This is a genomic window from Pseudomonas piscis (genome assembly GCF_009380155.1).
Classification (GTDB): domain Bacteria; phylum Pseudomonadota; class Gammaproteobacteria; order Pseudomonadales; family Pseudomonadaceae; genus Aquipseudomonas; species Aquipseudomonas piscis.
On the sequence record NZ_WHUV01000002.1, the window covers coordinates 1,186,907 to 1,299,928 of the forward strand.

Sequence of the window (113,022 nt, forward strand, 5' to 3'; positions counted from 1 at the left end):
ACCCGCTGCACCGCCCTTCTGCTTGCCCTCGCCTGCTGGACCGCGCAGTCCCAGGCTGCCGGGCTGCTCGCCAGCCTGGACCGTAGCCAGGTGAACGCCGGGGAGACCGTCGAGCTGACCCTGGAGTCCACCGACGTCACCCAGTTCGGCAAGCCGGACCTCGCGCCCCTGCAAGCGCAGTTCGAAGTCCGCGGCACGCGCCAGGTCAACCAGCTCAACAGCCTGGGCGACAGTCACGCCAGCACCCGCTGGATCGTGACCCTGCTGCCGCGCCACACAGGCACCCTGGCCATCGAGCCTGTGCAACTGGGCGAGCTGCGCAGCCAGGCCCTGAGCCTGCAGGTCAACGCCAGCCCCGAGCAGGACCAGCAGGCGCACCTGGAGCCGGTGTTCATCGATGCCGAGCTGGACCAGCCCAAGGTCTATGTCCAGGCCCAGGCCCTGCTGACCCTGCACGTCTATCACTCGGTGCCGCTGTTCGACGACAGCAGCCTCAGCCCATTGCAACTGAGCGATGCCCGGGTCGAGCAACTGGGAGAAGCGCGCACCTACGAGAAGCTGATCAACGGCGTACGCCACGGCGTGATCGAGATGCGCTATGCGATCTATCCCCAGCACAGCGGCGTCTTGCAGATCCCGGCGCTGACCTTCAGCGCCACCCTGGCCAACCCCGGCACCAGCCAGGACGCCACGCCCCAGGCTGCCCGGCCCGGCAAGCTGATCCACGTCAGCTCGGCCGAGATGGAACTGCCGGTGATGGCCAAGCCTGCGGCCTATCCCGCCGACGTCCCCTGGCTGCCGGCGCGCAGCCTGAGCCTGGGTGAAAGCTGGAGCCCCGAGCCCGAACATCCCCAGGTCGGCGACTCCCTGACCCGCAGCCTGACCCTGCGCGCCGAAGGCCTGTCCAGCGCCCAACTGCCGCCCCTGCCCATGGCCGAGATCAACGGCCTGCGCAGCTACCCGGACCAGCCGCAGCTGAGCAACCAGCAGGTCGAGCAAGGCGTGCTGGGTATCCGCGAAGAGCGCCAGGCCCTGGTGCCGACCCGCACCGGCAACGTCGAGCTGCCAGCCCTGGAAGTCACCTGGTGGAACACCCAGGCCGATCGCCTGGAAACCAGCAGCCTGCCGGCTCGTACCCTGCAGGTGGCGGACAACCCGAGCCTGGTGGTGGACGCCCCGGCCAGTACCGCCCAGGTCGGCCCGGCCAGCGACAGCCTGTGGTTGTGGCAACTGAGCACCCTGCTGCTGGCCTGCACCACACTCTTGGGCTTCGGCTTGTGGTGGCGTGCCCGTTCACAGCCGGCGGTGGCCCGGGTGGTCCAGAGCGGCCCCAGCCCGCGCTCGCTGCTGGACGACCTCAAGCGCGCCTGCCAGGCCAACGATCCCCAGGCCACCCGCCAGGCCCTGGACGCCTGGGCCCGCCAGCAGCCCGAGACCCTGGCCGAGATGGCGGCACGCTTCGTCCCGCTGTCCGATGCCCTGGACGGCCTCAACGGCGCCCTCTACAGCGAGAGCGGCCAGTACTGGCAAGGCGAGGAACTGTGGCGGGCGATCCGTGCCATTCCCACCGCCGAGCGGGTCCAGGCGCCCCAGGCCGATACCATCAGCCTGCCGCCGCTCTATCCCAAATAAATGCAGCTGCATGGCCCAAGCGACAAGAACCGCTTGAGCCTGCAGCTTGCCACTTGCAGCTGGTAGCTGCTTTTCCTGGAGTTTGCCTTGCGTCTGTTTCACACCTCCGACTGGCACCTGGGCCAGAACCTCCATGGCCAGGAGCGCGACTTCGAACACGCCTGCTTCCTCGAGTGGCTGTTGCGCCAGCTCAAGCACGAGCAGCCGGACGCGCTGCTGATCGCCGGCGATATCTTCGACACCGTCAACCCACCGGTCAAAGCCCAGGAACGGCTGTACGACTTCATCGTCAGCGCCCACGAGCAGCAACCGGGCCTGAGCATCGTGATGATCGCCGGCAACCACGACTCCGGCTCGCGCATCGAACTGCCAGCGCCATTGATGCGGCGCCTGCGCGCCCATGCCCTGGGCCGGGTGCTGTGGCTCGATGACGGCCAGCTGGATGCCGGGCGCCTGCTGCTGCCGCTGACCGATGCCAGCGGCAAGGTCGCGGCCTGGTGCTTGGCCCTGCCCTTCCTGCGGCCAGCGGAAGTCACCGGCCGCCATTTGGGCGAGGACTACCTCAAGGGCATCGCCCAGGTCCATGAATGGCTGATCGCCGCGGCCGAGGAACGCCGCCAGCCAGGCCAGGCGCTGATTGCCGTGAGCCACGCACACATAGCCGGCGGCGCGGTTTCCGAGGACTCCGAACGCAGCCTGGTGATCGGCAACGCCGAGGCCCTGCCGGCCAGCCTGTTCGGCCCGCAGATCAGCTACGTGGCCCTGGGGCACCTGCACAAGCCGCAGAAGGTCAACGGCGAGGAACGCATCCGCTACAGCGGCTCGCCGATCCCGCTGTCGTTCTCCGAGATCGACTACAAGCACCAGATCCTCGACATTCGCCTGGACGGTGAGCAGTTGCTCAGCGTCGAACCGCGGCTGATCCCGCGGGCCGTCAACCTGCAACGCCTGGGCCCGGCACCGCTGGGCGAGATCCTGGCCCAGCTCGGCGCCCTGCCGGACATCGACCTGCTGGCCGAGGAGCAGCGCCAGCCCTGGCTGGAAGTGCGCATACGCCTGGACGAACCGCAGCCGGACCTGCGCCAACAGGTGGAGAACGCCTTGCAAGGCAAGGCCGTGCGCCTGGTGCGGATCGCTGCCGAATACGCCGGTAGCGCCAGTGGCGACGGCGAGGACGGCATGGCCGGGCTGATCGAACTGGATCAACTGAACCCCGAAGAACTGTTCCGCCGGGCCTGGCGCGATGCCTACGCCAATGAAGCGGATGAACAGACCCTCAAGGATTTCGCCCTGCTGTTGCAGGACGTCCAGCACGAAGGTGAGCAGCCATGAAGATCCTGGCCATCCGCCTGAAGAACCTGACCTCCCTGGCCGGCCCGTTCGAGATCGATTTCAGCGCCGAACCCCTGGCCAGCGCCGGCCTGTTCGCCATCACCGGCCCCACCGGCGCCGGCAAGAGCACCCTGCTCGACGCCTTGTGCCTGGCGCTGTTCGGCGCCGTGCCTCGGCTGAACAATATCGCCAAGGAAAACAAGGTTCCTGAAATCGACAGCGATATCTCCACCGGCGACCCACGCACCCTGCTGCGCCGTGGCACCGGCAGCGGGTTCGCCGAAGTGGATTTTTTCGGCATTGACGGGCACCGCTACCGCGCCCGCTGGGAAACCAACCGCGCCCGCGACAAGGCCACGGGCAAGCTGCAAGCCAGCCGCCAGAGCCTCACCGATCTGGACAACAATCAATTGCTGGCCAGTAGCAAGCGCGATTACGAACAACTGATCGAATCCAAGCTGGGGCTCAACTTCGCCCAATTCACCCGGGCTGTGATGCTGGCCCAGAGCGAGTTCAGCGCCTTCCTCAAGGCCGACGACAAAGAGCGCAGCGAACTGCTGGAAAAGCTCACCAACACGGCAATCTACAGCCAGCTGGGCAAGCGCGCCTTCAGTAAGGCCAAGGAAGCCGACGAAGCGCACAAGGCCCTCACCGCCCAGGCCAGCGGCGTTGCCCCGCTGCCAGCCGAGGAACGTGCCGAGCTGGACCAGCAGTTGGGTGCCGCCCGTGACCAGCTCAAGGCCCGGCAACTGCAACTCAAGCAGCTGGAGGCCCAGCACGGCTGGCTCAAGGAATTGCGCCAGTGGCAAGAGGCCCGGCACAGTGCCGCCGAGCAGTTGCAGGAAGCCGAGGCAGAGGCGCAGGTCCTGGCCCCCGAACGCCTGCGCCTGGAGCGCCTGGAGCAGTTGGCGCCGCAGCGCCATCAGTTCCTGCGCCAGGTCGAACTGAGCGCGACCCTCGAACCCCTGCGGCAACAGATCGAACAACAGCAGGCACGACACACGCAGCTGCAACAGCAGCAGGCAACGTACCAGCAACAGGTCCAGGACAGTAGCGCCAGCCTGGCCCAGGCCCAGGAGCAATCCAGCGCAAAGGCGCCGCTGCTGCGTGAAGCCTTTGCCGAACAAGGCAACCTGCAACGCCTGGAGCAGGAGCTGGCCCAGGCCACCCAGGCCCGGGAGCGCGCCGAGCAGGCCAACACCCAGGGCCAGCAGGACATCCAGCACTTGCAGGAACAGCAACGTCTGGTGGCCGAGCGCCTGGAACGGATCGCCGGGCAACTGCAGCACAGCGCCACCCTCGCGCCTCTGAGCGAAGCCTGGGATGCCTATCGCGGGCGCTTGCAACAGCTGGTGCAGATCGGTAATCGCCTGAACCAGGGCCAGGCGGAACTGCCGGGCCTTGAGCAGCGCGCCGAAACATCCGCCCGCCAATTGGGCGAGCAGCGCTCGCAGTTGGAGCTGCTGTACCGCGAAGCCGGCGCCGAACCCCAGGCCGTGGCGGAGCAGATCCAATTGCTGGGCACCCTGCTCCAGGACAACCGCAGGCAGCAGCGCTCGTTCGAGGACCTGGCCCGGCTCTGGGCCCAGCAGCAAGAGCTGGAGCAACGCATCCAGGCCCTGCAGGACAAGCAACAAACGGCGGCCATCGAGCGCGATGCGTTGACCAAGGCCGGTATCCAGGCCAAGGCCGACCTGACGGTAGCCGAGCAGGCCCTGAGCGTGACCCAGGCCCTGCTGGAGCGCCAGCGCCTGGCCCGCAGCGCCAGCGTGGAAGAGTTGCGCGCGCAATTGCAGGACGACCAACCATGTCCGGTATGCGGCAGTGTCGAGCACCCGTATCACCAACCCGAGGCTCTGTTGCAGAGCCTTGGGCGCCATGACGAAAACGAAGAAGCCGCCGCCCGGAAAGTCGTGGATGGGCTCAAGGAGCAACTGGCGGAACTGCGTGCCCAGGTCCAGGGCCTGATCGCCCAGCAGAAAGACCTGCTACAGCAACAGGAACAACTGGCCACCCAACAAGAGACCCTGGCTCCGAGCCTGCAAGCCCATCCCCTGGGCGCCCAGCTGCTGGACCAGGACCCGCCCCAGCGCGATGCCTGGTTGCAACGGCAGTTGGAGCAGTTGCAACAGAGCATCGGCCAGGACGAGCAGCGCCAGGACGCCCTGTTGACCCTGCAAAAGGATGCCGCACGCCTGCAAGGCCAGTTGCAGGCCGCCGTCGATGCCAGCCAGCAGGCCGCCCAGCAGTTGGAGAAGCAGCGCGAGCAGCTGGACGCCGATCGCCAGCGCCTGGACGAAGAGCTCGGCGGCTTCAGCCAGTGGCTGCCCGGCGAGCTGCTCGACGGCTTGCGCCGTGACCCGGCGGCGAGCTTCATGCAGTTGGACCAGCAAGTGCTGCAACGCATCGAGCAACTGCGCGAACAGCAGGATGAAACCCAAGAACAGCAGCAGCGCCAGCTGGCCCTGGACAAGGAACAAGACCGCCAGCAGACCCGCCAGCAGCAATTGCACGACGCCCGGCAGCAGGCCGAGGCCCTGCACCAGCAGCAACAGGCGTGTCAGCAGCGGTTGGCCGAGTTGCTGGGAACCCACGACAGCGCCGAGCACTGGCAGCAGCAGCTGGAACAGGGCGTCGAGCAGGCCCGCATGGCCCAGGCCACGGCCCAGCAGCAAGCGCAGGAACTGCAACAGCAGCTGATCCAGCTGGCCGCCGAGCTCAAGGCCGGCCAGGAGCGCTGCCAGGCCCTGGAAGCCGAGCAGCAGCAACTGGCCGCCAGCATCGAGCAGTGGCGCGCCCAGCACCCGCAACTCGACGACGCCGGGCTGCAAGGGCTGCTGGAACTGGACGACAGCCAGGTCCGCCAACTGCGCGAGCGCCTGCAGGCCAACGACAAGGCCATCGAGCAGGCCCGGGTACTGCTCGAGGAGCGCCAGCAGCGCCTGGAGCAGCACCAGGCCCAGCACAACGGCAACCTGGAAGCCGAGGAGCTGGCCCAAGCCCTGGAAACCACTTCGCAACAAGCGCTGGCCGACGAACAGCAAGTGGCCGAGCTACGCGCCCGGCAGAGCGAAGACCAACGCCGCCAGGAGGCCAACCAGGCCCTGGCCCAGGGCATCGCCCAGGCGTACGAGCAATGGCAGCGCTGGGCCCGGCTCAGCGCCTTGATCGGCTCGGCCGAGGGCGACAAGTTCCGCAAGATCGCCCAGGCCTACAACCTCGACCTGCTGGTGCACCACGCCAACGCACAACTGCGCCAGCTGGTGCGGCGTTATCGCCTCAAGCGCGGCGGCAGCATGCTCGGCCTGCTGGTGCTGGACACCGAGATGGGCGACGAACTGCGCTCGGTGCATTCGCTGTCCGGCGGCGAGACCTTCCTGGTGTCCCTGGCGCTGGCCCTGGGGTTGGCGTCCATGGCCTCCAGCACCTTGAAGATCGAATCGCTGTTCATCGACGAAGGCTTCGGCAGCCTCGACCCCGAATCGCTGCAACTGGCCATGGACGCCCTCGACGGCCTCCAGGCCCAGGGCCGCAAGGTCGGGGTGATCTCCCACGTGCAGGAGATGCACGAGCGCATCGCGGTGCAGATCCAGGTCAGCCGCCAGGGCAATGGACTAGGGTCTGTTGCCGTTTCGCCGCAAGCCGCGTTGCCGCGACAAATGGCGCCAGGCTAGGCGTGGGACGCAGGCAATGGTTGTTCCCTTGCCAAGTCCCGCAACGACGCATGGCGCCATTTGCCGCGCAACCCGAAGGGACGGGCCAGTTTTAGCGCGGTACGTCGTTACTCGAACGCTCATTTGGACGGCCAAACCTCGCGTCTCGTGCCTAGCCCCGCGCTAAAACTGGCTCCGGCGCGGTCGCGGCGAAACGGCAACAAACCCTAAGCCACCCGGAGGTGAAATAAGCATGGCCGAACCGATCCTCTACTCGTTCCGCCGCTGTCCCTATGCCATGCGTGCCCGGCTGGCCCTGCGCTATGCCGGGGTGAGACCACGGATAGTCGAAGTCAGCCTCAAGGCCAAGCCACCCGAAATGCTGGCGCTGTCGCCCAAGGGCACGGTGCCGGTGCTCAACGTCGGTGGGCAGGTGATCGATGAAAGCCTGCAGATCATGCTCTGGGCCCTGGAACACAATGACCCCGGGGACTGGCGCCTGCTGGGCGAGCCCCAGGCCCGGGCGCAGATGGCGGGGCTGATCGAGGAGAACGACCAGGTGTTCAAGGTCCACCTCAATCGCTACAAGTACGCCGAGCGTTACCCCGAAGCACCGATGGAGCATTACCGGGCCCAGGGCGAGCTGTTCCTGGCCCGCCTGGAGCGGCTACTGAGCCAGCAGCGCTATCTGCTGGGCGGCCATCCAAGCCTGGCGGACGCGGCCCTGCTGCCCTTCGTCCGCCAGTTCGCCCATGTCGACCGCGACTGGTTCGCCCAGGCGCCCTACCCGGCGCTGCAAGCCTGGTTGCAGGCCTGGCTGGAGTCCGAGCTGTTCAGCGCGATCATGGCCAAGCCCGCCTGACACCAAGTTGCGCTTGCCTGGCCGAACGCCGAGGGTCCTGCGGCCCCTGTCGCAGCCTCGCAGGCTCGGCAGCGGCTACAGGCCCTGCGCAGCTACCACCAGGCGAAACCGGCAAAACTGCCGTGCTAAGGTTCAGCACCTGTCCTGCAACGGCGAGCCGCCATGTCCATCGTGATCCGTACCCATCCCCGCCTGACCTTCGGTGTCCTGGCCGGCTGCATCGCCGGCTTGCTGGTGCCGGCCCAGACCCTCACCGGCAAGATCCTCATCGGCTGGAACGTGGCGGTCTGGACCTACCTGGCGTTGATGTTCTGGCTCACGGTCCGGGCCCGGGCCGACCAGGTCAAGCGCATCGCCGAGGCCGAGGACGAAAACGCCGGGCTGGTGCTGCTGATCGTCTGCGTCGCCGCCATCGCCAGCCTGGTGGCCATCACCCTGGAACTGGTGGGCAGCAAGGACCTGGACACCACCCGACGCCTGCTGCACTACGGCTTCACCGGCCTGACGGTGATCGGCTCCTGGCTGCTGGTGGGGGTGATCTTCAGCGTCCACTACGCCCGCCTCTACTACACCTGGGACGGCCCGGAGCCGGCCCTGCGCTTCGCCGAGAACCTCAAGGATCCCGACTATTGGGACTTCCTGTACTTCTCCTTCACCATCGGCGTGGCCGTGCAGACCTCGGACGTCGGCGTGGCCACCCGCGAGCTGCGCAGGATCGTCCTCGCCCAGTCGCTGATCGGTTTTTTGTTCAACACCGCGATCCTGGGCTTTTCCATCAATATCGCCGCCGGGCTGTTCAGCTGAACTGCACGAAACTTCTAGACGCCCGTCCAGCCCGGTCGTTGAATGCCCAGGTGAAATCCACCGGCAGCCCAGCATGAGTACGCACAACTGGATCGACCTGGCCCAGGACGCCGACACCGGCATCGAGACCCTGCGCGCTCATTTCACTGGCCACGCCTACGACCCGCACTGGCACGACAGCTACCTGGTGGGGGTCACCGAGCAAGGTGTACAGCAGTTCAACTGCCGTCGCACCCGGCACCAGAGCACACCCGGCAAGGTGTTTCTGCTCGAGCCCGGGGAAATCCACGACGGCGAGGCGCCCACCGCCGGTGGCTTCACCTACCGCATGCTGTACCTGGACCCGCAGTGGCTGACGCGCGAGCTGGGGGCGCTGTTCGCCGAAGCGCCGATCGATAGCCAACTGGGATTCGGCAGCACCCTGGCCTGCGATCCACGGCTGGCCCAGGCCACCAGCGCGGCATTTCACAGCCTGCACCACGGCGAATTGCGCATCGTGCGCCAGAGCGCCATGGATCGCCTGCTCGAGCAATTGACCGGGCACCTGCAGTGGCGCCAGCGCTATGGCCACGACCCGCGCCTGCCCCGGGTGGCGCAACGGGCTCGCGACTACCTGCACGCCCACCTCTACCAGGACCTGAGCCTGCAAGCCCTGAGCAGTGCCTGCGGCGTCGACCGTTTCCGCCTGAGCCGGGCCTTCAAGGCCGCCTTCGGCCTGCCGCCCCACGCCTATCTGGTGCAGTTGCGCCTGAGCCGCGCCCGGCGCTTGCTGGCCGGCGGCGCTGCGCCGGCCGAGGTGGCCAGCGCCCTGGGCTTTGCCGATCAGAGCCATCTCGGGCGCTGGTTCATGCGGGCTTACGGCCTGAGCCCGGCGCTGTACCGCAAGCGCTGCACAAAGCTTCCAGACGCCTGAGGCGCGGACCGCGAAGATCAGCCCTCCGATCTTCACTGGAGCTACCCATCATGTTGCCTGCCCTGACCAGCCTGCTGCCCTTCGTCATGTTCGCCATCGTCGCCTCCATCACCCCGGGGCCGACCAATCTCCTGGTACTGAGCAACAGTGCCCGCTATGGCCTGCGGGCCGCGCTGCCGATCATCTTCGGCGCTGGCGGTGCCGCTGCCGGCATGGTGTGGCTGGTGGGCGGCGGGCTGGGGGACAAACTGGCCCACCTGCCCGGGGTGCAACTGGCCATGCAAGTGGTCGGCCTGCTGTGGCTCTGCGGCCTGGCCTGGCAGATCTGGCACGCCCCGACCCACACCGCACACACCGCCGCGCAACGGCGCTTGGGGTTTCTCGGCGCGGCGGCCCTGCAAGTGGTGAACCCCAAGACCTGGCTGATGGCGTTGGCGGTGGTCAGCGTGTTCGCCGGGCCTGCGGACGATCGCCAGGGCCGGGTGCTGTGCCTGTCGCTGGTGTTCCTGCTCGTCGCCCTGCCCTGCCTGGGCGCCTGGGCCCTGCTGGGGGCCGGCTCGGCGCGCTGGCTGGGTTCGCCCCGGGCGATGCAGCGGTTCAACCGGGGCATGGCGCTGCTGTTACTGGCCGCCACCTGGCTGAGCCTGTGGGCCTGAACAGCCTGCGGTCACTACAGGTCACAGGCCCCCAGGCCAGTCGCCCGGGGCCCGGGCCGGAATGCACCATTGGTCAGCCGGTAGCCGTATAAACGTTGATTTGCCCTCACGCCGCGCTTGACGGCGGAACCGATTCTGCGGTTTCCTGAAACCGGTTTCAGGCCAACCTCACAGATCCTGCGAACCGATAATTCCAAGAACAAGGTCATCGCCCGTGAATCAGTTTTCCGCCGCCCAGCGCAGCCGCGTCACCATGCTCGATGTCGCCCACCGTGCCGGGGTCTCCAAGGCCAGTGTGTCGCGCTTCATCGGCGAAGACCGCGCCCTGCTTTCCGACGCCATCGCCCTGCGCATCGAGCAAGCCATCAGCGAACTGGGCTATCGCCCGAACCAGATGGCCCGCGGCCTGAAGCGCGGGCGCACGCGCCTGATCGGCATGCTGGTGGCCGATATCCGCAACCCCTATTCGATTGCCGTGATGCACGGCGTGGAAACCGCCTGCCGCCTGCACGGCTACAGCCTGGTGGTGTGCAACACCGACCGCGACGACCAGCAGGAAGCCCGGCACCTGGCCAACCTGCGGGCCTACAACATCGAAGGCCTGATCGTGAACACCCTGGGCCACCACCTGGACCAATTGCAGCAATTGCAGGAGGAAATGCCCATGGTGCTGGTGGATCGCAAGCTGGCGCAGTTGCAGGCTGACCTAGTGGGCCTGGACAACCCGGCGGCGGTGCACCTGGCCATCGAGCACCTGGAACAACAGGGCTACCGCGACCTGCTGCTGGTCAGCGAACCCCATGACGGCACCAGCTCGCGCCTGGAGCGCAGCACCAGCTTCCACGCCGAGATCGTCCGGCACCCGGCCCTGCGTGGCCAGGTGCTGGAAACCGGCGCCGGGCTCAATGCCGGCCTGCAGACCTTCCTCGACAGTCCGGGCGCCGGGCCCAAGGCGCTGTTCTGCGCCAATGGCGTGGCTGCCCTGGCAGCCACCAATGCCCTGCGCCAGCTTGATCGCCCCTTGTTCGGCGACCTGGGCCTGATCGCCCTCGATGATCTGGACTGGTACCCGCTGGTGGGCAACGGCATCACCGCCCTGGCCCAACCCACGGCGGCCATCGGCGCCAGCGCCTTCGAATGCCTGCTCAAGCGCCTGCGCGGCGATAGCGGCCCGGCCCGGGTGGTGGACTTTCCCGCGCAACTGATCGTCCGAGGCTCGACCTGCCAGGCCCGAGAGTAAGGCTATGGAAGGCCGTGCGAGCCTGGGCGCATCGCGGGTAGCCGCTGCCGCAGGCTGCGCATGGACGTGCAGCGGCCACAAGGTGCAGCGAGCACAGGGACAGACAGCAACACGGCATTGACTCGAACAAAAATGAAACCGGTTTCAGAGGTAGGCAACATGAACAGATCACCCGTTTCCATCAGCCTGTCCAGCTACGGCGCGGACCTGGTGCGCCAGCACGGCCAGGGGTACTTCATCCCCCTGGTAGCCGCCGCCGGGGCGTCCTGCATCGAATGGCGCGAAGAACTGCTGAGCGGCGAGAACCCCGCCGAACTGGCCCAGGACGCCCGTGAACACGGGCTGGACAGCGTGTACTCCTCGCCCCTGGAGCTGTGGCAGCCGGGGCGCAGCGAACCGGCGCCGGAGCTGTCCGCCACCTTGCAGCGGGCCCGGGAGTTCGGCGCCCGCCAGCTCAAGGTATCCCTCGGCCACTTCAATGAGCATCACGACCTGCGCTGCCTGGCCAGCCTGCTGTTCCGCCAGCCGCTGCAACTGCTGGTGGAGAACGACCAGACCGCCCACGGCGGGCGCATCGAACCGTTCCAGCGGTTCTTCAGCGCCGTGGAAACCCTCAACCTGCCACTGCGCATGACTTTCGATATCGGCAACTGGCAATGGCAGGAGCAATCGGCGGTCAACGCCGCGCGCGTGCTGGGTCGGCATGTCGGCTACGTGCACTGCAAGGCGGTGCGCCAGCGGGTCGACGGCAAGCTGGTGGCGATACCGCCCGGCAGCCCGGAACTGCATCAGTGGGAACAACTGCTGCGGCACATGACCCAAGGTATTACCCGGGCCGTGGAATACCCGTTGCAGGGCGACGACCTGGTGCGGGTGACCGCGACCCAGGTCGAGCAGTTGGCCCGCCTGGGCCAGTCGCGACTGGAGAACACCAATGCCTGAGATCGATATCCTGTCCTTCGGCGAGACCATGGCCATGTTCGTCGCCGAACACAGCGGCGACCTGGCCCAGGTCGAGCACTTCCACAAGCGCATCGCCGGTGCCGACAGCAACGTGGCCATCGGCCTGTCGCGCCTGGGCTTCAAGGTGGCCTGGCTGAGCCGGGTCGGCAACGACTCCCTGGGCCGCTTCGTGCTCGACACCCTCAAGGCCGAGGGCCTGGACTGCCGCTTCGTGCGTTGCGATCCGCTGCACCCGACCGGCTTCCAGCTCAAGTCCCGGGAAGAGACCGGCGATGATCCCCGGGTCGAGTACTTCCGTCGCGGCTCGGCGGCCAGCCACCTGAACATCAGCGACGTCGCCCCTGCGCTGCTGCGCGCCCGGCACCTGCACGCCACCGGGATTCCCCCGGCGCTGTCGGATGCGACCCGGGAACTGACCCACTACCTGATGCGCACCCAGCGCGCCGCCGGGCACAGCGTGTCGTTCGATCCCAACCTGCGCCCAAGCCTGTGGGCCAGCGAAGCGTTGATGATCCGCGAGATCAACCGTCTGGCGGCCCTGGCCCACTGGGTGCTGCCGGGCCTGGGCGAAGGCCGGCTGCTGACCGGCTACGAGGATCCGGCGGACATCGCCGCCTTCTACCTGGACCAGGGCGCCGAGGCAGTGGTGATCAAGCTCGGCGCCCATGGCGCCTACTACCGCACCCAACTGGATGCCGGCTTCGTCGACGCCGTGCCGGTGCCCCAGGTGGTGGACACCGTGGGCGCTGGCGATGCCTTCGCCGTGGGCCTGGTCAGCGCCCTGCTGGAAAGCTGCGGCATGGTCGAGGCGGTGCAGCGGGCCAACTGGACCGGCAGCCGCGCGGTGCAGAGCCGCGGCGACATGGAGGGCCTGCCCTACCGCCATGAGTTGCCCGCCGACCGGCCATGCCTGGCGGCCGCGCTCTAGAGCCGGCCGGCCTCGAGGCCAAGAACCCAACAACCACCTGTTGCGACAAGAACAACAAGCTCAGGAGAACTGCCATGGATACGCTCAAACTCGCCGCCCGCCGTTGGTGGTACATCATGCCCATCGTCTTCATCACCTACAGCCTGGCCTACCTGGACCGTGCCAACTACGGCTTCGCCGCCGCCTCGGGAATGGCCGCCGACCTGAACATCACCCCCGGGCTGTCGTCGCTGCTGGGCGCACTGTTCTTCCTCGGCTATTTCTTCTTCCAGGTGCCGGGGGCGATCTACGCACAGCGGCGCAGCGTGAAGAAGCTGATCTTCGTCAGCCTGATTCTCTGGGGCGGCCTGGCCACCCTCACCGGCATCGTCGCCAATGCCTATATGCTGATCGCCATCCGTTTCATGCTCGGCGTGGTGGAGGCCGCGGTGATGCCGGCGATGCTGGTCTACCTGTGCCACTGGTTCACCCGGGCCGAACGCTCGCGGGCCAATACCTTCCTGATCCTTGGCAACCCGGTGACCATGCTGTGGATGTCGGTGGTCTCGGGTTACCTGGTGGAGCATTTCAGCTGGCGCTGGATGTTCATCATCGAAGGCCTGCCGGCGGTGCTCTGGGCCTTCATCTGGTGGCGCCTGGCCGATGATCGGCCGAGCCAGGCCAAGTGGCTGGGCGAGCAGGAAAAACAAGATCTGGAGAACGCCCTGGCCGCCGAGCAGCAAGGCATCAAGGCGGTGAAGAACTACGCCGAAGCCTTCCGCTCACCTAAGGTAATCATCCTGGCCTTGCAGTTCTTCTGCTGGAGCATCGGCGTCTATGGCTTCGTTCTCTGGCTGCCATCGATCCTCAAGCATGGCGCGCAGATGGACATGGTCGAAGCCGGCTGGCTCTCGGCCCTGCCCTACCTGGCGGCAGTGATCGCCATGCTCGGGGTGTCCTGGGGGTCGGACCGGACCCAGAAGCGCAAGCGCTTCGTCTGGCCACCGCTGCTGGTGGCCGCCTTCGCCTTCTATGGCTCGTACCTGCTGGGGGCCGAGCATTTCTGGTGGTCCTACGGCCTGCTGGTGATCGCCGGGGCCTGCATGTACGCGCCCTACGGGCCGTTCTTCGCCATCGTCCCGGAGATCCTGCCGGCCAACGTCGCCGGCGGCGCCATGGCGCTGATCAACAGCATGGGTGCCCTGGGCTCGTTCGGCGGCTCCTACCTGGTGGGCTACCTGAACAGCGCCACCGGTTCGCCGGCGGCCTCCTACCTGCTGATGAGCGGCGCGCTGCTGCTGTCGGTGCTGCTCACCCTGCTGCTCAAGCCCGGCGCCAGCACGCCGCAGGCCAAACCCCTGGCGCTGCGCCGGCGCCTGGCCCACTCCTGAATCGCCACAGAGACTTCCATGAAAAAACATCTGCTGCTGTACAAGAAACTCTCGCCGTCGCTGATGGCTCGCCTGCAGGAACAACTCACCGTGACCCTGGTCGAGGACTTGGCCGGCGCCGGCCTGGAGCAACTGCGTGAAGCCCTGCCCGAGGCCCATGGCCTGCTGGGCGCCAGCCTGCGCCTGGATGCGGCATTGCTGGACCTGGCGCCCCGGCTGGAAGCCGTGGCCAGCGTCTCGGTGGGGGTCGACAACTACGACATCGACTACCTGACCCGGCGCGGCATCCTCCTGAGCAACACCCCGGACGTGCTCACCGAGACCACCGCCGACACCGGCTTCGCGTTGATCCTGGCCAGTGCCCGGCGCGTGGTGGAGCTGGCCGGCATGGTTCGCGCCGGCCAGTGGAACCACAGCATCGGCCCGGTGCACTTTGGCAGCGACGTACACGGCAAGACCCTGGGCATCATCGGCATGGGCCGCATCGGCGAGGCCCTGGCCCAGCGTGGGCACTTCGGCTTCGGCATGCCGGTGATCTACCACAGCAACCAGCCCAAGCCGACCGTGGAGCAACGTTTCGGCGCCCGCTATCGCAGCCTCGACGAACTGCTGCAAGAGGCCGACTTCATCTGCCTGACCCTGCCGCTGACCCCGCAAACCCAGGGCCTGATCGGCGCCCGGGAATTCGCCCTGATGCGCCCCGAAAGCATCTTCATCAATATTTCCCGGGGCAAGGTAGTGGACGAGGCGGCGTTGATCCAAGCGCTACAGGAGCGGCGCATTCGCGGCGCCGGGCTGGATGTGTTCGAACGTGAGCCGTTGGATCATCACTCGCCGCTGCTGCAACTCTCCAATGTGGTGGCCACCCCGCATATCGGCTCGGCCACCTTCGAAACCCGTGAGGCCATGGCGCGCTGCGCGGTGGACAATATCCTCGCTGCCCTGGCCGGCGATCGCCCGGCGAACCTGGTCAACCCGGCGGCCTGGAACCGCCAATAACTCGGTGCCCCCTGCGCCAGCGGCTACACCAATGCGTCGTTGCGCAGCCTCTGTAGCCGCTGCCGAGCCTGCGAAGCTGCACCAAGGCCCGCAGGCCCTTCCAGCAATCGCCCCCCTGCAACAACGACTGCGCTAGAAACAAAAAGGCCCGCCGGCGCAAGGTTCGCGAGCGTGTTGCTCAACGAAACCTTGCGCCGGCGGGCCGGCTTGGCTGGCGTTCAGGCCAGGCGCGCTACGCCAGTTTCTTCTGCGGCTCCAGGGCGAAGCGACGGGCCAGGAATGGCGTGATATCCAGCGGCAGTGCCTCCTCGTGCACCAGCTTGTCCAGCAACACCCCGGTGATCGCCGAGGTCAGGATGCCGGTGCGGAAGTGCCCGCAGGCGTTGAGGTAACCCTGGATCCCGTCCATCGGCCCGAGGATCGGCAGCTCATCCGGCGAACCGGGACGCAGCCCCGCCCAGCAACGCTTGAGGTTGACCTGGGCCAGCTCGGGAATGCAGCGCACCGCTCCCTGCACCAGGCCGTTGATCTCCGGATAGGTGGTGGTCACGTCGAAACCCTTGTCCTCGGTGGTGCTGCCGATGAGGATCTCGCCGTTGTCCTTCTGCGCCATGTAGCAGTCGCTGGTGGTCAGGCAACCGTTGAGCAGCTTGGGCATGCGCTCGGTCAGGAGGATCTGGCCCTTGACCGGCTTGACCGGGATCTCCATCCCCGTGGCCTGCAGGCTCAGTTCCGCAGCCCAGGCGCCGGCGGCGTTGATCAGGGTCGAGCAATGGAACACCCCGGCCTCGGCGGTCTGCACGCCAGTGACCCGGTTACCCTGGTGCAAGACACCGGTGACGTTGGTGTTGAAGAACACGTCGACGCCATTCTGCCGGGCGCCCTCGGTGTAGGCGTCGGTGAGGCGGAACGGGTTGACCTGATGGTCGCAGAGGAACTCCAGGGCGCCCTGGGCCTCATGGCTGATACTCGGCTCGGAGGCGCGCAGGGCTGCCTGGTCGAGCCAGCGCACCTGCTCCGAAAGATGCGGGATGCAGCCGACGATATGCTCGGCGTACAGCCGGTCTTCATCGTCGTAGATGACGAACTTGAGCCCGGTGTGCTCGAACTTGAAGTCCATGCCATGCAGGCCGATCAGCTCGCGGTGCAGGCGCGGGTACAGCTCGTTGGACTGCAGGGCGAAGTCGAAGAACGACTGCGGCAGGATGTGCGGCGTGCTGGAGTCCACCACCACCGCCGAGCCCTGGGCCTCGCGCTTGCGGTTGGCCGACATCATGCGAAAGAAGATTACCCCGCAACCCAGGCCCACCGATTCGCCGATGGCCCACAGGCCGCCGGCCGAGGCACGGCTGGCATTGCCCGGGCGCTTGGAGTCGATCAAGGCCACCTTCAGGCCCTTGCGCTTGGACAGCTGATAGGCGCAGGACGCCCCGATCACGCCGCCACCGGCGATTACCACGTCATAGTGCTTAGTCATGCTTGGAGACCTCCTGGTCGGCCGGCGCAAAGGCGGAGAATGGAATCGGATCCAGCGGGAAGCGCGGGCGAATCCAGCCCACATCCTTGCGCCCGGTGGCCTGGCGCAGGCGGTCGCTGCAATAGCCCACGCACATCCGCCCCTGGCAGTCGCCCATGCTCACCCGGGTGCGCATCTTCAGGCTGGCCATGTCCTCGACGCCCTGGGCCAGGGCCCGTTCGATATCGTTGCGAGTGGTGTGCTCGCAACGGCAGATCACGGTGTCGCCCTTGGGCAGTTCTATCTGTCCGACACCACGTGCGGTGTAGCGGTCCACCGCACCGCGAAAACGCAGGATCGAGGCCAGCTTGCGCTCGTAGCCCTGGCGCCGGCGCAGGGCCGCTTCGTTGCTCAACACATCGCGCTGCATCAGGATCGACAACGCTGCGATACGGCCACTGAGCATCGCCGCTTCACCACCACGGATGCCGCCCATGTCGCCGGCCAGGTGGATGTGCGGCTCGCTGCTCTGCTGCCAGACGTTGGCGTTGGCCCGCAGGTAGCCGTCGTCGCTGAAGCTGTGCTCCAGGCCCATCTGCTGGCTGAGCTGGGTGCGCGGAATGAAGCCGTAGCCGATGGCCAGGGTCTGGGCGGCGATGCGCTGGGCCTGGGACATGTCCGGCTGCCAGTCGCTGGAATACGGGGCCACGGTCACTACGCTGAGGGCATCCTGGCCCTGGGCCTCGACCACGCCCCAGCCATAGCGCAGGGCGATGCCGTGCATCTTCAGGTAGGCCAGCATGCTCAAGCCATCGAGGAACAACTGTGGCTTGTTGAGCAGGGCCAGGCTCTGCTTGGCGATCTTGCTCAGGGCACTGGCCTCGTAGACTCCGGCCACTCGCACGCCTGCGGCATGCAGCTGGCAGGCCACCAGGGGCAGCAGCGGACCGGTGCCGGCGATCACCACCGGGCTCTGGGGCTTGACCACCCCGCTCTTGATCTGCAATTGCAGGCCACCGAGCAGCTTGACCCCGGGCAGGGTCCAGCCGGGGAACGGCACGCTGCGTTCGTGGCAGCCAGCGGCCAGCACCAGTTGCCCGTAGGGCACTTCCTGCACTTGTTCCTCGCCATCGAGCAGCATCAGGCTATGGCTGCCTTCGGCGCCGATCACCCGGCTGTTGAGGCGCACGTCGATCATCTGTTCATGGTCGCCGAAGTCACCGTGCAGCTTGGCCAGCATCTCGCTGTAGCGCGGCCCCAGGTAATCCAGCTGTACGCCATCGCGCAATGGCCCGCGATAGACCACCCCGCCCAGGCGCGAAGCCTCTTCGATCAGGGTGCTGTGCACGCCGTGCTCGGCCAACTCGATGGCCGCTGCCATGCCCGCCGGGCCACCGCCGACGATTAGCGGATTCTGGCTCATAGGCTGGGCTCCGTTTCATTGATGCGGTTGGTCAGGGTCTGCACCTGCATGCCTGGCTTGACCAGGGTCTGGCAGGCCCGGCGCTTGTGCCGGCCATCGATCTGCACCAGGCAGCAATGGCACACGCCCATGCCGCAGTAGGCACCCACCAATTGCCCATGGTCGTTGCGGGCCACCTGGCGCAGGCCGGTGGCCTGGATGACGCTGAGGACGGTCTCGCCCAGCGCGGCGGTGACCGGCTGGCCATTGAGGCTGATGGTCATGTCCGCATGCTGCAGCGGCTGAATATCGAAGTTGCGGTCTATCTGACGCATTGCGGTTCATCCGTGAAGAAGTGAAAGGCGGTTGCCGGCATCCTGCCGTCCGGGTCCCGGCGCGGGGACGTGGCAACGTCACGGTTCCGGAGACTCTGCCAGAACCAGGCGCGGGCCAATCTAGTCGGTTTGTCGGACACGAGTATTGACTTGGGCCAAGCAAATGCCCGTGCAACGTCATGAAAATGCCGCCAGTGTCCCGACGTCTCGGGCCAGGGGCAAAAAAAACCGCTGCGGGCACAGGCCGGCAGCGGTTCACAGTGGCATCAACGCGCGGGCATCAATGCATGAACAGGGCAATCAGGATGATTACCGGGATAGGTACGCCGAGGAACCACAAGAGTAATGAGCGCATGGGGGATATCTCCTGATCAATGGGTGGCAACGGGCGCTGTGGTACGTGGCTGGAGGTCGGTCTCGACCCAGACCACCGCGTCCCGACGACGGCCGCCGTATAGCGCGGCCAGGCTGGCGAAGAAAGCGCCGCACAGTAGTGCGATGAACATCCACAGCGAGGACCATGCAGCGACCTTGGCAGCGGTATCGGCTGCCTCCTTGGCCGCTTGCTTGGCCTGTTCCACGGCCTGGCGGGCCTTGGCGAACACTTCATCGACCCGCCGCTCGGCCTCGGCCTGGCCGAGGTTGGTACGCTGGGCCACCAGTTGCGCAAGGTAGGCCCGGTCCTCGGTAGCCAACTGACCATCGTTGCCCAGGGTCCGCACGAAGATGCGCGACACGGTGCCCCGGGCCGCATCGTCACTCACTGCCACCGGGCGATCATCGCGAAACAGACTGTCGACGAAGTAGCCATAATCCTCCCGGGAACCCTGGCTGGCCGCCTGACCGGCCATTTGGGTCGCCGCTCCTGCAACGCCGCCGGCCAACTGCGCACCAGCCTGCAGGCCGCCGCCAACCAGGCTGCCAACGGTGCCTACCAGCAACGTCGCGGTGACCAGGGTCGCCACGGCCCAGGCCAGGAAGCCATGGGCGGTATCGCGAAAATACACTTCGTCACCGTGCAGGTTGGCCCATTTCACCCGCAAGCGCCCGGCCAGGTAGCCGCCCAGGGCCGCAGCGACGATCTGCGTCAGAGCCAACCAGACGATGCTGGAGATACCCAGGCCCTTGGCGCCCAGGCCACTGCCGGTCCAGGGCGACACCGAGGAGAACCCCAGGCCCAGCAGCAAGAGGATCAACGACAGGGCCGCAGCCGCCGCGGCGCCGGCGAAGATCGCCGACCATGACACCCCCGAGCCATGGCTGGAGACATCGGTGGTAGCAAGCAGGTGTTCAGAAGGTCTGTTCATTGTTGTTCTGCTCCTGGCAGATGAAGGTGACGAAGCAAGTCTCGATCAGAGGATTGCAGTCGTCATGCCAGTTGCACGAAACCAATGAATGCTTTGTTTTTCAGTAGGTTGCAGCGCGATCAAAACGCCAGGGGCCGGGCAGATTGCCCACTGGATCGGTTGTCCGGCGGGCGTTCTGCACGGTCAGGCTCAAGCCTTGGCGCGGACGTAGTAGTACAGGTCGCGCCCCTTGAGCCAGGCAAAGCGGCCCAGCAAGGCGATGATCCAGTAACCCAGCAGGAACTGGCCGATGCTGGTTCCAGGCCAGGGCCCCAGGATCATCAGCAGAATGCACATCGGCAGGCAGGCCCAGGCGCCAAAGCGCAGGCCGAAGAGCATCAAGAGGCCCGGGATCACGGCGGTCAGCGGCGTCAGCAGGAGGATCTTGACGCCCGTGGTCACCAACAGGCTCCAGGCATAATGCGGCACGGCGCCCACCAGGGCGATGGCCGCGGGCAATGCCAGCAGGATCTGGCTCAGGCTGTTGAGCACCAGGCTCACCAGCAGCAGCCAGCCCAGGCGTTTGAAACGGGAGGTCTTGTTCATCGTCGATAGTCTGGAATGGAAGGATCCGGCGCCGGCTTGGCTAGCGCCGCTTGTAGCTTTTATTGCCAGTAGGCGTCAGGCAATAGACTCCGCCCCTGGGCCCGGTGCAGAAGCTGCCGGAGCCGCAACTGCAACCCTCGGCGTCGCGCAGCAACGGTTGCGCCCGAGGGCTGGGTGCAGGTTCGCCGAACATCAGCGCGCAGTTTTTCTTCGAGGCGCTGATGGAGCCGTCGCGGCACAGGAACAACTCGCCATCGCAGCCGGCGATGCCGCCCTTGCGCCCGGAACAGGGCTGGTTGCCCGCCAGTGCAACGCTGCTGCCCAGCAAAAGGAGCAGGCCCAGGCACAGCAATGAAGCGGGTTTGCTGCGCATTTGGATCACCCTGCCCATGCTCGTGTCTCCTGGCAAAAAGTGGCCAGATGATATCAGCGTTCTGGCCCAGCGACGCTGGATTTCACTGGCCATGATGGGGTGAGTGCGATAGATGAAAGTTTTTTTAGAATCCAGGCCGCGGTTTCTTGGCAGAATGCCCTCCTGTGCCATGAACCCTTGCAACAGGTGCTCCGCCCATGACCCGCATTCTGACCATTGAAGACGACGCCGTGACGGCCCGGGAAATCGTCGCTGAACTGAGCAGCCACGGCCTGGACGTGGACTGGGTGGACAACGGCCGCGAAGGCCTGGTGCGCGCCGTCAGCGGCGACTACGACCTGATCACCCTGGACCGCATGCTGCCTGAGTTGGACGGCCTGGCCATCGTCACCACCCTGCGCACCATCGGCGTGTCGACGCCGATCCTGATGATCAGCGCCCTGTCCGATGTCGACGAGCGCGTGCGCGGCCTGCGCGCCGGCGGCGACGACTACCTGACCAAGCCCTTCGCCTCCGACGAGATGGCGGCCCGGGTCGAGGTGCTGCTGCGGCGCAAGAACACGGTCAAGGATTTCGACACCAGCCTGCGGGTGGCGGACCTGGAGCTGAACCTGATCAGCCGCGAGGCGACCCGCGCCGAGCAACTGCTGAGCCTGCTGCCCACCGAATACAAGCTGCTGGAGTTCCTGATGCGCAACACCGGGCAGATCCTCTCGCGGATGATGATCTTCGAGGAGGTCTGGGGTTATCACTTCGACCCCGGGACCAACCTGATCGACGTGCACATCGGCCGCCTGCGCAAGAAGATCGACCCACCCGGCATGGCCCCGCTGATCCGCACCGTGCGAGGCTCGGGTTATGTCATCGCTGAACCCCTCTAAGGGCTGGCGCTCTTCCAGCAGCCGCCTGCTGGCGCTCTACAGTTCGCTGTTCGTGGCCTGGAGCTGCATCCTCATGGGGGTGCTGTATTACGAGGTCTCCAACTACCTGGACAGCCTGGCCAAGCACTCGCTGATGCAGCGCCAACACCTGTTCGCCCGCTTCGAGGGCGAGCAATTGGTGGAGGCCCTGGCCACCAGCATGACCTTCGACATGCGCGCCATCGACGCCTACGGCCTGTTCGACGCCCAGCGCCGGCCGCTCAGCGGGCCAATCCGCGAGATCCCCGAGGACCTGCCCCTGGATGGCCAGATCCACGAGTTGAAGAACTGCATCGACTCCGACGACCCGAGCCTGCCCCGAGACAGTTGCGATGCGGTGGCCACCCTGACCCGCGACGGCCGCTGGCTGGTGCTGGTGCGCGACAACGGCTCGCTGTTCGCGGTGACCCGCATCATCCTCCACGCCCTGCTCTGGGGGATTTCCCTGACCATCATTCCCGGCGCGGCCGGCTGGCACCTGCTGCGGCGCCGGCCGTTGCGGCGCATCCGGCAGATCCAGGCCAGTGCCGACGCCATCGTCGCCGGCGACCTGACCCGGCGCCTGCCGCTGTCCAATCGGCGCGATGAGCTGGACATGCTGGCGGCCATCGTCAACGCCATGCTCGAACGCATCGAGCGGCTGATGCATGAGGTCAAGGGTGTGTGCGACAACATCGCCCACGATCTGCGCACCCCATTGACCCGCCTGCGGGCCCAGCTCTATCGCCTGCAACAGCAGGCCGAGGAAGGCTCGCCCCAGGCGTTGCAGATGGACCAGTTGCTGGCGGAAGCCGACACCCTGATGGCGCGCTTTCGCGGGTTGCTGCGGATCTCGGAACTGGAAGACCGTCGGCGCCGTTCGGGTTTTCTCGAACTCGACCCCTTGCCGCTGCTGCAAGAGCTGCATGACTTCTACCTGCCCCTGGCCGAGGAAGGCCGCCTGAGCCTGGTGCTGGAGGTGCCACCGAGCCTGCCGCGCATGGTCGGCGACCGGGCGCTGCTATTCGAGGCCCTGGCCAACCTGTTGAGCAACTCGATCAAGTTCACCCCGCCGGGTGGCGAGGTGATCCTGCGTGGCCTGGACGACGGCGGCAGCCCGCGCCTGGAAGTACTCGACTCCGGCCCCGGGATTCCCCCGGCGGAGCGCGCCGCGGTGTTCCGGCGCTTCTACCGGGTCGACGAAAACAACGCCCAGGGCGGCTTTGGCCTGGGCCTGTCGATCGTCGCGGCGATCGTCGACCTGCACGGCTTCAAGCTCGACGTCGGCACCAGCGAACGCGGCGGCGCCCGCCTGAGCCTGGACTGCCACCCCAACCTGATCACCGAATAGCCGCTGCGCGCCCATGCGCAGCCTGCGGCAGCGGCTACACACAGCGATCTACGCCAATCAGGCCCGGGGCAATTGCCAGCCGTAGTGCACCGAGAGCATGCGCAGGGCGAAACACGCACTGCCGGCCAACCAGGCGCAGGCCATGGGCGCCAGCCCCAGGCGTCGGGCGAGGATCAGGGTGGCAGCGCCGATGAAGGCCGAGCTGGCGTACAAATCCACCTGCAAGACCAGGGGAATGCGCGCCAGCACGATGTCGCGGATCACCCCGCCACCGACCCCGGTCACGGTGCCCATCAGGGTCGCCACGAACGACGAGATGCCGACGTTCAAGGCCTTCTGCGTGCCGGCCACGGCAAACAGCCCCAGCCCCGCCGCATCCAGCAGAATCAGCAACGGCTCGGAAATCCCCAGCACCCCTTCATGGAACACGAAGGCCAGCCCGCCCATCACCAGAGCCAGGGCCGGATAGCGCCAGTCGGCCACCGCCTTGGGCGGGCTGGCGCCGATCAACAGGTCACGGGTGACGCCACCGCCGAGGGCGACGATAAAGGCGATCACCATCACCCCCAACAGATCGAGCTGGGCGCGCATGGCGCTGATCGCGCCTTCCACGGCGAACACCGCGGTACCGGCCAGATCCGCCACCAGGACGATATTGTCCAAACGACCGGGCACACCCTGGACCCGGGCGTTCACGGTTCACCACGATCGGAGTAGGGAAAGACTGCGGACATGGAGCCGACTCGCAAGGCCGGCCGCGAGCGCGGCCAGCGACCCTTTGCTTATAGTCCAGCGCCGGCGGCGCCGCCATCGAGAAGGCTCAGGGCGTCAGGTCGATGCGCCCCAGGGAGTTGCTGTCCAGCTCATAGAGCAGCTCGTCGATCATCTTCGCCACATCGGCCTCGCTGCGCAGGGCCTTGAGGCTGAGCCCGCTGGCCACCAGGTCGACCCGGCCGCTGTGGGGCTCGAACACCCGCAGGGTCAGGGTGCCGTCGCCCGCCGTGGTGAAGCTGCAAGCCAGTGGCGCCAGGCGCTGTTCGATACAAGCCCGTAGCTGCGCCTGGGTAATCACCCCCGGCACCTCAGCGACGCCGCAGCAACAGGCCGGCCAGCAGGCCGACACCCGCCAACAACGCCACGCTAGCCAACGGACGCTCCCGGGCCCAACGCAAGCCCCGGTCCAGCACCTCGCCGTAGTGCTCCTGCAACTGGCCCGCCGCTTCCCGGGCCATGCCCCGCGCTTGCATCGGCTCATCGTCCAGCAGTTCGCCCACCATCGCCTGGGCCTTGCCTGCCGCCTTGTCCACCTTGCCCTTGAGCTGTTCGCTAGCCATGTCGATTGTCCTTTCGCTGTGGTTGATCGGCGCCAGGCTCCAGCAACGGACCTGCGCACACTCACAGCCTAAGAACCCGTAACGCCTGGCAAAAGGCGCATATGCACTAGCCGCACTAGTGCATGCGCACCAGCTCAGCGCAGCCCGCCCACCAGGGCACCAGCGAACAACCCGCGCTCGCGGGCCCAGACGATGGCCTCGCCACGGCTGTGCACGCCAAGCTTGGAATACAGGGTCGCCACGTGGTTGCGCACGGTATTGAGGGCCAGTTGCAACTGGGCGGCGATCTCCTTGTCCGCCAGGCCCTGGTAGATCAACCCCAGTACTTCACGCTCGCGGGCGGTCAGGTCGGCCGAGGACGTGCCCGGGGCGCCGGGGCCACGGCTGTTGCGGACATTGGCGAGTTTTTCGATCAGGGTCTGGCTGAACCAGGAAGCGTCGCGCATCACCTCCTCGATAGCCCCCACCAACTCCAGTTCGGAACGCTTGCGATCGCTGATGTCCATCAGCACCAGCAGGTAGCTGGGCTGGTCCTGGATCACCACGGTGTCGGCGTAGGCCACGCAGTCGATCAGCTCGGCGCCCTTCTTGCGCACCTTGAGGTCCTGGCCCATGACGTGGCCGCTCTTCTCCAGCTGGCTGAACAACTGCCGGGCCGCCGCCTGCTCGGCGATGAAACCGATGCTGTCCAGGGTCTTGCCCAGCAGTTCCTCGCTGCTGTAGCCGCAGGTGTTGAGGAAGGCTTCGTTGACGTCGACGATCTGCTGCTCGGCGCTGCACACCAGGGTCGGCACCGGGGTCAGGCGGAACGAGCGGGCGAAGCGCTCCTCGCTCTGGCGCAGGGCGACCTCGGCCTTGCGCCGCGGCTCCAGGTCCATGAAGGAAAACAGCATGCAGTCTTCATCGTTGATATCCAGGGGCTGGCCAGCGACGATCACCAGCTTGCTGCCGCCCTCGGGCAAGCGCAGCTCGGCCTGCATCTGCGGAATGGTCGCGCCCTGCCCCAGGCGCTCGATGGCCAGGTCCTTGTGCTCGGCGTCCTCCAGCACATCCAGCTCGTACACCGAACGGCCGATCACCTGGTCCCGGGCGTAGCCGGTCATTTCCAGGAAACCCTGGTTGACCTTGATGTAGCGCAGGTCGCTGAGACGGCAGATCACCGCCGGCGCCGGGTTGGCGCTGAAGGTCTTCTCGAAGCGCTGCTCGGCGCTGGCCCAGTCGGTGGCATCGCTGAGAATCAGCACCAGCGATTCCGGGGCGCCGCCGCGGTCGCTGAGGATCATGCTGCGCACCCGGTGCACCCAGTGCCTGGCTTCACCCTCGATCTCGGCCTGGACCTCCACCACCACATCGCTGAAGGTCTCGCCGGCGGCCACCCGGCTGATGGGGTAGCTGTCCAGCGCCAGGGGATGGTTGTTGCGATAGCGCAAGGCATAACGCTTGGCGTATTCCCGGGCGTTGGCGCCCAGCTGGCTGACTTCGCTGACCCCGTGCATGGCCAGGGCCGCCTCATTGGCCCAGAGCAGGCTCCTGGCCTTGTCGGTCTCGATCAGGATCACCCCGTCGGACAGTCCCGAGATGATCTGCTGCAATTGGCGGCGATTGGTTTCGGTGGCAAGTACGGCCTGGCTCATGGCATCTCCTGAAGGCCACGGCAATGGCCGGGCAAGGGACAAGGGCAACTGCCATTACGACCACGGGCCGGCGCCATCGTGCCCCGGCATTGCGCCCTGGCACTCTGGCCCTATCACTCTGGCCCAGGCACACAGGCTCGGAGTAAGCTGCGCGACCCCGGACCTGGCAAGGAGTGCAGCATGATCACCATCCGTGAAGCCGAACGCCGCGATCTGGAAGCATTGCAGACCATAGGCCGCGCCACCTACCGCGAGCATTTCGCCTCGATCTGGAGCGCCGAGGGTATGCAGAGTTTTCTCGACCAGGACTTCGCGCCCCAGGCGCTGGAGCAATCCCTGGCCGCCCGGCACCAGCATCTGTGGCTGCTGGCCCTCAACGCGCAACAGGTGCCCATCGGGTTCGCCAAACTCAACTGGAACCGGCCCATACCCGGCAGCGGCAAGGTCGGGGCCGAGTTGCAGAAGATCTACCTGCTCAAGTCCCAGGCCGGCCAGGGCCATGGCCGGGTGCTGCTGGACCACGTGCTGCAACGGGCCAGCCAGGGCGGCGCGCGCTGCCTGTGGCTGGACGTGCTCAAGAGCAACGCCGGCGCCCGGCGCTTCTATGAAAGCGCCGGCCTGCGCCAGGTCGGCGAAGTACCCTTCAGCACCGACCTGGAACAGATCGGCATGTGGGTCATGGCCTGCGACCTGCCCACCCCCACCTTGTAACCGCTGCTGAGCCCGCGAAGCTGCGCCAAGGTCCGCAGGGCCTTCCAGCCAACGCCCGGCCAACCGCCCTCTGGCGGCCGCTACGCGCCCGTGCGCAGCCTGCGGCAGCGGCTACACGAGGCGATATCTAGCGGCTACAGGCCCAGGGCCTTGAGCCGGCGGTACAGGGTGCGTTCGCTCAGGCCCAAGGCCTTGGCCAGTTCGGCGCGCGAGCCATCGAACACTTCCAGGGCGTGGGCCAGTTGCTCCAGGTCCTTGCCGCCGCGACGCCGGGCCACCGGGGCCGCAGGCTGGGAACTGCGCAGCTCCGGCGGCAGGTCCTGCAGGCGGATCACCCCGTCGTCGCTGAACAGCCGCGCCCGCTCCAGGATATTGCGCAACTCGCGGATATTGCCCGGGAAGGCGTACAGCCGCAGTTGCTCCAGGGCCGGCGGATCGAGCCGCAGCATCGCCCCCGGGTCGAGCCGGCGCAGCAGGCTGTCGATCAGCAGCGGCAGGTCGTCGCTGCGCTCGCGCAGGGCCGGCAGGCGGATCGGGAAGGCGCTGATGCGGTAGTACAGGTCCTGGCGGAAGGTGCCGGCCGCAACCATTTCCTTGAGCGGCTTGTGGGTCGCAGCCACCAGGCGAAAGTCCGAATGCACGGTGCGCAGGCTGCCCACCGGACGAAAGCTGCCGGACTCGATCAACCGCAACAGCTTGACCTGCATCGCCAGCGGCACCTCGCCGATTTCATCGAGGAACAGCGTGCCGCCATGGGCCGCTTCGGCCAGGCCGATCTTGCGTTGCAGGGCCCCGGTGAAGGCGCCCTTTTCGTAACCGAACAGCTCGCTTTCCAGCAGGCTCTCGGTCAGGCCGGTGCAGTCCACCACCACCAGCGGCCCAGCGGCCCGCGGGCTGCCGTCATGCAGGGCGCGGGCGAACAGCTCCTTGCCGGTGCCCGACTCGCCTTGCAGCAGCACCGGAATCGGCGCCGGCGCCGCCCGCTGCAGGGCACCAAGGGCTTCATTGAATGCCGGCGAGCGCCCCACCAGGCCATGTTGCTGCGGCTGCACCGAGGCCACCGCCACCGAACTCAGGCGCTCGACATAGGCCACCACCGCCCCGCTGGCATCGATGATCGGCCGCAACTCCACATCCACGTGCTCCGGCCCGCGCGGGGTGTGGTGGATGTGCAGCATGCGTTCCGGCACCCGGCTGTCGTGGGCCTTGCGCATCGGGCAGTGCTCGCCGGCCTGCTCGCACGGCACCGCGAACTGGTGGGACACCCGGTAGCACTTGGCGCCCACATGGGGCTTGCCGGCCACGCCGAACTGGCGCTGGTAGGCCGCGTTGGCGGCAATGATGTTGTAGTCGGTGTCCAGCACTATGCTCGGTTGAGGATCGTGCTCCAGGTAGGACACCAGGGCAGACATCCGCAAATTGGCAAGGTCGGTGGCGATCAGGGACATGACAGGCTCCAGGGCAATGGCGAAAGCTTAAAGCAAGGCGCCCGCCACTGCCATTTTCTGCCACCTACTGCCAAATAACTGCCACTTCCGGGTGACAGTCACCCCGCCCAAAGCCCCGGAGCAGAGCCTTGGCAAGCTTGCACACCCAGTAACGGGTGCCGGCCGGCGCTATGCCGGGTTGGCACGTTTATTGACAGTCCAAGGCAGGAGCGGCAGCGCAGACTGCCCTCGCCCTTCATTGCCGGAGTGCCCCATGATCATCAGCGACACGCTGCGTGTAGAAGCCTTTTTCGACAGCCACACCTGGACCATCAGCTACCTGGTGATGGACCTCGCCACGCGCCGCTGCGCCCTGATCGACAGCGTGCTGGACTACGACCCCAAGTCCGGCCGCACCCGCACCGAGTCCGCCGACCGCCTGGTGGCCCGGGTCCGGGAGCTGGAGGCGCAGGTCGACTGGATCCTGGAAACCCACGTCCACGCCGACCACCTCTCGGCCGCCGCCTACCTCAAGGAGCAGCTCGGGGCCCAGGTGGCCATCGGCGACCAGATCACCCGGGTGCAGAAAGTCTTCGGCGCGTTGTTCAACGAAGCCCCGATCTTCGCCCGCGACGGCAGCCAGTTCGACGTGCTGCTGGCCGACGGCAGCGAGTTCGCCATTGGCCAGCTCACCGCCCGGGCCATGCACACCCCGGGGCACACCCCGGCGTGCATGACCTACCTGGTGCAGGTGGGCGAAGAGCAGGTGGCCTTCGTCGGCGACACCCTGTTCATGCCCGACTACGGCACCGCCCGCTGCGACTTCCCCGGCGCCGACGCGCGAACCCTGTACCGCTCCATCGGCAAGATCCTGGCCCTGGCGCCGCAAACGCGGTTGTTCATGTGCCACGACTACCTGCCCAACGGCCGCGAGCTGCAATACATGACCACCGTGGCCGAACAGCGGGCCAACAACATCCACATCCACCAGGGCGTTGACGAGGACAGCTTCGTGAAGATGCGCGAAGCCCGTGACGCGACCCTGGACATGCCGGTGCTGATCCTGCCCTCGGTGCAGGTCAACATGCGCAGCGGGCACTTCCCCGAGCCCGAGGACAACGGCGTGAGCTACCTGAAGATCCCCCTGAACACCCTATAACGATTACTCCATACGGAGACCTTGCCATGCGTCCCATCCACCCTGCCCCGCGTGCCGTCGACGGCAGCCACCAGGTGCTGATCGTCGGCGGCGGTGCCGCCGGTATCGCCGTCGCCGCCAGCCTGCTGTCCCGCGATTCCCACCTGGACGTGGCGATCATCGACCCCGCCGACACCCACTACTACCAACCCGGCTGGACCCTGGTGGGCGCCGGGGTGTTCAGCGCCGAATCCACCCGCCGCGACATGGCCTCGCTGATGCCCAAGGGGGTCAAGTGGCTGCGCCAGGCGGTCAGCCGCTTCGAGCCCGAGCACAATGCCCTGGTGCTGGCCGACGAGCGCGTGCTGGCCTATGACCAGCTGATCGTCTGCCCCGGCCTCAAGCTCGACTGGGCGGCCATCGACGGCCTGCCCCAGGCCCTGGGCAAGCACGGCGTGACCTCCAACTACCGCTACGACCTGGCGCCCTACACCTGGGAGCTGGTGCAGCAACTGCAACAGGGCCAGGCGCTGTTCAGCCAGCCGCCGATGCCGATCAAGTGCGCCGGCGCGCCGCAAAAGGCCATGTACCTGTCCTGCGATCACTGGTTGCGTCAAGGCCGCCTGGGCGCGATCAAGCCGCGCTTCATGAACGCCGGCGGCGTACTGTTCGGCGTCGCCGACTACGTGCCGGCGCTGATGGAATACGTGAAGAAGTACGCCATCGACCTGGACTTCGGCCACAACCTGGTAGCGGTGGACGGCCCGGCCAAACGCGCGACCTTCGTCCGCACCCTGGCCGATGGCACCCAGGAAACCCTGGAACGGCCGTTCGACATGCTGCACGTGGTGCCGCCGCAGTGCGCCCCGGACTTCATTCGCCAGAGCCCCTTGGCCGACGCCGCCGGCTGGGTCGACGTCGACCCCCACAGCCTGCGCCACAAGCGCTTCGCCAATATCCACGGCCTGGGCGACGCCACCAACACCAGCAATGCCAAGACCGCCGCGGCCGCGCGCAAGCAAGCGCCGGTGGTGGCCAACAACGTGCTGGTGGCCCTCAAGCGCCTGACCCGGCTGGCCCATTACGACGGCTACGGCTCCTGCCCGCTGACCGTGGAACGGGGCAAGATCGTCCTCGCCGAATTCACCTACGGCGGCAAGCTGGCCCCCAGCTTTCCCGCCTGGCTGCTGGACGGGCGCCAGCCGACCCGGCGCGCCTGGTGGCTGAAGGAGATGATCCTGCCGCCGCTGTACTGGCGCGGCATGCTCAAGGGCCACGAATGGCTGGCGCACCCGACCCTGGCCACGGACACCTCCCAAGCATGAATGAACACAGTCTGCTGGGTGCGGGCCTGGGGGCGATCATCGGCGCGATCCTGGCCCTGACCGGGGCCGGCGGCGGCATCCTCGCGGTGCCACTGCTGGTGTTCGGTCTCGGCCTGAGCATGGTCGAGGCCGCCCCCATCGGCCTGCTGGCGGTGGGCCTGGCCGCCAGCGTCGGGGCCATCCTCGGCTTGCGCCAGGGCATCGTGCGTTATCGCGCCGCGGGGTTCGTCGCCGGCATCGGCATCCTCATGGCGCCGCTGGGGCTGTGGCTGGCCCACCGCCTGCCGAACCTGCCATTGGCCCTGCTGTTCGCCCTGGTGCTGCTGTATGCCTGCGGGCGCATCCTGCGCAAGGCCAGCCTGGAGCTGAAACAGGGCCGGCCGGCGCCGCGCCCGGCGTTCCAGCCCTGCGTGCTCAACCCGGCCCAGGGCCGGCTGCGCTGGACCCTGCCCTGCGCCCGGGCGCTGACCTTCACCGGCCTGCTCTCCGGGCTGCTGTCGGGGCTGCTGGGGGTCGGTGGCGGTTTCGTGATCATCCCGGCGTTGAGCCGCTACACCAACCTGGACAGCAAGAGCATCGTCGCCACCTCCCTGGCGGTGATCGCCCTGGTGTCCCTGGGCAGCGTGGTTACCGCGAGCCTCAGCGGCGTGATGCACTGGGCGGTGGGCGCGCCCTTCGCCCTCGGCGCGGTGCTGGGCCTGGTGCTCGGCCGCCAGATCGCCTGCCACCTGGCCGGGCCACGGCTGCAGCAACTGTTCGCCGTCACCGGCATCTGCGCTGCCCTGCTCCTGGCCGGCGGCGCCCTGGGCCTGTTGCCCCACTGAAGCATCCGGGCCCGCCACGGGTGATGGCCTGTGGCGGGCTTGCCTTCTTCCTGACGTGAGGAACCCTTGCATGTCCATCGACCTGCTGCAATTCAGCCCCTGGTCGGCCCTGGCCGGCGGCGTGTTGATCGGCCTTTCGGCCGGCTGGCTGATCGCCGCCAACGGCCGTATCGCCGGGATCAGCGGCCTGCTGGCCAGCGTGCTGCAACCGGCCGGCGAAGGCTGGGCGGAAAAGGCCCTGTTCATCCTCGGCCTGCTGTTGGCGCCGCTGCTGTGGGGGCTGTTCGCGGCCCTGCCGCCCGTGGAGTTCCACAGCGACACCCTCGGCCTGATCGGCGCCGGCCTGCTGGTGGGCCTCGGCACCCGCTATGGCAGCGGCTGCACCAGCGGCCATGGGGTCTGCGGGATCTCCCGGCTGGCACCACGCTCGATCATCGCGACCCTGTGCTTCATGGCCACCGGCTTCGCCACGGTGTGGGTCACCCGTCACCTGCTGGGTCTACTGCCATGAGGCGCCTTAGCGCCTTCGCCGCGGGCCTGGTGTTCGGCCTCGGCCTGCTGCTGGCCGGCATGGCCAACCCGGCCAAGGTCCTGGGTTTTCTCGACCTCGCCGGCCAGTGGGACCCGTCCCTGGCCCTGGTGATGCTCGGCGCCATCGCCAGCGCCTGGTGGCCCATGCGCTGGGCCCGGCAACGCTCGCATTCCCTGCTGGGCGCACCGATGCAACTGCCAGGCAAACGCCCCCTCGACCGCCGCCTGATCGGCGGCAGCCTGGTGTTCGGCATCGGCTGGGGCATCGCCGGCATCTGCCCCGGCCCGGCGCTGGTACTGCTGCCCAGCGGGCATTGGCAGGCCTGGGTGTTCGTGCTGGCGATGCTGTTGGGGATGCGACTGTTCAGTTGCCTGGAAGGCTGGCGCCGGGCCTGAGGGCACCCCAAGCGGCGCCCATGGCCGCCAGCAGTTCCCAGGGAAGTTCTCTCCGCTGCCAGCGCACACACGCAACGCCCACCATGACCTGGCGCCCGTTACCCGCAAGGAGCCCGCCATGTCCACCGACCATACCCTGGAACAAAGCTTCCACCGCTGCCTCTGGCGCAAGATCAGCCGCTACGCCCTGCATGTCGGCCACAGCCTGATCACCAAGGCCCTGTGGCTGTACTACGCCGCCCAACGCCCGCAAACCCCAACCTGGGCCAAGGGCACCATCTACGGAGCCCTGGGCTACTTCGTCCTGCCCCTGGACCTCATCCCCGACCTGCTGCCTGGCGCCGGCTACGCCGACGACCTCGGCGTGCTGAGCCTGTCGATCGCAGCGGTGGCGGCGCATATCAATCAGGAGGTCAAGCAGCAAGCGGCTGGGCGGTTGGTGGAGTGGTTTGGGGAGTTGGGGGATTGAGCTGGTGCTGCAGGGGTGGAGCGCACCGCACCTGCGCCAAGGCGAGCCAGCATCGGATGCATGGCACGCTCAGCAACTCAGCCCGCCCCTACCGCAAATCAGGATGCGTCCTACAGCGGCGCCGTTGTTCCTGGTGCGCGGCATCCCTATAGTTTTTGGCGTCGCCGGCCTGGCCGGTGATGGGGTTTCGCAGCCTCGGAGATACGATTAATCTATGCCGCCCATAAAACACCGGTCGCCCACGGCATCCCGTGTTTGTTCTATGGCAGCTGTGTGCGGGAGATCTTCGGATCTGCCGAGTTCTCGTATCTTCGGTCTGCGAACCCGCGCACAGCTGCCACCCAATTCGATTCGCAGCGAATGGCAGCAATGTTTTCCGATACGAGGAGCAATGCCATGACGACTCAAGATCAGCCTCAACGCTTTATTCCCCTGACCCCGATCGCCAGCGATGGACCAGTGCTGTTTGTCGACAGCCACGCCCCGCTAGAGGATCTGCATGCATGCGCCAGCGAGCGGTTGCTCACTACGCTGGATTATCTGAATTTGATGGCCTGCGCTGGACTGCGCGACTCCAGCGACAAGGACATTGGCACCGTGACCAACACCGCCCGGCTGTTGCTGCAGGATGTGCGGGATGTGTTGGCGGTGATTGAGACGCGGGCTTTTAGTGCGTGACCTAGGGCCATAAAAAAGCTGGTTATAGACCGGCTTTTTTATGAGTTAGCTGTCGGCGTTCAATAGTTCCTGGACTACTTAGTCGGTTACTTGATCGCTTACTTGGTCGCTTTGGCTGAGACCAGTCGACATTCCACAGTCGTCATGACGCGTAAGAGCGCCGCGAGCAATCAAGCGTCCACCGGCTGCTCCTACAGTAGGATTAGTGGCCTTGGTTTACAGGCCCCCCAGTGCTGCGCAATGTGAGCCTCACACCAACACCCCACTCCCCAACCCCATCAACTTATCCGGATTGCGCATGATAAAGACGCGGTTCACCCGCCCCCTTTCGTCATACCCAAAACTCACCACCGCCACCACCTCCCCCTCCCCGCGCAACGCCACCCCACGTCCACCATTGATCTCCACCTCCTGCCACTGATACTCCCGCCAGTACCGGCTCAACGACTCCCCCACAAACGCCAACACCGCTTCCAGCCCATACAGCGTCTCGCGAATGGCGCTGGCCTTGCCGCCACCATCGGCACACAGCTCAACGTCTTCGGACAACAACGCTGCCAACCCCTGGGTCGAACCGCTGGCGATGGCGGCATGAAAGGCACTCAGCAGTTCCTGCTGGCGGGTTGGTTCCGGCTGGTGCCGAACCTGGGCATTACCCAGGCTGGCTTTGGCGCGGGATACCAGTTTGCGGCAGGTAGCTTCTTGAACATCGAGTGCAGCAGCTACTTGTGAGTAGTCCAGGTCAAAGATGTCATACAGCAGATAGGCAGCGCGCTCCTTGGGCGTTAGGCGTTCCAGCAATAGCAGGAACGCGGTGGACAGCGACGAGGCCAGTTCATGGCTCTGTTCCGGGGATTCGTGGTGCAGGGTGTGGATCGGTTCCGGCAGCCAGGTGCCGATGTAGTCGACCCGGGCGCGGCGGGCGGAGCGCAGCAGGTCGATGCAGTGGCGGGTGCAGGCGGTGGTCAGCCAGGCGGCGGGGTTGGCGATGGAGGCCTGGTCGGCCTCCAGCCATTTGATGAACAGGTCTTGCACCACGTCTTCGGCTTCGGCGCGGGAGCCGAGGAGGCGGTAGGCCAGGCCCAGCAGGAAGCTGCGACGGCGTTCGAACACCGTCGTGTCATCGATTCGATCCATCTTCAGTGCCTCGACACCTGCAAGCGATTCCACAGGTTGATCATGCCGATATCGGCCGTCAAGGCGGCGATCTGCGCGTCGCTGAAATGTTCGCGCAGGGCCGCGCGCAGCGGGCCGAAGTCGGTGTCTTCGTGCAGCACGGTGAGGGCTTCGGTCCAGGCCAGGGCGGCGCGTTCGGCGGCGCTGAAGTCGCTGACGTGGCACCAGACCACCAGGCGGTCCAGGCGCTCGTTGCTTTCGCCGTCTTCCCGGGCTTCGCGGGTGTGCATCTTCACGCAGAAGCCGCACTGGTTGATCTGCGAGGCACGCAGCACCACCAGGTGATGCAGCTTGCGATCCAGGCCATGGGCGTCGATCAGGCCGTGAACCTGGCCCAGGCTGTCGAAGATCTCGGGGATGGTTTGCAGCAGGTTGACGGCTTGGGTGGGGTGGCTGGATGGCATGGGGTGGCTCCGTTAATTGAGGGATACATCGACATGACGGGCCAGCCGGGGGGGTTGTGACGGGGTGGCGGAAAAATAATTCGGGCGCCGATAACGCGATTCAATCCACCTGAGGATTCAGCGCATAAAACTCATGCAGCTTGGCCTGCAGCAGCTTCTTGTCCGGCAGTTGGGTCTGGTACTCGGCGATCAAGGCCGGTGAGAGTGAGCGGTTGAGGGCGTACTCGACCACCTCATCGTCCTTGCTGGCGCAGAGCAACACGCCCAGGGCCGGGTTTTCATGGGGTTTGCGCACCTGGCGGTCCAGGGCCTCGAGGTAGAAATCCAGCTTGCCAAGGTATTCAGGTTCGAAACGCCCGACCTTGAGCTCAATGGCCACCAGGCAATTCAGTCCGCGGTGGAACAGCAGCAAATCCAGCACGAAATCGCGCCCGCCGACTTGCAGGGGATAGCGCGAGGCGACAAAGCAGAAGTCACGCCCCATTTCGATCAGAAAGTCTTTGAGTTGCCGCACCAGCCCTTGATGCAAGTCGGCTTCGTTATGTCCCTGGGCCAGGTCGAGAAACTCCACCACATAGGCATCCTTGAACACCTGTAGCGCCTCGGGATGAAATTGTCTCAACGCTGTCGAGACTTTTGCCGGGCGGGTCAGCGAGCGTTCAAAGAGGGCTGATTTGATCTGGCGCTCCAGTTCCCGGGTTGACCACCGTTCCTGGATTGTCATGCGCAGATAAAACTCGCGCTCTTCTGGGCGTTTTCCTTGCGCAAGAATGATCAGGTTCTGGGTCCAGGATAATTGTGTCAGCAGTGCTGACACTTTCTCCTCGTCTCGATAAGCCTCATAGAACTGACGCATGCGGAACAGGTTGCGCCGGGTAAACCCTCGCAGCCCCGGCTGCTGCCGCGCCAGATAATCCGCCAGTTGCGGCACCACCCCATCGCCCCACTCCGCCGTCTCGATCTTGCGACTGATATAGGCACCGACCTGCCAATACAACTCCAGCAGCTCGGTATTCACCGCCCGCACCGCGCGTTGGCGCGCGGCGGCGATCATTTGCGCCACTTCGCTGAAGGCCGCATCGGTGGAAGTCGGCTTGGCTCCGGCGGGTTGAGTCATAAACAGGGCTCCGCTTGAAGGATTCAGGTCCTCATCATTGGACCTCCCTCCCTGAACGTGCAGTCAGCCGCTTCTCTTTCTATTGAGCGAAATGTCCTGGTTTGCGCAGTGCCAGAGGCGCCGTCACCCCGGCATACACCTGAACCCACTCGCACTGGCCACTTGCTTGCCCTGCCCGTCATACAGTCGCGCCCGCACTTCGGTGCCCAGGGTCGATTCCACCAGTTTGTAATGCTCGCCGGCCTTGAAGCCGCTGTAGCTGACATGCCCGTTGCAGTCTTGCTGGTTGGAGTCGCCGGTGCTGTCTTCGAACAGGGTCACGTCCAGGCGGTGGGCGCCGGGGCGGACCTGGAAGTAGCGGCCGTCGTCGACGTTCTTGCCGTCCACGCGTTCGGCCATCAGGTCGCTGGGGGCTTCTTCCTCGAGGCTGATCCAGGCGTCGTTGGGGTCGGCCTTGGGCATCGGGCCGGCGCAGGCGGAAAGCGCCAGCACCAGGCTCAGGGCGGGAATCAGCAGCAGCGGTTTGGCATTCATGGCAGGTACCTCGGCAGTGAGAAGGAACACGGGGTGCGACTGCGAACGCCAGCCGCGCCGGATTGCCATCCAGCTTGTCGAGGCCCGGCAACGAGGACAAATGAATCCCCATGAAAGGAAGTTAAGGCCCAACCTAAAACTTCCTTCACCTGGCTGAAAGCCGCGTGTTAGGTGGGTCGCCGGAGACTGCCGAGCCTCGTTTCCGTCTCGGAGGTCCACCCCATGCTCGGGCTGGTCAAGACCGCTCTGCTCAAGCCCTACACGTTTATCGTGCTGGCGATCTTCATCTGCATCATCGGGCCGCTGGCGGCCCTGCGTACGCCCACCGATGTGTTCCCGGACATCGGCATCCCGGTGGTGGCGGTGGTCTGGCAGTACAACGGCTTGTCGCCGGACGCCATGGCCGGCCGGGTGATTTACACCTACGAGCGCTCGCTGAGCACCACGGTCAACGACATCGAGCACATCGAGTCGCAATCGCTGCCGGGCATGGGGATCGTCAAGATCTTCTTCCAGCCGGGGGTGGACATCCGCACCGCCAACGCCCAGGTCACCGCGGTGTCGCAGACGGTGCTCAAGCAGATGCCGCCGGGCATCACTCCGCCGCTGATCCTCAACTACAGCGCCTCGACGGTGCCGATTCTGCAAATGGCGTTTTCCAGCCCGACCCTGTCCGAAGCGAAGATTCGCGACCTGGTGCAGAACAATATCCGCCTGCCCCTGAGCGCCCTACCGGGCCTGGCGATGCCCACGCCCATGGGCGGCAAGCAGCGGCAGATCACCCTCGACCTCGATCCCCAGGCGCTGGCGGCCAAGGGCCTGTCCGCCCAGGACGTGGGCAACGCCCTGGCGGCGCAGAACCAGATCATCCCGGTGGGCACCGCCAAGCTGGGTGGCAATGAATACACGGTGCTGCTGAACAACAGCCCAACTGCCATCGACGAGCTCAACGACCTGCCGATCAAGACCGTCGACGGCGCCTTGATCACCATCGGCCAGGTGGCCCACGTGCGTGACGGCGCGCCGCCGCAGACCAACATCGTGCGGGTCGATGGCCACCGGGCGGTGCTGATGCCGGCCCTGAAGAACGGCAATATCTCGACCCTGGCCATCGTCGATGGCATCCGCCAGATGCTGCCGCGCATCGATGAGACCCTGCCGCCAGCGCTGAAGACTTCGCTCTTGGGCGATGCCTCGGTGTTCGTCAAGCAGTCGGTGGGCAGCGTGGCCCAGGAAGGCATCATCGCCGCCCTGCTGACCAGCGCGATGATCCTGCTGTTCCTCGGCAGTTGGCGCTCGACGCTGATCATCGCCGCCTCGATTCCCCTGGCGGTGCTCGCCGCCATCGCCCTGCTGGCCGCCAGCGGCCAGACCCTCAACGTCATGACCCTGGGCGGCCTGGCCCTGGCGGTGGGAATTCTGGTGGACGACGCCACGGTGACCATCGAGAACATCAACTGGCACCTGGAACAGGGCAAGACGGTGAAGGACGCGATCCTCGACGGCGCCAAACAGATCGTCGGCCCGGCGTTCGTTTCGCTGCTGTGCATCTGCATCGTCTTCGTGCCGATGTTCCTGCTGCAGGGCATCGCCGGCTACCTGTTCCGACCCATGGCCCTGGCGGTGATCTTCGCCATGGCCAGCTCCTTCCTACTGTCGCGGACCCTGGTGCCGACCCTGGCCCTGTACCTGCTCAAGCCCCACGTGCCGGAGGCCGGCCCTGGCCATCACCCGGAAGATGCCTTCATCAACCACCACGAAGGCGAGCAGCACGCCCCGCCCCGGCATGCCCTGGTACGCGCCCTGCTGGGGTTCCAGCAAGGCTTCGAGCGGCGTTTTTCCAATGTGCGCGACACCTACCACGGCCTGCTGCGACTGGCCTTGGCCAGGCGCCGGCCATTCCTCCTGGGTTTCCTCGCCTGTGTGCTGGCCTCCTTCGCCCTGCTGCCGAGCCTGGGCCAGGACTTCTTCCCCGCCACCGATGCCGGGGCCCTGGCCTTGCATGTGCGCCTGCCCCTGGGCACGCGGATCGAGGAAAGCGCGGCGGCCTTCGACCGCATCGAAGCGCGGATCCGCGAGGTGATCCCGCCCGAGGAGCTGGACAGCGTGATCGACAACATCGGCATCCCCCTGAGCGGCATCGACATGGCCTACAGCAACAGCGGCACCATCGGCCCCCAGGATGGCGATATCCAGGTCACCCTCAAGCCCGGCCACGCCCCCACCGCCGATTACGTGAAGCGCTTGCGCGAGGCCCTGCCGGAGAGTTTCCCCGGTAGCCAGTTCGCCTTTCTGCCGGCGGACATCAGCAGCCAGATCCTCAATTTCGGCGCACCGGCCCCGCTGGACGTGAAGATATCCGGGCCTGACGATGCAGCCAACCGTGCCTATGCCCTGGAGCTGCAACGGCGCCTGCGCCACGTGCCGGGCATCGCCGACTTGCGCCTGCAGCAGTCCACCGGCTATCCGTCGCTGGCGGTCAAGGTCGATCGCCTGCGGGCCAACGGCCTGGGGATCACCGAGCGCGACGTGACCAACAGCATGGTGGCCTCCCTGGCTGGCAGTTCCCAGGTGGCGCCGACCTTCTGGCTCAACCCGAAGAACGGCGTGTCCTACTCCATCGTTGCCGCCACCCCGCAGTACCGCCTGGACAGCCTGCCAGCCCTGGAGGCCTTGCCGGTCACCGGCAGCAACGGCCAGGCGCAGATCCTCGGTGGCCTGGCGAATATCTCCCGCGTTGACAGCCCGGCGGTGGTCAGCCACTACAACATCCAGCCGACCCTGGACCTGTACGCCAACGTCCAGGGCCGCGACCTGGGCGCCGTGGCCCACGACATGCAACAGGTGCTGGACGACGCCGCGACCCTGCGGCCCAAGGGCGCCACGGTCAGCCTGCATGGGCAGATCGATGCCCTGCACCAGGCCTTCAGCGGCCTGAGCCTGGGGCTGCTGGGGGCGGTGGTGCTGATCTACCTGCTGATCGTGGTCAACTTCCAATCCTGGCTCGACCCGCTGGTGATCATCAGCGCGCTACCGGCGGCCCTGGCCGGCATCGTGTGGATGCTGTTCCTCAGCGGCACCTCGCTGTCGGTGCCGGCGCTGACCGGGGCCATCCTGTGCATGGGGGTGGCCACCGCCAACTCGATCCTGGTGGTGAGCTTCTGTCGCGAGCGCCTGGCGGAACACGGCGATGCCCTGCTGGCCGCCCTGGAAGCCGGCTACACGCGCTTTCGCCCGGTGTGCATGACCGCCCTGGCGATGATCATCGGCATGCTGCCCCTGGCCCTGTCCGAGGAGCAGAACGCGCCCCTGGGCCGGGCGGTGATCGGCGGCCTGCTGCTGGCCACCGTCGCCACCCTGATCTTCGTCCCCGTGGTCTTCAGCCTGGTCCACGGTCGCCGTTCCCACCCCGCTGTCGCTGGAGAAACCACCCATGTCGCCTGACCACACCCCTTCGCGCAAACGCCTGATGCTGCTGGGCATCGGCGGCTTGAGCCTGGCCGCCCTGCTGGTGGCCAGCGGCCTGGCCGCGCGCACCCGGCATGAGCGGGCCGTCGCCGCCTGGACCGAAACCGCCGCCGTGCCCCAAGTGCTGGCGGTGCAACCACAACCCAACGCCCAGGGCGACAGCCTGCGCCTGCCGGCCCACCTGGAAGCCTGGAGCAAGGCGCCGATCCATGCCCGGGTCAGCGGTTACCTTAAGGACTGGAGCGCCGACATCGGCACCCAGGTCGCCGCTGGCCAGGTGCTGGCCCACATCGACAGCCCCGACCTGGACCAGCAAGTGGCCCAGGCCCGGGCACGGATGCTCCAGCAGCAAGCCACCGCGCGGCTGGCGCAGACCACCGCCGCACGCTGGCAGAACCTGGTGGCCAGCCACTCGGTATCGCGCCAGGAAGCCGACGAAAAACGCGCCAACGCCACCGCCGCCCAGGCCAGTGCCGCAGCGGCCGCCGCCGACTACGCGCGGCTCTCGGCCCTGGAGGACTACAAGACCATCCGCGCACCGTTCGCCGGCGTGGTCACGGCCCGCCATACCGACATCGGCCAGCTGGTCAAGGCCGACAGCGACAGCGATCCGCAACTGTTCGACCTGTCCGATACCCACAAGCTGCGGCTGTACGTGCCCATTCCACAAAACTACGCCAGCGTGATCCGCCCCGGCCTCACGGCCCGGCTAACGGTGCCCGAGCACCCCGGCCAGCAGTTCAGCGCCCAGTTGGTGGGCGACTCCTGCGCCGTCGATCCGCGTTCCGGCACGCTGCTGGCGCAGTTCGTCGCCGCCAACCCCGACGGCGCCCTGCATCCTGGCGACTACGCCGAAGCGAGCCTGGCGCTGGCGGCCGACACCCATGGCCTGAGCATCCCCGCCAGCGCCCTGATCTTCCGCGCCCAGGGCACCCAGGTGGCGCTCATCGACAGCGCAAAACACGTGCACCTGCGCAGCATCCATATCGGCCTGGACCTGGGCGACCGCCTGGTGATCGACCAGGGCCTGCAAGCTTCGGATCAGGTCATCGACAACCCGCCCGATGCCCTGCGCGAAGGCGACCTGGTGCAACTGGCCGACGCCGGAGGTGCCCATGCGCCCAAGGCTTAAGCCCTTCGCCGCGCTGGTGCTGCTGGCGCTGCACGGCTGCTCCCTGGCGCCGCATTACCAGGCGCCGGAGGTGGCGTTACCAGCGCAGTTTCGCGAACAGAGCGCCGCCGGGCCCTGGCAGCCGGCCACGCCGCAGGTCCTCGACGCGCACTGGTGGCGGCTCTACCACGACCCACAACTCGACGACCTGCAACAGCGCCTGCTCCAGGCCAACCCGGACCTCGCCGCGGCCCTGGCCCACTACGACGGCGCCCAGGCCTACGCCAGCCAGCTGCATGCCGGGCTGTTCCCGCAGATCAGCGCCAGCGCCCAGCCCTTGCGCCAGCGCCAGTCGGACAGCCGACCGCTGCGCGGCGGCAGCCAGCCCTCGGTGTACAACAGCAACAGCGCCGGCTTTACATTGGACTTCGACCTCGACCTCTGGGGCCGGCTGCGCAACCAGGCGCTGGCGGGCGATGCCCAGGCCCAGGCGTCCGGTGATGACCTGGCGGCGGCGCGCCTGAGCCTGCAACGCCAGCTGGCATCGCTCTATGTGCAGCTGATCGGCCTGGACGCGCAAAGCCGGATTCTCAGCCGCTCCCTGGAAGACTACGGCCAGGCCCTGCAACTGACCCGTGACCGCTACCAGGGGCAGATCGCCTCGGAGCTGGACCTGACCCGGGCCCAGAGCCAGCTGGCCAATGCCGAGGCCGACCTGGACGAAGTCCGGGCCCAGCGCAACCTCACGGAACACGCCATCGGCGAGCTGGTGGACGAACCGGCCAGCCAGTTCCGCCTGGCGCCCTCGGAACAACTGCTAGGCCTGCCGGAAGTCCCCCGGCAACTGCCCAGCAGCCTGCTGCAACGCCGGCCGGACATCGCCGCTGCCGAACGCCGGGTATTCGCCGCCAATGCCGGCATCGGCGTGGCGCGCGCGGCCTGGTACCCGGACTTCAGCCTCACCGGCATGCTCGGCGGCCAGACCCAGGGCAGCGGCAACCTGCTGGCGGCGGGCAATCGCTACTGGGCCCTGGGACCGCTGATGACCCTGCCGCTTTTCGACGGTGGCAGGCTCAGTGCCAACGAGCGCCAGGCCCATGCCGAATTCGAGGAGGCCGCCGCCCATTACCGTGGGCAAGTGCTGCGTGCAGTGCGGGAGGTGGAGGACAACCTGGGGCAACTGCGGGATTTGCGCCAGGAGGCGCTGGATCAGCAGGCGGCGGTGAATGCTGCCCAGCACACCCAGTTGCTGGCCATGAACAGCTATCAGGCGGGGGCGGTGAGTTATCTGGATGTGGTCACTGCGCAGGCCACAGCCTTGCAGGCGCAGCGGGGGTTGCAGGCAGTGCAGACGCGAGAGTTACAGGCCAGTGTGGGGTTGCTGGTGGCGTTGGGTGGGGGGTGGAAAGGTGGGGTTTGAAACCTGAAACATGATCGCCTGGCGGGTCTCTCCAAGGTGCCCCGGCGCGTAAATCCACAATACGGTGTTGGTGAACCTTGGCTCGTCCTCCTCAGGTACCTTCGCGGCCGGCTAAATGCGGTTTCAGCAAACTCCACACATTGCCGGAGATATCGTGGCGCCGATGAGTTGCAAGGGTATGACACGCACCTAAGCCGAGCCGGCTTAACGTAGGATTTCCCCAAACTCAGCGGCCTACCCTTGTTGTGCGTATCGATCAATCCTGACGGAAACTGTCACTGCCCTGCAGCATAATGACGACAATGAGCAGCTTTAACATGCTAATCATGAGTACTAAACCCTGCTACAAATACGAGATATTAAATTATGAGAGTCAACTACTGCGTACTAGGTACAAATAACATGGAGGCCGCAATTGAGTTCTACAATGCACTCTTTGAGGAAACAGAACTCAGGTACGTGATATCAACAGACAGAATGACTTACTGGCAAAGCAGCAATTTCTCATTTGCGCTAGCAACTCCCTTTAACAAGGAGCCTGCAACAAATGGAAATGGCACGATGATTGGTTTTAATGTTGACTCTGTAGAAAAAGTAAAAAGCTTTCATGAAAAGGTGATTGAATTAGGCGGTACCTGCGAAGGTAAACCCGGCCAACGGGGATCCTACTTTTCAGCGTATGCGAGGGATTTGGATAAAAACAAACTATGTTTTTCTGCCCAGATGCCTGCTTAATCTCATGCCCACAAGCTTTGATAGCCCAAAGAGCAATACAAATATCTGAGCAGAAGTATTGTTTCGCCATCAGTTCCTCTGACGGTGAACGGGTGGATAGATGAGGTTTCAGCGAGTTCCATAAATTGTCGCAAATATCGTGACACCGATGGCGCTGCAAGAGCCACGACACGCTGGCCGTTTAACTAGAAAGATCAATCATCAGTGTTTTTTGAGTCTTGTGACGAAACTCTCCATTCTATTTCAAAGGATGATATAGAGGTCGTTAGGGAGGTTCGGAATACATATCCGTTGCTGCGTTTCGTATTTACCGCGGTGGTGTACATATCCGTTGCTGCGGGTGTGGCCGCTGGCGGTTCCGCCCTTACGGCGAGCTTCGAGTACATATCCATTGCTGCGGTTATGGCCACTTAGGGTTCCGCTCTTACAGCGGCTCACTTTTGTCAGTCGACACAAAAGTAAGCAAAAAGTCTTGCCCCTCCACTCGGTGCCTCGCTAAAGCTCGGCATGCCCTCACTCCGGCATTGATCCGTGGGCCGCCGCAATGGGCCATCCATGGCCCAGTGCGGCTAACCCGGCGTCCTGCCGGGTTACCCACGGATCAATGCCTGCGTTCGGCCATCGTGGTTAACGGGGCCTTGGAGATCAAAAGCCAGAGCAAGAGCCAGAGCAAACGGCGGCCATGCGGCCTGGTCCTCTCTGCGTAGGAGCTGACTTGCCAGCGAAGGCGTCCGCCAGGGCGATGCATGCCTTACGGGCCTTTCGCCGGCAAGCCGGCTACAAAAGCGCATACAACGCGCTTTGGCTTCGGCTTGTGATCTTGCTCTTGCTCTTGCTCTTGCTCTGGCTTTTGATCTTCCTGCCCCTTAGGAGGCCGAGTGCAGGCGTTGCGCAGGGGGCAGCTCGGCATGGATGCCGAGCTAGCCGCCCCAGGCCATGGATGGCCTGTGGCGGCGTGCCCCCGGAGCAATGCCGGAGCGAGGGCACGCCGAGCCTAGGCGAGGCGCCGGATGCGGGGGCAGAGAGCCTTTGGTTACTTTGGGCTCCATCCAAAGTGACCCGCTGTAAGAGCGGAACCCTAAGTGGCCACACCCGCAGCAACGGATATGTACCCCATCAAAACCAGCCACCAGACAGTCGACACAACCACTCAAACATCACCTTCAACACCCGGTTGCACTGCTCCAGCATCCTTCCTATAGTCCGCCCCTCGCAGCCAGATCCGCGAGCGACCTTGGCCGGTCGAATATAGGAACGCATCCACTTTCAAACATCCTGGCAGTCGCTTTTGTTCCCGCGATCAGGAGCTACGACGGTGCTGCGCGGGACACCCCAGGGTGTGCTGTTGCCCTTTCCTCGGCCAACCTGCTCGCGTACCACTGCCCCAGCTCTTTCGGTCGATAACCAAGGCGATTGCTCTGTAAGCAGGAGCCATACCTATGACCGACCATCACCTCCCCCGCTTCACCCCCATCGACACCCACGACACCGAACACCCGGTGTTCTACCTCGACACCCAAGCCCCCTTGAATGACCTGGCCAGCAGCGCCGCCCACCGTTTCACCGTGGGCCGCGACCTGATGGACAGCCTGTCCACCCTGGCGCTGAAAGACATCAGCGATTGCGGCCTGACCCGTATCACCCGTGGCGTGCACCTGCTGACACGAGAAGGCTGTGCGGTGCTGGAAGTGATTCAGTGGCGGGTTGCATAAGAGCGAGCTCTAAGCCGCAAGCTCCAAGCTCCAAGCTCCAAGCTTGTAGTTTGTAGTTTGTAGCTTGCAGCTTCTAGATATGGCAACTGCTCAACCCATTCTTTTCCAGGTAACGCTGGTGCGCTTCATCCGCCAGGTCGAAGCGGCCCAGGGGCACGATCACCGTGGCCACCGGTTTGTCGAGGCGTCCGGAGTCTTGCAGGGCGGTCTTGGCCGCCCTCGCCTGTTCGGCCTGCACGGCATTGGTGTGGAAGATCGCCGAGCGGTACTTCACTCCGCCATGCTCGCCCTGGCGATCCACCGAGGTCGGGTCGTGCAGGCCCCAGAAGTGTTCGATCAGGCGGCTGTAAGCCAGCAGTCGCGGGTCGAAGTCCACCTGCACCACCTCGATCTGCACCGCCTCGTCGCCCGCCTCCACGGCATAACCCACCCGGGTATCCAGCACTCCCGGCAGTGCGCGGAACGTCGCTTCCGCGCCCCAGAAACAACCGGCGCCGAAGGTTGCCTGTTCGATGCCGTTCAATGCTTCCACGCTCATTGCACCGCCCCCACCTGTTCACCGCTGGCGCCCAGCCAGCCATCGACGACCTGCGGGTGCGCCGCGACCCATTCCTTGGCCGCCTGCGCCGGCGGTTGTTGTTCCTTTTCGATCTTGAGAATCAGGTCATTCAACGCCTGGGGTTCGATGCTGAAGTTCTCCAGGAACGCCGCAATCCGTGGCGCGCGCTTTTGCAAGGCGGTGGACGCCAGGACATATACCCGGGCATCGGGGTAGGCACAGGTGATCTTGCTCTGGGCCAGCCAGTCGGCGCTCACCGTCGGGCTGATGAATTTCCAGCAGCCGTCGGCCTTGTACAGCGGGTCGCCCTTCTTGTTGTCCTGGGCGTAGCCGTCGAACGCTGGTTCTTCCAGGCGCCGGAGGTCGAAGGCGGAGAAGATCCAGTCCGGGGTGTAGGCGTAGAACACCACGCCGCGCTGGGCCTTGTAGGCGCTGGCGAGCTTGGCGTAGGTCACCGAGGCTTCGGTGGACACCGACTCGAATTTGTCGGCAAAGCCGAAATCCTTGGCCTTGATCTCGCCGATATAGGTCGACTCCCAGCCAGCCGGGCCCACCAGCAACTGCGCCTTGCCGCCGCCCAGGGGCTCGAAGAGCTTCGCCACTTCGGGCTTTTGCAGGTCGTAGACCGATTTCACGCCGTACTTGTCTTGCAGGTAGCCGGGCACGTAGAAGCCCTGCTCGCCCAGGTACGGCTGCTTGTTGGGTACCAGCGAACGGGTGCCGCCACTGACGTACTTGGCCCAGGCGGCGGACTGGTTGGGCAGCCAGATATCGGTCAGCACATCCACCGCGCCATCGCCCTTGGCCGCAGCGGCCAGCAGCACCGGTACGTCGCCGGCCAGGTACGACACATCACCATCGAGGCGGCTCTTGATCACCTCACCGAGGATGTTCTGGATGGCGATGGCGCCGGTCCAGTTCTGCTCACCGATGACGATCTTGTCCTTGGCCAGCACCGGTAGCGACAAGCCCAGCAACAGCGCGGTAGCGCCCAGGGCACGGGAAAGGGATGGGTTCATCGAACACCTCATGACTGATGGAAAGCGCGATCCCGCTGGCGCAGGGTCGCTTGAATGATGCGGTCGGGAATCAACGCGCAGAACACGATCGCGGCGCCGGCCAGCATGCCCTCGCCGCCCTTGATGTTGCGCAGCGCGGTCATCACGTCGTAGCCCAGGCCACCGGCGCCGATCAGCGCGGCGACCACCACCATCGACAGGCTCATGACCAGGGTCTGGTTGATCCCCAGCAGCAGCGAGCCGGCGGCCAGGGGCAACTCGACCTTGGTCAGCACCTGCCAGGGCGTGGCACCGTGGGCCAGAGCCGCCTCGACGGCGGTCTTGGGCACCTCGCGGATACCCAGGGCGGTGAGGCGGATCATCGGCGCCAGGGCAAAGATCACCGTGGCGATCACCGCCGGAGTCTTGCCCACCGAGAAGAACGCCACCGCCGGAATCAGGTACACGAAGGTCGGCAGGGTCTGCATCACGTCCAGCAATGGCGTGACCAACCGCCGGACCAGGGCGCGCTTGGCCAGGAGGATGCCGGTAGGCACGCCGATCAGCAGCGACAGCAGCACCGCGGCGCTGACCAGGGCCAGGGTCGCGACAGTGCGCTCCCAGAAGCCGAACAGGCCGATGTACAGCAAGGCCACGGCGCTGGTCAGGGCCAAGGCCGCCCCGGCGCTGCGCCAGGCCAGCAACACCAGGGCCAGCGCGGGCACCGGCCAGGGCAGCCAGCCCAGCAGGCTCTCGATGCCTTCGATCACCGTGCGCACCGCGACGATCACCCCGACGAAAGTGCTTTCGAAGGTGACCTGGGACCAACCGATCAACTGGTCGATGGCCGCTGCCGTCGCCAGCAACCACTGGCGATCGGCGGGAAACTGCACCCAGGGCCCACTGGCGTCGACGGCCAGGGCGCGCCACAGCACCAGGCCCTGGCACAACAGCAACACCAGCCACGGCAGGTGCCAGCCGGCGCGAACCTGGCGGCGCGGGCGCCGGGCAAGGGTCACGCACAGCAGGCGGCTGAGCACCAGGCCAAGCAGCGCCAGCCCAGCCCAGCCCGGGCGGAACGTAGCCAGCCACTGGCCCAAGCCTGCGGCCGCCAGTAACTCCAGGGCGAATCCCAGCCAATACAAGGCGCCATGGCCGCTGTCGGCCAGGGCCGCCGGCCCACGCCACAGCGCGCTCCAGAAACCCCGGCCTGGCTTGGCCGGAGCCGCCTCTAGCGCCACCGGGACAGGGCCGACCGCCACCGGCGCAGCCGCCTGGGTCGGGACGCTGCGTGCACCCTGGTCCTGGAAGAAATCCGCCACCTCGGCGTCCGCCGGTTGCTCCAGCAACTGTTCCGGCGTGCCCAGCTGGATCAGCCGGCCATGGCGCAGCACTGCGATGCGGTCGGCCAGGCGCAAGGCCTCGGCGGGGTCGTGGGTCACCAGCAAGGTGGTGATGCCACGCTCGCGCACCAGGCGCATGAAGTGTCCCTGCAGCTCGCGGCGAATGGTCGGGTCCAGCGCGCTGAAGGGCTCGTCCATCAGCAGGATGTCCGGTTCACTGACCAGCGCCCGGGCCAGGCCGACCCGCTGCTGCATGCCGCCGGACAGCTCATGGGGGTAATGCTCGCCCCAGCCCGCCAGGCCCATGGCTTGCAGTTGCACATCGGCCGCGGCGTGGCGCAGCGCCTCGGGTTCGCCGCGCAGTTCCAGGGGCAAGGCGACGTTGTCGCGCACGTTGCGATGGGGCAACAGGCCAAAATGCTGGAACACCATGCCGATGCGCCGCGAGCGCAGGGTGCGCAGGTCCCGGGGCGCCAGATGGCCGATGGCGGTGCCGTCAATCAGCACCTCGCCGCTGCCGAGTTCGATCAAGCGGTTGATATGGCGCAGCAGCGTCGACTTGCCGCTGCCAGAGGTGCCCATCAGGCACAGCAGCTCGCCACGCCGCACACTGAGGCTGACCTGCTGCACCGCCGGCGCGCTGGTTCGGTCGCGGCGGCTGGCGTAGGTCTTGGTCAGGTTGTGCAGTTCCAGCACCACTTCGGCGTTGCCCGCAAGGACGGTGGACGAGGCTGGAACGGCAAAAGCCTCTTGGGGTTGAACGGCAGACACAAGAACTCCTGGCGCCGGGCGCGGGATGGCGTAGCCGGCGGTGACAAAGAAAAAGGGGGGCGCTCAGCGGCAAGCGCAACGCTGCCAGGCCGGTGCCTGCTGGCCCCGGCCTGGCAACGGACGATCACAAATGCTTGGGGCTCCAGAGCTGCACGGCCCGTGCATCCACCGGCTTGGGCAGGAGTTTTTCCTGGTAGAAGGTGTCGGCGATCTTCTGCTGCTCGCCCAGGGCCTCCGGCTGCACGGCCTCGACCCGGTAGGTGCGGCGGCTGTTGGCCAACTCCACCGTGGGCACGTCGAGGTTGCCCCACAGCGGCCCGAGCAACTGCGCCGCCTGTTGCGGGTGCGCCTTGACCCAGATGCCGGTCTTCTGCAACTCGCTGAACACCTGCTGCAGGACTTCGGGATGGGCCTTGGCGTAGTCGTTGGAGGCCAGGTAGTAGCGGCGATAGCTGGCCAGGTCCTGGCCGTCGTGCAGCACCCGTGCGCCTTGCTGGCGCTCGGCGCTGGCGACGAAGGGTTCCCAGGTGACCCAGGCATCGACCTTGGCGGTTTCCAGGGCGGCGCGGCCATCGGCGGGGGTCAGGTACACCGGCTGGATATCGGCGAAACTCAAGCCCGCCTCGCGCAATGCGGCGATCAGCAGGTAATGGCTGCCGGCGGCCTTGGTCACGGCGATGCGCTTGCCCTTGAGATCGGCCAGGGACTTGAGCGGCGAATCCTTGCCGATGACGATGGACTGGGCCGCGGGCGATGGGGTCTCGGTGGCGAAGTAGGTCAACCTGGCGCCGGCGGCCTGGGCGAACACCGGCACGGTGTCGGCGACATCGGCGCTGATATCGACATTGCCCACATTCAGCGATTCGGCCAGGGGCAGGCCGCTGGTGAACTCATGCCAGGTGATGTTTACCCCCTGCCCCGCCAATTGTTTTTCCAGGGTGCCCTGGGCCTTGAGCACCGCCAGCAGGGTCGAGGATTTCTGGTAGCCGATGCGCAGGCTGGTGTCGGCCAAGGCGTTGCAGGCCATGCCCAGCGCCAGCACGGCAAGGACAGAGAGCGATAAGCGACGAGGCAAAGCATGGGGCTGGCGCATGGGGGCGAACCTTCTGGGAGAGGAAAGTCGCTAAAAGCTAATCGATCTAATAAATCTAAAATAAATAATTTTTAGGAATTAGCTTAGTGTCAGCCAAAGGTTCGTCACCCATGCAAACCTGTAGCTGCTGCTGAGCCTGCGAAGCTGCGTACGAGGACGCAGCCTCGCAGGCCGGGAACGGCAGTCAGGATTTCAAGCTGATGGCCTGGGAGGCGGCGAGCATGGCGCGCAGCAGCACCGCGCAGCCGGCGGCCAAGTCGTCGGGATCGGCGTTCTCGATTTCGTTGTGGCTGATGCCGCCTTCGCAGGGCACGAAGATCATCCCCGCCGGGCCCAGTTCGGCAACGAAGATCGCGTCGTGCCCGGCGCCACTGACGATATCCATATGCGACAAGCCCAAGCCCTCGGCGGCGCCGCGCACGGCCTCGACGCACACCTTGTGGAAGTACAGCGGCGGGAAGTCGGCGGTCGGGGTCAGCTCGAAACTCAGGCCATGTTCCGCGCACGTGCGCTCGATCACCTGGCGCACCTCGGCAATCATCGAGTCCAGGCGCGCCGGCTCCAAGTGACGGAAGTCCAGGGTCATGCGCACCTCGCCGGGAATCACGTTGCGCGAGCCCGGGTAGGCCTGCAGGCAACCGACGGTGCCGCAAGCGTGGGGCTGATGGCCGAGGGCCGCGCGGTTGACCGCCGCCACCACCGCAGCGGCGCCAACCAGGGCGTCCTTGCGCAAATGCATCGGGGTCGGGCCGGCATGGGCCTCGACCCCGCGCAGCTTGAGGTCGAACCACTTCTGCCCGAGGGCGCCGAGCACCACGCCGATTGTCTTGCGCTCGTCTTCGAGAATCGGCCCCTGCTCGATGTGCGCCTCGAAGTAGGCCCCCACCGGATGCCCGCTGACCTGGCGCGTGCCGGCGTAGCCGATGGCATTCAGCGCCGCGCCGACGCTGATGCCCTCGGCATCGGTCCTGGCCAGGGTGTCCTGCAGGGTGAACTTCTCGGCGAACACCCCGGAGCCCATCATGCACGGCGGGAAGCGCGAGCCTTCCTCGTTGGTCCACACCACCACTTCCAGGGGGGCCTCGGTTTCCAGCTTGAGGTCGTTGAGGGTGCGCAACACCTCCAGCCCGGCCAGCACGCCAAAGCAACCATCGAACTTGCCCCCGGTGGGCTGGGTGTCGATATGGCTGCCGGTCATCACCGGTGGCAGCTGCGGATTGCGCCCGGGACGGTGGGCGAAGATGTTGCCGATGCCGTCCACGCTGACCGTGCACCCGGCCTCCTCGCACCAGGTGACGAACAGGTCGCGGGCCTGGCGGTCGAGGTCGGTCAGGGCCAGGCGGCAGACCCCGCCCTTGACCGTGGCGCCGAGCCGGGCGAGCTCCATGAGCGACTGCCACAGGCGGTCGCGGTTGATGTGCTGATGGCTGGATTGCAGAACGTCGACGGCAGCGTTCATGGTGATCTCCTCAGGCTTTTCTGGTTGTGGTCGACAAGGTCGTGCTCGTCTTGAGTGCTGTGGTGTCTGGTGGATTGTTTGTGAACAAGCCCCGCGTTCCCTGTAGGAGCGAGCGGGCGGCGATGCGACTTGCCCGCGATGCTCTCAATGCATCACACCGGCGTCTTGGCGCTCACGCCCTGCGGGCTGCGCAGGTTGCACAGGCCGTAGTAGATGAGCCCGCCCAGGGCCGAACCGGTGAACCAGCCGTAGCTGTAGAACCAGTTGAAGGCGCTGCTGCCCAGCGACATCAGGGTCAGCGCCACCGGGATGGCGAAGGCGATGAAGCCGTGCCAGTTCCACGCCGGGTACACGTCGTCGCGGTACAACCCGGCCAGGTCCAGGCGCTGCCTGCGGATGATGAAGTAGTCCACCACCATGATCCCGGCGATCGGCCCCAGGAGGCTGGAGTAGCCCAGCAGCCAGTTGGAGTACACGGTTTCCAGGCTCACGTCGGACACCAGCAGGCCGAGCTTCTTGAGCAGTTCGTGGCCCATCAGCGCCAGCCCTACCAAGCCGGTGAGGATCACCGCCGTGGTGCGGCCGATCAGCTTGGGGGCGATGTTCTGGAAGTCGTTGGTGGGCGAAACGATGTTGGCCGCGGTGTTGGTCGACAGCGTGGCGATGATGATCAGCGCCATGGCCACGGCCACCCAGCCCGGGCTCTGGATATGCCCGATCAGGCTCACCGGGTCGGAGACCGTGACCCCCACCAGCTTGGCCGAGGCCGCGGTCATCACCACTCCCAGGGCGGCGAACAGGAACATGGTCAGCGGCAGGCCGAAGATCTGCCCCAGCACCTGGTCCTTCTGGCTCTTGGCGTAGCGGCTGAAGTCCGGGATGTTCAGCGACAAGGTGGCCCAGAAACCGACCATGGCCGTCAGCCCGGCCATGAAGTAGCCGGTGACGCTGGCGCCTTCGGGACGCTTGGGCGGGATCGCCAGCAACTCACCGAGCGACACGCTGGGCAAGGCCCACAGCAGCAGCCCGATACCCACCACCACCAACAGCGGCGCCGACAAGGTCTCCAGCCATTTGATCGATTCCGCGCCGCGCAGCACCACCCATAGGTTGAGGGTCCAGAACAGCATGAAGCCGATCACCTCGCCGGTGCCGCCCAGCGCCTTCCAATCCGGGAAGATCGAGCCGAGGAACAGGTGGATGGCCAGGCCGCCGAACAGGGTCTGGATGCCGAACCAGCCGCAGGCTACCAGGGCGCGGATCAGGCACGGCACGTTGGAGCCGATGATGCCGAACGACGAGCGCAGCAGCACCGGGAACGGAATGCCGTACTTGGTGCCGGCAAAGGCGTTGAGGGTCAGGGGCAGCAACACCACGATGTTGGCCAATAGGATCGCCAGCAGCGCCTCGCCGACGCTGAGGCCGAAGTAGGCGGTGAGTACCCCGCCCAGGGTGTAGGTCGGCACGCAGATCGACATGCCGATCCACAGTGCGGTGATGTGCCACTTGTTCCAGGTGCGTTCCTGGACCTTGGTCGGGGCGATGTCGTGGTTGTAACGGGGGCTGTCGAGCACGTCGCTGCCGGCGTCCAGCTCGTACAAGCCGGCGCGCTCGGTCACCTGGGATCTGATCTGTTGCATGGCCGCTCCACTGTTGTTCTGATTATTTTGCTCATCAGGCCAGCGGACGATGGGATCGGGCGCCGGGTGATGGCCGGAGAACTGACGACTTCCATCCCCGGCGTGACGATCCCTGGCGGCACTCAATAAGTGTGCCGGTAAGCCAGGATGCGTGACTGACCCGTTGATGGAATCCATGTAAGCAACTGATGTAAATCAGCTTTACTCAAATAACTTTCAGGTCTTCGGTTAGTTGCCAGGCTACTCAGGCAAGGTAGCTGGCAAGTTGCCACTTAGATCAAGACCCAAATCGGTGCACCGCACTTTCAGCAATGATCTGCGCTTCGTTCTCGTACCTCTTCAAGCTGCTGATAGGACATGGAAAATCTCGACTATTTTTCGATCCTGTCAAGTGCGTCAAAATGGTGAGCGCCTGCACAGTTTCTGGGATTTGTATTTTTTATCTTTAAATTTCAATTAGTTATATTGAATATAAGCTTATAAAAAATATTCTTGATGTTTCCTTGAAGTAAGACTAGCGTTTAATCCTGACACCACTGACAGGATTGTTTAGTTATCAGTGCGTTCAATAAAAAGTTAGAACCGGCAAGCAGCCGGTCATGCCTGCGAGGAACTCGGAATGTCTCTGTTGATCCGTGGCGCCACCGTTATTACCCATGATGAAAGTTATAAAGCCGATGTCTTGTGCGCAGAGGGCCTGATTAGAGCCATCGGCACTCACCTGGACATTCCCGCAGGCTGCGAAGTGCTCGACGGCAGCGGCCAGTACCTGATGCCCGGCGGCATCGATCCCCACACCCACATGCAACTGCCCTTCATGGGCACCGTGGCCAGCGAGGACTTCTTCAGCGGGACGGCGGCGGGCCTGGCCGGCGGCACCACCTCGATCATCGACTTCGTGATTCCCAACCCGCAGCAATCGCTGCTGGAGGCCTTCCACCAGTGGCGCGGCTGGGCCGAGAAATCGGCCAGCGACTACGGCTTCCACGTGGCCGTGACCTGGTGGAGCGAGCAGGTGCGCGAGGAGATGGCCGAGTTGGTGCGGCATCACGGGGTCAACAGCTTCAAGCATTTCATGGCCTACAAGAACGCCATCATGGCCGCCGACGACACCCTGGTGGCCAGCTTCGAGCGCTGCCTGGAACTGGGCGCGGTGCCCACGGTGCACGCCGAGAACGGCGAGCTGGTGTACCACCTGCAGCGCAAGCTGCTGGCCCAGGGCATCACCGGGCCGGAAGCCCATCCACTGTCGCGGCCATCCCAGGTAGAGGGCGAAGCTGCCAGCCGGGCGATCCGCATCGCCCAGACCCTGGGCACGCCGCTGTACCTGGTGCACGTGTCCACCCGCGAGGCCCTGGACGAAATCACCTATGCCCGGGCCCAGGGCCAGCCGGTCTACGGCGAGGTGCTGGCCGGGCACCTGCTGCTGGACGACAGCGTGTACCGCGACCCGGACTGGCAGACCGCCGCCGGCTACGTGATGAGCCCGCCCTTTCGCCCGCGCGGCCACCAGGAGGCGCTGTGGCATGGCCTGCAATCGGGCAACCTGCACACCACCGCCACCGACCATTGCTGCTTCTGCGCCGAGCAGAAGGCCGCCGGGCGCGAGGACTTCAGCAAGATCCCCAACGGCACCGCCGGCATCGAGGACCGCATGGCCGTGCTGTGGCACGAAGGGGTCAACAGCGGGCGCCTGTCGATGCAGGAGTTCGTCGCCCTGACCTCCACCAACACCGCCAAGATCTTCAACCTCTACCCGCGCAAGGGGGCGATCCGCGTCGGCGCCGATGCCGACCTGGTGCTGTGGGACCCGGCCGGCACCCGGACCATTTCCGCCAAGACCCACCACCAGCAGGTGGACTTCAACATCTTCGAAGGCAAGACCGTGCGTGGCATCCCCAGCCACACCATCAGCCAGGGCCGGCTGGTGTGGGCCGACGGCGACCTGCGGGCCGAACGCGGCGCCGGGCGCTACATCGAGCGCCCACCCTACCCGACGGTATTCGACCTGCTGAACAAGCGCGCCGAAGCCCACAAGCCGACCGCCGTCAAACGCTGAACCTGTAGCCCTGTAGCCCTGTAGCCCTGTAGCCCTGTAGCCCTGTAGCCGCTGCCGAGCCTTGGCGAGGCTTGGCGAGGCTGCGATCGGGTTGGGAGGCATTCCGACGAAGCGCGCCCTAACCCGGCTATCGCGTTCTCCCTGGCGCACCGCAAGCGCAGGTTTTGCGGCAACTGCGTTGCCGATCGCAACCCCGCTGGGGCTACAGAAACAGGCAGCGAATCAGAGGTCAGCGCGATAACCGCTCCATCGCTGAAAAACAATGCCCATCAGAGGCATTCGATAAAAAAACCTGAGGCCAGAACCGTGATCCAGACCCTGAACCACTTGCCCCGTCCGACCCTGAACGGCGCCACCCTCGCCGAGCATTTCAGCGACCTGGCGCCACCCCTGACCCCACGCCAGGCGCAGCTGGAAGCTTCGCGCTGCCTGTACTGCTACGACGCGCCCTGCGTCAACGCCTGCCCCAGCGAGATCGACATTCCCTCGTTCATCCGCCACATCCACACCGACAACGTCCAGGGCGCGGCACAGAATATCCTCGCGGCGAATATCCTCGGCGGCAGCTGCGCCCGGGTCTGCCCCACCGAGGTCCTGTGCCAGCAGGCTTGCGTGCGCAACAACGCCCAGGAATGCGCGCCGGTGCTGATCGGCCAACTGCAGCGCTACGCCCTGGACAACGCGCAGTTCAGCCAGCATCCGTTCCAGCGCGCCGCCGCCACCGGCAAGCGTATCGCCGTGGTCGGCGCCGGCCCGGCCGGGCTGTCCTGCGCCCACCGCAGCGCCTTGCACGGCCATGAGGTGGTGATCTTCGAGGCCCGGGAAAAAGCCGGGGGCCTCAACGAATACGGGATCGCCAAGTACAAGCTGGTGGACGATTTCGCCCAGCGCGAACTGGAGTTCCTGCTCGACGTCGGCGGCATCGAGATCCGCCATGGCCAGATACTGGGCGACAACTTGAGCCTGAGCGAACTGCGCCAAGAGTTCGACGCGGTATTCCTCGGCCTGGGCCTGGCGGCCAGCAAGCGCCTGGGCCTGGAGCACGAGGACGCCCCCGGGCTACTGGCGGCCACCGACTACATCCGCGAGCTGCGCCAGGCTGACGACCTTGGCCAGTTGCCCCTGGCCGAGCGCTGCATCGTCATCGGCGCCGGTAATACCGCCATCGACATGGCGGTGCAGATGGCCCGCCTCGGCGCCCGCGACGTCAACCTGGTATACCGCCGTGGCGCCGCCGACATGGGCGCCACCGGCCATGAGCAGGACATCGCCAAGGCCAACCAGGTGCGGCTGCTGACCTGGGCCGCTCCCGAGCAGGTATTGCTGGACGACCAGGGCCGGGTGCGCGGCATGCGCTTTGCCCGCACCCAACTGGTGGAGGGCCGCCTGCAGACCACCGGCGAAACCTTCGAGCTGGCCGCCGACGCGATCTTCAAGGCCATCGGCCAGGCGTTCGACAGCGCCAGCCTGGGCGATCCACTGGCCCGGGAGCTCAAGCGCAGCGGCGATCGCATCGCCGTGGACGAGCAACTGCGCACCAGCATTCCCGGAGTCTACGCCGGTGGCGACTGCACCAGCCTCGGCCAGGACCTCACCGTCCAGGCCGTGCAGCACGGCAAGCTGGCCGCCGAGGCCATGCATGCCCAACTCATGCTCAACGTGGAGGCTGCGTGATGGCCGATCTGTCGATTGTGTTCGCAGGAATCAAGGCGCCCAATCCGTTCTGGCTGGCCTCCGCGCCGCCCACCGACAAAGCCTACAACGTGGTCCGCGCCTTCGAGGCGGGCTGGGGCGGCGTGGTCTGGAAAACCCTCGGCGAAGACCCGGCGGCGGTCAACGTGTCGTCACGCTACTCGGCGCATTTCGGCGCCAACCGCGAGGTGCTGGGGATCAACAACATCGAGCTGATCACCGACCGTTCCCTGGAGATCAACCTCAGGGAAATCACCCAGGTGAAGAAGGACTGGCCGGACCGGGCGCTGATCGTCTCGCTGATGGTGCCTTGCGTCGAGGATTCGTGGAAACACATCCTGCCGCTGGTGGAGGCCACCGGCGCCGATGGCATCGAGCTGAACTTCGGTTGCCCCCACGGCATGCCGGAACGCGGCATGGGCGCGGCGGTGGGCCAGGTGCCGGAGTACGTCGAGCAGGTGACCCGCTGGTGCAAGACGTACTGCTCGCTGCCGGTGATCGTCAAGCTGACGCCGAACATCACCGACATCCGCCAGTCGGCACGCGCCGCCCACCGTGGCGGGGCCGATGCGGTGTCGTTGATCAACACCATCAACTCCATCACCAGCGTCGATCTGGAGCGCATGGTGGCCCACCCGATGGTGGGCAGCCAGAGCACCCACGGCGGCTACTGCGGCTCGGCAGTCAAGCCGATCGCCCTGAACATGGTGGCCGAGATCGCCCGCGACCCGCAGACCCGTGGCTTGCCGATCTGCGGCATCGGCGGTATCGGCAGCTGGCGCGATGCCGCGGAGTTCGTGGCCCTGGGCTGCGGCGCGGTGCAGGTGTGCACGGCGGCGATGCTGCATGGCTTTCGTATCGTCGACGAGATGCAGGATGGCCTTTCGCGGTGGATGGACAGCCAGGGCTACCACAGCCTGCAGGACTTCTCCGGGCGGGCGGTGGGCAACACCACCGACTGGAAGTACCTGGATATCAACTACCAGGTGATCGCGAAAATTGACCAGGAGGCGTGCATCGGCTGCGGCCGTTGTCATATTGCCTGCGAAGACACTTCACACCAGGCCATCGCCAGCCTCAGGCAAGCGGACGGCACCCATAAATATGAGGTGATCGACGAAGAATGCGTGGGCTGCAACCTGTGCCAGATCACCTGCCCGGTGCAGGATTGCATCGAGATGGTGCCGCAGCAGACCGGCAAGCCGTTCCTCGACTGGCTGCATGACCCCCGCAACCCTCACCGCGAGGAAGCAGCCACAAGCGGCAAGTTCTAAGCAGCAAGTCGCAAGCTTCAAGCTCCTAGCTTGAAGCTTGCTTTCACTTGCCGCTTGCCGCTGCGTCTATGGTTCGAGGCCGATGCCGCGCAGGATCACGCTGGTGACGGTCTGCACCGCCCGTTCGAACTGCAGATCCGACAGCGGCTGGTGGTCGTTGAGGATGTTCACCTGGTGGTCGAAGTCGGCGTAGTGCTGGGTCGAGGCCCAGATCAGGTACAGCAGCGCCGAGGGTTCCACCGCAAGGATCCGTCCGTCCTCGACCCATTGGCGGATCTTGGCTTCCTTCATCTTCGCCCAGTCGTACAGGCTCTCGTCCAACGCGGTGCCCAGGCTTGGCGCACCATGCATGATCTCGTTGGCCCAGACCTTGGAACCGTGGGGGCGGCTGCGCGAATGCTGCATCTTGGCGCGGATGTAGCTGCTGAGCACCACCCGCGGGTCGTCGAACATCTCGAAGCACAGGGCGTCCTGCTTCCACACTTCCAGCAGGTCCAGCAACACCGCGCTGTAGAGCTCGTGCTTGGTGCTGAAGTAGTAATGCAGGTTGGAACGCGGCAGTTGTACCTCTTCGGCGATATCGGCCATGGCGGTGCCGGCGTAGCCCTTTTCGGCGAAGACTTTCTCGGCCCCCAGCAGGATCTTTTCCACGTTGTTGCGACGAATCTCGATCTTGTGATTGCCCATGAGGGCTCCTACGAAAACAGTCTGCGGCAAGACTAGCACCCTGCTAAGAGCACTTCTAACTCAAGCACTGCCGAGAAAACCGGCTTGCTTGCCCGCTAGAAACAACACAGATCACCGGTGCCAGTGCCATGCCTGCATAAACGTGGCGGCTGATTCATGGGAACCACACCCTGCTCGCCTTTTCATGTTAAATCACGCCCTGACGCAGCCCACCCGTACCCTGGGCCGAGGAGACGACTCGCCGCCCAGCGATTGACGCGACAACGCTTTGCCCCAACAGGCAGGGAGCATCCTTACGGAGACCTCATGGACGAATTCAAGCGCTTCAATTTCAATTTGAGTTTCGACAGGCAGAAAATCGCTCAAGTCCCGGAGCGACTGCAGATCCAGAGAAGCCTTGGTTTCTTGCGGGAGATCGGCAGGATCGACCCTATCCTCAAGCACTGGTTCTTGTGCGCTGACAGCCGCAACAAGGGCCTGGAGCATGAGGTGCTACTCGACGAAACCAGTTTTGTCCGCGAAGTACAGTCCTGGAAGGATGAGGACTTCGCCATCAATGACATGAGCTTTGTGCTCTGGAACGGGATATCCGACCCGCTCAAAGGCGGGCTTTCACTCAAGTACCACGCAAGGAACAGAGGTTCGCTGCCCACGGGCCTCGAGTTTTCCGACGCCGGGACCTTGGTCCGCTGCTTGCAAAATCCACGGCAAGGCTTGGTGGAGCTGATCAGCACGGCGCTTGAGTTCTGGCCGGAGATCGCCTGGGGCGTGGTGGCCCCCAACGCTTACTACCGCCGGCAACGAACCTTCGCAGACAGGCAAACCATCGGCTGGATCGGCTACTGCCCCCAGCCCTTGTCGGCGCAGGACTTCCCCCAGGTGGATGAACTGCGCCCAACCCCGGCCCAAGGCAGCATCATCGTCACATGCCCCGGCGTCATGGATGAAGGCAACGCACAACATCTAAAGAAAACCGCAACGACCGACGCCAAGCTGGTCGAGCTGGGGTTCTTGCCCATGCGGCATTAAACACGCCTTCGGGGTTTCGCTGACGGGCATCATTGGGTAGGATCGGCCTCCCGCTCATTTGCAGCCGTCACTGCAGTGCTCCGTCCAAGCGTTGATTCGCGACACGGGCATACAGGTCTCTGCCCAAATGCCGGCCCTACCCTACCGCCGGCCATCTAATCAGTTACCAAGATGGATCATCCCCATGAAGATTCGCCCTCGCGTCGCTGCGGACGACGCCTTGCTTACCGCGCTCTGGGAGCGTTCGGTACGCGCCACCCATGACTTCATCAGCGAAGACGACATCCAGCGCCTCTACCCGCTGATACGTGACAGCTACCTGCCGGCCCTGCAAGTGCTGGTCTGGGAGAACCCCGATGCCACGCCCGGCGGCTTCATCGCCATTGGCGACGACACCGTGCAAATGCTGTTCATCGAACCGGCCCAGCGTGGCCAGGGCATCGGCCGCCAGTTGCTGGATCAGGTCCGGCAGCCGGGTCTGAAGGTCGATGTCAACGAGCAGAACCCCCAGGCCCATGGCTTCTACCGTCACTACGGGTTCGTCGACTACGGTCGCTCGGAAACCGATGGCGAAGGCAAGCCGTACCCCATCATCCACATGCAGTTGCAAGACGCTTGAACCAAACCGGCGCCCCAGCGGCGCCGGTTCCCTGGCTTTTCTACAGGTAACCTGCCATGTCGTTGAAAACACTCTGCACCACCTCCGCCCTTCTCGCCTGCCTGCTGACCACCGGTTCGGCGCTGGCCCACGCCCACCTGAAAACCACCACGCCCGCCGCCGACAGCAGCGCCAGCGCCCCCAGCGAGCTGCGCCTGGAGTTCAGCGAGGGCGTGGAAGCGGCCTTCACCAAGGTCGAGCTGAGCAAGGACGGCACCCCCATCGCGCTCAAGGGCCTGGCCACCGAAGGCGCGGACAAGAAGACCCTGGTCGTCACCCCCGCCAGTGCTCCGCTGCCGGCCGGCAGCTACAAGGTGCAATGGCACGCCGTGTCGGTGGACACCCACAAGAGCGAAGGCAGCTACAGCTTCAAGGTGAGCCCGTAACCCGTGGCGTCATGGCTGGTGCTATGCCGCTTCGTGCATTTCGCCGCGATCCTGACCCTGGTCGGGGCCTGGGGCTTGCGCCCGCTGCTGCTGGGCCGAGGCCATGAAGTCGTGCAGCGGCGGCTGGACCGCGTGGCTCGCGGGCTGACCCTGGTCGGGCTTGGCAGCGGCCTGGCCTGGTTGCTGCTGATCAGCGCCAGCATGGCCGATTCCTGGGCCGCCGCCCTGGACCCGGCGACGTTATGGCTGGTACTGGGCAAGACGTTCTTCGGCCAGGTCTGGACCTGGCACCTGGCGCTCAACCTGGTGTTGCTGGGCCTGCTGCTGACACCCCTGGGCCGTTCCCTGCCGCTGCGCCTGGGGCTGGCCGCCCTGCTCCTGGGCACCCTGGCCCCGGTGGGCCACGGCGCCATGTTCGATGGCCTCAAGGGGCAATTGTTGATTCTCAACCAGATCGTCCACCTGGGCTGCGTCGGCCTGTGGCTGGGCGGTTTGCTGGTATTGCTGATGGTCCTGCGCCAGCCGCAGGCGTCCATGGAGCCGCTGCTGCGGCGCTTCAGCGGCGTGGGCTACGTGCTGGTGGCGGGCCTGCTGACCAGCGGCCTGGTCAACGTACGGATGCTCACTGGCCAATGGTGGCCGACTCCGCTGTTCAGCGGTTTCGCCCTGGTGCTGTTGGTGAAAGCCCTGCTGGTGGCCGGCATGCTGGCCCTGGCCCTGTTCAATCGCTTGCGCACCCGGGGCTGCGACCAGCGCCTGGACAGCCTGCGCCGCAGCGTGGGCCTGGAGTGGTTACTGGGCATCGCGGCCGTGGCGGCCGTCGCCCTGTTGGGCACCCTACCGCCGCTGCAAGCCTGAACCGCCTTTGTAGCCGCCGCCCAGCGCCAGCGCGGCTGCGACCGGGCGCGCAGCGCCCGCAGAAGCAGGCACCGCAATTATCCAAATGGAATGCATAGGCCGGTTTGGCGAGGGCTGCGTTCTCGTGCGCAGCCTCGCGGGCTCGACAGCGACTACAGGGCGGTAGCGCTAGGGGGTGACGGAGGTGTCGATGCTGACCACTACCGACAGCCCCGGGCGCAGGCGATCCAGCTCTTGCTGGTCAGGGTCGACGGTGATCCGCACTGGCACCCGCTGGGCGATCTTGACGAAGTTGCCGGTGGCGTTGTCCGCCTGCAGCAAGGCGAATTCCGAGCCGGTGGCCGGCGAGATCAGCTGCACCTTGCCGGTGAACTTGCGGTGGTTCAGCGCATCCACGGTGAAGCTCACCGGCTGCCCCAGCCGGACGTTGTCCATCTGGGTTTCCTTCATGTTGGCGATCACCCACAGCTGGTCCGGCACCAGGGCCATCAACTGTGCCCCGGAGTTGACGTAGGCCCCCAGGCGCACGCCGATCTGCCCCAGCTGGCCATCGCGCGGGGCGAGGATCCGGGTGTTGGATAGGTCGATCCGCGCCAGTTGCACCGCCGCTTCGGCATTGGCCACCGCCGCCTCCAGGGAGCCGCGATTGACGATCACGGTCTGCAGGTCCTGGCGGGCGATTTCCAGCTGGGCTTGGGCCTGGGCCACCGCCGCCACGGTCTGGGCATTGGCGGCGCGGGTCACGTCCAGTTCACGCCGGGACACCGAACCATCGGCGATCAGCGCCTCGTTGCGCGACAGGTCCGCGGCGCTCTTGCGCGCCTGGGCCTGGCTGTCGGCCAGGGCCGCCTGGCGCAGCTTGATGGTGGCTTCGGCGCTGTTGCGTTGTTGCAGGTTATTGGCCAGGGAGGCCTTCTGCACCGCCAGCTGGGCCAGGGACTGGTCCAGGCGTTGCTGGTAGATGCGGTCGTCCAGGCGCACCAGCAGGTCGCCGGTCTTGACGTGCTGGAAGTCTTGCACTGGCACTTCGAACACATAGCCGCTGAGCTGCGGCCCGATGATCGTCACCTGGCCACGCACCAGGGCGTTCTCGGTGCTTTCGATGGCGCTGGAAAACGGCGGCAGCTGCCAGGCGTAGAGCACGATCAGCACGCCGACGATGGCGATCGCGGCGAACCCCAGGGACGAGATGATCCGCACCGCCAACGGCCGTGGCTCGGTGGCGGGAATGGTCGGCGGGCCATTGGGCTCGGGGCTGGAGGCGATGGCATTGGTGGTGGGATTGACGGTTTCGCTCATGAAGAAGGGGCACCACTGGGTTGGACGGGGGGCTGGGGCGCGACGGGCTTGGTGGTGCTCATCAGCCACAGGCTGCGGATGAAGATCCAGATCATGGTCAGCACGGCGATCACCGCGATCAGCATGAATACATCGTTGTAGGCCATCACGTTGGCTTCGCGGGTGGCCGCCGAAGCCAGGCTGCGCATGCCTTGCAGGGTGCGCAGGTCAGGATCGGCGATGACCTTGCCATAGGCCGCCCCGCCGCTCTGCACCCGGGCCAGGACCTGGGGGTCGAGCAAGGTCAGCTGCTCGACGATGAAGCTGGAATGGTATTTCTCGCGCACGATCTGGAAGGTCCCCAGCAGGGCCGAGCCGATCAGCCCGCCGAGGTTCTGGCAGATGCCGAACAGCACCGAGAAGCTCACCAGGTTGCGCGGGTTGGTCAGCACGTTGCGGGTGCCCAGGACCATGGTCGGGCCGAGGAAGAAGGTGCCGCCGAAAGCCAGCAGGAACTGGCTGATGTACATGTTGGCCGGGCGCGTGAGGTTGCTGGAGAAGCTGTCCATCACCGAGCCTGTCGCCATCAGCGCCAGGGAAATGACCAGGGGCATGAACAGGTGCGCCGGGTTGATGGTCAAGGCGCTGGTGGCCAGCCCCGCGATGCTGCCCAGCAGCATCACCCCGTAAAGCAGGCGCATCTGTTCGCTGCTCATGTTCAGCGCCTGGAGGAAACCCACCGCGCCGGTGGACTGCTCCGACAGCACCATGCGGATCAGGATCACCGCCAGGGCCAGGCGGATCATCGCCCCGCTGCCCAGCCAGCGGGTCATCAGCATCGGGTTGCGACGGTTATGTTCGATGCACAGGCCAGCGAAGATCAGCAGGATCGAGGCGGCGCTGGCGTAGCCGATCCACGGTGCCTCCAGCCACCAGTCGATGCGCCCCAGGGACAGCACTGCGCACAGCAGCGCCACGCCGGTGGCGAGCAAGGCGAAGGTCAGGAAGTCGAGTTTCTCGAAGGTGCGAAAGCGATCGCCGGGCGGCAGCTTGAGCATGAACACGCAGCCCAGGGAGGTCAGCGCCAGGCCCAGTTCGAACAGGTACAGGCCACGCCACTCGGCGATCTGCAGCAGGTCTTCGGAGAACAGCCGCGCCAGGGGCAAGGCCAGCTGCGAGGTACCCAGCCCCAGCACCAGGGCCTTGAGCCGCCACTTGGCCGGGAAGGCCTGGACCATGTAGTACAGGCCCAGGGAGCTCAAGGCCGCGCCCACCATGCCGTGGGCCGCGCGCACGGCGATGGCCGAACTCAGGTCGTTGACGAACAGGTGGCCGAAGGTCACCAGTGCATAGAGCACCAGGAACACTTCGGTGAAGGCCCGCAGGCCGAACTGCTGGCGGAACTTCACCAGCAGCAGGTTCATCGACACGTTGGTCATGACATAGGCGGCCGGCAGCCAGGCCATTTCCGCGCTGGTGGCACCCAGGGCGCCCTGCAGGTAAGGCAGGTTGGCGATCACCAGGGAGTTGCCCAAGCCGCCGGTGATGGCCACCAGAAGGCCCACCAGCGCATAGGCCAGGCGCTTGTGGGTGGGGTGCAGCGGTGTCGAGGGCGAGCCGGGCAAGCTGGGCTTTTCATGGGGCTGCCAGTTGCGCGGGGCGTAGTGATCCATGCAGTGACCTTAGTGTTGTTCTAGTCCGTACCGGGAAGGTCGACGCGGGTCGTGTGACCGCCAGCCTGCCATAAACCCCCGGACCCAGGCACACCTGGAGTACGTTGGGTGAATTTTATTGCAAGACGCTGGCGTCGCCGGAGTTTTTTCGAAATCCTGCAACAGGTGGCGGCGCGTGCCGCTACCCGGTCGATCCTGGCCTGGTGGCATATCTTGTCCTGTCCCTGTGGAGCATGAATGGCGCTTAATTTCGTGAAGATGCATGCCAATGGCGACGATTTCGTGGTGATCGACGCCCGCGGTCGCGGCCAGCCGATCACCGCCGAACGCGCCAGGGCCTTGGGCGACCGGCAACGTGGCATAGGTTTCAATCAACTGGTGGTGCTGGGCGATTGTCGCGAGAGCGCGGCGCAACTGACCTTCTTCAATGCCGATGGTTCCAGCCTCGATGCCTGTGGCAGTGCCACCCGGGGTGCCGCCGAGCTGTTGCTGCGCGAAAGCGGCGCCAGCTCGCTGCGCCTGAAGACCGCCCGCGGCATTCAAGAGTGCCAGCGCCTGGCCGACTACAGCGTGTCGGTGGAGATGGGCGTTCCCGGGCTCGCCTGGCAGGACATTCCCCTGGCCCGGGAGCTGGACAGCCTGCGCCTGCCGCTGCCGGGGGAACCGGCGGCGTGCAGCATGGGCAATCCGCATTGCAGTTTTTTCGTCGACGACCTGCAGCAGCTGGACATCGCCAGCCTTGGACCGGCGATCGAGACCCATCCGCTGTTCGTGCACCAGACCAACGTGCATTTCATCCAGGTTATCGACCGCCAGACCATTCGCCTGCGGATCTGGGAACGCCACGGCGGCATTCCCCTGGGGTCCGGTTCCTGCTCCTGCGGCGCAGTGGTCAATGGCATCCGCCGGGGCCTGCTGGACAACCAGGTGACGGTGCTGTGCGACGGCGGACCGGTGAGCGTGAGCTGGGACGGCCAGGGCAAGGTGCGCCTGGCCGGTAGCGTGACCCGGGTGTTCAGCGGCTGGCTGTAGGGCCAGCCCTGCCCCGCTCCGGGCCTACAGCCAGCCCAGCCATTTCCACCAGGTCATGGCGAACACCAGCATCAGCAGGTAGCCGACCAGCGTCACCACCAGCCCGACCTTGGCGAACTGGCGCGCGGTGAAGGTCTCGGTGCCCAGGCACACCATGTTCTGCGGGGCGTTGATCGGCAGGATGAAGCCGTAGCTGACCACGAACCCCAGGAGCATGGTCATGCCCAGCCGGCTGAACTCGCCCGGCAGGGTCTGCAGCACCGCGATGAGGATCGGCAGCAAGGCCGAGGTCAGCGCCGTGGCGCTGGCGAACCCCAGGTGGATCAGGATCAGGAAGGCGCCGAGGATGGCGAAGACCGCCAGCGGGCCGACCTGGTCCAGCCCGGTGTGAGCCACCACCTGGGTGCCCAGCCATTGCCCGGCCTGGGTACTGAGCAGCGCCGAACCGAGGCTGATGCCGACCCCGAAGACGATCACCGTGCCCCAGGGAATGCGCGACTGCACATCCTTCCAGGTCATGATGCCGATCCGTGGCAGCAGCAGGAACACCAGCCCGGCGTAGGTGGTGGTCGTGGTGTCGAACGGGTGCAGCTTGCCTTCGGTGGACCAGGCCAGCAGCAACAGCAGCGACACCGCCAGCAGGCGCTTCTGCGGCCCGGTCATGGGGCCGATATCCGCCAGGGACCTGGCCACCGCCTCCTTGCCGCCGGGAATGCTGTCGCTCTCCGGGGGCAGCATCTTGAGCACCAGATACAACAGCACCAGGGACATGATCAGCGCCCAGGGCGCGCCGGCGATCAACCAGTCGAGCCAGGCCACGCGCTGACCGAGCATCTTGTCCATGAAGCCCACGGTCAACAGGTTCTGCGCGGCGGCGGTCTGGATCCCGACGTTCCAGATACTGGTGCCCTGGGCGACGACGATCATCAGCCCGGCAGCGATGTTCGAGCGCTTGTCGACGCCGAACGCGGCGATCACCCCCATCATGATCGGCACCACGCAGGCACTGCGGGCGGTGGCGCTGGGCACCAGCAGGCTGAGGAGGATGGTCACGGCGATGGCACCCAGGAGGATGCGCCGGGTACTGGTGCCGACCCGGGCCAGGGTCACCAGGGCGATGCGCCGGTCCAGGCCGGTGTGGGTCATGGCGGCAGCGATGAACAAGGCGCCGGCCACCAGGGCCAGGGCCGAGTTGGAAAACCCGGTCAGGGCCAGGCTGATGGCCGCCGAGCTGCCATACAGTTGGCCGGGGTCGTTCAAGGTCGGCGCGGTGCCGATGAGGATCGCCATCAGGGCGGTGATCATGATCGCGCTGGCCTCGTAGGACACCGCTTCGCTGATCCACACCACCACCGCGAATGCCAGGATCGCCAGCATCCGGTGCCCCGCCACGGGCAGGTCGGCGGGCAGCGGCAGGAACAACACGCCGATCATGGCCAGCACGGCGATCAGCAATCCAATCGGTAATGCGGCCTTGGCCGCGGGCGCCGTTGTCACAGGCGTAGTCATGGGCCTTTTCCTTCTCCATTGGACAGGCGCCAAGCATGGCGCAAAAGCGCAAAAGGCGCGTTGATGGGAGTCAAACCAGGGGCCGTGCACCACGCTTCGTGCAGCCACTGCCGTAGGCTGCACACGGTTCGGCACGAGCTGCGGCCCCCATGCGCGGTGTGCCTGCCAGGACCCATCGCCCGGTTTGCGGGGCGTTGGCGCGCTGGGTGAAACGGAGAATCGTTTACAGAAATATTTTTTAACATCTCTACAGATTTTTCATCATTTAGGAGTCAGAGTGATATCAGGGCGACAAGGAGTCGACACAAACCTGGCTGTATCACTCCAACCTGCAAGGTGCCTCTATGGTGACAAGAAACTTGAAGCTGACTTCCAGGGCGCTGCTGAGCTTCGGCGCCATCTGCGTACTACTGATTGGCCTCGGGGGGCTGGCACTGTGGAAGATGGGACAGATTCACGACGCCGCGCTGGACTTGCAAACCAACTGGATGCCCAGCGTCCGCCAAGCCGCGAAAATCGAATCCGGCACCTTGCGCGTACGCCTGGAGGCCCTGCACTACGCCACTGAAGGAGACAGCCAGAAACCCGCTTCGCTGAACAAGCTGGGCACCTTGAAGACCACCCTGGCCGAGGCCATCAAGGACTATGAGCCGCTGGTGTCCGGCCCCGAGGAGAAGGCCGCCTACGAGCAGGTCAAGCGTGGCGCCCGGGACTATCTCGACAAACTGGCGGTGATGATCGACTCCACCCAGACCAATACCGCCCAGCAGACCGCCGACTACATCAACCAGATCACGGTGCCTCTGGCCAACACCCTGCAAGCGTCCATCGAGGAGCTGATTCGCATCAACGAGAGCGGGGCCGAGCAATCCGCGGTCGTCGCCGGCGAGCAATTCAGCGGCGGCCTGACCGTGACCTGGGTGATCATCATCCTGGCTATCGTCCTGACCATCCTGATCGCCACCCTGTTCACCCGCAGCATCACCCACCCGGTGCTGTCGCTGCTGGCCAGCACCCGCAAGATCGCCGAAGGCGACCTGCGTACCCAGGTGGAAGTCAGCGGGCGCGATGAGTTGACCGACCTGCAAGCGGCGACCCAGGCCATGCTCGACAGCCTCAAGTCGACCATCCGCCATATCAGCGATTCCTCGACCCAGCTGGCCTCGGCCGCCGAGGAAATGAGCGCCATCACCCGCGAGTCCAACGCCGGCATCCAGCAACAGAGCATGGAGACCGACCAGGCCGCCACGGCGGTCAACCAGATGACCGCAGCAGTGGAGGAAGTGGCGCGCAACGCAGTATCCGCCTCGCAGTCCACCCAGGCCTCGGAGCACTCGGCGGGCCTGGGCAAGGAACGGGTCGAGCAGACCATCCATGCCATCGAGAAGCTCACCGGCACCGTGGAGAACACCCGGGTGGAAATGGCCGGCCTGGCCCAGCAGGCCCAGGACATCACCAAGGTCCTGGACGTGATCCGCGCCATCGCCGAGCAGACCAACCTGCTGGCCCTGAACGCCGCCATCGAGGCCGCCCGCGCCGGCGAACAGGGCCGTGGGTTTGCCGTGGTGGCCGACGAGGTGCGGGCCCTGGCCCATCGCACCCAGCTGTCGACCCAGGAAATCGAGCAGATGATCCAGGGCATCCAGAACGGCTCGAGCAAGGCCATGCTGTCCATGCAGCAGAGCAGCGAGGATGCCAACCAGACCCTGGCCATCGCCCACGAGGCCGGCAGCGCCATCGGCCATATCACCGAAGCCATCAGCGACATCAACGAACGCAACCTGATGATCGCCACTGCTTCGGAACAACAGGCCCAGGTGGCCCGCTCGGTGGACCAGAACCTGATGAGCATCCGCGACCTGGCGTTGCAGAGCTCGTCCGCCGCCAGCCAGACCTCCCTGGCCAGCAGCGAACTGTCGTCCCTGGCGGTGGGTCTGAACAAGCTGGTGGCCCGCTTCGCCCTGTAGATGCGCAACGAGGTGGGACAAGGCTTGTGTGGTTCGCAGTTCATCGCTCCGGCCGTTGCCGGACAATCGCCGGAGCGATGAGATTCAAGCGCCCTGAGGGGAGTACTGGTCATGCTGAAACTGATCTCGGTGCAACAACTGCGCTTGGGCATGTACATCCAGCGTTTCTCGGGTTCCTGGCTGGACCATTCGTTCTGGAAGGCCGGCTTTCTCCTGGACAACCACGAAGACCTGCGGCGCTTGCAGCGCTCGAACCTGAACGGCCTGTGGATCGACCCCAGCAAAGGCCGCGACCTGCCCGAACCCCCTGCTCCGCCGGCGGCCAGCGCCGATGCGACGACCGCCACACCGGCCCCCGCAGTCCCGGCGCCACGGGCCAGCATGGGCGAGGAAATGCAGCGGGCGCTGAAGGTCTGCATCCACTCGCGCCAGGCGGTGATGGACATGTTCCAGGAAGTGCGGCTGGGCCAGGTGGTGGCGATGCAACAAGCCAGCGACCTGGTGGGCCAGATCACCGACTCGCTGCTGCGCCATCCCCATGCACTGATCAGCCTGGCGCGCTTGAAGAACGCCGACGACTACACCTACATGCATTCGGTGGCGGTCTGCGCGTTGATGCTGGCCACCGCGCGCCAGCTGGGCCTGTCGGCGCCCCTCGTACAACTTGCCGGGGTCGCCGGGTTGCTGCACGACGTGGGCAAGCTGACCATCCCCGACGCCATCCTCAACAAACCGCAGAAACTCTCGGACAACGAGTTCGAGCAGGTCAAGCTGCACCCCGAGGCCGGGGGCGCAATCCTGCGCCAGAGCCCCGACGTGGATGCCCTGGTACTGGATGTGTGCCTGCACCACCATGAAAAGGCCGACGGCTCGGGTTACCCGCACCGCCTCAAGGGCGAGCAGATCAGCCTGTTCGCGCAGATGGGCGCGGTGTGCGATGTGTACGACGCGGTGACCTCCAACCGTCCCTACAACCGTGGCTGGGACCCGGCCGAGGCGATCCAGCGCATGTCCACCTGGACCGGCCACTTCGACCAGCGGGTGTTCCAGGCCTTCGTCAAGAGTGTCGGGATCTACCCGGTGGGTTCCCTGGTGCGGCTGGAGAGCGGGCGCCTGGCAGTGGTGCTGGAGCAGCACCCCGAGACCTTGCTGCTGCCCAAGGTCAAGGTGTTCTTCTCTACCCGCTCCAACCTGCCGCTGGAGCAGAGCGTGGTGGACCTGGCCCGGGTCCAGGGCCAGGAGCGCATCGTCGGCCGCGAAGCCCCGGGCAACTGGGACTTCAAGGAGCTCGACAGGTTGTGGCGGGAAGTGCCGGCCTGAGCATCAGGTACCCAGGGTCAGGCCATTGGCCGGCAGCGGCAGCGCGGTCTTGTAGCGCACCTGCTTGAGGGCGAAGCTGGAGCGGATGTTGGCCACCCCCGGCACCTTGGTCAAGAAGTCCATCATGAAGCGCTCCAGGGCCTGGATGCTGGGCACCAGCACGCGGATCAGGTAGTCCGGGTCGCCGGCCATCAGGTAGCACTCCATCACTTCCGGACGATCGGAAATGGCCTCTTCGAAATGCTGCAGGGCCTCTTCCACCTGTTTCTCCAGGCTGACGTGGATGAACACGTTGACATGCAGGCCCAGGAGATCGGCGTCCAGCAGGGTCACCTGCTCGCGGATCAGCCCCAGGTCCTCCATGGCCCGGACCCGATTGAAGCAGGGTGTTGGAGAAAGGTTCACCGAGCGGGCCAGGTCGGCGTTGGTGATGCGAGCGTTCTCTTGCAGGCTGTTGAGAATGCCGATATCGGTACGGTCCAGTTTACGCATGAGATAAAACAACCTTGTTTTTATGTTTATAGAGATTTTTTATCTGCAAATGACTTTCTGTGCAACGAAACAGAGATAAATATTCTCCTTCTCCCGGCCTATGATGTTTGTAGGACAAGATTTCCCTTACCCAGGGAAGGACTGTCAGCTAGCGCGCCCAAATACAAGAAATCCACAAGATCGAGCGTAGAAAGCCATGACCCCAGCGTATGCACCGCTACGCCTGCACGTTCCCGAACCATCGGGCCGTCCCGGCTGCAAGACCGACTTCACCTACCTGCGCCTGAACGACGCCGGCCTGGTGCGCAAACCCCCGATCGATGTAGAACCCGCCGATACCGCCGACCTCTCCCGTGGCCTGATCCGTGTACTCGATGACCAGGGCAACGCCCTGGGCGAATGGGCCGAAGACGTGCCTGTGGAGATCCTCCGCCAGGGCATGCGGGCCATGCTCAAGACCCGCATCTTCGACAACCGCATGGTGGTCGCCCAGCGCCAGAAGAAGATGTCGTTCTATATGCAGAGCCTCGGCGAGGAAGCCATCGGCAGCGCCCAGGCGCTGGCCCTGAATGTCGACGACATGTGCTTCCCCACCTATCGCCAGCAAAGCATCCTGATGGCCCGCGACGTGCCGCTGGTGGACATGATCTGCCAACTGCTGTCCAACGAGCGCGACCCGCTCAAGGGGCGTCAGCTGCCGATCATGTACTCGGTGAAAGAATCCGGGTTCTTCACCATCTCCGGCAACCTGGCGACCCAGTTCGTGCAGGGCGTGGGCTGGGGCATGGCCTCGGCGATCAAGGGCGATACCAAGATCGCCTCGGCCTGGATCGGCGACGGCGCCACCGCCGAATCGGACTTCCACACCGCCCTGACCTTCGCCCACGTCTACCGGGCGCCGGTGATCCTCAACGTGGTCAACAACCAGTGGGCGATCTCCACCTTCCAGGCCATCGCCGGTGGTGAAGCCACCACCTTCGCCGGACGCGGCGTGGGTTGCGGCATCGCCTCGCTGCGGGTCGACGGCAACGACTTCATCGCCGTGTACGCCGCCTCGCGCTGGGCCGCCGAACGCGCCCGCCGCAACCTCGGCCCGACCCTGATCGAGTGGGTCACCTACCGTGCCGGCCCGCACTCCACCTCCGACGATCCGTCCAAGTACCGGCCGGCCGACGACTGGAGCCACTTCCCGCTCGGCGACCCGATCGCTCGCCTCAAGCAGCACCTGATCAAGCTCGGCCACTGGTCCGAAGAGGAACACGCCGCACTCAGCGCCGAACTCGAAGCCCAGGTCATCGCCGCGCAGAAGGAAGCCGAGCAGTTCGGCACCCTCGCCGGCGGCCAGATCCCCAGCGCCGCGACCATGTTCGAGGATGTCTACAAGGACATGCCCGAGCACCTGAAACGCCAACGCCAGCAACTGGGGGTTTGAGATGAACGATCACAACAACAATATCCAGCTGGACACCGCCATGACCACCACCACCATGACCATGATCCAGGCCCTGCGCTCGGCCATGGATGTGATGCTCGAGCGTGACGACAACGTCGTGGTGTTCGGCCAGGACGTGGGCTACTTCGGCGGCGTGTTCCGCTGCACCGAGGGCCTGCAGGCCAAGTACGGCACCTCGCGGGTGTTCGACGCACCGATCTCGGAAAGCGGCATCATCGGCACCGCCGTCGGCATGGGCGCCTATGGCCTGCGGCCGGTGGCGGAAATCCAGTTCGCCGACTATGTCTACCCGGCCACCGACCAGATCATCTCCGAAGCCGCGCGCCTGCGTTATCGCTCCGCCGGCCAGTTCACCGCGCCACTGACCATGCGCATGCCGTGTGGCGGCGGCATCTATGGCGGCCAGACCCACAGCCAGAGCATCGAGGCGGTGTTCACCCAGGTCTGCGGCCTGCGTACCGTGATGCCGTCCAACCCCTACGACGCCAAGGGCCTGCTGATCGCCTCCATCGAGAACGATGACCCGGTGATCTTCCTGGAGCCCAAGCGCCTGTACAACGGCCCGTTCGACGGCCACCACGACCGCCCTGTGACCCCTTGGTCCAAGCACCCTTCGGCCCAGGTTCCGGACGGCTACTACAAGGTCCCGCTGGACGTGGCAGCCATCGCCCGCCCGGGCAAGGACGTCACCGTGCTGACCTACGGCACCACGGTCTATGTCTCGCAAGTGGCGGCCGAGGAAACCGGCATCGACGCCGAGGTCATCGACCTGCGCAGCCTGTGGCCGCTGGACCTGGACACCATCGTCAAGTCGGTGCAGAAGACCGGCCGTTGCGTGGTGGTGCACGAGGCCACCCGCACCTGCGGTTTCGGCGCCGAACTGGTGTCGCTGGTGCAAGAGCATTGCTTCCATCACCTGGAGGCCCCGATCGAGCGCGTCACTGGTTGGGATACGCCGTATCCCCACGCGCAGGAGTGGGCATATTTCCCAGGGCCGTCCCGAGTGGGCGCGGCGCTGCAACGGGTCATGGAGGTCTGAATGGGCACGCACGTTATCAAGATGCCGGACATCGGCGAAGGCATCGCAGAAGTAGAACTGTCGCAGTGGCACGTGAAGGTCGGCGACCTGGTGGTCGAAGACCAGGTACTGGCAGACGTGATGACCGACAAGGCCATGGTCGACATCCCCTCCCCGGTCCACGGCAAAGTGCTGGCCCTGGGCGGCAAGCCGGGTGAAGTGATGGCGGTGGGCAGCATCCTGATCAGCATCGAGGTCGAGGGCGCAGGCAACCTCAAGGACTCCGATCAGTTGCCGACGCCGAGCAAGGCGCCAGCCGCCGCGGAAAAACCCGCCGCCGCGCCGGTGGCCGCCGCACCTCAAGTGGAAAAACCGGCTCCCGCCTGCCAGGCCGCCGCCAGCCGTCCGGCCCAGGCTCCGGTCGCCCGGGACGCCAACGAGCGCCCACTGGCCTCGCCGGCGGTGCGCAAGCATGCCCTGGACCTGGGCATCCAGCTGCGCCTGGTACAAGGCAGCGGCCCTGCCGGGCGCGTCCTGCATGAAGACCTGGACGCCTACCTGGCCCAGGGCACCCAGGCGGCGCACGGACATTCGGCGCCATCTGCCGGTTATGCCGAGCGCCACGACGAAGAGCAGATCCAGGTGATCGGCATGCGTCGCAAGATCGCCCAGCGCATGCAGGAATCCAAGCACCGTGCCGCGCACTTCAGCTATGTCGAGGAAGTGGACGTCACCGCCCTGGAAGAACTGCGCATCCACCTCAATGAGAAGCATGGCGCCACCCGCGGCAAGCTGACCCTGCTGCCGTTCCTGGTACGGGCGATGGTCGTGGCCCTGCGCGACTTCCCGCAGATCAACGCCCGCTACGACGATGAAGCCCAGGTCGTCACCCGCCACGGCGCGGTGCACGTCGGGGTCGCCACCCAGAGCGACGTTGGCCTGATGGTACCGGTGGTACGCCACGCCGAGGCCCGCAGCCTGTGGGGCAACGCCGAGGAGATCGTGCGCCTGGCCAAGGCCGCCCGCGCCGGCAAGGCCGCGCGTGAGGAGCTGTCCGGCTCGACCATCACCCTCACCAGCCTCGGCGCCCTGGGCGGGATCGTCAGCACGCCGGTGCTGAACCTGCCGGAAGTGGCCATCGTCGGGGTCAACAAGATCGTCGAGCGGCCCATGGTGATCAAGGGCCAGATCGTGATCCGCAAGATGATGAACCTCTCCAGCTCCTTCGATCACCGGGTGGTCGACGGCATGGACGCCGCGCAATTCATCCAGGCCATCCGCGGCCTGCTCGAACAACCCGCCACGCTGTTTGTGGAGTAAGACATGCAACAGACTCTCAACACCCAACTGCTGATCATCGGCGGCGGCCCTGGCGGCTATGTAGCAGCGATCCGCGCCGGCCAGCTGGGCATCTCCACCATCCTGGTGGAAGGCCAGTCTCTGGGCGGCACCTGCCTGAACATCGGCTGCATCCCGTCCAAGGCGCTGATCCACGTAGCTGAACAGTTCCACCAGACCCGCCACCACAGCCAGGGCTCGGCCCTGGGCATCGAGGTGGCGGCGCCGACCCTGAACATCGGCAAGAGCGTGGAATGGAAGGACGGCATCGTCGACCGCCTGACCACCGGGGTCGCGGCCCTGCTGAAAAAGAACAAGGTCCAGGTGATCCATGGCTGGGCCCGGGTGATCGACGGCAAGACCGTGGAAATCGACGGCGCCGATACCCGTATCCAGTGCGAGCACCTGCTGCTGGCCACCGGTTCCAAGAGCGTCAACCTGCCGATGCTGCCCCTCGGCGGGCCGATCATCTCCTCCACCGAGGCCCTGGCGCCCAAGGTCCTGCCCAAGCGCCTGGCCGTGGTCGGCGGTGGCTACATCGGCCTGGAGCTGGGCATCGCCTACCGCAAGCTGGGGGTGGACGTCAGCGTGGTCGAGGCCCAGGAGCGCATCCTGCCGGCCTATGACGCCGAGCTGACCCAACCGGTGCTGGAATCGGTCAAGCAACTGGGGATCAAGCTCTACCTCAAGCACAGCGTGCTGGGCTTCGACGCCGGCACCAGCAGCCTGCAGGTACGCGAGCCCAACGGCGACACCCTGGACCTGGCAACCGACCAGGTGCTGGTGGCGGTGGGCCGCAAGCCCAACACCCAGGGCTGGAACCTGGAAGCGCTGAACCTGGAAATGAACGGCTCGGCAGTCAAGATCGACGCGCGCTGCCAGACCAGCATGCGCAACGTCTGGGCCATCGGCGACCTGAGCGGCGAGCCGATGCTGGCCCACCGGGCCATGGCCCAGGGCGAGATGGTGGCCGAGCTGATCGCCGGCAAGCGCCGGGAGTTCACCCCGGCGGCGATCCCGGCGGTGTGCTTCACCGACCCGGAAGTGGTGGTGGTCGGCAAGACGCCGGACGAAGCCAAGGCCGCCGGCCTGGACTGCATCGTCGCCAGCTTCCCGTTCGCCGCCAACGGCCGGGCCATGACCCTGGAATCCAAGGGTGGCTTCGTGCGGGTGGTGGCACGGCGTGACAACCACCTGGTGCTCGGCTGGCAAGCGGTGGGCGTGGGAGTTTCCGAACTGTCCACGGCCTTCGGCCAATCCCTGGAGATGGGCGCGCGCCTGGAAGACATCGGCGGCACCATCCACGCCCACCCGACCCTGGGCGAAGCGGTCCAGGAAGCCGCATTGCGGGCCCTGGGCCACGCGCTGCACATGTAACCACCAGAGCGTAGGAGTGAGGCTGCCCGCAATAAGGCCAGCAGGTACGCCAAAGATGTCGAACCGTCTGCGCCGATGTCATCGCGAGCACGCTTCGCTCCTACAAAAAAGATGCAAGGCAGGTCGCTATCCGTGGGGTGGCGGGAGGGTTCATGAGCAGGCTAAGTTTTTTTGCTCCCCCTCCCATCGTCCGGGGTGCGGCCTGCCCCCGGAATGCAGTATTGTTGTGCCCATCCAATAAAAACGTCAGAAGCCTTGAGCCGTTCCGACGGTTGTTAAGAGATAGAGGGTGTCATGGGTAACGAAAGCATCAATTGGGACAAGCTGGGTTTTGACTACATCAAGACAGACAAGCGCTATCTGTCGTACTGGCGCAATGGCGAGTGGGACGCAGGCACCCTGACCGAAGACAACGTGCTGCACATCAGCGAGGGCTCCACCGCCCTGCACTATGGCCAGCAGTGCTTCGAGGGCCTCAAGGCCTACCGCTGCAAGGACGGTTCGATCAACCTGTTCCGTCCGGACCAGAACGCCGCTCGCATGCAGCGCAGCTGTGCTCGCCTGCTGATGCCGCAAGTACCGACCGAACAATTCATCGAAGCGTGCAAGGCCGTGGTCAAGGCCAACGAACGCTTCATCCCGCCCTACGGCACCGGCGGCGCGCTGTACCTGCGCCCGTTCGTGATCGGCGTGGGCGACAACATCGGCGTGCGCACCGCACCCGAGTTCATCTTCTCGATCTTCGCCATTCCGGTCGGTGCCTACTTCAAGGGCGGCCTGACCCCGCACAACTTCCTGATCTCCAGCTATGACCGTGCAGCGCCACAGGGCACCGGCGCGGCCAAGGTCGGTGGCAACTACGCCGCCAGCCTGATGCCCGGCTCCCAGGCCAAGAAGGCCAGCTTCGCCGACTGCATCTACCTGGACCCGCTGACCCACAGCAAGATCGAGGAAGTCGGCTCGGCCAACTTCTTCGGGATCACCCATGACGACAAGTTCGTGACCCCGAACTCGCCATCGGTACTGCCGGGGATCACCCGCCTGTCGCTGATCGAACTGGCCAAGAGCCGCCTGGGCCTGGAAGTGGTCGAGGGCGACGTGTTCATCGACAAGCTCGGCGACTTCAAGGAAGCCGGTGCCTGCGGTACCGCCGCGGTGATCACCCCGATCGGCGGCATCGAGTACCAGAACAAGCTGCACGTGTTCTACAGCGAAAAAGAAGTCGGTCCGATCACCCAAAAGCTCTACAAGGAGCTGACTGGTGTGCAGACCGGCGAAGTCGAGGCTCCGGCCGGCTGGATCGTCAAGGTCTGACCTACCCCGCTTCACCCGAGCCCGCCCCTGCTTGCCAGCGGCGGGCTTTTTATTGTCCAGCGCTTGGCTCAGTTGCTGCCGATGCGCTTGCCCGGCCGCACCGCCACCTGGCTGGCCTGGCCGTCGCGCTGCTTGCCGTGGCGGGCCTGGGCGATCAACGCGGGGATCAACGGCCCCTCCGGCAAGTGCTTCCAGAACCGGGCCGGCAAGTGCCCCTGCATGACCTTGGGATTGAGCCGCGCCGGGTTGAAGATATGGCTGTAGTAGGTCAACCACAGCTCGCCCCCGGGGTCTTCCATGCCCTGGGCCAACTGCTGCCAGGCACCGGGGCACTGGCGCTGGTGATGCAGTTGCACGCCATCGAAATACACCCCATCGCGGGGTGTGGCGATCATCCAGCGCTGGCGCCCCATGCGTCCGATGAAATGCTCGCTGGCGCTGGCCAGGATGTCGTGGGCCGGCTCATGCCAGGCTACGAACTGCGGCTGCTCGGCCAGGGCCGAACGTCCGGGCGGCACCGCGATAAAACGCACGAAGGCGTGCAAGTGATGAGCCTCGCGATCCACCTGGCGAATGCGCCGTTGCAACTCGCTGCCCAAGGGGTCGCCGCTGAGCATGGCGGTGCGGTCACCATGGCTGACCCGCCACAGCACCTCGTACAACAGGCTCCAGCGCTGCTCGCCACGATAGCTCGCCGCCCGCTGCAACAGCCCCAGCAGCGCCAGGGGAATGCGTGCCTGGAATGGCCCGGGTTGCTGCGGATAGTCCTGCGGCCGGCCGAACAGGTCGGGCTCACGGGCGCCGGACCAACTGACCTGGCTGGGGTCGATGCCATGGCTGAGCAAGCGCCGGGCCTGCTCGCGCCAGGTGTCGAACGACTCGTGGCAGTCCAGGTCGATCATCCCCACAACCCCATCTGCTGCGGTTGCGGGCGATCACGCAGTTGCTGATAGAGCTGCGCGCTGCTGGTCTCGGCCTGGCGCGGGTGATAGTCGCTGGTGATCAGGAACGGCTTGGCCTTGCCCAGCACGCACCGCATGCGCGCCAGGTCCTCGAAGCGGATGCGCCGCTCCCGGCGCAGCTCCACCAGGCGCTGGGTCGTGCGCAGGCCGATGCCCGGGATACGCGCGATCAACGCTGGCTCGGCGCGGTTCAGGTCCAGGGGAAACAGGCTGCGGTTCTCCAGGGCCCAGGCCAGCTTGGGGTCGATGTCCAGGGCCAGGTGCCCCGGTCCCTTGAACAGTTCATTGGCGCTGAAGCCATAACCGCGCAACAGGAAGTCGGCCTGGTACAGGCGGTGCTCGCGCATCAGCGGCGGCGCGGCCAGGGGCACGCTCTTCGGGCTGTTGGGGATCGGGCTGAAGGCCGAGTAGTAGACCCGGCGCAGGCGGAAGTTGCCGTACAGGGCCTCGGCGCTATGCAAGATGGTGCTGTCATCGGTGTCGTCGGCGCCGACGATCATCTGCGTGCTCTGCCCGGCCGGGGCGAAACGCGGTGCCCGGGGCTCGTTGAGCACCGTCTGCTCGCAGGTGTGGATGGTGCGCATGGCCTGCTTGATCGAACCCAGCTGCTTCTCCGGGGCCAGGGTCTTGAGGCCCTGGTCGGTGGGCAGCTCGACATTCACGCTCAGGCGATCGGCATAGCGCCCGGCCTGCTCGATCAACGCGGGGTCGGCATCGGGGATGGTCTTGAGGTGGATGTAGCCACGGAACTCGTGTTCCTCGCGCAAGAGCCTGGCCACTTGCACTAGTTGTTCCATGGTGTAGTCCGCCGAGCGGATGATCCCGGAACTGAGGAACAGCCCGCTGACGCAATTGCGCCGGTAAAAGTCCAGGGTCAGGCGCACCACTTCCTCGGGGGTGAAGCGGGCCCGCGGCACATCGCTGGAACGGCGGTTGACGCAATACTGGCAGTCGTAGAGGCAGAAGTTGGTCAGGAGGATCTTCAGCAACGAGACGCAGCGCCCGTCCGGCGTGTAGCTATGGCAGATGCCCATGCCGTTGGTCGAGCCCAGCCCTTCCTTGCCCTGGGAGCTGCGCTTGGGGGCGCCACTGCTGGCGCAGGAAGCATCGTACTTGGCGGCATCGGCGAGGATGCCCAGCTTGTCGATCAGTTGCACGGCCGGACCCATATACTGTTTTTATATACAGTACAGAGTTCGCCCCCGGCACTTCAAGGGGGCGTCTGACCAGCGTCACAGAAATATCCCTGGCCGCTTGGGATAAAACCCTGGCCTGGTGGGTAAAAGTCCTTAAGATACGCGCGCTTATCCATGCCGCTAAAGGATTGTCCATGCGCCCCTTCTACTTCCCCTGGCTACTCGCCATGACCCTGCTGCCGGCCTGGCAGGCCCTTGCCGCACCAGCCCCTGCAACCCCGGCCGAAGCCGTGTCGACCCAGGTTCTGGCGCAACCGCAATGGCAGAGCCTGGCCCGGCAATGCCCGGCGACGCTGGTGCCACGAAAGGAGGCGCCGACAGAGCCCGACCGCTGCAGCGAGCCCGGGCAGATGGAAGGCTGCCTGCAAAGCTGCAAGCGCGGCGATGGCAATGACTGCTACTGGCTGGGCATCAACGTGCAAAAGGCCAAGGGCCCGGCCATGGGTTATGAGCCGCTGTTCCAGCGAGCCTGCAGCCTGGGCGTGGTCTCCGGCTGCACCAACCGTGCGGCCGGGATGTACGTGGCCACCCCCGACGACGAATCCGTGCGCCAGTGCGTGACCAAGACCTACGCCAAGGCCTGCGAGACGAACGACCCCTGGGCCTGCACCATGTACGGTTTCAACTTGAGCCAAGGCATCGGCACCACGACAGACAACACCAAGGCCCTCAAGGTGCTGGGCAGGTCCTGCAACAAGCACGGTACCGAGGACCCGGCCTGCACCGCCGCCATCCAGCTCCAGCAGAAGATCCAGGACAAGCTCGCGGCGCCCAAGCCCTGAGGCACCGCCTCAAGAGTCCAGGGCCCGCCGCGGGCCATGGCCCAGGCGCTGGCGCAGCCATTCATAACCGCTGACCAGCACGATGCCCGCCAGCACCAGTGCTGCGCCGAAGATGAAGCTCGGTTCCAGGGGCTCGTGCAGCAGCCACACGCCAAAACCGATGCCGAACAGCGGCGTCATGAACGACAGCACCCCCAGGCGCGAAGCCAGGTAGCGGCGCAACAGGCCAAACCAGATCAGGAAGCTGGCGAAGGACACCACCAGCACCTGGAAACCCAGGCTGGTGATGACCAGCGGAGTGAAATGGATGGACGTTTGTCCGGACAGCCAGGCCGCCAATCCCAACCAGACACAGGCACCCAGCAACTGGTACTGCAAGGTCCGGGTGGTGGGGCTCGAAGCCAGGCGTGAACAGCGCACCACCACCGTGGTCGCGCCCCAGGCGGCACCGCCCAGCAGGCCGAGGAAATCCCCCAGCAATGCATTGCTCCCGGCGCCCTGGGACGAAGGCCCGCTAAAGGCCACGACAATACCGGCGAACGCCACGCCGATCCCCAGCCATTGCATCGACTTGAGACGCTCGGCGGGCAGCCGCCAATGCAGGCCCAGGGCGGCGAAGATCGGCGCGGTATAAAGGAAGATCGCCATGTGCGAAGCACTGGTATGGCGCAGGCCCTCGCCCACCAGCAGGAACTCCAGGGCGAACAGCGCGCCCACCACCAGGCCGGGGCGCCAGTGGCCTTCGCGCAGCCCCAGGCGCTCACCGCGCCAGAGCATCAGCAGCCCCACCAGCAACGCGGCGCCAGCGGAACGCAGGGCGATCTGCATGATCGGCGCGATGTCCTGGGCGGTGGCCTTGAGCGCCACCTGTTGCAGGCCCCAGACGGCACAGAGGCCGACCATCAGGCTGCAAGCCGTGGCATCGAGGGGTTGGCGTACAGCCATGATGGTTCCTTGGGTGAATGAGTCAGGTGGGCTATTGTCCGCCTGACAGAATTGCTAGATATAGCTCGCCTACGCCAAGTCATAGCGAGTTAAAGACAACTGCGCCGAGGTCAGCGCTGAGTTCGGTGAAGACCTGGGCCCGGTGAGCGACGAAGGCCTGGACTTCGAGCTGAAGGCCAGCCCCCATGTGAAAGGCATCGGCCTGCAGGATAAGGTGATCCTCACCTGCATGAAGAACATGGAAAACTACCGCGTTCGCCGTGAAGGCACCGCCACACTGAAACTGACCGGTAACGAGTTCGACCCGCTGGACAGCATCCCGGTAGTCTCGGTTGGCAAGGCCTGCTACTCCCAGGGCGAATCGTCGTGGGTTGTCCCATGGTTCGACACCCTGGAGAACCCGGACGCCTACGTGCCATTTATCTACGGCCAGAAGTTCGACGACTTTCGCATGTTCCACAAGGCCAAGCGCTTTGTGAAAGAGTGAGGCTCCGGCAACCGCACCCGAACTGTTTGGCAGGTTTGTTTCTGGTTCAGCGGTTATAAGTCTGAAGCCGACACTACAAGCCAGTGTCGGCTTTAGATCCCCGAAGCGAATGAAGCGATAATGAAAATCGGGAAATTTATACAATCGACCCTAAGCCGTCATAAATCCCCATAAAAAGAACAGTTGAACGTTCGACTAGGCCTTGACCACTGTCAGTCTATTTTTCTTGAGCGGTGACCAAGCCCCTGTCCCTACTTCGTCGGTAGCCAGGGCGACGACGAACGTATCCGGCACTGGGCCATTCTCACTGCCAAGCTGATAGTTGAAGGCCCAGCAAGCTGGGCCTCTACGCGGTAAGGTGAGGTTTCGCAGGGGATAGTCACTGAGTCTTGATCAGCCCTTGAGCCAATCAATTCAAGAAGCCTTGTCTTCCCCTGCCGGGTCACCATGGGCATGCCTGATTCGCCGGACAGTCCACCAGATAGCCAGAACGACCACAGGTACCAGGCCAGCGACCACCAGTTCGGGCGCAACCTTGTCGTGTACGCCAGGAATACCTTTGAGCAGATACGCCAGTAGGCTGACAACGTAATAGGAGATGGCTGCGACCGACAAACCCTCGACGGTTTGCTGCAGGCGCAGTTGCAGCTTGGCACGGTTGTTCATTGACTCCAGGAGATCCCGGTTCTGGCGCTCGAGCTCAACGTCGATCCACGACCGCAGCAATGCAATGGCACGCGTCAGCTTGTCGGAAAGCTTGGCCTGGCGCTCCTTGACCGACTGACAAGTGCGCATCGCCGGGGCAATGCGCCGATTCAGGAAGTCGCGCCAGGTGCAGTAGCCCGCGACGGACTCCTCCGCCAGTGCATGCAGCCGCTCCTCGACGATCTCGTAGTAGGCCCGGCTGGCACCGAAACGATAGAGGTTAGCCGCCACACCGGCCTCCAGCTCCGCCGCCAGCGAGGTAAGTTCACCCAGCAAGACATCGTTGTCCCGGCGTGCGCCTTTTCCGGTGCGCATCTCGTCAGTGATGACGGCAAGCTGCGACTCCATGCGCCGTAGGTCCACAGCCATCGAACGTGTCATCGGCAGCGCTAGCAATGCCAGGGTTCGGTAGGTCTCGATCTCCAGCAAGCGCTGGGCAAGCGCCCCAGCCCGGGCCTGGGTCAGGCCACGGTCAAGAACAAGTATGTTCGTCAGGCCATTCGCGTCCTGCCGGAAGTCAGTCACAATGGCGGCCGTACCGTTCTCCACCACCGAATAGCAGAGGCTGACCGGGTCGAAACGATCAACCTCCTGTTCGGTCGTCTCGGTCCATGGCAACACATTCAGTCGAATACCGGACATGACTGGGCCTGGCGGGACGAAGCCACGCTTGAAGGGATTCTCTCCACAGGGAGCTCCCGTCTCTGGATCGAGCACAGCGCTCCACAGATAGGTCGAGAACTCTGTGTGCTTTTCGCAGTGCAAGTCACCTTCTTCCCAAGCCAAGCCGTGAAGGCGCGAAAAGTTGTCGGTTTCTGCAATACCAAAGCGCCGAGACAGCTCGGTCAGCGCCGCTTGATCCTTGGCGGGGTCGCCCTCTGTCATGAAGGCCAATTGCAACAAGCCCCTTGGTGCCTGGATGAGCAGGTGCGGACGTGCATGCACTTCGTCCACGGCCAGAGCGCGGTCGGCATGGGCAGGCATTCCGTACACCGCCGCAAGAGCAGTGGTTCCAGGAGGGGTATCGCAGAGGAGCGGCGGTTTCATGACAGCCTCATGTCTCATGGGTTGAAGGATAACGTGCTTCGCACTTGGCCCCTGGCATGACCAAGGGCAGGTGGCACAAGCACAGCAACACACACGGCCACTCCCTGAGGTTAGGCAGGAAAAACCGCGCTGTGGATTCAATGCCTGTTACCGCGTCGTTAAAACCAAGCGAGCCGATTCGTCTCAGTGCAACGAATTCAAATGGCGAGAACAGAAAAAAGATGACAGGTCGTTCTCACCCTGCGTCGTGGCTTCCACGCCTGGAAATGTGCGCCTTCAACTCTCCGAAAACAGCTATGGCTATCGGAGATAGGACCGCACGATGGAGATCGTGTCGTCGATCGTCTGCCTCTGCGTGTCACTGCGATCCTCGGAGTGCGGGAACTCTTCTCGCAGATAGCTTTCCAGGATCGCCGCCATCAAACCGTTCACTGCGCCTCGGACAGCCGCCAACTGCTGAAGAATTGCAGCACATTCGGCACCATCATCAAGCGCTTGCTCCAGGGCGCCCACCTGGCCTTTGATACGTCGCACACGGGTCAGTGCTTGTTTTTTCTCGCGAGGGTTGTGGGGCATCGAACACCTTCAAGGGTTACGTGCAGGAATCATACTATACTCCCGTGCAGTATAAATCGTGCAACTGGTTGAAATTCGTCACTCAGAACGAGCGTCATCCATGCTAGTCGAATTTCCCCTCGAAACGCATCAACGTATCCAGTTGTTGACGAACAAGCTCCTCTCACCGCTCGCCCCTTATCTCTATCCGACGTTGTCGGACGCGACAATCTTCGGCAGTTTGCCGAGGCATTCTGCGGAATTGAACACGCGCCTCTCCCACCAATGACCCCGACCAAGGAAATATTCAGGACCTACGAGGCCAGAGGTCATCACCGGGCACCTCATTCCGAGCGTTTTCTGCGTTTGACGGCGGCCAGAGGACGCAAGAATGTTTGAGTGCCGAGATTGAGCAGCTTTAGAGAACGATGAGCGCGCAGGCTGTCAATCCATCGAAACGGGCTTGTACGGTGCCTGCCGGACAGGTTCACTGGGCCGCATGATCAGGCGCGAGCCACGATAACCGACGCTGTGATTCCATACCCAGCTCAGCGCGACACTCAGTCGATTGCGCACGCCAATCAGGAAGTAGATGTGCGCCAGTTTCCAGATCCACCAAGCGATTGCCCCACGCAACCTGATACGCCCCATGTCAATAACTGCCAGGCTGCGACCGATGGTGGCAAGGTTGCCCTGGTGCTTGTACTTGAAAGGCTCATCAACGCTTTTGCCTTTCAACCGACGCTTGACCAGATTGGCCACATACTTGCCTTGCTGCTTGGCGGCAGGCGCAATCCCCGGCACGTACTTGCCATTGGGCATCGCTGACGCTGCGGTATCTCCGATCACGAAGATCTCTGGCCGCCTCGGCACGCTCAGGTCCGGCGTTACCAACACTCTCCCGGCACGATCCGACTCAGCGTTCAACCAACGAGCCGCTGGCGAAGCCTGTACCCCGGCCGCCCAGACAATGGTCCTGGCTGCCAACTGTTTGCCTGCGACGATTACCCCCTCGCTGGAGCAATCGGTCACAGGAGCCCCGAGCGCGACCTCCACCCCGAGCTTTTCCAGCGCTCGCCGGGTGTATTCCGAGAGTTTCTCTGGAAACACGGGAAGCAGACGAGTGCCGGCCTCGATAAGCACAACGCGTGTAGTGCGAGGATCGATGGATCTAAAATCACGTGCCAACGTGTCTTTCGCCAGTTCCGCGATAGTCCCCGCCAACTCGACGCCCGTCGGCCCGCCACCAATGATCACGAATGTCTGCAGCGCAGTGCGTTCCGCCGGATTGGTGGAGCGCTCGGCTTGCTCGAACGCGCCGAGAATCCGCCCGCGTATCGTGGTTGCGTCCTCCAGGGTCTTCAGGCCTGGGGCATGGGGCTCCCACTCGTCGCGACCGAAGTAGGCATGGGTCGCCCCCGTCGCCAGCACCAGCGTGTCGTAGCCGACGGTCGAGCCGTTATCGAGAATGACTTGCCGCGCATCGGCATCCACACCCTGTACCTCCGCCATGAGCGTCTGCACATTCTGGCGATTACGGAACAAGTGGCGAATTGGCCAGGCGATTTCAGAGGTCGAGAGCGACGCTCCGGCTACCTGATACAACAAGGGCTGGAACAGATGGTAGTTACGGCGATCGATGATCGTGATATCGACATCGGCTCCGGAGAATCCGTTGACAACGTCCAACCCACCGAAACCTGCACCAACGACAACAACATGATGCCGTTTGTCAGTAGTCTTTTTCATCATCAGGGCTCCTCAGTATTCAGCGATTCAACGCAGCCGCGTGATGGGCCATGTGTTCGCCCAGGTAGGTCGAAATAAAGTAGTAGCTATGGTCATGACCGGGCCGCAGATTGAGGGTCAACGGGTGTCCCGCCTGTTCACAGGCGGCCCGCAGCAGCTCCGGTCGTAGTTGCTGCTCAAGAAACTCGTCGCTCAACCCCTGATCGACCAGCAACGGCAAGCGTTCCTGCGCCGAACCGATCAGCTCGACGGTGTCGTACTGTTTCCAGCGATCATGGTTCTTCTCGCCTAGATAGGCCGCCAGGGCCTTCTGGCCCCAGGGCACTTGCGTGGGGGCCACGATCGGCGAAAACGCAGAAACACTGGCGTAGCGACCGGGGTTACGAAGAGCAATGACCAAGGCGCCATGGCCTCCCATGGAGTGCCCGCTGATGCTGCGCCTTGACGATGCAGGGAAGTTCGCCTCAATCAGCGTGGGGAGTTCGTCCACCACATAGGAATACATCTGATAGTGATCGCTCCACGGCAACTCCGTGGCGTTCACATAAAACCCTGCCCCTTGACCCAAGTCGTAGGCCGCATCGTCGGCGACGCTCTCCCCGCGGGGGCTGGTATCGGGGGCGACGACAATGATCCCCTGCCGTGCGGCATAACGCTGTACCGCCGCCTTGGTGATGAAGTTCTGCTCGGTGCAGGTCAGCCCAGAGAGCCAGTACAGAACCGGGCAATCTTGATGCTCGGCCTGGGGAGGAAGATAGATACCGAACTTCATCGTGCAGCCAAGCACAGTCGACTCATGCTGATAAACGTCCTGCCAACCCTCGAAGCTGGCGCGATGTTCAATGCGTTCCATGGATGTTCTCCAGTTCTCAAAGAAGCAGTGCCCAGCCGCCTTGCAAGACGACTCGTCGTCCCGATCAAGACCACCTTGCGCACCACCAAGCAGGTTTCCAGTGTTGCCACTGGCATGAGGATCGCTGCTACAAACCCAGGCGCCACCCCACCACAAAGGCCAGATGACGTCTTCGATGTAAAAGCAATGAAATATGCAACCCAGTGAACCGTTACCGTGACGACCTCATAGTCGACGCCGTCCACTGGCCTGCGTTGAATGCTGTGCTTCTGTCATCAAGTGGCGAACGCTCAATCCAGGGGCGTTCACCGATAGCCCTTTGCCGTGAAGGCGAGACACAACGCGCTGCGCCTGGCGTGGGCTAAAAGTGCCGCGAACGGCATGGCATGAAGGGCATGCCAACAACGTTCGCGGCCAAGGTGGAAGATGAGATCGTCGTGACGGAACCACTCCTTTCAAGACGACCCCTTGCCTCCCAGGTTTCAGACAAACGCGTAGGCGCAGACCTTGTTACCGGCCGGGTCACGCAGGTAGGCCGCATAGGCACCCGGCAGGTGGCCACGTGGACCAGGTTGACCTTCGTCGGTACCGCCGGCGGCCAGACCAGCAGCGTGGAACGCATCCACCTCGGCAGGGGTGGCGGCGGCGAAGCCCACAGTCACACCGTTGCTGGAAGGTGCTGCACCATTGCCCGGACGAGCGATGATGAAAGCAGGCTTGTCGCGACCGTACAGCACCCAATCGTTACCGAATGGGCCCAGGTTCTTGATGCCGAGGGCACCCAGAGCCGCGTCGTAGAACGCGGACGACTTCTGGATATCGGAGGCACCGAAGAAGACGTGGGAGAAGATGTCGTTACCGGAAATTACTGGAGTAGCCATTAAAGTGTTTCCTTGATTTTGAGTGTTGAACGATCAGGTAGTGATCAGTAGTGAATAACGGTGCGAATCGACTTGCCTTCGTGCATCAGGTCGAACGCATCGTTGATTTCGTCGAGCCCCATGGTGTGGGTGACGAAGGGCGCCAGGTCGATCTCCCCTTTCATCGCGTCTTCCACCATGCCTGGAAGTTGGGTACGCCCCTTTACGCCGCCAAAAGCGGAGCCTTTCCAGGTCCGGCCAGTGACCAACTGGAACGGACGGGTCGAGATTTCCTTGCCGGCACCGGCAACGCCGATGACGATCGATTGCCCCCAGCCGCGGTGGGCGGCCTCAAGCGCCGAACGCATGACATTGACGTTACCGATGCATTCGAAGGTGTGGTCGACACCCCAGCCGGTCATTTCGATGAGCACTTCGTGAATCGGCTTTTCGTAGTCCTTGGGGTTGATGCACTCCGTAGCACCGAAGTTGCGTGCCAGCTCGAACTTCGCCGGGTTGGTATCGATGGCGATGATGCGGCCCGCCTTGGCTTGGCGTGCGCCTTGGATGGCAGCAAGACCGATACCGCCGAGGCCGAACACCGCCACCGAGTCACCCGGCTGTACCTTGGCCGTGTTGTGCACCGCACCGATACCGGTGGTCACGCCACAACCCAGCAGGCAGACATGTTCCGGATTGGCATCCGGGTTGATCTTGGCCAGCGACACCTCAGCAACGACGGTGTATTCACTGAAGGTCGAGCAACCCATGTAGTGGAACAGCGGCTGGCCGTTGTACGAGAAACGGGTAGTGCCATCAGGCATCAAGCCTTTGCCTTGAGTGGCGCGCACGGATACGCACAGGTTGGTCTTGCCCGACTTGCAGAACAGGCACTCGCCACACTCAGCGGTGTACAGCGGGATAACATGATCCCCTGGTTTCACACTCGTAACGCCTTCACCCACCTCAACAACAATGCCCGCGCCTTCATGACCCAGCACGACCGGGAAGAGGCCCTCAGGATCATCGCCCGACAGAGTGAACGCATCGGTGTGGCAGACACCGGTGTGGGTAATCCTGACAAGCACTTCACCCTTGCGTGGTGGCTCGACGTCAATCTCGACGATTTCGAGTGGTTTTCCTGGCCCGAAGGCAACAGCTGCACGTGATTTCATAATTTCACTTCCTTATCTAAGTGAGTCTCCGGAACCAATCCGCCTGGGCTTAGCTACCGGAGATACGACCGAACGATGGAGATGCTTTCGTCAATGGAGTGTCTCTGCGAGTCGCTCTTCGCTCCTCTGTCAGGAAACTCCTCCCGTAGATGGCTTTCCAGAACGGTCGCCATCAGACCGTTGATCGCGCCACGCACTGCTGCCAGCTGCTGCAGAACCGCGACACATGTCGGATCCGACTCTAAATCCTGCTCCAGAGCAGTGATCTGCCCGCTAATGACTCTAGCTCGGCCAAGAGCCCTCTCCTTCTCTCCAGGGCAACGGGGCACTGGCACTCTCCCTTTACCGCTGAAGTGAAAATACTATACCCCCCTATAGTATAAATAGGAAAGCGAAATTATTTATTCGCCTGTGCATCGTGCCTCCTGCTCAGTGCCAGCACGCCTTTTTCAGCACCAGGAAACAACAGTAAATCTCTAGCCAGCAGCCCCCGCACGAGCAGCAGACTCTCGCTAAAAGCGTGTGATCCATACGTCGGAAAGTTGGCTTCCCCTAGGTGGGGTCCAGATGTAGCAGATGAAGAAGCTGCCGCCCCTTTAGCGTTCGCCAGTGTGGACGACGCGTCGAGGGCGGCCTTGGAAAGTCAGGTACAGGCCCAGGGTTCGAAAGATGAAGACAAACACCTGGCGGCCAGCCAACAAACTTGGTCCCCGACTTCGGCTGGCAACTCAAGCCACATGATCCAGACCAACGGTGACGATGCCTTTGCGGGCACCAGTAAGCAGCGCGACGAGAGTGCGAAGCTTCGTCGCCTAGATCAGCAGTTATCGCAGGTCACCAGGGAACGTGATGCACTAAAAAAGCGCTCGCCGCTTTCTCGCAGTCTACGAAGTGAAGTTCCGGCTCCAAACGGCAGCAAGACGAACGGACTGGCCCCTGACCACCGCCTTTTCTGACACCACCTCCAGCGATGAATCTAGTGGGGTCGTGTAGGATTCGCACCTACCCCCTTTTGCTTGTCCACCCACCGGTGCCGCCATGCCCAAAGCCGCGCAACACCTGCACCTGCCACCGTTCAGCCAGGACCTGCCGGCGCCGGTGTTCTTTCGCACGGCCAACCTGCCGGCCCACGCCACCTACCCCCGGCATAGCCATGCCTGGGGCGAGTTCGTCTATGCCTACAGCGGGGTGATGGAAATCGAACTGGACGACCACCATTACCTGGCGCCGCCGCAGTACGGCATCTGGTTGCCACCGAATGTCGAGCATGTGGGTTTCAACCACCAGGAGGCCTGCCACTGCTCGCTGTACCTGAGCCCGGAGCTGTGCGGCGCCCTGCCTGCGCGGCATTGTGCCCTGAGCCTCAGCCCGCTGGTGCTGGCGCTGCTGGACGACCTGCGCCAAGACCCGCCCGGCCTGCCGCAAAGCCCGGAGCAACAGCGCCTGCTGCAAGTGCTGGTGGACAAACTCGGCCAGGCGTCCTGCGCCGGCAGTTACTTGCCCTCCTCCGATGATCCGCTGCTGGGCCCGGTGCTGCACATGCTCAAGGCCAACCCCGGGGACCCGCGCTCCCTGGGCGAACTGGCCCATGCCGCCAATACCAGCGAGCGCACCCTGGTGCGCCGCAGCCAGAAGGAGCTGGGCATGTCGCTGCTCGAATGGCGCCAGCGGCTGAAGGTGGTCCAGGCCCTGGCCTTGCTGGAACGCGGCCAGACTGTGGAGACCATCGGCCTGGACCTGGGCTACAGCAGCGCCTCGGCCTTCATCAGCATGTTCCGGCGGATGATGGGCACCACCCCGGACGAATACCGCCGGCAGTGCATGGGCCGGGGCTGAACCCCGTCACCTGTGCTTCAGCGAACCGGCGGCAGGAGCGCGCCAGGCAACTGCGCGAGCATCCGCTGCACCGCTTGCTCCGGCGCCAGCCGCGCAGTGTCCAGCACCAGTCGCGGTCGGTCCCAGGCCTGGTAGTCGTGGGCCAGTACCGATTGCCAGCTCGGGGGCGAAAGACCCGGGACATCCGAGCACCGGTCCTCGACCCGGCGTCGGTGCTGGTCACGGTCGGAGCACACCACTTCGATTTCCAGCAAATCGACCTCCAGCTTTCGCGCCAGGGCTTGCCAGGCCGCACGGCTCTCGGCCACCGGGTTGACGCAGTCGGCCAGCACCCGGTTGCCCAGGGCCAGGTTGGCCTCGGCCAGTTGCAAGGCGATCTGATAGCCCGCACTGCCAACCTGCACCAGGCCGGCATCACGCAGGCCCTGTTCGATGCTGTCGATCCGCAGGTAGGTGGCACCCAGGCGTGGAGCGAGGGTGCGGGCGATGGTGGTCTTGCCAGTGCCAGGCAAACCGCCGAACACGATGAGCATGGGGCGCTTCTCCTGATTACGGGTACAGGTCGTCATGTGCCGTTCAGCCACCGAGGCCTTGCAGCTCCAGGCTGGCCGAGGCCGAGAGCGGCCGGGCCGGCTGGATCAGGGCCAGGCCGAAACGTTTGCTGATGGCTCGCCCACCAGTACCGGTCAGGGCGAGGGCGCGGCTGTCCAGGTCGCGGACCAGCCATTTGCGCTGCACCAGGGCTTGCAGCAAGGCCGCGCCCAAAGCGCCGCCCAGGTGCGGACGACGCACGCTCCAGTCCAGGCAACCGCAGGCGAAGCGCCTACGCAGACCGGCCAACGCAACGACATCGATGTCCAGCCCACGGAAGAATTCACTTCCACTGTCGCTGACCCGGTAGCCATCCCCATCCTCCAGCAGCCAACCGGCCTCGAACAAGCGGTCGTGCAACTGCACGCCCAAGGTGCCCGCCAGGTGGTCGTAGCAGGTCCGGGCGAACTGCAGACGATCCGGGGTGCGCGGGCTGAAGCGCTGCTCGCGGCCCTGGCCGATCACCATCAGCGCCTCCAGGGCCCGGGCTACCAGCGGATCGCCAAGGCCGTAGTAGCGGTGCCGGCCCTGGACCTGGACCCGCAGCAGGCCCGCGTCCTTGAGCTTGGCCAAATGCACGCTGGCCGTGGAGGTACTGACCTCGGCGATGGCCGCCAACTCGGTGCTGGTGCGCGCATGGCCGTCCATCAAGGCACACAGCATGCGAGTGCGGGCCGGTTCGGCGATGGCGGCCGCCACCTGGGACACGCCGCGGTCGTTCTGCTCAGCATTCATATTTCGCTCCCTGACGAATCATGCCTTCGGAAGGCTGAGGATAGTAGCAACCGACACGCTTGGCTCACACAGAGATAAATCATGGACTTGATCAGCACTATCACCCATCCCGACCCCTACCGGCATTGCTATGCCGCACTACGGGCCGGGTCCGGCCTGGCCTACGACGCCGGGCTCGGGCTATGGATCGCCAGCAGCGCCGAGGCCGTGACGGCGGCCCTCGAACATCCGGCCTGCCGGGTGCGGCCCCTTTACGAACCAGTGCCGGCGGCGCTGGCGAACGGTCCCGCCGCAGCGCTGTTCGCGCGCCTGATGCGAATGAACGACGGCCCCCGCCACAGCCGCCCCCGCGCCACCATCGAGCCGGGCCTGCGGGCCATGGCCGGCATCGACCTGATGCTTGCCCTGGAACACCGGCGGCCACCGCTGGATACGCCGAGCGACGCCGCCGGAGTGCGCCGCTGGCAATTCCAACTGCCAGTGGCGATGGTTGCCGGCTCGTTCGGCGTGGCGACAGCCCAACAACCCGAGATCGCCCGGCGCACCGGCGAGCTGGTGGCCGGGCTGTCGCCCCTGGGCGATGCGTCCCAGCGCCAGGCCGCCCATCAGGCAGCGCATTACCTGGACCAGCAGATGCAGGCCCTGTTGCACACCGATGCTCCCGGACCGCTGCTGCAAGCGATCCGGCAACAGCAAGGGAGCCTGGACCCGGCAGACCTGCGGGCCAACCTGGTGGGTTTGCTGGTCCAGGCCCATGACGCCTGTGCCGGGCTGTTCGGCAATGCCCTGCTGGCCTTGCTCGACCAACCGGCGCTGGCCCAGCGCCTGCGCCACGACCCGGCGCAGCTCGGCACCTGGTTGCGCCAACAACAGAAGCTCGACCCACCGGTGCACAACACCCGGCGTTTCGTGGCCGAGCCCTGCACCCTGGCCGGAGTAGCGCTACAACCCGGCGACACGCTGCTGGTGCTGCTGGCTGCGGCCAACCACGACCCGGCCCTGCCCCCGGACCAGGACTTGAGTTTCGGCGCCGGCCGCCACCAGTGCCCGGGCCGGGGCCTGGCGCTGAACATAGTCGCCAGCCTGCTCCTGGCCCTGCTGGGCACGCCGGCCCTGGCCGAGCTGCGGCTACGCTGGCACTACCTGCCGTCCCTCAATGGTCGGATCCCGTGGTTCAACGATGCATTGCCGACCCGCTGAACCAGGCACCCTTGGCAGCGCCCCGGGCTTGCGGTAAAACCTGCGGCCCACGCGGTGCCCGGCACCCCGACCGATCCCGGAACAAGGAACGCCCATGCTGTTTGTAGTGATGCTGGGGGGCAAGCACCCCCAGGCGAAGATCGAGGTCCACGACGTCCAGTTCGTGGTGGCCGACTCCCTGGAAGCGACCTACCCGCAACTACGCGAGGGCTGGTTCGGCAGCCCAGCCGGCCTGCACATCGACTCATGGATGCAGGTCGATGGCGTCGAAGGCTACAAGCTCGAGCTCAGCCCCCTGGCCCCCGCGGCCGGTGCGCCCCGGCTGTTCTTCATCAACCTGGGCGGCTACGAGAGCGCCACCTTCGGCGAAGCCCATCGCTACTTGCTGGTGGTTGCCTCGGACAAGCAGCAAGCCAAGGCCAAGGCCAAGCAGCAGATGCTCGCCCATTGGCACAAGGCCCATACCGATGCCCTGCTGGATGTCGACGACTGCCTTCCGATCGACCTGTTGCAAGGACGCTACGTGCACCTGGTGCCAGGCCCGCACCGGGGCATAACGCAGCACAATGACTACATCATCCTCGGCTAGGCGCGTAGTGGCGGCCTAGGCTCGCGGTGCGCCGGGCACCAGATAATCCAGGGCCAGATCGTCGATCGGCACCACCCGCTCCAGCAGGTACTGGCGCAAGCGCGCGATCCGCTCCTGCTGGAGGCTGCCGCGCAACCACACCAGGTAGTAACCGTCTCCCGAGGCCACTGCCCGGGGGAACGGCAGCCCCACCCGCCCACGCCGAATGTCCTCGGCCACCAGGTGCAGGTCGCCCACCGACAGCCCGTGCCCGGCCATGGCGGCGGAAATTGCCTGGTCCAGGGTGTCGAAGACCGTACCCCGGTCCAACCGCAGCGCCTGTGCCAAGCCCTGCTCCGGCTGGGCCTGCAGCCAGCGGCGCCAGTCGCGGCGATCCGCCGAAGGGTGGATCAGCTCGGCCTGCGCCAGGCGCTCCAGGGTCCAGGCCGGCGCATCCGCAGGTTGCGGCGCACCGATGGGGATCAGCCACTCGTCGAACAGCTTGCAAGCCTCGACCCCGACCCCGAAGTGGCCATTGCCCAGCAGGATCGCGCAGTCGTAGGGCTCGGCGTGCAGGTCCGCATGATCGAAATCCATCCACACGCTGGCCAACTGCACCGGCAGTTCCGGGCAGTCGCCCTTGAATTGCTCCAGTACCCGCAGCAGCCAGCGCATGGTCAGGGTCGAAGGCGCTTTCAGGCGCAGCTGGCCGCTGTTGGCGCGCAGGGGCAGGCAGGCGTCCTCGATGATCCGAAAGCCGCTCTTGAGCTCCCGGGCCAGGCGCTGGCCGACGTCGGTCAGTACCAGCCGCGGCCCATGACGCTCGAACAGGCGGCAGCCGAACTGGCTCTCCAGCGTACGGATATGCCGGCTGATGGCGCTCTGGGTCAGGGACAGTTCCTCTGCCGCACGGGTGAAGGAGCTGGAACGAGCGGCCACTTCGAACGCACGCAAGGCATAGAGCGGCGGCAGGGACTCGACCATCGGCGGGCACTCATCATGATAAAAAATCATAGTAAGTCACAGCTTTTTGCGTTTTTCAACGCCGGCAAAAGCCCCCAAGCTGCGCGCCTGTCAATTGCCGGGAGCCTGGTCCGTGGAGCTGAATCTGTCGTTGTTGCTGGTCTACATGCTGAGCGTGCTGATGCTGGTGGCGACCCCGGGACCGGTGGTGGCGCTGATCATCAATACCAGCATGAACGCCGGCCCGCGCCAGGCGCTGCTGACCGCCGTGGGCACCAACGCGGCCTCGCTGCTGCTGGCCCTGGTGGCGGTGCTGATGCTGACCACCGGCCTGTCCCTGGATCCGCGCCTGATCAGCTGGGTCAGCCTGCTGGGCTGCTGTTTCATCGGCTGGCTGGCGCTCCAGGGCCTGCGGGAAGCTGCCGCTGCGCCCGGCAGCGAACCTGAGGCCGCTAGCCCACGACGCCGTGGCCAGGGCCTGGCGACCGGCTTCCTGGTGGGGATCGGCAACCCCAAGGACATCATCTTCTTCGTCTCGTTCTTTCCCCAGTTCATCCAGGTCGGGCGCTCCCTGCAGCACAGCGCCCTGCTGCTGACCCTGGTCTGGGCGCTGATCGACTTCGCGGTGCTGGGGGCCTACATCCTCGTCGCACGTCAAGGCTTCTCACTGAAGTACAAGCGCCTGGTCACCGGCTTGTCGAGCCTGGTACTGCTGGGCGTGGCACTGGTGGGGCTGGTCTATTCGGTGCTGGAGTTGCTGCGCCCGGCGGCCTGAGACGTCAGACGCTGCGCAGCTCCAGGGTCAGGTGCGCCAACCCGGGCACCGGCGCCAGCCGCCCACGCAGGGCCTCGGCATTGAGGGACGCGCGGGCCACCACGCTGACGATCGCCGCCCGTGCCCCGGGGCCCACCTGCCACACATGCAGGTCGACGATATTGGCGTCGCCCGGCGCTTCCACCGAACGGCGGATCTGCTCGGCCACCTGCTCGTCGCTGGCATCGAGCAGCACCGCGGCGCTGGACTTGATCAAGGTGTAGGACCAGCGCGCGATCACCAGGGCGCCGACGATGCCCATCGCTGGATCGAGCCAGACCCACCCCAGGTAGCGCCCGGCCAGCAAGGCGACGATGGCCAGTACCGAGGTCAGGGCATCGGCCAGGACGTGGACATAGGCCGAGTGCAGGTTGTTGTCACCATGGCCAGCGTGCTGCCGTTGATGTTCGTGATGTTCGTGATGTTCGTGATGTTCGTGATGTTCGTGATGATGCCCGTGGGCATGGCCGTGATGTCCATGCCCGGCCCCCAGCAACCAGGCGCTGAGGATGTTCACCGCCAACCCCACCACTGCAATCAGCGTGGCTTCGGCAAAAGCCACGCTGGCCGGCTGGAACAAGCGCACCAGCGACTCACCGGCGATGCCCAGGGCTACCAGGCCAAGGATGATCGCCGAAGCGAAACCCGCCAGGTCACCGACCTTGCCGGTGCCGAAGCTGAAACGGCGGTTGCCGGCATTGCGCCGGGCAAAGCCATAGGCCGCCGCCGCGATCCCCAGGGCTCCGGCATGGGTCGCCATATGCAACCCGTCGGCCAGCAGCGCCATGGAACCGGTGAGATAACCGGCGAGGATTTCCCCCACCATCATCACCACCGTCAGCACCACCACCCACAAGGTGCGCCGGGCATTGGCATCGTGATCGGCACCGAGGAACTGGTGCTCATGGGCCAGGCTCGCGGCCTGTTGCGACAGGTTCATCATGGGCTCCTACTTGGAATAACGGCGAATGGCTTGCAGCAGTTCATCCACACCCTTGGCCCGCTCGGCATCGCTGAGCTCGGGATGAGCCACATGTTCCAGGGCATGGGCCTCGATGATCTCGTCCAGCAAACCGTTCATTGCGCCCCGGCTGGCGGCCACCAGATGCAGGGTCGTGGCGCATTCGGCACCGTCCTGCAGGGCCCGTTCGATGGCCTGGACCTGCCCGAGAATGCGCCGGACGCGCTTGAGCAGCTGCTCCTTGCGCTCATGAGTGTGCGACATACCTATACCCCCTATACCTATATGGCGAGCATGCTGCGCCCGGATCGGCCGTTGCGCAAGTCGCTATCGCCGCAAACCTTTGCGCTCCCGGGAGACCGCCGACCAGCGGCATGGCCCGGCAGAAAAAGCTGCTGTTCGTCACACTGCGTGGATTAACATAGCCAAGTGCCATCCCTTCTCCAGGACCCTCTCTTCCATGTTGTCCAGCATCCGATGATTGCCGTCTGGTCACTGCTCTGCCTGACCTCGCTGCTGGCCCTGCTGGTGCTCTGGCTGTTGCGCCGCGAGCGGTTGGCCCAGGCCCAGTTGCGGGCCTACCGGGAACTCAGCCAAGGCCGGCCCGACACCGTCGAACGCTTCGAGCGCAGCCAGTACTTCGCACGGATCGGCACCTGGGACTGGGAGGTCGATACCCAGCACCTGTACTGGTCGGAAGCCATCTACGGCATGTTCGGTTTCAAGGTCGGCGAGGTGGTGCCCTCCTACGAACTGTTCTGCTCTTGCGTGCACCCAGAGGACCGCGAGCGGGTGCGCGCCGGCGAGCTCCATTGCCTGCGCACCGGCGACAACCACGATGAGGAATACCGGGTGATCTGGCCCGACGGCAGCATCCACTGGCTGCGCGAGACCGGCAACGTGGTGCGTAACGGGCACAACGCCACGGTGAAGATGATGGGGGTGGTACGCGATATCACCGACGAGAAGGTTTCCACTCGCCAGTTGCAGCGCCTGGCGCACTTCGATCCACTGACCGGCCTGCCCAACCGCCTGATGCTCGAACAGCGCCTGTCGCGAGCCCTGGAACAGGCGCGCCTGGACCAGACCCGGGTGGCCCTGGTGTTCGTCGACCTCAATGGCTTCAAGGCGATCAACGACCAGTACGGCCATGCCATCGGCGACCGCGTACTGAGCGTCACCGCCCAGCGCCTGCAGGGCGTGCTACGCAGCAGCGATACCGTGGCCCGGATCGGCGGCGACGAATTCGTGGTGATTCTCGAAGGCTTGTCGCCGGCGCTGGACCTGGCCGAGGAAGCCGGGCGCATTGGCGAGAAGATCTTCAGCCAACTGGCGCCGCCGGTGGAGGTCGACGACCGCCGGCACAGCGTGGGCAGCAGCCTGGGGGTCGCGGTGTTTCCCGACCACGGGGCACGCATGGACCAACTGCTGCACGTGGCCGACCTGGCGATGTACGAGGCCAAGCGCAGCGGCAACAACCAGTACCGCCTGGGCCAGTGAAGCCGCAGCTCAGCGCCGCAGCAGGCGTTCACCCAGATAGGCCAGGGCTTGCTGGAACAGCGGATGCCATTGTTCCGATGGCGCCTCGGCCAGGGGATGCCAGAAGAAGCTGAACTCATGGCCGCCGTCATCGCCACAACGGTGGCTCCAGGATTCGGCCAGCGCCTGGACCACCCGGCATTCATGGAAGGCCCAGACCTGGCCGGGGAATCCGGACTGCCAGATGCCCAGCGGGCGCACCGCGATGCCCTGGACCCCAGCCTCCTCCGCCAGCTCGCGGACCGCCGCCGCGGCCGCCGCCTCACCTACCTCGATGCTGCCCTTGACCAGTTGCAGGCCAGCCAATGGGTGCCGAAAAGCCAGGATTTCCAGGCCTGCGCCCTGGCGCAACACCACGGGGCATGCCTTGTTCGCCTGCATGTTCACGCTCCCTGGCTCAGTCGTCGCGGGTCAGCACTTCCAGCAGTTCGATCTCGAACACCAGGTTGGCGTTGGCCGGGATCGAGCCCACGGCACGCTCGCCATACCCCAGGTGCGCCGGCACCAGCAGCTTGCGCTTGCCGCCCACCTGCATGCCCATCAGGCCCTGGTCCCAGCCCTTGATCACCCGCCCGGTGCCGATCACGCACTGGAACGGCTTGCCGCGATCATAGGAAGAATCGAAGCTGCTGCCATCCTCCAGGAATCCGCGGTACTGGGTGGTGATCAGGGCGCCCTTGACCACGGCCTTGCCGTCGCCCAGCTGGATATCGATCACCTGCAACTCATCGCTCATGCGTGCTCATCCTTCAACCATCGCCCCGGTGCGGGGCTGCGGGCGGCTTTTTCGCAGAATTGCCCGGGCTTGGCAATCACTGGGCTTGTCGCCGGATAACGGTGCCGGTCTCGTTGAAGATGCCAGCCAGCGCCGCGTCGAGTTCATCCGGCACCAGCAACCCGGTTTCCCAGCGTATTTCCAGGCTCGGCAGGGAACGACACCAGGCCACCGCCTGGGAGAAGTGCAGGGTCAGTTGGCCCGGCGCCAGCAGCACCTGCTGGATACCGCCGTAGCCGGATACACCCTGGCCCCCGAGCTCCACATGGTAGGTAGCCATGCCCAGTGCCTCGTCCTGCTCGTCGAATTCCTCGGCACGCTGCAACAGCAGGTAATGCGTGGGCTGCGCCGGGTCGTCGGCCAGGCCGAGGATATGCACCTCGTCTTCGGTATAGGCGCTATAGGTGTTGGCGTGAAATTCCAGGTTCATCCATTGTTTTCCTTGTGCAGTCGGTCTGGCCGTCACTGGCGCAGCAACCCATGTTCATAGTCCAGCCAGCCCTGCTCGCCGAGTTCGTGCAAATAATCCAGTACCTGGTCCAGGGATACCTCGGCCGGCACGTTGAGTGCGTAGAACCAGCGATGCAGCCCTTCCCAACTGCAACCCAGCGCCACCAGGTGCTGCAGGACCTGCTGCGCCTCGTCGTGGCCCGGTTCGTGGAACACCAGGCGCAAGGTGCTGTTGGTGCTTGCGCGGATCACCCGTTCGAACCATTTCAGGCCGTCATCCGCCACCCGTACCTGTACCTCATCACCCCAGCACAGCTCGCGGGAATAGAAGGGAATGTTATCGATCCGGTAATGCCCGCAAGGCTGGAGCTGGGCCCAGACGCCTTCGCTGGAAACCGGCGGGTAGTCGTCGACCACCGTCAGCCGGAGCATGATCTTGTCCATCGCCAGTCCCTGGTTGTGCGAAATGGGAGCGCTTTTTCGCAGAATTGCCCGGACCTGGCAACCATCGGCCGGGAGTATTCCGTTACCATGGCCGCCCCCACGCCCCACCTCGATAAGGACATCCATGGCCACCGCCGATATCGTCACCCTGGCGCTGCTCGCCCTGCTGGCGCTGTACCTGTTCAGCCTCTACAACCGCCTGACGATCCGCCGCACCCGCCTGCGCAACGCCTTTGCCCAGATCGAAGTGCAGCTCAAGCGCCGCTACGACCTGATTCCCAACCTGCTGGAAACCGTCAAGGGCTACCTGCAGCACGAACACACCACCCTCACCGCCCTGGCCCAGGCCCGCAACACCGCCCGGGACAGCCTGCAGGCAGCGGCTGCCGAGCCTGGCGACCGCGAGAAGATCCTGCGCCTCGGCCAGGACCAGGGCGCCCTGGACCAGGCCCTGGGCCACCTGCACCTGAACCTCGAGGCTTATCCGCAACTCCAGGGCTCGCAGAACATGGCGCAGTTGAGCGAGGAGCTCACCAGCACCGAGAACAAAGTGGCGTTCGCCCGCCAAGCCTTCAACGATGCGGTGACCGACTACAACCTGTGCAAGCAGCAGGTGCCGGCGCTGTTCTTCGCCCGCTTGCTGGGTCATCGCAGCGACGCCACCCTGTTGCAATTCAGCGACAGCGCGCTGATTCAAGACGCCACCCGGATCGCCTTCCAGTAAAGCGGCCCCTGCCCTGCGGATGTTTGCATGAAATTCTTTCAACACCAGGCCCAGGCCCGGCGCCGCACCCTCAAGCTGCTGTCATTGATGGCCCTGGCGGTGGCCAGCCTGACCGCCCTCAGCAGCCTTGGCCTCGGCTGGCTGTGGCGCGAGCTGAACCAGGAATCCGACCAGCCCAAGGTACTGAACTGGCCCCTGGTCGCAGTGGTGGCCGCCCTTATCGTCCTGGTGGTGCTGCTGGGCAGTTGGTACAAGACCTGGCGCCTGCGCGCCGGCGGCAAGGTTATCGCCGAGCACCTGGGCGGACGCCTGATCAACGGCGCGGCGCGCAACAGCGATGAACAGCGGCTGCTGAACATCGTCGAGGAAATGGCCCTGGCTTCGGGCACCACGATGCCTGCGGTGTATGTACTGCCCGAAGAGGCGATCAACGCCTTCGCCGCCGGTCTCGACCCGCAGCAAGCGGTGCTGGGGGTGACCCGGGGCGCCCTCGCCCGGCTGGAGCGCGATGAGCTGCAAGGCATGGTCGCCCACGAATTCAGCCACATTCATAATGGCGACATGCGCCTCAACACCCGGCTGCTGGCGGTGATCCACGGGCTGCTGCTGTTCAGCCTGGCGGGCGTGCTGGTGCTGCGCCAGGCCGAACGCGAGCACCTGGCCAGCGACCGCCACCGCTTCATCTGGCAGATAGTCTTCGCCGTGCTCGGCCTGGCCCTGCTGATCCTGGGCTCGCTCGGCACCTTGCTGGGCAACCTGATCAAGGCCGCCATCGGCCGCCAGCGCGAATTCCTCGCCGACGCCTCGGCCGTGCAGTTCACCCGCAACCCCCAGGGCCTGAGCGGGGCGCTGAAGAAAATCGGCGGCTGCACTGCCGGCTCGCGCCTGAAGGCCTTCAACGCCGCGCAATACAGCCACATGTATTTCCACCAGGGCGTGCAGTCGCGCCTGGACCGGCTGTTCGCCACCCACCCACCCCTGGCCGAGCGCATACGGCGCCTGGATCCGCAGTGGGATGGGCGCTATCCGGGAGACAGTCGATAAGCCCGACTAGTCATCGTTACTACGTGCCTCATGGCGCCTGAGCCGAGTCTCAACCGATACCCCTTACCCACCGTTGCTCGCCTGCGGCTGAAATCGTCACCGCCAGGCCGTTATCATCGCTGCGCCAAGTTTTGCGTGCCCGTTCTACCAGGAGTTCCCCCGATGCCCCATGAAGGCAACCTGCTACAAGCCGCCGTCGTGTTTCTCTGCGCCGCGGTCGTCACCGTGCCCCTGGCCAAGCGCCTGCAACTGGGGGCCGTGCTCGGCTACCTGCTGGCCGGGGTGCTGATCGGCCCGTCGGTGCTGGGCCTGATCGGCAATCCCCAGAGCGTCAGCCACATCTCCGAGCTGGGGGTGGTGCTGCTGCTGTTCATCATCGGCCTGGAGCTGTCGCCGCGACGCCTGTGGGTGATGCGCAAGGCGGTTTTCGGGGTCGGCCTGGCCCAGGTGCTGCTGACCGGGGTAGTGATCGGCAGCGTGGCGCTGTTCCTCTTCGGCCAGACGCTCAACAGCGCGGTGGTGCTGGGCCTGGGCCTGGCCCTGTCGTCCACCGCTTTCGGCCTGCAGAGCCTGGCCGAACGCAAGGAACTGACCAGCCCCCACGGGCGCCTGGCGTTCGCCATCCTGCTGTTCCAGGACATCGCCGCGATCCCGCTGATCGCCATGGTGCCGATACTGGCCGGTGTCGATCACCACACCAGCAGCGCCGAGGACCTGCGCCATGGCTTGCAGGTACTGGGTAGCATCGCCGTGGTGGTGGTCGGTGGCCGCTACCTGCTGCGCCCGGTGTTTCGCATCGTGGCCAAGACCCGCTTGCCGGAGGTCTCCACCGCCACCGCATTGCTGGTGGTGATCGGTACCGCCTGGCTGATGGACCTGGTGGGCGTGTCCATGGCCCTGGGCGCCTTCCTAGCCGGCCTGCTGCTGGCCGACTCGGAATACCGGCATGAGCTGGAAGCCCAGATCGAACCCTTCAAGGGCCTGCTGCTGGGCCTGTTCTTCATCAGCGTCGGCATGGGTGCCAACCTCAGCCTGCTGCTCAGCGCGCCCTTGGCCGTGCTGGGCCTGACCCTGCTGCTGATCGGCCTGAAGCTGCCGCTGCTGTTCGTGGTCGGGCGCCTGGCCGGTGGCCTGGACCGCGAGCATGCGATCCGCCTCGGGGTGGTGCTGGCGGCGGGCGGTGAATTCGCCTTCGTGGTGTTCAAGATCGGCCGCGACCAGGGCCTGTTCGACGCGCGCCTGCACGACCTGCTGGTGCTGACCATCACCCTGTCCATGGCCCTGACCCCACTGTTGTTGCTGGCCTGTTCGCGCCTGCTCAAGCCCAAGCCGAAACCAGTGGAGATGCCCGCCGAATACCGCCGGATCGACTCCGACCAACCGCGGGTGGTGATCGCCGGCATGGGTCGTATGGGCCAGATCGTGGCGCGTATCCTGCGGGCGCAGAAGGTGCCGTTCGTGGCCCTGGACACCTCGGTGGAAACCATCGAGCTGATCCGCAGCTTCGGCGGCGGCATCCCGGTGTTCTATGGCGACCCGTTGCGGCCGGAGATCCTCAGCGCTGCCAAGGTCGGCCAGGCGGAGTTCTTCGTCATCGCCACCGACGACCCGGACACCAACATCAAGACCGCCGAGCAGGTGCGCAAGCTCTATCCGCACCTGAAGGTCATCGCCCGCGCACGTAACCGCCAGCACGTGCACCGCCTGGTGGACCTGGGCGCCCAGGCCGTGCGGGAAACCTACTACTCGAGCCTGGAGATGAGCCGCCGGACCCTGATCGGCCTCGGGCTCAGCCAGGTCCAGGCCGACTCGCGGATCCAGCGCTTCACCCAGCACGACCAGCAATTGCTGGCCGCCCAGCATGAGGTGTACGACGACGAGGCCAAGGTCATGCAGACCGCCCAGGAAGCCCGTGCCGAACTGGCCCGCCTGTTCGAGGCCGACGAAGAGGACGAACGCCTGGAAGAGAACCTGCTGCCGCCGATGCGCTGAAGCACTCTCCTGACAGATTCTGTCAGCCGCCCGGTCTAGATTGGGCGGCATCCCTCCCCTGACAGGAAACCTCGATGAGCGACGCTGCCCCTGCCCTCAAGGAAATCTTCAACCAGCAACGCCTGATGCATATCGCCGACGCCATGCGCGAGGTGTATCCGGCGTTCGACCACCAGGGCTTTCTCAAGCGCGCCAGCCAGGGCCTGGCCGAGCTCTCGGTGATGCAGCGCCTGGCGCGGGTCAGCGACAGCCTGCACCAGGTGCTGCCCGGGCCCTACGAGCACAGTCTGGAACTGCTGTATGCCCTGGCGCCACGGCTCGACAGCCGCTTCGTCTGCATGTTCCTGCCGCACTTCGTGGCCAGCCATGGCACCCATGACTTCGCCCGTTCCATGACGGCGCTGAAGTTCTTCACCGGTTTTGGCTCCTCGGAGTTCGCCGTGCGCCCGTTCCTGGTCAACCAGCAGGCGGCGACCCTGGAGCATATGTACGACTGGTCGCGCGATCCGGACGAACATGTGCGCCGCCTGGCCAGCGAAGGCAGCCGCCCGCGCCTGCCTTGGTCATTCCGCCTGGAACGCCTGCAGGCCGAACCTGGGCTGGCGGCGCCGATCCTCGAGCGGCTGCGCAACGACCCCAGCCTGTATGTGCGCAAGTCGGTGGCCAACCACCTCAACGACATCACCAAGGACCACCCGCAGTGGGTGCTGCAACGCCTGCAAGACTGGCCGCTGGAGCAACCGCACACGGCCTGGATCGTCCGCCATGGCCTGCGCAGCCTGATCAAGCAGGGCGAGCGCCAGGCCCTGGCATTGATCGGCGCCGGGGCCCGGGCCGAGGTCCAGGTAAAGCACTTCACCGTCACGCCTGCGGCCTTGCGCCTGGGCGAGCGCCTGGAGCTGGCGCTGGAGCTGGTCTCCAGCAGCTCGCAGCCCCAGCGCCTGGTGGTGGACTACGCCATCGACTACATCAAGGCCTCGGGCGCCACCAGTACCAAGGTGTTCAAGCTCAAGACCTTCACCCTGCCCGGTCAGGCGCGCCAGGCACTGGGCCGCCAACAGCAGATCCGTGAATTCACCACCCGCCGGCACTACCCCGGGCGCCACCTGGTGCACCTGTTGGTCAACGGCGAACGGCTGGCCAGCGCGCACTTCGACCTGCTGCCCTGAGCCCCTCTCAATCCACACAAGGAAGACCTCGTGGCAATCATCAACAGGTGGGCCAAGTCCATCGCCAAGGTGCTGGAAAGCAGCTTTGCGGTGAGCAGCAGCATCGCCGACCACAAGACCATCCTGGGCGACGCCCGGGAGAGTTTCATCAGGGATGTGCTGCAACGCTTCCTGCCGCGCAATATCAGCATCGGCTCGGGGCAGATCGTCGATGCCGAGGGCGGGATCTCCAAGCAGATCGACCTGATCATCTACCGCAACGACTTTCCCATCCTGCGCACCTTCGGCTCGGCCGACGTGTACCTGATCGAAGGCGTGGTGGCCACGGTGGAGGTCAAGTCGCAGCTCAACGAAACGCAGTTGTTCCAGGCCCTGGAGAACGGCAAATCGGTACGCAACCTCAAGGTGTCGATCACCCGGGAATCCAGGGACTACTACAGCCAGTTCATGTACCGCAAACCCTTCGCCGAACTGCCCCCGGCGCAATCCTTCTCGGTCCACGACCAGTTGCTGCCGCCAACCTACATCTATGGCTACAACGGCTATACCGCCGGCAGCCTGGACAAGCTGCGCCAGAGCCTCAACACCTGGCACCGCGAGCCCCTGGCCCAGGGCGAGCAGGACGTGATCCTGATGCCGGAGGTGATCGCCACCCAGGGCTGCGTGGCCCTGAAGAACCTCAACAACATCCTGGGCCTGCCTCGGGTTGCCGGCGAAGAGCTGGAAGCCTGCCGCCAGGCCTTCAACCGGGTGCTTGGACTCAACCTGGACAAACGCAAGTTCCTCGGCTATTTCCGCGAGCGTGACGACCAGGGCTTCGACTACGGGATCGGCCTGAAAACCTGCGAGTCGCCCCTACAGTTCCTGATCTCCAGCCTGCTGCAGACCCTCACTAGCCGGGTCGGTCATCCGCAGTTGGGCAGCACCGCGATCCAGTACGACCTGAGCCGCTATCACTTGAGCGAAGAGATGGAAGGTGGCTGGTCGGGCGCCGCGGTGAACCTTACGCGCATCAGCGACCCACGGCTGGACTTCGCCCGGGCCAACGGCTTCTGAAACCTGCGCTGCGGCCACGTGCAACTCGGCCGCAGCGCGCCGGGCTTCAGTCCTTGGCGGTCGTGGCCGGCAACGCTATCAGGTGGTCGTCGCAGCCAAAGCCCACCACGTGCTCGCTGCCCCAAGACACCTCCACCACCGCAATGCACGGGTCATAAGACTCGCCCACCAGGCTGCCATCGGCCTTGAACACCCGCAGGTAGCCACCGGTGGAGTAGCGCGAGCTGTCGCCATCGCCGGGCATGGTCATGGTCGGAATCCAGGCGCGCCAGCTGAACAGCCGGTACTTCTGGTAGTAGAAGGCCCGGTCGTCACTGTAGTAGCGGTCCTGGTAGGGCGTGCCGTAGTAGAACCAGCCATACCCCTTGTACGCCAGGAATACGGCCAGTACCGCGCCGAGCAGGCGTTTGCTGTGTTTCATCGAGGTCTTTCCTTGTACCGAGGAGAACTTCAGGGCTGGGTCACGCCGAGCATCCGCAGGCAGGCCTGGACGATGGCCTCGGCCAGGGCCTGGCCATCTTCCTGGCGGGCGGCGATCACGTCATCGGTGGCGCCGTGCACCCCGGCATAGATCAGCGAGGCGATCACCGTCGGCTGTTCCAGGGGCCAGCGACCGGCCTGCCGCCCTCCTTCGAGGATGCCCTGCAACTGCTGCAGGATCGCATTGCGCTCCGGGTTGCCGCGCCCATGGTGGTGATGGTTGGGGTAGACGATGTCGTGCAGGCGGTAGGTGGCCAAGTAGGCCTGGACGCTGGCGCGGATCCAGCTACTGACCTTCGCCACCCAGTCATCTTCGGCGCAGGCCGCCACCGCCTGTTCCAGGCACTCGAGGAAGTCCCGGGTATAGCGTTCGCCCAGGGCCGCCAGCATGTCGTTCTTGGATTGGAAGTAGTGATAGAAGGTGCCCTTGGCCACCCCGGCGCGCTCGACGATCTGGCTGATGGTGGTGGCCTCCACTCCCTGCTCCAGGAACAGGCTGCGGGCGGCGCCCATCAATTCTTCCAGGCGCACTTCGGCGGGTTTGGTCCGCGGCTGCGGCAGGTCGCTGGCAGGTTCCTGGGCCTTGTGGCGATTCACGATCATGAACGATTCCGGGCGGTGGCGAGGGCCGCCAGTCTAGGGCAATTGCCGGGTAAAAGAGAGTTGAGAATATTTATCATTTTCCATTGACCGACGGTCAGTCGAAATACTAACCTGAGTGCCTCGCCCCTCTCCAGCCCTCCATGGGAGATGTTTGATGGAACGCTATCGTCGCCCGGCCCTGGTGGCCGCCGCCTACCTCGGAACCTTCCTCGCCTCGCTGGACATCAGCATCGTCAACGTCGCCCTGCCGACCCTGCAACAGGCCCTGGCCACCGACCTGGCCGGCCTGCAATGGGTGGTCAACGCCTATGCCATCTGCCTCTCGGCCTTCATGCTCTCGGCCGGCCCCCTGGGCGACCGCTTCGGCCACAAGCGCTGCTGGCTGGCCGGGGTGCTGTTGTTCACCCTGGGTTCAGCGCTCTGTGCCCTGGCCCAGGAGCTCGGGTTGCTGCTGGCCGGGCGTGCGGTCCAGGGGCTGGCCGGGGCACTGCTGATTCCCGGGGCGATGCCGATCCTCAGCCACGCCTTCCCCGACCTGCGCCAGCGGGCCCATGTCATCGGCGGCTGGTCGGCGTTCAGTGCCCTGGCGCTGATCCTCGGCCCCTTGGTGGGCGGCCTGCTGCTGGAGTCCGTCGGCTGGCAGAGCATCTTCCTGATCAACCTGCCCATCGGCCTCCTCGCCCTGGTCCTCGGGTGCTGGGGAATCAGCGAGCGCAAGCACCCACAGCATGCCGCCCTCGACCCGCTGGGCCAGGCACTGAGCGTGTTGTGGCTGGCGGCCCTGACCTATGGCCTGATCCTCGCCGGCGAAGAAGGCTTCGCCAGCCAAGGCCCCCTGCTGACCTTGCTGGTGGCCGCCGTGGGGCTGCTGGCCTTCACCCTGGTGGAGCGGCGGGTGCAACGGCCGCTGCTACCCCTGGACCTGTTCCGCCAGCGCCCGTTCGCCGTGGCCAACCTGGCCTCGTTCATCCTCGGTTTTTCCAGCTACAGCAGCTTGTTCTTCTTCTCGATCTTCCTGCAGCAGATCCAGGGCTGGTCCGCTGCCGAGACCGGCCTGCGCATGCTGCCGCAATTCACCGTCACCGGCCTGGTAGCCATCGGCTTCGGCCGCATCAACCAGCATGTGCCCCTGTCCTGGCTGATGGTGGCCGGCTACGGCCTGGTGGGCCTGGCCATGACCGCCATGACCCTGTTCGACGCCCACACCCCCTACTGGCTGGTGGGCTCGTTGCTGGGGCTGCTGGGCCTGGGCATGGGCCTGGCATTGCCGGGCACCGGCCTGACGGTGATGGCCTGCGCCCCGCCGGAACGCGCCGGGATCGCCTCGGCCAGCATGAATGCCCTGCGCCAGACCGGCATGAGCATCGGCATCGCCCTGCTCGGCAGCCTGATGGGCGCCCGGGCCATCCAGGTGCTGGGCGAATCGGCTCGGGCCAGCGGCATGGCCAACGCCGGCGAACTGGCCCGCCAAGCGGTGACCGAACACCAGTTGCCCCTAAACAACCCGCTGTTCGGCGAGCTGTACCGCACGGCCATGACCAGCGGTTTTCACCTGGCCATGCTGCTGGCGGGTGCCTCCGGCCTGCTGGCCATGGGCTTGCTACTGGCTATTCGCCAACAGCCCCGCGCGGAACACGCGGAGCAGCCCGCAGGGCATGGCAACGCCCTGCCCCAAGGGGGCGAGAACAGGTGAGCGATGCCCATTGTCCGGGGCTTTTCTCCTCGTCTAGTATGGTTGCCGGACCGCGCGTGCCACCTGGGAACGTGCCTTGCAGAACAATAAGAAAACGCCATCGCCATGCCTGCATCCCGCCCCGTCGGCGCCTATGTGCGCCGCCTGAAGCTCAGCCCCTTGCTCGAGTACCTGCAAGAGCGGCAGCTGCGCCTGCCAGCGCCCTGCCAGGCCCAGTGGCAAGGACTTAAACCCGCGGACCATATTCCCCTGGATCAATACCTGGGCTTCTTCGAAGAAGCGGCCCGGACCCTGGACGACCCGCTGCTGGGCGCGCGCATCGGCCTCGCCAGCCGCTCACCGGTACTCTCGCCGCTGCGCGAGCTGTTCCTCAACGAAGCGACCCTGCACGGCGCACTGTTGGAGCTCAATCTCAGCACCACGGCCCTGCAGGGCGGCACCCGCACCCAACTGCGCATCGACGGCGAGCAGGTACAGATCAGCTACCAGTTACCCGCCTACCCGGCCAGGGCCTGCCGCCAGGATGTGGAGTTCAGCCTGGGCATGCTGATCCATGTCTTGCAGTTGCGCCTGGGACAGGACTGGCGGGCCCAGCGGATCGACCTCTGCCATGAACTGACGGCCAAGGACCGCGAGGCTCTGGGCGGGCTGCTGGATTGCCCGGTACGGGATGCCGCGCCAAGCAACGGCATCGTCTTCGCCAGCCATTGGCTGGATCACAGGTGCCCCGGCCAGGGCTGCGATGCCGACGTCCTGCTGTTCTTTCGCGAGCACATCCAGGGCCTGTGCGCCGAACAACACAGTGGCAGCTTCCATGAGCGGGTGCGGCGCCTGCTGGAACGGCAATTGGGCGAACAGCCGCCGTCCCTGGAACGCATCGCGCGCCAGCTGCACCTGTCGCCACGCAGCGTGCAGCGCAAGTTGGCCCTGGAACAGGTGGTGTTCTCCGAGCTGCTGGAGCAAGTGCGGCACAGCCTCGCCCTGGAACGCATGCGCCATCCCGGCACTCGGATCGACGAACTCGCCGACAGCCTGGGATACGCCGACAGCGCGGCGTTCTCCAAGGCTTTCAAACGCTGGACCGGGGTGCCGCCGCTGCGCTATCGGCGGCAGTTCCTGTAGGGTCTGTTGCCGTTTCGGCGCAAACCGCGTTGCCGCGCAACCCGAAGGGACGGGCCGGTTTTAGCGCGGCGCGTCGTTACTCGACGGCTCATTTGGACGGCCAAACTTCGCGTCTCGTGCTTAGCTGCGCGCTAAAACTGGCTCCGGCGCGGTCGCGGCGAAATGGCAACAGGCCCTAGTATGCCCGGCCCTTCAGGGCGGCGAGATGCCTTCGGGATACGCTGTCTCGCTCAGCAGCCGTACCTGGGCGCCGATGGGGACGTTGAACCAGGCCCCATCCACTTCGCCCAGGGCCATGCCGGTATTGCGCCAGGCCCTGGTGTCGAGGACGAAGACGATCGCCACATCCACCGCCTTCTCGCGAAAGCTCACCAGGTACAGCTGGTCGCGCAGCTTGAAGTAGCTGGCCTCGTCGCAATCGCAATCACCATGGCGCACGCCGCCATGGATCTGATACGCATACCAGCGGCTGTTGAGATAGACATGCTCCACCGCCGTGTCCTGGCTGTAGAGGTTGAGCACGCGCTTGCCGATCAGCTCATCGCTGCGCTCGGGCGGTGCACCGGCCGGCCGGCCATCCAATCCGGCGTGATGCAGCGCCTGGCCGACGTTGGAGGCCAACCCGCGAGCCTTGCGCTCGGTATCCAGCCAGGAATGCACCAGCAAGGCCCGGGATCGCTGCTCGTCGATGATCACCACCAGGCTCTGGCGCTGCGCCGCCGGCAATGGCAGGTCGATGAAAAACAGCCCGGCACAGGCCTGCACCACGTTGGCTTGCCCGCCCCCCGCCGCCAGTGCCAACGGCAGGCCCTGCCAACGGGCCTCGCCCTGGTCATCGAACGCCAGCTCGCCCCGCTGCTCGGCGAACCCCAGGACGAAGCGCCGCCCGCGCAGCGCCGGGCTGTCGGGCAGGCGGTTGAGGCGCAACTGCGCGGCAAAGTCATCGAATCCGGGAAGCGCCTGTTCCAGCGGGTTCATGGCCGCACCTCCCGCTGCTCGCCAGCCAGGGCTTGCTGGATCAGCCGCTCGCTGAGCGTCCACAGTTGCCTGGCCTGGGCGACATCACGCACCCGGGGCATGACGCCCAGGTGATCCAGGGGATCGGCGTTGCTCAAAGCCACCTGGCAATCCTCCAGGTAGTAACCGCCACAGCCCTCCAATTGCGGATGCAGCAGGGCCCAGAGAATGCTCGCCGCACCCTCCTCGGTGCTCTTGCGCCGGGTCAACTGGCGCAGCCCGGGCTGGCGTTCGAGCAAGGGCACGAAGTCGGCGTCGGTCAGGTGATTGTGCAGGTTGGTCCCGGCCACCACTCCGGGGGCCACCGCCAGGGCGCGGATGCCCTCCTCGGCCAGGTGCTGGTCCAGGCCCACGGCGAACAGCACGTTGGCCGACTTCGACTGGCCATAGGCCGTCCAGCGGTCGTAGGCCCGGTGCTCGAAGTTGGGATCGGCGAAATCGATGCCCGCCAGGCGATGGGCGCCCGAGGTCAGCAGCACCACCCGGGCAGCGGCCGCCTGGCGCAGTAACGGTAACAGCCGGGTGATCAACCGATGGTGGGCGATATGGTTGATGCCGAACTGGCGCTCCAGGCCATCGTCGGTACGAGCGAAATCGGTGGCCATGATCCCCGCACTGGCGATGACGCCGTCCAGGTGCGGCAACTGCTCCAGCAGCCTTGAGGCCAGCCGGTCGACGTCGCGCAATGACTCCAGGCGCACCGCCTCGAAGTGCAGCGACTGGCTGCCGGTGGCGGCCCGCAGCTCGGCCAGCGCGGCGTTGCCGCGTTCGGCGCTGCTGCCCAGCACCAGTACCCGGGCGCCACGGGCAGCGAGGCAGCGGGCGCATTCCTTGCCCAGCCCCGAAGTGCCGCCGGTCACCAGGTAGATCTTGCCGGAGAGGTCCAGGTCCCGGACCAGGTCCCAGGCTCGTGTATGGGTATCGAATGACATGTTGCTACTCCTTCCTTCATTGAATGAACAGGCTGGCATCCAGCTCCAGGGCCGCACCGGGTGCCTCCAGGGCCTTGACCCAGAGCAGCGCCACGGACAGCTGCAACGCCGCCACGGGCCCCAGCTCACGCTGCAATTGATGGCTGAACGCTTCCAGCAAGGGCTGGCTCGCCAGGGGGCCGGCCTCGATGCCGGGACACTTGAGCAACACCTGCAAGGCCGCCGGCTGGCCACCGGTGTCGAGGCGCCTGGCCAGAGCCCTCGCCGCCTGCTCCACGCTCGCCAGCGATAAGCTGCCGGCCTCGCCGCACGCCAGGCTGACCCAGGTTGGCCGCAGGACTTGCGGGCGCAAGGCCAGGCCATCGATCTCGATCTTGAAATCCTCCAGGACCATGCCGTGGCCACGTAGCACGCACAGTTGCAGCGCCTCGGCCACCCTGGCATCGGCCCGCTGGCGCACAGCCTGCGTTACCAACCGCCGGGCGTGCTGCGGGTCCTGGTCGGCGCGCAGGTACAGGGTCAGGCGGGCCAGGTCGGAGCAGTCGGCGTCCAGGGCCCGGAGGCTGTCCTGGATCTTGTCCAGGATCACCTCCACCTGCTCCGCCAGACCGGGACGGACCTGCAGGTTATCGGCGCTGAAGCCACGCTCCGGGGCCAGCAGTTCCAGGGCCTCGAAACCGGTGAGGAACACCTGGCCGCGATACTCCAGGGCCCGCGCCACATCCATCGGCAGGTCGTCGAACAGGGCCCGCCGTGCCGGCGTGGCATGCCTGGCGAATACCGCCTCGAGCGCCACCAGCGCCCCTTCCCGGGACAGGTGCGGCACCCGGAAAATGGTGCCGACGCTGGGCTCCCGGACCAGCCCGGGGGCCAGGGCATGGCACTGGCGATGGAATGCCTGGATCGCCGCCAGCGGGTCCACGGCGCCATTGCGAATGGCAATGCTGTGCTTGAGCATCGCGCCCAAGCTCAGCCCTCGTTCGGCCAGGACTGCAGCCATGGTTTCGAGCAAGGCGGCAAGTTGCTGTTCCAGGTCACCGTCCACTGCCGCCTGTTGCCAGTTGCAGAAGATCAGGTCCTGGGTTTGCACAAGGTTCATCGGGACTCTCCTCAAGGGATCAGTGGCGCCAGCCCAGCAACGGGTCGAGGGCGAAGTTCAGACCCAGGCCGAACAACCAGCCGCTGGCCGGACGCTGTTCGGCGAAGGGGTTCTGGTAGCGACTGGGTTGCAGCACGTAGTTGATGAAGGGATCCAGGGTCACGCCGCTGCCCAGGACGAAGCGCCCATTGAGCTCGGCGACGAAACTGTCCCGTGGCTGCTCGTAGGCACTGCCCGACAGGCGTCCGGCATCCTTGAGGCGGGCCTGGTAGTCCTTGCTCACGCGAAACCAGCTCAGGCGTGCGCCAAGGCTATCCAGCGGGCGGCCCGGAATGACGTTGAGGGCATTGACCCCAATGAAGCCGAAGGCATCCACCCCACCGGTGACCCCGGGAGTCAGCGACGAGCTGAGCCCGCC

109 protein-coding genes (3 of these 109 cut by a window edge) are annotated in these 113,022 nt (G+C 65.3%); 58 read left to right on the forward strand and 51 right to left on the reverse strand.

What is annotated here, in order from left to right:
- Position 1 carries a 1-nt sliver of a vWA domain-containing protein gene (locus GDH07_RS15260; protein WP_152898071.1) on the forward strand. 1,742 nt of this gene lie to the left of the window's left edge, so just 1 of its 1,743 coding nucleotides falls inside the window; the start codon falls outside the window, past its left edge; its stop codon straddles the left edge of the window (only 1 of its three bases is visible, at position 1).
- A protein-coding gene (locus GDH07_RS15265) for a BatD family protein (protein WP_152898072.1) crosses the window boundary here: on the forward strand, positions 1-1,632 show its 3' portion. It extends 3 nt beyond the left edge of the window; 1,632 of the gene's 1,635 nt are visible here — the last part of the coding sequence; the start codon falls outside the window, past its left edge; its stop codon occupies positions 1,630-1,632. Before GDH07_RS15260 ends, GDH07_RS15265 begins: the two co-directional genes overlap by 4 nt.
- 87 nt (positions 1,633-1,719) lie before the next feature.
- Positions 1,720-2,964 (forward strand): exonuclease SbcCD subunit D C-terminal domain-containing protein, encoded by a 1,245-nt coding sequence (locus GDH07_RS15270; protein WP_152898073.1) that lies wholly within the window; start codon positions 1,720-1,722, stop codon positions 2,962-2,964.
- Complete coding sequence (locus GDH07_RS15275) at positions 2,961-6,638, forward strand: AAA family ATPase (protein WP_152898074.1); 3,678 nt, start codon at positions 2,961-2,963, stop codon at positions 6,636-6,638. The genes GDH07_RS15270 and GDH07_RS15275 overlap by 4 nt, the downstream gene beginning before the upstream one ends.
- 232 nt (positions 6,639-6,870) lie before the next feature.
- Positions 6,871-7,479, forward strand: coding sequence for a glutathione S-transferase (locus tag GDH07_RS15285; RefSeq protein ID WP_152898075.1), 609 nt, complete (start codon positions 6,871-6,873; stop codon positions 7,477-7,479).
- Positions 7,480-7,641: 162 nt separating this feature from the next.
- Positions 7,642-8,283: a DUF1345 domain-containing protein gene (locus tag GDH07_RS15290; RefSeq protein WP_053129007.1), complete on the forward strand. Its 642-nt coding sequence runs from the start codon at positions 7,642-7,644 to the stop codon at positions 8,281-8,283.
- A 73-nt stretch (positions 8,284-8,356) separates the two neighbouring features.
- Entirely contained in the window at positions 8,357-9,196 is an 840-nt protein-coding gene (locus GDH07_RS15295; RefSeq protein WP_053129004.1) for an AraC family transcriptional regulator, read from the forward strand.
- A gap of 50 nt (positions 9,197-9,246) precedes the next feature.
- Positions 9,247-9,852, forward strand: a complete 606-nt coding sequence (locus GDH07_RS15300) for a LysE family translocator (protein WP_053129001.1) — start codon at positions 9,247-9,249, stop codon at positions 9,850-9,852.
- A 214-nt stretch (positions 9,853-10,066) separates the two neighbouring features.
- Complete coding sequence (locus GDH07_RS15305) at positions 10,067-11,092, forward strand: LacI family DNA-binding transcriptional regulator (protein ID WP_343038244.1); 1,026 nt, start codon at positions 10,067-10,069, stop codon at positions 11,090-11,092.
- Positions 11,093-11,251: 159 nt separating this feature from the next.
- Positions 11,252-12,034, forward strand: a complete 783-nt coding sequence (locus GDH07_RS15310) for a sugar phosphate isomerase/epimerase family protein (protein WP_152898076.1) — start codon at positions 11,252-11,254, stop codon at positions 12,032-12,034.
- Entirely contained in the window at positions 12,027-12,983 is a 957-nt protein-coding gene (locus tag GDH07_RS15315) for a sugar kinase (protein WP_152898077.1), read from the forward strand. Before GDH07_RS15310 ends, GDH07_RS15315 begins: the two co-directional genes overlap by 8 nt.
- A gap of 74 nt (positions 12,984-13,057) precedes the next feature.
- Positions 13,058-14,353 (forward strand): MFS transporter, encoded by a 1,296-nt coding sequence (locus tag GDH07_RS15320; RefSeq protein WP_053128990.1) that lies wholly within the window; start codon positions 13,058-13,060, stop codon positions 14,351-14,353.
- 18 nt (positions 14,354-14,371) lie between these two features.
- Positions 14,372-15,352 (forward strand): 2-hydroxyacid dehydrogenase, encoded by a 981-nt coding sequence (locus GDH07_RS15325; RefSeq protein WP_152898078.1) that lies wholly within the window; start codon positions 14,372-14,374, stop codon positions 15,350-15,352.
- Between the two features lie 232 nt (positions 15,353-15,584).
- Here GDH07_RS15325 and hcnC read toward each other — a convergent pair whose 3' ends face one another.
- The 6 genes from hcnC to GDH07_RS15355 all read right to left on the reverse strand — a co-directional run bounded on the left by hcnC (position 15,585) and on the right by GDH07_RS15355 (position 20,810).
- Positions 15,585-16,829, reverse strand: coding sequence for a cyanide-forming glycine dehydrogenase subunit HcnC (hcnC, locus tag GDH07_RS15330; RefSeq protein WP_053128984.1), 1,245 nt, complete (start codon positions 16,827-16,829; stop codon positions 15,585-15,587).
- Positions 16,822-18,231 carry a cyanide-forming glycine dehydrogenase subunit HcnB gene (hcnB, locus tag GDH07_RS15335; protein ID WP_053128981.1) on the reverse strand — a complete coding sequence of 470 codons (1,410 nt, stop codon included), beginning with the start codon at positions 18,229-18,231 and terminating at the stop codon, positions 16,822-16,824. Before hcnB ends, hcnC begins: the two co-directional genes overlap by 8 nt.
- Positions 18,228-18,545 carry a cyanide-forming glycine dehydrogenase subunit HcnA gene (hcnA, locus tag GDH07_RS15340; RefSeq protein ID WP_053128978.1) on the reverse strand — a complete coding sequence of 106 codons (318 nt, stop codon included), beginning with the start codon at positions 18,543-18,545 and terminating at the stop codon, positions 18,228-18,230. Before hcnA ends, hcnB begins: the two co-directional genes overlap by 4 nt.
- Positions 18,546-18,916: 371 nt before the next feature.
- A complete protein-coding gene (locus GDH07_RS15345; RefSeq protein WP_152898079.1) occupies positions 18,917-19,852 on the reverse strand; it encodes a hypothetical protein in 936 nt (311 codons plus the stop codon).
- Between the two features lie 189 nt (positions 19,853-20,041).
- Positions 20,042-20,437, reverse strand: coding sequence for a hypothetical protein (locus tag GDH07_RS15350; RefSeq protein WP_053128972.1), 396 nt, complete (start codon positions 20,435-20,437; stop codon positions 20,042-20,044).
- Positions 20,438-20,477: 40 nt separating this feature from the next.
- Positions 20,478-20,810 carry a YdcA family protein gene (locus tag GDH07_RS15355; protein WP_425502110.1) on the reverse strand — a complete coding sequence of 111 codons (333 nt, stop codon included), beginning with the start codon at positions 20,808-20,810 and terminating at the stop codon, positions 20,478-20,480.
- Positions 20,811-21,007: 197 nt separating this feature from the next.
- On the opposite strand from GDH07_RS15355, the gene GDH07_RS15360 reads away from it, so the two are divergent.
- Complete coding sequence (locus GDH07_RS15360) at positions 21,008-21,691, forward strand: response regulator transcription factor (RefSeq protein ID WP_053128966.1); 684 nt, start codon at positions 21,008-21,010, stop codon at positions 21,689-21,691.
- Positions 21,669-23,060 carry a sensor histidine kinase gene (locus tag GDH07_RS15365; RefSeq protein WP_103325565.1) on the forward strand — a complete coding sequence of 464 codons (1,392 nt, stop codon included), beginning with the start codon at positions 21,669-21,671 and terminating at the stop codon, positions 23,058-23,060. The genes GDH07_RS15360 and GDH07_RS15365 overlap by 23 nt, the downstream gene beginning before the upstream one ends.
- Before the next feature lie 57 nt (positions 23,061-23,117).
- Here GDH07_RS15365 and GDH07_RS15370 read toward each other — a convergent pair whose 3' ends face one another.
- From GDH07_RS15370 to GDH07_RS15385, 4 genes are all read right to left on the reverse strand, one after another.
- Positions 23,118-23,723 carry a trimeric intracellular cation channel family protein gene (locus GDH07_RS15370; protein ID WP_152898081.1) on the reverse strand — a complete coding sequence of 202 codons (606 nt, stop codon included), beginning with the start codon at positions 23,721-23,723 and terminating at the stop codon, positions 23,118-23,120.
- Between the two features lie 157 nt (positions 23,724-23,880).
- On the reverse strand, positions 23,881-24,132 hold the full coding sequence (locus GDH07_RS15375; protein ID WP_371263394.1) for a DUF1652 domain-containing protein: 252 nt from the start codon (positions 24,130-24,132) through the stop codon (positions 23,881-23,883).
- Between the two features lie 10 nt (positions 24,133-24,142).
- Positions 24,143-24,394 carry a CsbD family protein gene (locus GDH07_RS15380; RefSeq protein ID WP_022643959.1) on the reverse strand — a complete coding sequence of 84 codons (252 nt, stop codon included), beginning with the start codon at positions 24,392-24,394 and terminating at the stop codon, positions 24,143-24,145.
- A 134-nt stretch (positions 24,395-24,528) separates the two neighbouring features.
- Complete coding sequence (locus GDH07_RS15385) at positions 24,529-26,028, reverse strand: helix-turn-helix transcriptional regulator (RefSeq protein WP_152898082.1); 1,500 nt, start codon at positions 26,026-26,028, stop codon at positions 24,529-24,531.
- Between the two features lie 180 nt (positions 26,029-26,208).
- On the opposite strand from GDH07_RS15385, the gene GDH07_RS15390 reads away from it, so the two are divergent.
- The gene (locus GDH07_RS15390; RefSeq protein WP_152898083.1) at positions 26,209-26,739 is read left to right on the forward strand and encodes a GNAT family N-acetyltransferase; all 531 of its coding nucleotides are present in this window, start codon (positions 26,209-26,211) and stop codon (positions 26,737-26,739) included.
- Positions 26,740-26,873: 134 nt separating this feature from the next.
- Here GDH07_RS15390 and GDH07_RS15395 read toward each other — a convergent pair whose 3' ends face one another.
- Entirely contained in the window at positions 26,874-28,187 is a 1,314-nt protein-coding gene (locus GDH07_RS15395) for a sigma-54 interaction domain-containing protein (RefSeq protein WP_152898084.1), read from the reverse strand.
- A 253-nt stretch (positions 28,188-28,440) separates the two neighbouring features.
- Between GDH07_RS15395 and GDH07_RS15400 the strand changes: the two genes are divergently transcribed.
- The 7 genes from GDH07_RS15400 (at position 28,441) to GDH07_RS15430 (ending at position 33,527) form a co-directional block, all read left to right on the forward strand.
- Positions 28,441-29,325, forward strand: coding sequence for an MBL fold metallo-hydrolase (locus GDH07_RS15400; RefSeq protein WP_053128946.1), 885 nt, complete (start codon positions 28,441-28,443; stop codon positions 29,323-29,325).
- 26 nt (positions 29,326-29,351) lie between these two features.
- Positions 29,352-30,629, forward strand: a complete 1,278-nt coding sequence (locus GDH07_RS15405) for an NAD(P)/FAD-dependent oxidoreductase (RefSeq protein ID WP_152898085.1) — start codon at positions 29,352-29,354, stop codon at positions 30,627-30,629.
- Positions 30,626-31,453, forward strand: coding sequence for a sulfite exporter TauE/SafE family protein (locus GDH07_RS15410; protein ID WP_152898086.1), 828 nt, complete (start codon positions 30,626-30,628; stop codon positions 31,451-31,453). The genes GDH07_RS15405 and GDH07_RS15410 overlap by 4 nt, the downstream gene beginning before the upstream one ends.
- A 70-nt stretch (positions 31,454-31,523) precedes the next feature.
- Positions 31,524-31,964: a YeeE/YedE family protein gene (locus GDH07_RS15415; protein WP_152898087.1), complete on the forward strand. Its 441-nt coding sequence runs from the start codon at positions 31,524-31,526 to the stop codon at positions 31,962-31,964.
- Positions 31,961-32,380: a DUF6691 family protein gene (locus GDH07_RS15420; protein WP_152898088.1), complete on the forward strand. Its 420-nt coding sequence runs from the start codon at positions 31,961-31,963 to the stop codon at positions 32,378-32,380. The genes GDH07_RS15415 and GDH07_RS15420 overlap by 4 nt, the downstream gene beginning before the upstream one ends.
- A 118-nt stretch (positions 32,381-32,498) precedes the next feature.
- The gene (locus GDH07_RS15425; RefSeq protein ID WP_152898089.1) at positions 32,499-32,849 is read left to right on the forward strand and encodes a YkvA family protein; all 351 of its coding nucleotides are present in this window, start codon (positions 32,499-32,501) and stop codon (positions 32,847-32,849) included.
- 396 nt (positions 32,850-33,245) lie between these two features.
- Positions 33,246-33,527, forward strand: a complete 282-nt coding sequence (locus GDH07_RS15430; protein WP_022643949.1) for a hypothetical protein — start codon at positions 33,246-33,248, stop codon at positions 33,525-33,527.
- 249 nt (positions 33,528-33,776) lie between these two features.
- Here the strand turns inward: GDH07_RS15430 and sigJ are convergent, their stop codons facing one another.
- The 4 genes from sigJ to GDH07_RS15450 form a co-directional block, all read right to left on the reverse strand.
- Positions 33,777-34,664, reverse strand: coding sequence for an RNA polymerase sigma factor SigJ (gene sigJ, locus GDH07_RS15435; RefSeq protein WP_152898090.1), 888 nt, complete (start codon positions 34,662-34,664; stop codon positions 33,777-33,779).
- Between the two features lie 2 nt (positions 34,665-34,666).
- Complete coding sequence (locus GDH07_RS15440) at positions 34,667-35,107, reverse strand: carboxymuconolactone decarboxylase family protein (RefSeq protein WP_152898091.1); 441 nt, start codon at positions 35,105-35,107, stop codon at positions 34,667-34,669.
- A gap of 100 nt (positions 35,108-35,207) precedes the next feature.
- A complete protein-coding gene (locus GDH07_RS15445; protein WP_085596365.1) occupies positions 35,208-36,224 on the reverse strand; it encodes a PDDEXK nuclease domain-containing protein in 1,017 nt (338 codons plus the stop codon).
- A gap of 123 nt (positions 36,225-36,347) precedes the next feature.
- A complete protein-coding gene (locus GDH07_RS15450) occupies positions 36,348-36,758 on the reverse strand; it encodes a PA0061/PA0062 family lipoprotein (RefSeq protein ID WP_152898092.1) in 411 nt (136 codons plus the stop codon).
- Between the two features lie 222 nt (positions 36,759-36,980).
- Here GDH07_RS15450 and GDH07_RS15455 point away from each other — a divergent pair, with 222 nt between their 5' ends.
- The 5 genes from GDH07_RS15455 to GDH07_RS15485 all read left to right on the forward strand — a co-directional run bounded on the left by GDH07_RS15455 (position 36,981) and on the right by GDH07_RS15485 (position 45,204).
- Positions 36,981-40,202, forward strand: coding sequence for an efflux RND transporter permease subunit (locus tag GDH07_RS15455; RefSeq protein WP_152898093.1), 3,222 nt, complete (start codon positions 36,981-36,983; stop codon positions 40,200-40,202).
- A complete protein-coding gene (locus GDH07_RS15460; RefSeq protein WP_068586388.1) occupies positions 40,192-41,358 on the forward strand; it encodes an efflux RND transporter periplasmic adaptor subunit in 1,167 nt (388 codons plus the stop codon). The genes GDH07_RS15455 and GDH07_RS15460 overlap by 11 nt, the downstream gene beginning before the upstream one ends.
- Positions 41,342-42,757: an efflux transporter outer membrane subunit gene (locus GDH07_RS15465; protein ID WP_152898094.1), complete on the forward strand. Its 1,416-nt coding sequence runs from the start codon at positions 41,342-41,344 to the stop codon at positions 42,755-42,757. Before GDH07_RS15460 ends, GDH07_RS15465 begins: the two co-directional genes overlap by 17 nt.
- Positions 42,758-43,123: 366 nt before the next feature.
- Positions 43,124-43,492 carry a VOC family protein gene (locus GDH07_RS15470; protein WP_152898095.1) on the forward strand — a complete coding sequence of 123 codons (369 nt, stop codon included), beginning with the start codon at positions 43,124-43,126 and terminating at the stop codon, positions 43,490-43,492.
- Between the two features lie 1,439 nt (positions 43,493-44,931).
- Positions 44,932-45,204, forward strand: a complete 273-nt coding sequence (locus GDH07_RS15485) for a hypothetical protein (RefSeq protein WP_152898096.1) — start codon at positions 44,932-44,934, stop codon at positions 45,202-45,204.
- Between the two features lie 73 nt (positions 45,205-45,277).
- Here GDH07_RS15485 and msrA read toward each other — a convergent pair whose 3' ends face one another.
- The 6 genes from msrA to GDH07_RS15515 form a co-directional block, all read right to left on the reverse strand.
- The gene (gene msrA / locus GDH07_RS15490; RefSeq protein WP_053138116.1) at positions 45,278-45,727 is read right to left on the reverse strand and encodes a peptide-methionine (S)-S-oxide reductase MsrA; all 450 of its coding nucleotides are present in this window, start codon (positions 45,725-45,727) and stop codon (positions 45,278-45,280) included.
- A gap of 11 nt (positions 45,728-45,738) precedes the next feature.
- Positions 45,739-46,794: an ABC transporter substrate-binding protein gene (locus tag GDH07_RS15495; RefSeq protein WP_152898097.1), complete on the reverse strand. Its 1,056-nt coding sequence runs from the start codon at positions 46,792-46,794 to the stop codon at positions 45,739-45,741.
- Positions 46,791-48,875, reverse strand: coding sequence for an ATP-binding cassette domain-containing protein (locus GDH07_RS15500; RefSeq protein ID WP_343038245.1), 2,085 nt, complete (start codon positions 48,873-48,875; stop codon positions 46,791-46,793). The genes GDH07_RS15495 and GDH07_RS15500 overlap by 4 nt, the downstream gene beginning before the upstream one ends.
- 124 nt (positions 48,876-48,999) lie before the next feature.
- Positions 49,000-49,968 carry an aliphatic sulfonate ABC transporter substrate-binding protein gene (locus GDH07_RS15505; protein WP_152898098.1) on the reverse strand — a complete coding sequence of 323 codons (969 nt, stop codon included), beginning with the start codon at positions 49,966-49,968 and terminating at the stop codon, positions 49,000-49,002.
- A 184-nt stretch (positions 49,969-50,152) separates the two neighbouring features.
- The gene (locus GDH07_RS15510; protein ID WP_152898099.1) at positions 50,153-51,427 is read right to left on the reverse strand and encodes a Zn-dependent hydrolase; all 1,275 of its coding nucleotides are present in this window, start codon (positions 51,425-51,427) and stop codon (positions 50,153-50,155) included.
- A 152-nt stretch (positions 51,428-51,579) separates the two neighbouring features.
- Positions 51,580-53,067: an NCS1 family nucleobase:cation symporter-1 gene (locus GDH07_RS15515; RefSeq protein ID WP_152898100.1), complete on the reverse strand. Its 1,488-nt coding sequence runs from the start codon at positions 53,065-53,067 to the stop codon at positions 51,580-51,582.
- A gap of 619 nt (positions 53,068-53,686) precedes the next feature.
- On the opposite strand from GDH07_RS15515, the gene hydA reads away from it, so the two are divergent.
- The 3 genes from hydA to preA all read left to right on the forward strand — a co-directional run bounded on the left by hydA (position 53,687) and on the right by preA (position 58,092).
- The gene (gene hydA, locus GDH07_RS15520) at positions 53,687-55,126 is read left to right on the forward strand and encodes a dihydropyrimidinase (RefSeq protein ID WP_152898101.1); all 1,440 of its coding nucleotides are present in this window, start codon (positions 53,687-53,689) and stop codon (positions 55,124-55,126) included.
- Between the two features lie 306 nt (positions 55,127-55,432).
- Positions 55,433-56,800, forward strand: coding sequence for an NAD(P)-dependent oxidoreductase (locus GDH07_RS15525; RefSeq protein WP_343038246.1), 1,368 nt, complete (start codon positions 55,433-55,435; stop codon positions 56,798-56,800).
- Positions 56,797-58,092, forward strand: a complete 1,296-nt coding sequence (gene preA / locus GDH07_RS15530) for an NAD-dependent dihydropyrimidine dehydrogenase subunit PreA (protein ID WP_343038247.1) — start codon at positions 56,797-56,799, stop codon at positions 58,090-58,092. The genes GDH07_RS15525 and preA overlap by 4 nt, the downstream gene beginning before the upstream one ends.
- A gap of 66 nt (positions 58,093-58,158) precedes the next feature.
- On the opposite strand, the gene GDH07_RS15535 is transcribed toward preA, so the two are convergent.
- Positions 58,159-58,779 (reverse strand): TetR/AcrR family transcriptional regulator, encoded by a 621-nt coding sequence (locus tag GDH07_RS15535; protein WP_022643930.1) that lies wholly within the window; start codon positions 58,777-58,779, stop codon positions 58,159-58,161.
- A gap of 306 nt (positions 58,780-59,085) precedes the next feature.
- On the opposite strand from GDH07_RS15535, the gene GDH07_RS15540 reads away from it, so the two are divergent.
- From GDH07_RS15540 to copD, 4 genes are all read left to right on the forward strand, one after another.
- A complete protein-coding gene (locus tag GDH07_RS15540; protein WP_152898104.1) occupies positions 59,086-59,808 on the forward strand; it encodes an Imm52 family immunity protein in 723 nt (240 codons plus the stop codon).
- A gap of 184 nt (positions 59,809-59,992) precedes the next feature.
- Positions 59,993-60,427, forward strand: a complete 435-nt coding sequence (locus GDH07_RS15545; protein WP_022643928.1) for a GNAT family N-acetyltransferase — start codon at positions 59,993-59,995, stop codon at positions 60,425-60,427.
- A 56-nt stretch (positions 60,428-60,483) separates the two neighbouring features.
- Positions 60,484-60,852 (forward strand): copper homeostasis periplasmic binding protein CopC, encoded by a 369-nt coding sequence (gene copC, locus GDH07_RS15550; protein WP_152898105.1) that lies wholly within the window; start codon positions 60,484-60,486, stop codon positions 60,850-60,852.
- Between the two features lie 3 nt (positions 60,853-60,855).
- Positions 60,856-61,710 (forward strand): copper homeostasis membrane protein CopD, encoded by an 855-nt coding sequence (gene copD / locus GDH07_RS15555; RefSeq protein ID WP_343038248.1) that lies wholly within the window; start codon positions 60,856-60,858, stop codon positions 61,708-61,710.
- Positions 61,711-61,878: 168 nt separating this feature from the next.
- Here copD and GDH07_RS15560 read toward each other — a convergent pair whose 3' ends face one another.
- A complete protein-coding gene (locus tag GDH07_RS15560; protein WP_068584445.1) occupies positions 61,879-63,009 on the reverse strand; it encodes an HlyD family secretion protein in 1,131 nt (376 codons plus the stop codon).
- A complete protein-coding gene (locus tag GDH07_RS15565) occupies positions 63,006-64,661 on the reverse strand; it encodes an MFS transporter (RefSeq protein ID WP_152898106.1) in 1,656 nt (551 codons plus the stop codon). The genes GDH07_RS15560 and GDH07_RS15565 overlap by 4 nt, the downstream gene beginning before the upstream one ends.
- 237 nt (positions 64,662-64,898) lie before the next feature.
- On the opposite strand from GDH07_RS15565, the gene dapF reads away from it, so the two are divergent.
- Positions 64,899-65,693, forward strand: a complete 795-nt coding sequence (dapF, locus tag GDH07_RS15570) for a diaminopimelate epimerase (RefSeq protein ID WP_031321533.1) — start codon at positions 64,899-64,901, stop codon at positions 65,691-65,693.
- Between the two features lie 24 nt (positions 65,694-65,717).
- On the opposite strand, the gene GDH07_RS15575 is transcribed toward dapF, so the two are convergent.
- Positions 65,718-67,202 (reverse strand): DASS family sodium-coupled anion symporter, encoded by a 1,485-nt coding sequence (locus tag GDH07_RS15575; RefSeq protein ID WP_053136043.1) that lies wholly within the window; start codon positions 67,200-67,202, stop codon positions 65,718-65,720.
- Positions 67,203-67,546: 344 nt separating this feature from the next.
- On the opposite strand from GDH07_RS15575, the gene GDH07_RS15580 reads away from it, so the two are divergent.
- Together GDH07_RS15580 and GDH07_RS15585 are read left to right on the forward strand one after the other, a co-directional pair.
- Positions 67,547-69,169 carry a methyl-accepting chemotaxis protein gene (locus tag GDH07_RS15580; protein WP_152898107.1) on the forward strand — a complete coding sequence of 541 codons (1,623 nt, stop codon included), beginning with the start codon at positions 67,547-67,549 and terminating at the stop codon, positions 69,167-69,169.
- A 111-nt stretch (positions 69,170-69,280) separates the two neighbouring features.
- A complete protein-coding gene (locus GDH07_RS15585; RefSeq protein WP_053136049.1) occupies positions 69,281-70,489 on the forward strand; it encodes a cyclic di-GMP phosphodiesterase in 1,209 nt (402 codons plus the stop codon).
- A gap of 3 nt (positions 70,490-70,492) precedes the next feature.
- Here GDH07_RS15585 and bkdR read toward each other — a convergent pair whose 3' ends face one another.
- A complete protein-coding gene (bkdR, locus tag GDH07_RS15590; protein WP_022643885.1) occupies positions 70,493-70,981 on the reverse strand; it encodes a Bkd operon transcriptional regulator BkdR in 489 nt (162 codons plus the stop codon).
- Positions 70,982-71,177: 196 nt separating this feature from the next.
- Between bkdR and GDH07_RS15595 the strand changes: the two genes are divergently transcribed.
- The 5 genes from GDH07_RS15595 (at position 71,178) to GDH07_RS15615 (ending at position 77,481) form a co-directional block, all read left to right on the forward strand.
- Entirely contained in the window at positions 71,178-72,413 is a 1,236-nt protein-coding gene (locus GDH07_RS15595; RefSeq protein WP_022643884.1) for a 3-methyl-2-oxobutanoate dehydrogenase (2-methylpropanoyl-transferring) subunit alpha, read from the forward strand.
- A 1-nt stretch (position 72,414) separates the two neighbouring features.
- A complete protein-coding gene (locus GDH07_RS15600) occupies positions 72,415-73,473 on the forward strand; it encodes an alpha-ketoacid dehydrogenase subunit beta (RefSeq protein ID WP_022643883.1) in 1,059 nt (352 codons plus the stop codon).
- Positions 73,474-74,772 carry a dihydrolipoamide acetyltransferase family protein gene (locus GDH07_RS15605; protein WP_152898108.1) on the forward strand — a complete coding sequence of 433 codons (1,299 nt, stop codon included), beginning with the start codon at positions 73,474-73,476 and terminating at the stop codon, positions 74,770-74,772.
- Positions 74,773-74,775: 3 nt separating this feature from the next.
- Positions 74,776-76,167: a dihydrolipoyl dehydrogenase gene (gene lpdA, locus GDH07_RS15610; protein WP_022643881.1), complete on the forward strand. Its 1,392-nt coding sequence runs from the start codon at positions 74,776-74,778 to the stop codon at positions 76,165-76,167.
- A 294-nt stretch (positions 76,168-76,461) separates the two neighbouring features.
- Positions 76,462-77,481 (forward strand): branched-chain amino acid aminotransferase, encoded by a 1,020-nt coding sequence (locus tag GDH07_RS15615; RefSeq protein ID WP_022643880.1) that lies wholly within the window; start codon positions 76,462-76,464, stop codon positions 77,479-77,481.
- A 68-nt stretch (positions 77,482-77,549) separates the two neighbouring features.
- On the opposite strand, the gene GDH07_RS15620 is transcribed toward GDH07_RS15615, so the two are convergent.
- Both GDH07_RS15620 and GDH07_RS15625 read right to left on the reverse strand, forming a co-directional pair.
- Positions 77,550-78,383 (reverse strand): TIGR03915 family putative DNA repair protein, encoded by an 834-nt coding sequence (locus GDH07_RS15620; protein WP_152898109.1) that lies wholly within the window; start codon positions 78,381-78,383, stop codon positions 77,550-77,552.
- Positions 78,380-79,600, reverse strand: coding sequence for a putative DNA modification/repair radical SAM protein (locus GDH07_RS15625; RefSeq protein ID WP_343038250.1), 1,221 nt, complete (start codon positions 79,598-79,600; stop codon positions 78,380-78,382). Before GDH07_RS15625 ends, GDH07_RS15620 begins: the two co-directional genes overlap by 4 nt.
- A 173-nt stretch (positions 79,601-79,773) precedes the next feature.
- On the opposite strand from GDH07_RS15625, the gene GDH07_RS15630 reads away from it, so the two are divergent.
- Entirely contained in the window at positions 79,774-80,421 is a 648-nt protein-coding gene (locus GDH07_RS15630; protein ID WP_152898111.1) for an SEL1-like repeat protein, read from the forward strand.
- A 9-nt stretch (positions 80,422-80,430) separates the two neighbouring features.
- Here GDH07_RS15630 and GDH07_RS15635 read toward each other — a convergent pair whose 3' ends face one another.
- Positions 80,431-81,366: a DMT family transporter gene (locus tag GDH07_RS15635; RefSeq protein WP_022643871.1), complete on the reverse strand. Its 936-nt coding sequence runs from the start codon at positions 81,364-81,366 to the stop codon at positions 80,431-80,433.
- Positions 81,367-81,508: 142 nt separating this feature from the next.
- Here GDH07_RS15635 and GDH07_RS15640 point away from each other — a divergent pair, with 142 nt between their 5' ends.
- Complete coding sequence (locus GDH07_RS15640) at positions 81,509-81,853, forward strand: hypothetical protein (RefSeq protein WP_152898112.1); 345 nt, start codon at positions 81,509-81,511, stop codon at positions 81,851-81,853.
- A 414-nt stretch (positions 81,854-82,267) separates the two neighbouring features.
- Here GDH07_RS15640 and GDH07_RS15645 read toward each other — a convergent pair whose 3' ends face one another.
- From GDH07_RS15645 to GDH07_RS15675, 7 genes are all read right to left on the reverse strand, one after another.
- Complete coding sequence (locus GDH07_RS15645) at positions 82,268-83,605, reverse strand: DUF3422 family protein (protein ID WP_152898113.1); 1,338 nt, start codon at positions 83,603-83,605, stop codon at positions 82,268-82,270.
- A 300-nt stretch (positions 83,606-83,905) separates the two neighbouring features.
- On the reverse strand, positions 83,906-84,181 hold the full coding sequence (frmR, locus tag GDH07_RS15650; RefSeq protein WP_124346482.1) for a formaldehyde-responsive transcriptional repressor FrmR: 276 nt from the start codon (positions 84,179-84,181) through the stop codon (positions 83,906-83,908).
- Positions 84,182-84,604: 423 nt separating this feature from the next.
- Positions 84,605-85,909 (reverse strand): NAD(P)/FAD-dependent oxidoreductase, encoded by a 1,305-nt coding sequence (locus GDH07_RS15655; protein WP_152898114.1) that lies wholly within the window; start codon positions 85,907-85,909, stop codon positions 84,605-84,607.
- 19 nt (positions 85,910-85,928) lie between these two features.
- Entirely contained in the window at positions 85,929-86,762 is an 834-nt protein-coding gene (fghA, locus tag GDH07_RS15660) for an S-formylglutathione hydrolase (RefSeq protein WP_152898115.1), read from the reverse strand.
- A gap of 482 nt (positions 86,763-87,244) precedes the next feature.
- Positions 87,245-87,643: a VOC family protein gene (locus tag GDH07_RS15665; protein ID WP_152898116.1), complete on the reverse strand. Its 399-nt coding sequence runs from the start codon at positions 87,641-87,643 to the stop codon at positions 87,245-87,247.
- A 44-nt stretch (positions 87,644-87,687) separates the two neighbouring features.
- Positions 87,688-88,797 (reverse strand): S-(hydroxymethyl)glutathione dehydrogenase/class III alcohol dehydrogenase, encoded by a 1,110-nt coding sequence (locus tag GDH07_RS15670; RefSeq protein ID WP_152898117.1) that lies wholly within the window; start codon positions 88,795-88,797, stop codon positions 87,688-87,690.
- A 53-nt stretch (positions 88,798-88,850) separates the two neighbouring features.
- The gene (locus GDH07_RS15675) at positions 88,851-89,132 is read right to left on the reverse strand and encodes a metal-sensing transcriptional repressor (protein ID WP_425502111.1); all 282 of its coding nucleotides are present in this window, start codon (positions 89,130-89,132) and stop codon (positions 88,851-88,853) included.
- A gap of 300 nt (positions 89,133-89,432) precedes the next feature.
- Between GDH07_RS15675 and GDH07_RS15680 the strand changes: the two genes are divergently transcribed.
- Together GDH07_RS15680 and GDH07_RS15685 are read left to right on the forward strand one after the other, a co-directional pair.
- Entirely contained in the window at positions 89,433-89,753 is a 321-nt protein-coding gene (locus tag GDH07_RS15680; RefSeq protein ID WP_152898118.1) for a hypothetical protein, read from the forward strand.
- 82 nt (positions 89,754-89,835) lie between these two features.
- A complete protein-coding gene (locus tag GDH07_RS15685) occupies positions 89,836-90,633 on the forward strand; it encodes an AraC family transcriptional regulator (protein ID WP_022643870.1) in 798 nt (265 codons plus the stop codon).
- Between the two features lie 17 nt (positions 90,634-90,650).
- Here the strand turns inward: GDH07_RS15685 and GDH07_RS15690 are convergent, their stop codons facing one another.
- Positions 90,651-91,166 carry an AAA family ATPase gene (locus GDH07_RS15690; RefSeq protein WP_152898119.1) on the reverse strand — a complete coding sequence of 172 codons (516 nt, stop codon included), beginning with the start codon at positions 91,164-91,166 and terminating at the stop codon, positions 90,651-90,653.
- Between the two features lie 43 nt (positions 91,167-91,209).
- Positions 91,210-91,959: an ArsR/SmtB family transcription factor gene (locus GDH07_RS15695; RefSeq protein ID WP_152898120.1), complete on the reverse strand. Its 750-nt coding sequence runs from the start codon at positions 91,957-91,959 to the stop codon at positions 91,210-91,212.
- A gap of 81 nt (positions 91,960-92,040) precedes the next feature.
- On the opposite strand from GDH07_RS15695, the gene GDH07_RS15700 reads away from it, so the two are divergent.
- Together GDH07_RS15700 and GDH07_RS15705 are read left to right on the forward strand one after the other, a co-directional pair.
- Positions 92,041-93,159 (forward strand): cytochrome P450 family protein, encoded by a 1,119-nt coding sequence (locus GDH07_RS15700; RefSeq protein WP_152898121.1) that lies wholly within the window; start codon positions 92,041-92,043, stop codon positions 93,157-93,159.
- 94 nt (positions 93,160-93,253) lie between these two features.
- Positions 93,254-93,748 carry a DUF1543 domain-containing protein gene (locus GDH07_RS15705; RefSeq protein ID WP_022643866.1) on the forward strand — a complete coding sequence of 165 codons (495 nt, stop codon included), beginning with the start codon at positions 93,254-93,256 and terminating at the stop codon, positions 93,746-93,748.
- A 15-nt stretch (positions 93,749-93,763) separates the two neighbouring features.
- Here GDH07_RS15705 and GDH07_RS15710 read toward each other — a convergent pair whose 3' ends face one another.
- A complete protein-coding gene (locus tag GDH07_RS15710; protein WP_152898122.1) occupies positions 93,764-94,711 on the reverse strand; it encodes a LysR substrate-binding domain-containing protein in 948 nt (315 codons plus the stop codon).
- Positions 94,712-94,829: 118 nt separating this feature from the next.
- Here GDH07_RS15710 and GDH07_RS15715 point away from each other — a divergent pair, with 118 nt between their 5' ends.
- A complete protein-coding gene (locus GDH07_RS15715) occupies positions 94,830-95,465 on the forward strand; it encodes a LysE family translocator (RefSeq protein WP_031321526.1) in 636 nt (211 codons plus the stop codon).
- 4 nt (positions 95,466-95,469) lie between these two features.
- On the opposite strand, the gene dmeF is transcribed toward GDH07_RS15715, so the two are convergent.
- Both dmeF and GDH07_RS15725 read right to left on the reverse strand, forming a co-directional pair.
- Positions 95,470-96,444, reverse strand: coding sequence for a CDF family Co(II)/Ni(II) efflux transporter DmeF (gene dmeF, locus GDH07_RS15720; protein ID WP_152898123.1), 975 nt, complete (start codon positions 96,442-96,444; stop codon positions 95,470-95,472).
- A gap of 9 nt (positions 96,445-96,453) precedes the next feature.
- On the reverse strand, positions 96,454-96,729 hold the full coding sequence (locus GDH07_RS15725) for a metal/formaldehyde-sensitive transcriptional repressor (RefSeq protein ID WP_053136119.1): 276 nt from the start codon (positions 96,727-96,729) through the stop codon (positions 96,454-96,456).
- Positions 96,730-96,942: 213 nt separating this feature from the next.
- On the opposite strand from GDH07_RS15725, the gene GDH07_RS15730 reads away from it, so the two are divergent.
- Complete coding sequence (locus GDH07_RS15730; RefSeq protein WP_152898124.1) at positions 96,943-97,965, forward strand: sensor domain-containing diguanylate cyclase; 1,023 nt, start codon at positions 96,943-96,945, stop codon at positions 97,963-97,965.
- Positions 97,966-97,974: 9 nt separating this feature from the next.
- Here the strand turns inward: GDH07_RS15730 and GDH07_RS15735 are convergent, their stop codons facing one another.
- From GDH07_RS15735 to GDH07_RS15750, 4 genes are all read right to left on the reverse strand, one after another.
- Entirely contained in the window at positions 97,975-98,385 is a 411-nt protein-coding gene (locus GDH07_RS15735; RefSeq protein WP_022643859.1) for an NUDIX domain-containing protein, read from the reverse strand.
- 16 nt (positions 98,386-98,401) lie between these two features.
- Positions 98,402-98,740, reverse strand: coding sequence for an FKBP-type peptidyl-prolyl cis-trans isomerase (locus tag GDH07_RS15740; RefSeq protein WP_022643858.1), 339 nt, complete (start codon positions 98,738-98,740; stop codon positions 98,402-98,404).
- Between the two features lie 76 nt (positions 98,741-98,816).
- Positions 98,817-99,209 carry an Imm10 family immunity protein gene (locus GDH07_RS15745; RefSeq protein ID WP_152898125.1) on the reverse strand — a complete coding sequence of 131 codons (393 nt, stop codon included), beginning with the start codon at positions 99,207-99,209 and terminating at the stop codon, positions 98,817-98,819.
- A 32-nt stretch (positions 99,210-99,241) separates the two neighbouring features.
- On the reverse strand, positions 99,242-99,673 hold the full coding sequence (locus tag GDH07_RS15750) for a DUF4265 domain-containing protein (RefSeq protein WP_152898126.1): 432 nt from the start codon (positions 99,671-99,673) through the stop codon (positions 99,242-99,244).
- A gap of 124 nt (positions 99,674-99,797) precedes the next feature.
- Here GDH07_RS15750 and GDH07_RS15755 point away from each other — a divergent pair, with 124 nt between their 5' ends.
- From GDH07_RS15755 to GDH07_RS15775, 5 genes are all read left to right on the forward strand, one after another.
- Complete coding sequence (locus tag GDH07_RS15755) at positions 99,798-100,397, forward strand: LemA family protein (RefSeq protein ID WP_085596511.1); 600 nt, start codon at positions 99,798-99,800, stop codon at positions 100,395-100,397.
- Between the two features lie 27 nt (positions 100,398-100,424).
- On the forward strand, positions 100,425-101,441 hold the full coding sequence (locus GDH07_RS15760) for a M48 family metallopeptidase (RefSeq protein WP_152898127.1): 1,017 nt from the start codon (positions 100,425-100,427) through the stop codon (positions 101,439-101,441).
- Positions 101,442-101,603: 162 nt separating this feature from the next.
- Complete coding sequence (locus GDH07_RS15765; RefSeq protein WP_152898128.1) at positions 101,604-103,433, forward strand: monovalent cation:proton antiporter-2 (CPA2) family protein; 1,830 nt, start codon at positions 101,604-101,606, stop codon at positions 103,431-103,433.
- Positions 103,434-103,507: 74 nt separating this feature from the next.
- Entirely contained in the window at positions 103,508-104,602 is a 1,095-nt protein-coding gene (locus GDH07_RS15770; protein ID WP_152898129.1) for a DNA alkylation repair protein, read from the forward strand.
- A gap of 30 nt (positions 104,603-104,632) precedes the next feature.
- Positions 104,633-105,658 carry a DUF6602 domain-containing protein gene (locus GDH07_RS15775; RefSeq protein WP_343038251.1) on the forward strand — a complete coding sequence of 342 codons (1,026 nt, stop codon included), beginning with the start codon at positions 104,633-104,635 and terminating at the stop codon, positions 105,656-105,658.
- Between the two features lie 46 nt (positions 105,659-105,704).
- Here GDH07_RS15775 and GDH07_RS15780 read toward each other — a convergent pair whose 3' ends face one another.
- Together GDH07_RS15780 and GDH07_RS15785 are read right to left on the reverse strand one after the other, a co-directional pair.
- Positions 105,705-106,079, reverse strand: coding sequence for a hypothetical protein (locus GDH07_RS15780; protein WP_103323854.1), 375 nt, complete (start codon positions 106,077-106,079; stop codon positions 105,705-105,707).
- 29 nt (positions 106,080-106,108) lie between these two features.
- A complete protein-coding gene (locus tag GDH07_RS15785; RefSeq protein ID WP_152898130.1) occupies positions 106,109-106,741 on the reverse strand; it encodes a TetR/AcrR family transcriptional regulator in 633 nt (210 codons plus the stop codon).
- Between the two features lie 154 nt (positions 106,742-106,895).
- Here GDH07_RS15785 and GDH07_RS15790 point away from each other — a divergent pair, with 154 nt between their 5' ends.
- Together GDH07_RS15790 and GDH07_RS15795 are read left to right on the forward strand one after the other, a co-directional pair.
- Complete coding sequence (locus GDH07_RS15790; protein ID WP_152898131.1) at positions 106,896-108,434, forward strand: MFS transporter; 1,539 nt, start codon at positions 106,896-106,898, stop codon at positions 108,432-108,434.
- A 105-nt stretch (positions 108,435-108,539) separates the two neighbouring features.
- Positions 108,540-109,556 (forward strand): AraC family transcriptional regulator, encoded by a 1,017-nt coding sequence (locus tag GDH07_RS15795; protein WP_152898132.1) that lies wholly within the window; start codon positions 108,540-108,542, stop codon positions 109,554-109,556.
- 192 nt (positions 109,557-109,748) lie between these two features.
- On the opposite strand, the gene GDH07_RS15800 is transcribed toward GDH07_RS15795, so the two are convergent.
- The 4 genes in view from GDH07_RS15800 to GDH07_RS15810 are tightly spaced (at most 19 nt apart) and all read right to left on the reverse strand, a layout consistent with a single transcriptional unit that may run on beyond the window.
- The gene (locus tag GDH07_RS15800; protein WP_152898133.1) at positions 109,749-110,534 is read right to left on the reverse strand and encodes a MoaF C-terminal domain-containing protein; all 786 of its coding nucleotides are present in this window, start codon (positions 110,532-110,534) and stop codon (positions 109,749-109,751) included.
- The gene (locus tag GDH07_RS15805; protein ID WP_178124068.1) at positions 110,531-111,505 is read right to left on the reverse strand and encodes an SDR family NAD(P)-dependent oxidoreductase; all 975 of its coding nucleotides are present in this window, start codon (positions 111,503-111,505) and stop codon (positions 110,531-110,533) included. The genes GDH07_RS15800 and GDH07_RS15805 overlap by 4 nt, the downstream gene beginning before the upstream one ends.
- A 16-nt stretch (positions 111,506-111,521) precedes the next feature.
- Positions 111,522-112,604, reverse strand: a complete 1,083-nt coding sequence (locus tag GDH07_RS32315) for a hypothetical protein (RefSeq protein WP_178124069.1) — start codon at positions 112,602-112,604, stop codon at positions 111,522-111,524.
- 19 nt (positions 112,605-112,623) lie between these two features.
- A protein-coding gene (locus tag GDH07_RS15810; protein WP_152898135.1) for a carbohydrate porin crosses the window boundary here: on the reverse strand, positions 112,624-113,022 show its 3' portion. Its footprint extends 987 nt past the window's final position; the window shows 399 of its 1,386 coding nt (coding positions 988-1,386); the start codon falls outside the window, past its right edge; it ends in the stop codon at positions 112,624-112,626.

Bases quoted from the DNA above. Each gene is read 5' to 3' on its own strand.
- GDH07_RS15275 (WP_152898074.1), top strand. From the start codon at position 2,961: ATGAAGATCCTGGCCATCCGCCTGAAGAACCTGACCTCCCTGGCCGGC.
- GDH07_RS15285 (WP_152898075.1), top strand. From the start codon at position 6,871: ATGGCCGAACCGATCCTCTACTCGTTCCGCCGCTGTCCCTATGCCATG.
- GDH07_RS15290 (WP_053129007.1), top strand. From the start codon at position 7,642: ATGTCCATCGTGATCCGTACCCATCCCCGCCTGACCTTCGGTGTCCTG.
- GDH07_RS15295 (WP_053129004.1), top strand. From the start codon at position 8,357: ATGAGTACGCACAACTGGATCGACCTGGCCCAGGACGCCGACACCGGC.
- GDH07_RS15300 (WP_053129001.1), top strand. From the start codon at position 9,247: ATGTTGCCTGCCCTGACCAGCCTGCTGCCCTTCGTCATGTTCGCCATC.
- GDH07_RS15310 (WP_152898076.1), top strand. From the start codon at position 11,252: ATGAACAGATCACCCGTTTCCATCAGCCTGTCCAGCTACGGCGCGGAC.
- GDH07_RS15315 (WP_152898077.1), top strand. From the start codon at position 12,027: ATGCCTGAGATCGATATCCTGTCCTTCGGCGAGACCATGGCCATGTTC.
- GDH07_RS15320 (WP_053128990.1), top strand. From the start codon at position 13,058: ATGGATACGCTCAAACTCGCCGCCCGCCGTTGGTGGTACATCATGCCC.
- GDH07_RS15325 (WP_152898078.1), top strand. From the start codon at position 14,372: ATGAAAAAACATCTGCTGCTGTACAAGAAACTCTCGCCGTCGCTGATG.
- hcnC (WP_053128984.1), bottom strand. From the start codon at position 16,829: ATGACTAAGCACTATGACGTGGTAATCGCCGGTGGCGGCGTGATCGGG.
- hcnB (WP_053128981.1), bottom strand. From the start codon at position 18,231: ATGAGCCAGAATCCGCTAATCGTCGGCGGTGGCCCGGCGGGCATGGCA.
- hcnA (WP_053128978.1), bottom strand. From the start codon at position 18,545: ATGCGTCAGATAGACCGCAACTTCGATATTCAGCCGCTGCAGCATGCG.
- GDH07_RS15345 (WP_152898079.1), bottom strand. From the start codon at position 19,852: ATGAACAGACCTTCTGAACACCTGCTTGCTACCACCGATGTCTCCAGC.
- GDH07_RS15350 (WP_053128972.1), bottom strand. From the start codon at position 20,437: ATGAACAAGACCTCCCGTTTCAAACGCCTGGGCTGGCTGCTGCTGGTG.
- GDH07_RS15355 (WP_425502110.1), bottom strand. From the start codon at position 20,810: ATGCGCAGCAAACCCGCTTCATTGCTGTGCCTGGGCCTGCTCCTTTTG.
- GDH07_RS15360 (WP_053128966.1), top strand. From the start codon at position 21,008: ATGACCCGCATTCTGACCATTGAAGACGACGCCGTGACGGCCCGGGAA.
- GDH07_RS15365 (WP_103325565.1), top strand. From the start codon at position 21,669: ATGTCATCGCTGAACCCCTCTAAGGGCTGGCGCTCTTCCAGCAGCCGC.
- GDH07_RS15380 (WP_022643959.1), bottom strand. From the start codon at position 24,394: ATGGCTAGCGAACAGCTCAAGGGCAAGGTGGACAAGGCGGCAGGCAAG.
- GDH07_RS15385 (WP_152898082.1), bottom strand. From the start codon at position 26,028: ATGAGCCAGGCCGTACTTGCCACCGAAACCAATCGCCGCCAATTGCAG.
- GDH07_RS15390 (WP_152898083.1), top strand. From the start codon at position 26,209: ATGATCACCATCCGTGAAGCCGAACGCCGCGATCTGGAAGCATTGCAG.
- GDH07_RS15395 (WP_152898084.1), bottom strand. From the start codon at position 28,187: ATGTCCCTGATCGCCACCGACCTTGCCAATTTGCGGATGTCTGCCCTG.
- GDH07_RS15400 (WP_053128946.1), top strand. From the start codon at position 28,441: ATGATCATCAGCGACACGCTGCGTGTAGAAGCCTTTTTCGACAGCCAC.
- GDH07_RS15405 (WP_152898085.1), top strand. From the start codon at position 29,352: ATGCGTCCCATCCACCCTGCCCCGCGTGCCGTCGACGGCAGCCACCAG.
- GDH07_RS15410 (WP_152898086.1), top strand. From the start codon at position 30,626: ATGAATGAACACAGTCTGCTGGGTGCGGGCCTGGGGGCGATCATCGGC.
- GDH07_RS15415 (WP_152898087.1), top strand. From the start codon at position 31,524: ATGTCCATCGACCTGCTGCAATTCAGCCCCTGGTCGGCCCTGGCCGGC.
- GDH07_RS15420 (WP_152898088.1), top strand. From the start codon at position 31,961: ATGAGGCGCCTTAGCGCCTTCGCCGCGGGCCTGGTGTTCGGCCTCGGC.
- GDH07_RS15425 (WP_152898089.1), top strand. From the start codon at position 32,499: ATGTCCACCGACCATACCCTGGAACAAAGCTTCCACCGCTGCCTCTGG.
- GDH07_RS15430 (WP_022643949.1), top strand. From the start codon at position 33,246: ATGACGACTCAAGATCAGCCTCAACGCTTTATTCCCCTGACCCCGATC.
- sigJ (WP_152898090.1), bottom strand. From the start codon at position 34,664: ATGGATCGAATCGATGACACGACGGTGTTCGAACGCCGTCGCAGCTTC.
- GDH07_RS15440 (WP_152898091.1), bottom strand. From the start codon at position 35,107: ATGCCATCCAGCCACCCCACCCAAGCCGTCAACCTGCTGCAAACCATC.
- GDH07_RS15445 (WP_085596365.1), bottom strand. From the start codon at position 36,224: ATGACTCAACCCGCCGGAGCCAAGCCGACTTCCACCGATGCGGCCTTC.
- GDH07_RS15450 (WP_152898092.1), bottom strand. From the start codon at position 36,758: ATGAATGCCAAACCGCTGCTGCTGATTCCCGCCCTGAGCCTGGTGCTG.
- GDH07_RS15455 (WP_152898093.1), top strand. From the start codon at position 36,981: ATGCTCGGGCTGGTCAAGACCGCTCTGCTCAAGCCCTACACGTTTATC.
- GDH07_RS15460 (WP_068586388.1), top strand. From the start codon at position 40,192: ATGTCGCCTGACCACACCCCTTCGCGCAAACGCCTGATGCTGCTGGGC.
- GDH07_RS15465 (WP_152898094.1), top strand. From the start codon at position 41,342: ATGCGCCCAAGGCTTAAGCCCTTCGCCGCGCTGGTGCTGCTGGCGCTG.
- GDH07_RS15470 (WP_152898095.1), top strand. From the start codon at position 43,124: ATGAGAGTCAACTACTGCGTACTAGGTACAAATAACATGGAGGCCGCA.
- GDH07_RS15485 (WP_152898096.1), top strand. From the start codon at position 44,932: ATGACCGACCATCACCTCCCCCGCTTCACCCCCATCGACACCCACGAC.
- GDH07_RS15495 (WP_152898097.1), bottom strand. From the start codon at position 46,794: ATGAGGTGTTCGATGAACCCATCCCTTTCCCGTGCCCTGGGCGCTACC.
- GDH07_RS15505 (WP_152898098.1), bottom strand. From the start codon at position 49,968: ATGCGCCAGCCCCATGCTTTGCCTCGTCGCTTATCGCTCTCTGTCCTT.
- GDH07_RS15510 (WP_152898099.1), bottom strand. From the start codon at position 51,427: ATGAACGCTGCCGTCGACGTTCTGCAATCCAGCCATCAGCACATCAAC.
- GDH07_RS15515 (WP_152898100.1), bottom strand. From the start codon at position 53,067: ATGCAACAGATCAGATCCCAGGTGACCGAGCGCGCCGGCTTGTACGAG.
- hydA (WP_152898101.1), top strand. From the start codon at position 53,687: ATGTCTCTGTTGATCCGTGGCGCCACCGTTATTACCCATGATGAAAGT.
- GDH07_RS15535 (WP_022643930.1), bottom strand. From the start codon at position 58,779: ATGGGCAATCACAAGATCGAGATTCGTCGCAACAACGTGGAAAAGATC.
- GDH07_RS15540 (WP_152898104.1), top strand. From the start codon at position 59,086: ATGGACGAATTCAAGCGCTTCAATTTCAATTTGAGTTTCGACAGGCAG.
- GDH07_RS15545 (WP_022643928.1), top strand. From the start codon at position 59,993: ATGAAGATTCGCCCTCGCGTCGCTGCGGACGACGCCTTGCTTACCGCG.
- copC (WP_152898105.1), top strand. From the start codon at position 60,484: ATGTCGTTGAAAACACTCTGCACCACCTCCGCCCTTCTCGCCTGCCTG.
- GDH07_RS15560 (WP_068584445.1), bottom strand. From the start codon at position 63,009: ATGAGCGAAACCGTCAATCCCACCACCAATGCCATCGCCTCCAGCCCC.
- GDH07_RS15565 (WP_152898106.1), bottom strand. From the start codon at position 64,661: ATGGATCACTACGCCCCGCGCAACTGGCAGCCCCATGAAAAGCCCAGC.
- dapF (WP_031321533.1), top strand. From the start codon at position 64,899: ATGGCGCTTAATTTCGTGAAGATGCATGCCAATGGCGACGATTTCGTG.
- GDH07_RS15575 (WP_053136043.1), bottom strand. From the start codon at position 67,202: ATGACTACGCCTGTGACAACGGCGCCCGCGGCCAAGGCCGCATTACCG.
- GDH07_RS15580 (WP_152898107.1), top strand. From the start codon at position 67,547: ATGGTGACAAGAAACTTGAAGCTGACTTCCAGGGCGCTGCTGAGCTTC.
- GDH07_RS15585 (WP_053136049.1), top strand. From the start codon at position 69,281: ATGCTGAAACTGATCTCGGTGCAACAACTGCGCTTGGGCATGTACATC.
- bkdR (WP_022643885.1), bottom strand. From the start codon at position 70,981: ATGCGTAAACTGGACCGTACCGATATCGGCATTCTCAACAGCCTGCAA.
- GDH07_RS15595 (WP_022643884.1), top strand. From the start codon at position 71,178: ATGACCCCAGCGTATGCACCGCTACGCCTGCACGTTCCCGAACCATCG.
- GDH07_RS15600 (WP_022643883.1), top strand. From the start codon at position 72,415: ATGAACGATCACAACAACAATATCCAGCTGGACACCGCCATGACCACC.
- GDH07_RS15605 (WP_152898108.1), top strand. From the start codon at position 73,474: ATGGGCACGCACGTTATCAAGATGCCGGACATCGGCGAAGGCATCGCA.
- lpdA (WP_022643881.1), top strand. From the start codon at position 74,776: ATGCAACAGACTCTCAACACCCAACTGCTGATCATCGGCGGCGGCCCT.
- GDH07_RS15615 (WP_022643880.1), top strand. From the start codon at position 76,462: ATGGGTAACGAAAGCATCAATTGGGACAAGCTGGGTTTTGACTACATC.
- GDH07_RS15620 (WP_152898109.1), bottom strand. From the start codon at position 78,383: ATGATCGACCTGGACTGCCACGAGTCGTTCGACACCTGGCGCGAGCAG.
- GDH07_RS15630 (WP_152898111.1), top strand. From the start codon at position 79,774: ATGCGCCCCTTCTACTTCCCCTGGCTACTCGCCATGACCCTGCTGCCG.
- GDH07_RS15635 (WP_022643871.1), bottom strand. From the start codon at position 81,366: ATGGCTGTACGCCAACCCCTCGATGCCACGGCTTGCAGCCTGATGGTC.
- GDH07_RS15645 (WP_152898113.1), bottom strand. From the start codon at position 83,605: ATGAAACCGCCGCTCCTCTGCGATACCCCTCCTGGAACCACTGCTCTT.
- frmR (WP_124346482.1), bottom strand. From the start codon at position 84,181: ATGCCCCACAACCCTCGCGAGAAAAAACAAGCACTGACCCGTGTGCGA.
- GDH07_RS15655 (WP_152898114.1), bottom strand. From the start codon at position 85,909: ATGAAAAAGACTACTGACAAACGGCATCATGTTGTTGTCGTTGGTGCA.
- fghA (WP_152898115.1), bottom strand. From the start codon at position 86,762: ATGGAACGCATTGAACATCGCGCCAGCTTCGAGGGTTGGCAGGACGTT.
- GDH07_RS15665 (WP_152898116.1), bottom strand. From the start codon at position 87,643: ATGGCTACTCCAGTAATTTCCGGTAACGACATCTTCTCCCACGTCTTC.
- GDH07_RS15670 (WP_152898117.1), bottom strand. From the start codon at position 88,797: ATGAAATCACGTGCAGCTGTTGCCTTCGGGCCAGGAAAACCACTCGAA.
- GDH07_RS15685 (WP_022643870.1), top strand. From the start codon at position 89,836: ATGCCCAAAGCCGCGCAACACCTGCACCTGCCACCGTTCAGCCAGGAC.
- GDH07_RS15690 (WP_152898119.1), bottom strand. From the start codon at position 91,166: ATGCTCATCGTGTTCGGCGGTTTGCCTGGCACTGGCAAGACCACCATC.
- GDH07_RS15695 (WP_152898120.1), bottom strand. From the start codon at position 91,959: ATGAATGCTGAGCAGAACGACCGCGGCGTGTCCCAGGTGGCGGCCGCC.
- GDH07_RS15700 (WP_152898121.1), top strand. From the start codon at position 92,041: ATGGACTTGATCAGCACTATCACCCATCCCGACCCCTACCGGCATTGC.
- GDH07_RS15705 (WP_022643866.1), top strand. From the start codon at position 93,254: ATGCTGTTTGTAGTGATGCTGGGGGGCAAGCACCCCCAGGCGAAGATC.
- GDH07_RS15710 (WP_152898122.1), bottom strand. From the start codon at position 94,711: ATGGTCGAGTCCCTGCCGCCGCTCTATGCCTTGCGTGCGTTCGAAGTG.
- dmeF (WP_152898123.1), bottom strand. From the start codon at position 96,444: ATGAACCTGTCGCAACAGGCCGCGAGCCTGGCCCATGAGCACCAGTTC.
- GDH07_RS15725 (WP_053136119.1), bottom strand. From the start codon at position 96,729: ATGTCGCACACTCATGAGCGCAAGGAGCAGCTGCTCAAGCGCGTCCGG.
- GDH07_RS15730 (WP_152898124.1), top strand. From the start codon at position 96,943: ATGATTGCCGTCTGGTCACTGCTCTGCCTGACCTCGCTGCTGGCCCTG.
- GDH07_RS15735 (WP_022643859.1), bottom strand. From the start codon at position 98,385: ATGCAGGCGAACAAGGCATGCCCCGTGGTGTTGCGCCAGGGCGCAGGC.
- GDH07_RS15740 (WP_022643858.1), bottom strand. From the start codon at position 98,740: ATGAGCGATGAGTTGCAGGTGATCGATATCCAGCTGGGCGACGGCAAG.
- GDH07_RS15745 (WP_152898125.1), bottom strand. From the start codon at position 99,209: ATGAACCTGGAATTTCACGCCAACACCTATAGCGCCTATACCGAAGAC.
- GDH07_RS15750 (WP_152898126.1), bottom strand. From the start codon at position 99,673: ATGGACAAGATCATGCTCCGGCTGACGGTGGTCGACGACTACCCGCCG.
- GDH07_RS15755 (WP_085596511.1), top strand. From the start codon at position 99,798: ATGGCCACCGCCGATATCGTCACCCTGGCGCTGCTCGCCCTGCTGGCG.
- GDH07_RS15760 (WP_152898127.1), top strand. From the start codon at position 100,425: ATGAAATTCTTTCAACACCAGGCCCAGGCCCGGCGCCGCACCCTCAAG.
- GDH07_RS15765 (WP_152898128.1), top strand. From the start codon at position 101,604: ATGCCCCATGAAGGCAACCTGCTACAAGCCGCCGTCGTGTTTCTCTGC.
- GDH07_RS15770 (WP_152898129.1), top strand. From the start codon at position 103,508: ATGAGCGACGCTGCCCCTGCCCTCAAGGAAATCTTCAACCAGCAACGC.
- GDH07_RS15780 (WP_103323854.1), bottom strand. From the start codon at position 106,079: ATGAAACACAGCAAACGCCTGCTCGGCGCGGTACTGGCCGTATTCCTG.
- GDH07_RS15785 (WP_152898130.1), bottom strand. From the start codon at position 106,741: ATGATCGTGAATCGCCACAAGGCCCAGGAACCTGCCAGCGACCTGCCG.
- GDH07_RS15790 (WP_152898131.1), top strand. From the start codon at position 106,896: ATGGAACGCTATCGTCGCCCGGCCCTGGTGGCCGCCGCCTACCTCGGA.
- GDH07_RS15795 (WP_152898132.1), top strand. From the start codon at position 108,540: ATGCCTGCATCCCGCCCCGTCGGCGCCTATGTGCGCCGCCTGAAGCTC.
- GDH07_RS15800 (WP_152898133.1), bottom strand. From the start codon at position 110,534: ATGAACCCGCTGGAACAGGCGCTTCCCGGATTCGATGACTTTGCCGCG.
- GDH07_RS15805 (WP_178124068.1), bottom strand. From the start codon at position 111,505: ATGTCATTCGATACCCATACACGAGCCTGGGACCTGGTCCGGGACCTG.
- GDH07_RS32315 (WP_178124069.1), bottom strand. From the start codon at position 112,604: ATGAACCTTGTGCAAACCCAGGACCTGATCTTCTGCAACTGGCAACAG.